Origin of the sequence: Segetibacter aerophilus, from assembly GCF_007991655.1 — a bacterium.
GTDB lineage: Bacteria > Bacteroidota > Bacteroidia > Chitinophagales > Chitinophagaceae > Segetibacter > Segetibacter aerophilus.
In genome coordinates this window covers 57,672-173,014 of sequence record NZ_BJYT01000010.1, presented here as the reverse complement: position 1 = coordinate 173,014, position 115,343 = coordinate 57,672, and the positions used below count along the sequence as shown (strand labels likewise).

The following is a 115,343-nucleotide window of genomic DNA, read 5'->3' as shown; positions in this document are numbered from 1 at the left end:
TTGATTTTAATGAAACCGTATTTTCAACTGTTTTTGATAGTAATAAACTGGTAAAAGAATACCCGGTCAGTCATGCCGCAAAGCGAGTTAGGGTAAATGGAATGGATGGACTTCGTGACAGCGTTAATGAAGAAACCTGGCGGCTAAGAGTGATACGGGCACCCGGCGATACTTTACAGATTACTTTAGACGATATTAAAAAACTGCCTAAAAAAGATTTAATCTTTGATTTTAAATGTATAGAAGGTTGGGACCAGGTAACACATTGGGCTGGCGTTCCCTTGAGAACTTTTATGCAACATTACGGGTTGAGCGGACAATCGAAAATGAAGTATGTGGGTCTTCAGACACCTGACAAAAAATACTACGTCGGAATAGACATGCCTAGTGCTTTGCATCCACAAACGTTACTGTGCTATGAAATGAACGGTCAACCACTTCCAATTAACCAGGGGTTTCCGGTGCGCCTGATAATACCAGTGAAGTATGGAATTAAACATTTGAAGCGAATAGGAACCATGTTTTTTAGCAACGATAAACCGGCTGACTTCTGGGCTGAAAGAGGTTATGATTATTATGCGGGTCACTAATCCACGAACACTTTGTGCTCTTTTGTTAAGAGATTATATCTCCTCCTAATCTACTAAATCGATAAATCCCGGTTCTTTTGTATCAAATCTAAACACAGTGTTCGTTATCGAACAGTCCCGTGTTTATCATTTTGTTCTAACTGCTTCCTTTACAGCTATTTGTGCTTTGGCATCCTGCTTGAAATAATACTGGTATAAAAAAACAGTGTATGTACCAGGCAATTCCAGAGAACTTTTCTCAAATACTTATTAAAAGACTTTTCTTATTTATAGCCGCGTTCGCAATAGTAATGATTATCATTTACTTTAATCAGTCGCTACTTTTTACGTCCGGCACTTCTGTTAATTCTCCAGACCATTTCTTAGAAATTAATAAAACGAATATTTTTTTTAACTCTTAGATAATTTATGTCTACAATCAGGACCTGGAAAATTATTTAAAATAATGTACCTGTAACAACAGGGATCTCAATAAACAGAGGTTATCTCGAACAAACGAGATAACCTCTTCTTTTTAAATAATTGTGATCTGTTAAGCGTATTCTTTCACCCGCCAGCGCTCTTTAATTTCTTCCTTCAACCTTTGAATGATATCATCCAAACCTTTGTACCAGTCAAGGTGAGGACTCATCTTGTCGCATCCACCTGCATGGCCAATACACTGCGTTTCTTCCCAAACTCTGCCGCAATCAGGGCATCTTGCTCCTGTGCTAAAAGTATCCCACATGCAACCGCAACTGCATTGCCAATAGGCTTGACCGTCAGGCTCCCATTTACATTTCGGGCAGCAAATATGTATGTCGTCCATAGTTTTTAACCCCCAACCCCTAAACGGGCTTTTCTTTCAAAGGTACAGTGAGCCTCTCATTTTTAAAAACATAGACGAGATACTTTAGCTGATTTCAATAACGAAGAATTCGGAAAATCTCTTCTCCCTTCAGTGCTGGCGCTTCCCACATCTCTTCTCCCTTTAGGGCCGGGGCTTTATCTCTCCCTTTATCTGAGGCTTTCACTTTCAAACACTTTGTCCGAAATCGGACGTTTTCTAAAAATTCAGATTAAACAAAGACTTCTTTTTCAACTACTTACGTTTGGCACCTTGCTTGGAACATAATAGCCAAATACCAAGAATGGATACAAATATCTCAAGAGAAGTTGGCCAGGAAAAGAAAAGAAAAGGCTTTTTCATTGCAGCTTTAATTATTGTTTTACTGGTTGCTTCTGTACTGGTTTTAAGAGCTTCCTTCTCATCTTCAATCAAAAGACAAAACATTACTACTGCAGTTGTTGAAATAGGCAACATAGAAAATACCATATCTGCTTCAGGAGAAATACTTCCCGAATTTGAACAGGTAATCACGAGCCCTATAAATGCATCCATAAAGAGCGTTTCGATGGATGCTGGTAGCGCTGTAAAAGCAGGTCAGTCTATTTTATCGCTGGACAAACAAGCGTCAGAGATGGAATACCAGAAGTTGAAGTTTCAACTGGAAGGCAAAAAGAATAATATTCAAAAGCTTCGTCTCGAACTAAATAAAAGCTTTTATGACATTAAATCTAATAACAGCATAAAGGAGCTTAAGATAAACAGCCTGCAAGCACAGGTTGAAAACGCAAAGCGCTTATACAAAGCAGGTGGTGGAACAAGAGAATCAATTGAACAAGCTGAATTGGATTTGAAGGTTGCCTTACTTGAAAAAAAACAACTGGAAAATGAGATTGGAAGTAAGCAACAAACAATGAAAGTGGATATAAGAGAATCTGAAATAGCAGTTCAAATTCAACAAGCAGATTTGTCTGAATTGCAAAGAAAATTGCAGCAAGCGAACATCGTGGCTAATCGTGCAGGCGTAGTAACATGGGTGAATAAAAATATTGGCTCTACTGTGAGAGAAGGTGAAACGCTCGCACGTATAGCAGACCTGGGTAGTTACAAGGTTTCCGGGACCATTTCTGATACTTACCTAAATGAACTTAGAACGGGTCTTCCAGCCATCATTCGCATAAATGACTCAACGGTCAGAGGTACTGTTGTAAACATTCATCCAACCATTCAAAACGGCATTGTTTCATTTGACGTGCAGCTCGACGAACGTAATAGCAAGTTGTACCGGCCCAATATGAAGGTAGATGTCTTCGTGGTGACGAACAGTAAAACGAATGCAATGCGCATTACAAACGGACCTGCATTTAAAGGTGGAAATGTACAGGACATCTATGTTGTAAGCAACGGTAAGGCAATACGAAGAACAGCCAACATAGGCTTGAGCAATTTTGATTATGTAGAGATCAAAGACAATGTAAAACCAGGAGAAGTCTTGATTACTTCTGATATGAGCGATTATAAAAACTCAAAGGAAATAACGATAAAGAATTAGAAGAAGTTTTGAGTTTGGGGTTTTGAGTTTAAGGTTTAGAGTCGCTAGTCGCTAGACGTAAAATCGCAAGTAAGCCAACTCAAAACCCAGCACTCAAAACTCAAAACGCAACACCCTACACTTTAAAACTCGCATCTCGAAACTTAGATTAACATGCAATCGAAACTACTACTTATACTAACTGCAATGTCGCTGCTGACCTTAGAAACTATTGGTCAGGGAACGAGCGATACGTTGAGACTGACGCTGCATGAGGTGGTAGAAATGGCCAAGGGAAAATCAATAGCAGCAAAGCAGGCTGTTACACTTAAAGAAAATAAATACTGGCAATGGAGAACGTTCAAAAGTAATTTTCAACCACAGCTTTCGCTTAACGGTGTCTTGCCTGCCTACACCAACTCGTTCCAGGAAGTGATACAGCCGGATGGGACAATCGTATTTCAGCCAGTGAAGTATAACAACTCATCTCTAAATCTTGCTTTAAGTCAAAGCATCGCTGCTACCGGTGGAACTGTATTTGGCACAACTCAGTTGCAGCGGTATGACGACTTCAACAGGAACTTCAAACTATACAATGGAGTGCCGTATGGAATTGGTTACAGTCAGCCATTAGCAAGGTTTAACCAGCTTAAGTGGGATCAAAAGATAGAGCCGCTGAAATACAATGAAAGCAGGCAGGCATACATTGAGTCAATGGAGCGAATTGCTATAAGAGCAACCGGCTTTTTCTTTGACTTATTACTGGCCCAGGTTAACCTGCAAATCGCTGAAACAAACTTTGCTAACACCAAGAACATACTTCGTATTGCTAAAGAAAAGTTTGATATAGGCAAAGTGTCAAGAAACGAAATTTTGCAACTGGAGCTCGAGCAGTTGAAGGCTCAAAAGTCAGTGGGCATAGCTAAGCGTGATATGGAGATTTCTACTTTAAATCTTCGGACTTATACGGGGCTAACAAACAACGATAAAATATCCCTGGTACTTCCGACAGAAACAAAATCAACAGACATAAACCCGGAAAAGGTTTTATCTGAAGCTTTGGAAAATCGTTCTGATGCAATCGCTTTTATGCGCCGCACTGCTGAGGCTAAAAGAGATGTGGCAAAAGCAAAAGGCGATAATGGTATCAACGCAACCCTAACTGCAAGACTAGGTTACTCAAAAAGTTCGATCAGTCTTTCTAAAGTGTACGAGGCGCCTAAGAGTCAGCAATTATTTCAGTTGGAGTTTGATATTCCAATACTTGATTGGGGTCGTTCAAAATCGAGAATGAAAACGGCTGAAGCAAACAGGCAGTTTACAGAATACGCAGTTGAGCAGGATAAGCAAACCTTTTCGCAAGAGATCTATACACAGGTCACACTATACCAAATGATGAAGGAGCAATTGGTTTTGAATGCAATGGCAGACAGCATTGCTTCAGAAAAATACCAGATTGCAAAGGAGCGGTATGTGCTTGGGAACCTTAGCATTACAGATCTAAGTATTGCTTTCCAGGAAAACGACCAGGCAAAGAGAGATTTTGTTTTAGGCTTGAAAGACTTTTGGAGCGCTTACTACCAACTGAGATATTTAAGCTTATACGACTTTGAAACAAATCAAAAAATCATTTATAAATAGGAAAGGCAAAAGGCAAAAGGCAAAAGGCAATGACGGTGCTAGGATGTACGACTTTTCAAAAAAACAGAAAATCAATTAAAAAATAACTAAAACAACACTTATGATACCTGTAGAAACTACTGAAAGAATCCATCATACTAATTTAAATGATAACAATGCAGAAGTGATGATACGATTGCAAAATATAAACAAGGTGTATAGAACAGATACTGTTGAAACACTTGCCATCAACAACATTTCTCTCAATATCGACAAAGGAGAGTTCTTGTCAATCATGGGCCCTTCGGGATGTGGCAAGAGTACTTTGTTAAATATCATGGGTTTGCTTGATAATCCTACGAAAGGGGAAGTATCAATAGACAAGCAGGATACAACAAAGCTGAATGATAAAAAGCTCGCTGCGTTCAGAAATCGTAAGCTTGGTTTTATTTTTCAAAGCTATCATTTGATCAATGATTTGAAGGTTTTGGATAACGTTGAATTGCCTTTATTGTACCGAAATTCTACAGCAAAGGAAAGAAGACAACTTGCAACAGAGGCTCTGGAGAAAGTGGGGCTAAGTAATAGAATGAAACATTTTCCAACACAATTGTCTGGTGGGCAAAAACAGCGTGTGGCCATAGCAAGAGCCATTGTCGGTCAACCTGAAATTATACTAGCCGATGAACCAACTGGAAACCTTGACAGTGCTATGGGAAATGAAATTATGGAGATACTGCTGCAGCTAAATGAAAGAGACGGAACCACGATAGTGATGGTTACCCATGATGAAAACATGGCGAGGAAGACACATCGGCTCGTACGGCTGTTTGACGGGTCACAAGTGCAATAGGTTTTGAACCACTAAGGCTCAAAGAACACGAAGAAGCACTAAGACAACTCTGTGATACTTTGTGCCCTTCGTGTCTTCGTGGTTCAAGAAAAAAAGATGCAAAAAGATTTGCCGTACAAGTAAGTGACACAACGATGACGCCACTAAGAACCAAAGCCGGCAACACAAAAAAAACTCAAAACACGAAACACAAAACTTCGGACTCATGCTTAAAAATTATTTTAAAATAGCGATAGCTGTATTGAAGAGACGGAAGTTCTTCACCTTCATCAGCTTGTTTGGAATAAGCTTTACGCTTACCATTTTAATCGTCATAACGGCGTTTATAGACAACGTAGCCAGCGCAAATTATCCTGAAGTAAACAGGGATAGATCTCTCTACATTAATGAGCTTCGGCAGAAGGCAACCAAGACCTCTGGGCAGATGAACAGCCCTGCAAGCTTTTGGTATCTCGACACTTATGTTCGCACTTTAAAGACCCCTGCAAAAGTTGCGATTTCGTCAATGTTTGCTGCCACAAATTCGTACGTAAATAACAAAAAGCTCGTTATAAACCTTAAATATACCAACGACCAATTTTGGGATGTGATAGAGTATAATTTTATTGAGGGCAAGCCATATACTTCTCAGCAGATTAAAAACGGAGAGCGGGTTGCAGTCATTTCTGAAGATACAAAGAAGAGTTATTTTGGAGATGTACCAAGTGTAGTGGGTAAATACATTGAGGCTGACAATGTACAATACAGGGTTTCTGGCGTAGTGAAAAGCGTACCGGTGACAATGTTGGTTTCCTATGCGGATTTATTTGTGCCATATACTGTATCAAAAGTCGATTACAAACACAAGAGTTTAATGGGCCAATATACTGCGGTGCTGCTTGCAAATTCAAAAGATGACTTTCCTAAAATACAAGCAGAATATGCGGCAGTAGTTTCGAAAATAAAACCGGACAACAAAGATTTTGATGTATTTGTCAGTCGTGCTGAGCCATATGTTGAAAGCTATTTAGGTGGGTCGCCGATTGGAGATCCCGAGAGTGGAAAACTATGGAAGCTGAAATTTTTCGGGTACATTTTTGCGTTGTTATTTATGTTGCTGCCAACGCTCAACCTTATCAATATCAACATCAGCCGGATAATGGAGCGCTCATCAGAGATAGGAGTGCGTAAAGCATTTGGAGCATCAGGAATGACGTTGGTTGGTCAGTTTGTGGTGGAAAATATAATACTCACGCTTCTTGGAACTATTATCGCCATCGTTCTTTCATTTATCATTTTGCAGATCATCAATAACGGCGATTTGATTGCAAACCTGCACCTGACTATTAACCTGACTGTTTTATATTATAGCCTTCTTGCCTGTCTTGTTTTTGGCTTGCTGTCGGGCGTATATCCTGCATGGCGAATGTCGAGGCTACAGGTAGTAACTGCTTTAAAAGCACAATAATTATTCAACTCTCTTAAACTCATTATATGTTCACCCATTTGTTTAGATTAATCTGGAATAAGAAGAAGCAAAACGCTTTACTTATAACCGAAATGTTTATCTCTTTCATTGTGATGTTTGCCATCTTTACAGTAGTTGTTTTCTGTTACAAGAATTACAGGCAACCCATGGGCTTTGTTTATGAAGATGTCTGGAGTGTGAATTTCACGCCGCCCGAAAATATTACTAACGCAGACTCTGTTGCCATCTTTCATGAGGCTTTAAAAAACACGTTACGCTCAATGCCGCAGATAACCGAGCTAAGTTTTTCTGGCAATAACATTCCGTTTTCAATGAATACTTCTAACACGGCAGTTAGTTACGGTAAGCATAAAAAAGTAATGGCCAATGTATATAATGCCGGCGAAGATTACCTGAAAGTGTTGAATATGAAAATGAAAAGTGGCAGATGGATTACAAAGGCCGATGCGGTCTCGAAAAATCGGATCATAGTTATCAATAGTCGGCTAGAGAGCGAGTTGTTTGATGGTCAAAGCGCAGTTGGAAAAACGCTTGGTGACGATTTTCCTGGTCTCGATCAGCAAAATGCCTCACAACTACACATAGTTGGCGTAGTGGAAAATATAAAAGATAAAGGGTCTTACCAGGAGATAGAAAGCGGAATGTATCACCCTATTGATACTGGCTGGGCGAGGTGGACCGGAACGATCCTTTTAAAAGTGAAGCCCGGCACGGACGCCACATTTGAAAGTAAATTGTTCAAAACACTTTCAAACACAATTGGAACAAACATAGAAATTGAACACCTTGATAAGAAGCTAATAAGCAAAAATAAAATAATGGTAGTCCCAATGATTATTGCGGGAGTAGTTGCTGGCTTCCTCATCATCAATGTTGCGCTAGGTCTGTTTGGCGTGCTTTGGTATAACATCAATAAGCGCAGGGGTGAGATCGGTTTAAGAAGGGCCGTCGGCGCCACCGGCAATTCTGTTTCTAACCAGTTGGTGGGCGAGGCACTTGTGTTAGCAACTATTTCGCTGCTCCTTGGTTGTTTCTTTGCGTTCCAGTTTCCGTTGTTAAATGTGTTCGACCTTGCATCCGGAACGTACATTGCCGCCATTGTGCTTTCAGTGATTTTCATTTATGTATTGGTCACGCTGTGCGCTCTATATCCTGGCAAGCAGGCGGCTGCTATTTATCCGGCTGTGGCGTTGCATGAGGAGTAGTGGGAGTGAGTTGTGAAGGGTGAGTTGTGAGTGAAGAATTTGATAGCCGGGCGGGAGAATATCTATTAAAGTTTTGTTGCGTCGCACTCTTTTGCTGATGTAACAATCGCTGCCAAAAAGGTTTAAACCACCAAGACCCGAAGCAGAATTTAAACGAAGAGAAAATTGTAATTTAACCCGAATTTGAAAGGTGCGCATGATATTGATAATTGATGATGATATTGCTGTAAAAACTTCCCTTCAACTGCTGCTCGAAGGTGAAGGTTACCGAACAGCGACAGCTGATGGTCCGGCATCTGCCCTTACCTTCTTAAAGTCAAATACACCTGAACTGATTATACTTGACCTTAACTTTTCTATCGATACATCGGGCAAGGAAGGAATGAACTTATTACAAGAAATCAAAAAGATAAATGATGCCATACCAATCATTTTAATCACAGGCTGGGCAAGCATAGAACTAGCGGTGCAGGGAATGAAATTCGGCGCAAACGATTTTTTGAATAAGCCCTGGAGCAATGATCATGTACTACAATCCATTAAAACTTTACTCGATCTACAGGATAAAAAGAAACAAAAGAACAGCCGCAAGCAATTAGACAGCATGTACAAGTTTCACCAGATCATTGGTGACGACGATAACATGGTTGATATACTTGAGACAATTGGCAGGGTAGCTTCGACGGACGCACCTGTTTTGATAATGGGTGAGAGCGGCACTGGTAAAGAATTGATTGCTGAAGCGATACACCAAAATAGCTTGAGAGCAAACAAGCCTTTCATTAAAGTAAATCTTGGAGGCATTTCAACATCGCTATTTGAAAGTGAGATGTTTGGTCATGTTCGAGGTGCTTTTACCGACGCACGGTTCGACCGGGTAGGTCGCTTTGAACTGGCAAATAAAGGGACCATCTTCCTAGACGAAATCGGTGATCTTGATGCAGGAAGCCAGGTGAAATTATTACGGGTTCTTCAAGACAGAACATATGAAGTGTTGGGAAGCAGCCGCACAAAGAACGTAGATGTAAGAGTAGTTTGTGCAACCAACCGAAACCTCGAAGAAATGGTTGCGATGGGTACGTTCAGGGAAGACTTGTTGTACCGGATAAATTTGATAACAGTCAGGTTGCCGGCATTAAGAGAAAGACCAAAAGACATTCCACTGCTGGTTGAATTTTTTATCAATAATTTAAAAGAGATCTATAATCGTCCAAACCTTAAACTAAGCAATGATGCTTCCAAGTGGTTGAAACAGCTGCCATTGCCGGGTAATATTCGGCAATTAAAAAACATAGTGGAGAGGTCAGTTCTTGTTAGTAGAAAAGATGTGTTGGAAGTCGATGATTTTAAATCGCAACTGGAACAATCACCAAATAAAAAAGGCGCCATGCAATTGCCACAGGTAGGGGCGATTACTTTGGATGAATTAGAGATGCAAATGATAAAAAAGGCAATGGACTTTCATAAAAACAAAGTAACCAAAGCCGCTTCCGCATTGGGCATTACACGCAGTTCGTTATATCGACGGCTTGAAAAATTCAACATCCCTTACGATGAAACTGCGGACTAAGTATCTTCTGTTTGTCATCACACTGCACCTGATAACGCTCGTGCTTTCGTATTTCATTTTTAAGGACAACCAGGTTCTCTTTATTGTTTCAGAAATCTTTATCCTGTTGTCTGCCATGCTTGCCTTCCAGTTATATCGCCAATTAATACAGCCCCTAAAAACATTAATGACAGGTGTGGAAGCCATTAAAGACCGTGATTTTACAACCAAGTTTGTAACGACAGGAAAACATGAAATGGATCAATTAATCTCAGTGTATAATCAAATGATCGATGTATTAAGAACAGAAAGAACGAAACAAGAGGAACAGCATTTCTTCCTCGAAAAGCTTATTCAAACATCGCCTACCGGTATTATCATTTTGGATTATGATAATAAGATACAGCAACTAAATCCTAAAGCACTCCAGTTGCTAGGCATTGATGAAAAAGCCATAGTCAACCAACTGGTTGATGAAATTGACCACCCGGTTATGAAACAAATTAGCGGGCTTCAATCGGGGGAAGCAAAGACGATTACACTAAGCGGGGTAACAACATTCAAACTACAAAAGTCTCATTTTATAGATCGAGGTTTTGCAAGGGTTTTTATTATGATGGAAGAATTGACGGCAGAAATTCTTGAAGCTGAAAAGAAAGCTTACGGAAAAATTATCCGGATGATGGCCCATGAAGTCAACAATACGATCGGGCCCGTTAACAGCATTCTTCAATCAACTTTAAAAACAGACCAGATCAACGGAGAACAAAATGGCACACTGAAAAACGCCCTGCAAGTAGCGGTTGACAGAAATCAAAACCTCAATGTCTTCATGCGCAACTTTGCGGACCTTGTTCGCTTACCGCAGCCAAACAAAAAGAGCATCGACCTGCACAAGCTGATAAGAAATATTACAACATTAATGGCTTTAAAGGCCGGTGAAAAGGAAATTGAATTTGAATACAATTTTTCAAGAGAGCCAATAACACTTCATGCGGATGAACAGCAAATAGAGCAAGCGCTGATAAACGTTGTAAAAAACGCCATAGAGTCAATTGATCAAAAAGGTACCATTACATTCACTACAACAACACGTCCTTCTCAACTCATTATTTCAGATACAGGTAAAGGAATCGACCCCTCAGTTTCCGAGCAACTTTTCACTCCGTTTTTTAGTACCAAAAAAGATGGGCAAGGAGTTGGATTGACTTTAATAAGAGAGATTTTACTCAATCATCAATACAAGTTTTCTCTACAAACAGTTGCAAAGGGGAGGACTGATTTTTCGATTTCATTTGATTCTTAATTACGTCTTTTTGTAGTTTTGGAGAAAGCGCTCTAAATGCTTATAAAAGAGATTTCTTTACTTACAAACGACCTCGTTGCTACTGAGCGTTTTTACAGCGACATTTTGCAGTTTGCCATATATAACAAGACAGCCTCACGTATTTCTTTCTCTGTCGGACACTCTATGCTTTCCTTTACTTACACTGAAAGACAAAATCCGTTTTATCATTTTGCATTTAGTATTCCTTCAAATAAAGTTGATGAAGCCCATCGATTCATTGCTGATAAAATAGAAGTTCTTCCCTTTACTCCAGGTACTACGATTGCCGATTTTAGTAACTGGAATGCGCATGCTTTTTACTTTCATGATAATCAAAAAAACATTGTTGAATTTATAGCTCATCATGACCTCCATAACGATACAAATGAGCCTTTCACACCTTCAGATATTATTGGAATTTGCGAGATTGGAGTTCCCGTAGAAGATGTAACCGAAGCATGCAAAATGTTTAATGAAAAATATGGATTGCAATATTTTGTAAAAGGACCACGGCTACAAGATTTTTCTGTTATGGGCGATACACAAGGATTGTTTATCGTTACAAAAATTGGAAGAGGGTGGCTACCAACACAACAGCCCGCGGAAAGGTTTGATACTAAAGTTGTGTTTGAAAATAATGGGCAGGTAGCAGAACTTATCCTCTGATCATTGTGGTATTTCTTGATAAGTACCGCCTAATTTGTAACCGTTCTGGCGTTGTCATCGCAGGCGTTCTTTCGCTAGTTTTTTTATCTGCATTTGTTCTTTAATTAACTCGGGTTTTATCAGTCCTTGTACTATATCTCTAGGCAGCGGCTTTTAATCTTTAGTAGCAATTTTTTCTTACCCTTTTCCATCACTGTTTTTATTTTTTTCGGGTCATCGCCGATGAGTACCATTCTTCAGTCGTTAAGACCGTAGAAAAAGAAGAATGAATTAGTTTCAAAGATAGTTTGGTTTATAAAATAAACTATACTACGTTTGTATTGCAAATCAAAACTGATGAAAAAATTATCATTCTTAATAGCTCTAATCCTCATAGGTAACTTGCTTATTGCGCAGGTGAAAATCTCAGGAGTCGTAAAAGACAATCGCAACCATCCTGTCTATGGTGTAAGTATATCCCTTAAAGATTCTTACGATGGTTCTACAACTGACTCTTTAGGAAACTTTGCTTTTCGTACAACCGAGAAGGGCGAACACATTATTGTTGCCAGCAGCATCGGCTACAATTCATTTGAGCAAAAAGTTTTAATAGGGTCTGAGCCAATAACCCTAACTATTAGCATAAAAGAAAAGCTTGACGAACTGAAAGCCGTAATGGTAACTGCAGGATCTTTTGCCGCAGGTGACTCAAAAAGAGCTGCGGTCTTAAGTTCTTTGGATGTTGCCACAACTGCCGGTTCAAATGCAGACATTACTGCCGCTCTAAAGACCTTGCCTGGTACTCAACAGGTTGGCGAACAGGAAGGCTTGTTTGTTCGTGGTGGAGCAGGCTACGAAACGAAGCAATTTATTGATGGTACGTTAGTCAATAACCCATACTTCACAAGCGTTCCGGATATTGGAAGTCGCGGGCGTTTCTCGCCGTTTCTGTTCAAAGGAACTGTTTTTACAACCGGAGGTTACTCTGCTTTGTATGGCCAGGCCTTATCATCCGCTTTATTGTTGGAGTCGATCGACCTGCCTGAGCAGTCAGAAGTCGATGCTTCTATATCACCCCTATTGGTTGGTGCGGGAACCCAACAATTGAGTAAGAATAAAAAGTCTTCATGGGGGATCAATTATAGTTATGTAAATGTTGGCTTGTATTTCGGGCTGGTGAAGCAGACCCCTGACTACTTTAAAATGCCTCAGTTCCATAGCAGCGATGCAAACTTTCGCTTTAAGACAAAGAGGGGTGGAATGGTTAAATATTACACCACCTTCAGCAATGGAGTACTTGGTTTAAGAAGACCTGATATTGATAGTTTGAACCTAAAAGATGCATTTTCTCTAACTAACAATAACTGGTATAACAACCTTAGCTGGAGGGAGAATTTAGGCAATGGATGGAAGATGAATTTGGGTACAGGTTATAGCACCAATAAAGACAATATTAGCCAGCAGGTACAAGATCAACGTAACCAGCCAAAACAGTTTGGAAGTGGATTGCCTTGGATGCAGAACAAAAACTTCGACTTACTGCACAAGCAGGATTTAGCGCAGGTGAAGGCAGTTTTTGAAAAGAAATTAATAGGTATCAGCGCGCTTCGTTTTGGTGGTGAGTATTGGCATTTGTATGATAAGAATGTTATTCATGATACCACCTATAAACTGATTGATAATTACACAGCACTGTTTGCCGAGTCCGATATCTTCTTGACTAATAGCCTTGCCGCTAAAGTCGGTGTTCGTTTTGAAAACTCTTCGGTTATTAAAAAATCTGACATTGCGCCTCGCGTTTCACTGGCTTATAAAACGGGCAAGGATGCGCAGATGTCTTTGGCTTACGGCATCTTCTACCAGAAGCCCGAGAATAATCAATTATACTACGGTACAAATGTCGGCATGACAAAAGCTACTCACTACATCATCAACTACCAGAAGATGACTCATGAGCGCATCTTAAGGATTGAAGGTTATTACAAGAAATATGAGGATTTGATTAAAACAGTGCCTGCTGTAAATTTCTCTTCCTTGTATAATAATTCAGGATATGGAGATGCGAAGGGTATCGATCTTTTTTGGAGGGATAAAAAATCCATCAAAAACTTTGATTACTGGGTTAGCTATTCTTACATAGATACCAAGCGCGATTATCTTAACTACCCTCAAAAACTTCAACCAAACTTTGTTGCCAATCATACAGCATCTGTTGTAATGAAGCGGTTTTATACATCCATTAAGTCGGGCTTTAATTTCACGTATACCTATGCAACAGGCCGTCCTTATTATAACCTGATGGTCAACAATAATTACAAATATTATTTAGCTGATGAGGGTAAAACAAAAAGCTACAACAGTCTGAATTTTAGTGCTGAGTATGTGCCTAGCATTGGAAAAACAAATGCTAAAACAAACATTGTTTTGTTTGCAAGTATGACGAATGTATTGGGTGCAAACCAGGTGTATGGTTATAACTATTCGCACAATGGAATGTATAAAGAACCAATCACTCCGCCATCAAGAAGGTTCTATTTTATAGGATGTTTCTTAAGCTGGGGCGTTGATAGAACCCAGGATGCTATCAATAACAACCTGTAGATGATGCATCAAGGCGGTGAGGCAAGAATAGAGAGTACAAGTGAGTGACACAACAATGTTGAGGATAGTTGTAAAGCGGGAAAAAAGTAAAATAAAATTTTAGTTCCAGAGGTTTAAAGGAATAATTATATCAAAATATAAAACTCAAAAAACATGCAAGACGAAGCGTTTCCACTTAGCAGAACAACCGGAGATGCCAATGTAAGGGACAATGAACTTTGGCAAATTGCCAGAAGAAGAGCCGCTTTTAAGATTGGTATCTTCTCCTATGCAACAGTCAACTGTATGCTGATTGCCATCTGGTATTTTAGCTCCGGTCCCGGAAGTTATTTCTGGCCAATTTGGCCACTTCTAGGTTGGGGTATCGGCATTGCCACGCAGTATTTTCATGCCTATCATGGTACTAGTTTATTTTCAACAGAAAGAGAGTACGAGAAATTAAAAAATCAAGAAAAAAATTAAAAACATCATGAAAACATTCATTCTATCAGTCGCATTGTTGGTAAGCGCGCATAGCCTTTTTGCTCAAAGCGCTCGCTATGAGCAGACAATGAAAACAAACCTTGCAAAGTTTGACTCTTTGAAAAACCCTGACGATTATGTAAGTCTTGCTGCATCTTTTGAGCGAATAGCGGATGCAGAGAAAACACAGTGGCTTCCTTATTATTACGCTGCACTTTCGCATATTTTAAGAGGCTTTTCAGATACCAAAGCAAACAAAGATGAAGTGGCAGAAAAAGCAGATGCTTTAATTGCTAAAGCTGAAACCATTGAGCCTAAAAATTCAGAAATATTTTTATTGAAGAGCATGAGCGCCACCTTAAAAATGTTGGTAGATCCGGCGACACGTTGGCAACAGTATGGAGCGAGTGTAAATTCTAACCGTGAGATGGCGAAGCAATTAGAACCTAATAACCCGCGCGTTTACTTTTTAGAAGGTCAAAACTTGTTTGGTACGCCAAAAGAATTTGGAGGTGGAAAAGATAAGGCAAAGCCTTTATTTGAAAAATCGCTTGAGCTGTTTAAAACATACAAACCAGCGGGTAGCCTCTATCCTAACTGGGGAGAAAAATCGACTGAGCAAATGCTTGAACAAAGCAAATCATAATAGTCACATACTGTAGTTGAACAAATGCTTGATAATTAATTAAGCATTTGTTCTTGTTTACAAAATCAAATTCATATTTGCGCAATGAGTACAAGCAACAAAGATTTTTCCCCGGCAGAAAGCCTTCAGCTGATACGGTCGATGATCGAAACAACAAAAAGTTCTATAAGCGACAATAGTCATTTTTTTCTCTTATGGGGCTGGGCCACCTTTGTTGGTTGTCTATTACAGTATTACTTATTGGTCATTGCAAACTACCCACATCATTACTATGCGTGGCTTGTAACGCCTGTTGCACTGCTGTTGCATTTCATATTTATCCGTAAGCAAAGGAAACAGCAGCGGGTAAAAACTTTTATAGGCGAAACGATCGGCTTCATTTGGTTCATACTCGGATTTTCATACCTCGCTTTGGCAATCGTATTTGTCAAAATGGCTGGCAATATTGTTTTCCTTTTTATATCATGTTATATAGTATCGGAACATATATTTCGGGGAGCATACTTTCATTTAGGCCTATGAGAATTGGGGGTGGTATTTGTTTAGTTTTAGTAGCAATTGCCCCGTTCTTAGATTATTCTTTGCAAATTTTGTTAGCTGCTTTTGCTATATCTATCAGCTATCTTATACCAGGATATTTATTAAGAAGTCAATACAGGAAACAAAAATTATAGACCATGCACGACAACGAAAAAGAGCTGAGCCAGGAAGAGAGTTTGATGATTATACAGCAGATGATTAATACTGCAAAGCATGAGCAAAAAGACGATGGCAAAGGCTGGATTGCCTGGGGCTGGATGTTGTTTGCAGCATCTATACTAACGGTCATAAATCTCCGCTACAAATGGTTCGACATTTTTTTCTTCTGGAATATGTTCGGGGCAGTTACACTTATCGTGATGGTGGTTGAGCTTGTGAAAGTGTTTTTGATGAAAAGAACAACAAGAGTTAAGACTTATACGAAGACGCTTTTTGAAAAGTTGAATGCCGGGTTCTTCATTTGTATCATGTTTAACATATTTGCTATTAACCTTGGCGTTGGTCCTGCTAAGGGTTTTGCTTTGTTAATAGGATTGTATGGTTTTTGGATACTTATCTATGGTACCGCGCTAGACTTTAAACCGTCTGTTATTGCTTCGTTTATTACCTGGGCTTTTGGCTTTATTGCGCTGTTCCAGACAAAGTTTGAAGTGGTGATGTTATTGCATGCTGGCGCAGTGTTAGTTGGATACATTATACCGGGACATATTGCAAACAGGGAGTTTAAAAAATTAACAGGCAGGAAATTAAATCAGAGCGCAGGTGTTTAAAGAACTTGATCCCATACTACATTCACAGTTACGCCTGGCAGTTATGAGTTTGCTTATAAGTGTTAAGGAGGCTGAGTTTACATTCATCAAAGAAAAAACGAACTCTACTGCCGGCAACCTAAGCGTGCAGGTACAAAAGCTCAAGGAATCAGGCTATATCGAAGTAAATAAGCAGTTTAAAGACAACTATCCCCTTACCACTTGCAAAGTCACACCAAAGGGAATTGAAGCTTTTGAAAACTATGTAAAAGCGCTGCAGGAATATTTGCAAGTAGGCAAATAATTACCTCACCCATTACCGGGGCTACTTCCATCCACTGGCTTTTCTGAATTAACAATTCAATTATTCTGCTCCTTTCAACTAAGTGTATACTTTCTTGTTATATACACATGCTTCCTGTAATTAAGGTCACTAATCTTTCCAAGCATTTTAAGGATATTGTTGCGGTAGACAATCTTTCATTTACAGTTAATCCCGGAGATGTTTATGGTTTTTTAGGTCAGAATGGGGCGGGTAAATCCACCACCATTCGAATGCTTTTGTCGCTGGTTAAACCAACGGAGGGAAGAATTGAAATATTTGAAATGGACCTGTTTACTCATCAAAAAGAGATCTTAAGGCAAGCAGGTGCTGTAATAGAAAAGCCAGACGTTTATAAGTATTTAACAGCACTTGAAAACATTCAACTCTTTTCAAAGATCAGCGGCGGAGCAAAGCTTACAAGATCACAACTCCTGGATCAGTTGGCCGTTGTTGGTCTGCAAGATCGGGCCAGTAGTAAAGTAAAAACGTTTAGCCAGGGAATGAAGCAGCGTTTGGGAATAGCTATTGCTTTGGTACATGATCCCAAACTGATTATTCTTGATGAGCCAACCAATGGTTTAGACCCGCAGGGAATTGCTGATGTAAGAAATTTAATCCTTCGGTTAAGCAAAGAATTGGGAAAGACAGTAGTCGTTTCCTCGCACTTGCTCAGCGAAATACAACTTATTGCAAATCGCCTATTAATCATCAATAAAGGTAAAAAGCTTGTCGAGGGAAATGCATCAGAATTATTTGATCCTGCGGAAACACTTGTAGAGCTGGAAACATTGGACAATGAAAAAGCAATTCAGCAATTACAGCAAAGCCCATGGTCGTCGCACTTGCAGCCTGCAAGACAAAATACGATTGTTTTAAAAATGGATAAGGCCGACATTCCAACCTTTCACCTGGAGCTCGTGCAAATGCAAATACCAGTATTATCGTTTCAGCCACGGCATTCTTTAGAAGATTATTTTTTACAGCTTACAACAAGTAACGAACATGTGGCAGCTATTGCAAATTGAGTTGTTTAAGATCTTTAAACGGCCGCGGACCTATATCAGTTTTGCAGCCATTGCTGCCCTCGTTGGCATTATTCAGTTCGGTCTTAAGCTCGATGGGAATATGTACATCGAATTTATGTTGCGAGACCTGTCGGCGTCGTTCAGCATAGAAGGAAACATTTTAAATGGTTATTTGGTTTGCTACATAATCCTTCAGCTCTTGCTGGTGCATGTGCCCTTGCTGATTACACTTATAGCGGCCGACCTTATTTCCGGAGAAGCCAACATGGGCACGCTGCGTTTGCTGCTTACAAAGCCTGTTAGTCGCACCGAAATCATCCTTGCTAAATTTCTTGCTGCATCCATTTATACCATTATGTTGCTCATGTTTATGGCCATCCTTGCTTTGTTTGTTTCCATGGCAATTTTTGGTACAGACGATATGCTCAATTTAAAGAGTGGTTACGTGGTTCAGCTAAAGAGTAGTGATATTTTCTGGCGGTATGTTTGCGCCTTTGGTTTTGCGGCCTTAGCAATGTTGACGGTGGCCTCGCTTGGTTTTTTTCTATCCATTTTTGCAGAAAATTCTATTGGTCCAATCGTAGCAACCATGAGTATTATTGTTGTCTTTACTATTTTAAGCACGCTCGATATCCCCATTTTCAATAAAATCAAACCTTACCTTTTTACGACCCAAATGATTGGTTGGAAAGGATTTTTCGATGTGAAAGTAAACGCTGAAAACGAAGCGATAGTAGGCTCCATTCAAAATGTAGGCAGGGTGTTGCAGGCCGCAGGAATACTGGTATTGCATATTGTAGGATTGTTAGTGGCTTCAATAGTAGTATTCAAGAAAAAAGATGTTTTAAGCTAATTTGAAAATTTGTGTCCAAACTGTTCAAACTACCGCAGCATTGTTGCGTCGCACTCTTTAGCAGGAGGTTCTTTATTGAGCCTTTATTCTAACACTAAGCTGCTTTTAATATTTATTCAAGCTCAAATTATAGAAATGAAAAAATTAATAATTGTACTACTTGTTTTTATTGTATCAGGAGTAGCCGCATCCGCACAAGACGCCAGTGCTCTGATTAAGCGGGTTAAAGCGAAGCTCGATAAAGTGAACGATTACGTAGCAGAGGGCAGCATGAAGACAGACGTGGCTTTTATAAAAGCCCCTGCCGGAAAAATAAAGGTCTACTATAAACGCCCGAACCAATTCAGGATTAGGCGCAGCAAGGGCATTTCAATTCTGCCTAAAGGCGGCATCTCTTTCAACATGAGTTCCCTGCTTTCTACCGAAAGTTTTACTGCAATTCCAACAGGTGAAAGTATCATTAACGGAACAAAAGTAAAGTTGATCAAACTTCTCCCTAACGACGAAAATAGTGACGTGGTACTAACCACTTTATACGTAGACGAAGCAAATCTTCTGATAAGAAAAACTAACACAACGACCCGGGAAAACGGAACCTTTGAAATGGAAATGAATTACGGCAAGTTTGCTGATTTCGGACTCCCTGATAAAGTGATTTTTGCTTTCAATACAAAAAACTATAAAATTCCAAAAGGCGTAACAATGGAGTTTGATACAGACGAGCCGGCAAAACAAAATATGAAAAACAGGAAAGGGAAAGTAGAGATCACCTATTCTTCTTACACGATCAATAAAGGCGTTCCTGATTCAGAATTTAAGTAGGCGGCTTTCATACCATTCACTTAGCCAAATTCTATTTCAGTATTGTCACCAATATTTAAGCTTCGGCTCAACCCTTTTACGGAAGCGTCGCTGCCAATGAGAGAGTTATCTAAAACAACTTCAAATAAATTCGTGTAAGATCCAATAATGCTCTCGCGAACAATTGACTGTTCTATTTTGGTATTTGCGCCGATAGCCACATGCGGTCCTATTATAGAATCTTTTATACTGCAGTTGGGTGCAATACTAACCGGGGGAATAATAATGGTTCCTTTAAAAGTATGACTGTCAGTAACATTCCCACCGGACTTTTTGAGCAGGGTTGCGTTGCTTTCAAGCAAAGTGTCTTTCTTACCACAGTCAAACCAATTTTTCACCTTAAAAGCTTTAAACTTGGCTCCACGTTTTATCATAAAATCGAGGGCATCTGTAAGGCTGTATTCACCCTGGGTCTTAATGTTTTCCTCAAACAGGTGCTTCAGGCAACCGTACATAAAAGCTGTCTCCTTTATTTTATACAAACCCACCAAGGCAAGATTGCTTTTAGGAATAGTAGGCTTCTCTACAACGTGCTCAATAAAACCATCTAATCCCATTTCCGCAACACCGAAATTTCTTGGATCATCTACCTTTTTTACGCCGAGCATGCTGTAAGGACTGTTGATCATCTCCTTTACATCGTACTCGCAAATTGTGTCTCCCAGTGCTACAAATACTTCGTCGTCGCCTACAATTTCACGCGTTAGTTCTATTGCATGACCTGTTCCCCAACGTTCGGTCTGCTGTACAAAATGATACGTAATATGAGGAAAGGCAAACTTTACGTAATCCTGAATTTTTTCGCCCAGGTATCCAATAATAAAAATGAATTCAGTAATGCCCCCCTCGTGCAACTGGTCAACTATAAAACTTAGGATTGTTTTTCCGGCTATCGGTATCAGCGCCTTGGGTTGGGTATAAGTGTGAGGTCTTAATTTAGCCCCCGCCCCGGCTACAGGAATAATTGCTTTCATGTATGGTCTTTATCTGACGTATTCGTTCACACTTTCCCGCCAATGTCGTATCAACAGTGCTTCCACTTTTTTACATCAGGGTTGTAAAATAACAATTTTTTTATCAGACAAAATTGGTGCTCGATTTATAGAGGAATGGGAAATATCCAGTGCAAGCGTCTGTTGACCTTAAGGCTGCTTCCACTTGTATGCGTTCTCTCACATGTTTTTGTTTCCAAACTGTTGGTATCTATAGCGCCATCGTTGCGTCGCAATTCGTTCTTCCGCATACCTTTGTGCACCTTTCACCCTCCTAAGCTTAAAAGATTAGCAATTCTTGCAGAGAGTGTCGGAATTGGTGTTGTCATTGGATATATTCAAATAAGATTATTTTTGCGCCTTTAAAACCGCTACATGCAAAGAGATACAGTAATTTTTGACTTAATAAATAAAGAACTTGAACGGCAGCGACATGGAATTGAGCTCATCGCTTCCGAAAATTTTGCCAGCCTGCAAGTGATACAGGCAATGGGGACAGTATTGACAAATAAATATGCGGAAGGCTATCCCGGTAAAAGATATTATGGTGGTTGCGAAATTGTTGACCAGGTAGAACAGTTGGCAATTGACAGGCTAAAGCAAATCTTTAATTGCGAGTATGCGAATGTGCAACCGCACAGCGGCGCTCAAGCCAACGCTGCTCTTATGCTTGCCGTGCTTCAACCCGGCGATGCAATACTTGGCCTCGATTTAAGTATGGGTGGCCACCTTACTCATGGAAGTGCAGTTAATTTCAGTGGCAAATTGTATGAACCGCATTTTTATGGGGTTACAAGAGAGGGTGGGGTAGTAGACTACGAAATGCTTGAAGCGAAAGCGCGTGAAGTGAAACCTAAAATGATTATTTGTGGTGCAAGCGCCTATAGCCGCGAGTGGGATTTTGCAAGAATTAGAAAAGTGGCGGATGAAGTAGGGGCTTTTGTTTTTTGTGATATGGCCCATCCAGCCGGATTAATTGCTAAAGGCCTCTTAGCCTCACCTTTTGATCATTGTCATTTTGTTACTTCCACGACACATAAAACGCTTCGTGGTCCTCGCGGTGGAGTTATTCTAATGAAAAAAGACTTCGAAAATCCATTTGGGGTAAAGGATGTAAAAGGTAATATTCGCATGATGAGTAACTTGCTTGATATGGCCGTTTTTCCTGGTACTCAAGGCGGCCCGCTTGAACATATCATTGCTGCAAAAGCTATATCATTTGGTGAAATACTTTCGGATGAGTTTACAGTGTATGCAAAGCAAATAGTGGCTAATTCGCAGGCAATGGCAAAAGCTTTTGTTGAAAAGGATTATCAACTAATTAGCGGGGGAACAGACAATCATCTTATGCTAATCGATTTGCGGAATAAGAATATTAGTGGTAAAAAGGCTGAAAACGTGTTGGTGAAAGCAGACATAACGGTCAATAAAAATATGGTTCCTTATGATGATAAAAGCGCTTTTGTAACGAGTGGTATTCGGGTGGGCGTCCCCGCGATAACAACCCGCGGTATGAAGGAGGAGCACATGCAGTTTGTCGTTAACGCTATTGATAATGCTTTAATGAATGCCGATGATGAAAATACTATAGGGAGCATTAAGAAACAGGTAAATGAATTCATGCAACAATTTCCTCTCTATCCTGAACTAGGATAACACGAGTGTCGGCATTTATTTAATGACGAATTTTAAGTTTTTTGATGAATACAAGACAATTAGCAATTCTAAATAAAACATATTAAATGATACAAAGAGTACAAACAATCTGGCTGGCGCTTGCGGCAGGGTCAGGTTTTTTAACAACGGAGGTGCCTATTTATGCAGAGAATTTTGCGGGCGTCGTTTCCAGGGAATACACGGTGACAGAAAGTTTGCTTTTGTTTGCTAATGATATTATTGCTGCTGTACTAGCCGTCATAGCAATCTTTCTTTTTAAAAACCGTTCTACGCAAATGAAATTTACTGGTTTGGGAATAGTTGCTTCAATAATATTGATTGCATTAGAAGTATGGAAAATAAGCGAATTTGAAGAGGCAAATGGTGCAGTGAAAGGAACGTATTATTGGGGTGCTTTGCTACCCATAGCGATGACTATATTTTTTGTGCTTGCTGCAATAAACATTAGGAAAGATAATAAGCTGGTGAAGAGCCTTGACAGGTTGAGATAACTTGTTCTCTTACATTTATTAAATGCATATTGTGAAAACAGTATGCATTTTTTTTGTCCATGATTAAAGGGATACTGCCACAAATTTAAGAGTATATGCATTCTATAATTTAGCTCAAATTGTCTCCGGCTGTTTTTGTTGACGAGCTTTCTTCAAGCCGTAAAAAATTGCTGCAGCAACCAAAAGACTTATACCGCTGCCACTATCAAGAGGAACAGGATTATCCTCCACATTGTCATTATCAATAGGAGGTTGTGCATAAATAGAGGTTGGAACGTTTATAAGGAGAATTGTCAAAAACAGGAAAAATCTTTTGCTTATTTTATTCATGGCTCAATTGTTTTTTTAGATGTAACCCAATCAATCGATAATTACCCTATTAATAAAGATGTCACTGCCATTTGTTATTGTTAGACTGTAATTCCCTTTAGAAAAAACCTTCCCAATATTTATCTTGTATTGTTCTGTTGTTCCGTTGTATTTGATGGTTTGCGTAAGCACAGTTTCTCCCAGGCTATTTATAAGAGCTATTGTATAATTACCTCTTTCCAAATTCCTCATGCTAAGGTTTATCGAATTTCCTTTGACAGGATTAGGAAAAACAGCCGTTAAACGACTGGTCTTTTCAATTGAAACTACTACCTGTTTGGTGTAGAACGGCTCTCCATTTTGTTGAATGCATCTTATTCGATAGAAGTTATTACCGGAGATAGGATTAGCATCAAGCCAGGCATAGTTATTCTGCAAGCGTGAATTATTCTTTGCCGTTACAGTTTGGACTTTTTCAAACAGTTGACCATTTACAGACTTCTCTATTTCGTATTTTTCAACACCTTTTTCAGTCTGTGTAGACCATTCTACCTGTATTCCATTTTCCTTTTTATATGCCTTTACATCTGTTAACACTAAGGGTAATATTTTGCTTGTTTTAAAAACAAGCATAAATCGATTTGACAAGAACGATGCTGGATCGCTATCAATGATGAAGGGAATAATAGTTTCGGTTGTGAGATCAATCAGAGAGTCTTTCTTCAAATAGTTGTCCTTAATTATGGCGGTTACTGTGGGGTGAAAATAAGAGGGACTAATTTTTAAGAAATAGCTTTTTTGTCTTAACTGGGTTATGTCCAATCTAACGGTATCGGGCGAAGTGATAGCCGGCCTTCCCTCAATACTCAACGATCTTCCATTACTGGTAACCGAAATGTTTTCGTCGAGGTTACTAATTTTTTCCGCGTCTTCTGCATTTATAGAAGAGCTAAAATCATCATTAAAAAGAATGGTAACTCCATCAGCAGTATGTTCACTTTCGCTCAAAGTATCCAGCAATAATTGTACAGAGAGCGTTTGTACATCAGCGGAAGTCCGAAATACATTTCTGTTTGTAATTGTTTTGTTAGTTTCATTAAAAGTGAGCGAAGGATTTGCTGTTTTTGTTTGGATGAAAAAAGCTTGTCCGGACTGAATGTTTTGATTAACCTGTGAACCTTGCACACTCGTTACTCCATTACCATAAGTAACATAAGCGCCACGCGTATTAAGATTTGGATCCCAGGCGTAGTAGTAAGATGAGAGGCCTGATTTTGCAAGCAAATCCCAATCTACCGCCGAGGCATAAGGGTTGCCAACTAAACTATATGAATTGGTGTTGCCATCAATTGACGGAGTAGTTGATCCGTTGTATGTCACCGGCCCTTTTATTAAAGAACCAGTCGTCCGCAACGTGGTATTAGAAGGAAGTGCACTGTTGTTGCTTAAATCTACACTCCTGCTACCTCTTACCAATAACCGGTAGCCTATACCAGCCACTAGTGTGCTATTTGTATTTGTAGCAGCGTTCCAAACCTGGCCGGTGTTATTAAAAGTAAATAGTGACGGATTGTTTGTTGCCGTTGCATCAAATCCAGTATTAGCGTTTGCTGATCCGGTTATGTGAGTCCCATATCCGGGAATGCTATTATAATTAACTGAGTACGCGGGAGCGGTATTACTTTGTCCTTCCATCCAATTTGCTTTTATGGATGAAGAGGCTGTAACCGGTGAAGACAAAAGGCGAAAGGCGCGCTTTGCAGGTATGAACCTTTCAACGGTAATATTTGCAGTATTCAATAAGGCGATAGAGCCGTCTGTAACTTCACCAATTGCTCCGGTACCGGTTGCATTACTATGAATGATAACAGGTCGATTATTGAAATTTGCCTTAGCACCTGCACTTACCTTAAACACCACAAGAGGATCAATCACAACAGAATCCGCACTTGTTGAAATGTTCATCGTTCCACTCGTCACCGTCTTGACGCCACTACCTTTTAAAAGTAACGTAGGGTAACCATTCTGCAGAGTTGTAATAGTTTGATTATCGGTTCGGGAATAAACAATTATCGATTTTGGGTCGATATTTATTGTTTCAATATCTGCAATTGCTTCTGATCCATTGCCAGATAAACCAGCAGGTACACCTGTCTTAAATGTTGCACCAGCTTCCATTACAAAACTTTGTGTTCCAACATTGCCATCAATCCTTGTTGCGTTATTATCGTAAATGCCAGCATTTTTAATAGTAAAAGAACCTCCCGTGACGAGTGTTATAATTCCTGCACCATTCTTTACATTAGAACCACTAATTATTATATTAAAATAGTTCTTAGGCGATCGTATTGCTTGAGCTGTCGTGCCACTATTAGTAAATTCAATATCTCCTCCGGTAAGATTATATGCTCCGTCCATATCTGGTTTCGTTCCATTGCCAGCGACAATCAGTTTTCCGCTTGCCATGATAAGATTCGTATTTGCATCTCCAAAGGTTTTGTTGGAAGCGTCAACAACCACGTTGTCTTTAATAGTTACGGTGCCAAAAGGCGAGCAGGTTGGAAGTGTCTTAGTTCCACTACCCGAAAAAGTAACGTTCTTATAATCGTCTCTTGCACTCACTTGTTGATCTCCCAACCTTCCAAATTCGATTATACTACCACTATAGATATTAACTGTTGTAGTCGCTCCTGGTATAGAAGTGCTTGTTCCTGTAAAACCGTTTGCATCACGGCAAATGAAAGTTCCATAGATGTTAATAGTGGGAGAGCCTCCGCCGGTAACCTGGCTTTCTCCTCCACTATCAAAAAATGAAACTGCGTTTATATTTAGAGAGCCGCCTCCATTAAGTTTCAAGTCGTTTGTACCATTCAAGGCAAATGTATTTGGCGACGAAATATTTAAAGCACCGCTTACCGAAACATCCGCGAGCGCGGTAACTTTTTTTAAACCAGTCCCTGAAATATTTAGGTTACCATAGCTTAAGGGAGTAATCGTTTGATCGCCGATTCGGTTATATTCTGTAGTTGAAGAAATGCTAAATGAACTGATGTTGAAACCAGTTGCGAAAGTAGAATTAAGACTTCCGGTAAGTCCATTCGCGTTCGTTGTTTTAAGTATGCCATTAATTAGAATTTTGCTATCCCCACTAACAATAAAATCACCGGCGATAAAAGTTCCAAGTAACGTCGTCGTACCTGTGCCGGTAGGAAAGTTATTGATTGTTTTATTGCTTACTAGAGTAGCTACGGTACCAGCGCCAATCGAAAGACCACTGTTATTAAGTGTTAAGTTTCCTCCTCCTAGTTTGGCCGTCGCCCCACTAATTACAATTTGACCCCCATTAATCGCTGTGGCAGAAACTGATGCAGTTCCGACTATCCCATTTCTAAAAGTCTTTGCTCCCGTGCTTTGCAGGCTAACATTGGCATTTGCTTCTAACAATCCATTTATTACCGTCGGGTTTGTATTTCCAAAAGAGATGGCTTTTGAGACCCGAAAAATTGGTATCGCTGTTCCGGGCGGAAAATAGGTTATTCCATTTGCAGGGGAAGTGGCATTGTTCCAGTTGAAAATTGAACTGTCAGCCCATAAGAGATTGGCAGAAATGGTGGAACCGTTATTGGCATAATTGGAAGGAGTGCCGTTATTGGTGACAACTTCTAATACTCCATTATTTTGGATTTCAAGTGTTGCAGCGCCTAGAAACTGCGGCAGTTGCGAACCAGCTATACTATGTTTGAGCACACCTCCACTTTGCACGATAACATCGTTACCTGCGCCATCGTTCACTGTTAGAAATGTTGATACCGCGGTTGCGAGATCCAATATTCCACCACTAAGAATCACTACCTGGTCAATGGTTGTATTACCAGTTATAGCAACAGTATGCGTGTTTCTGATAGTTATAGTATTTGCAACTTCTGTCGGAACTAAAGTAGAGGTTACCCAATTTGAAGAGCCGTCAGGAGAGCTTTCCCAGGTAGTAGCAGTATTCCAATTGCCTGATGTAAGTGAACGAAAATAGTGAGTTGGCAATGTCTGAGCGGAAAGATCAAGTGCTGTAAAGAACAGGATAAGAATGACAAGAGACCGGGTGATGCATAATTTCATAACCTACAGAATTATTGAAATATCCAGGTGAATTAAAACAAGAAGGAAAACAGTAAGGCGGGGCAGAATGGAATAGAAAAGCTATTAACTCGTAGATTAGTAATTCAAATATATATTGAACCAGAGGAGATTAAAATAGAGGACACTTAAAAAATGATTATAATATAATCTCGATCATGCGATTTATCGCAGCAGATTTTTTAAGGAATGGAAATGTGCCCGAAAAAAGTTGAAACTAATAATGCCTTATACCCATCCTTTTTTAATCGCAGTAGAAGTAAGCAACGCAGTATTTGAGCAGTTTGTTTTCTTCAATAAGTTCTTTCTATGAGTATCGACGGTTTGCTTGCTAATAAATAGTATTTGACTTATGTCTTCACTTTTTTTTCCCTCAATTAATAATGCAAGCACTTCTTGTTCGCGTTTTGTTAAGGCAATTTTCGATGGGGAAAAAACATCTTTCACCTTTACTCCGATAAACGAAGGTTCTCCATTTAGTCCTATAAAAGAGAGAACCGGTGATCCTTCTTCCTTGATGTGAGTTATATCCGTATGCACTCCAAATGTTCTCAAAATTTTGTTTTGATCAAATTGTATGGTAACAACCTGTTGTAATATTCTTATATACTCCCCGTTTTTGCAGCGCACCCGGTAGTCGTATCTTACTTTATAATTTGGTATTTGTTCTTGCTTAAGGGTTTGAAAGAATTCCGATACCTTATTCTCAAAGTTCAAAAACCAGGGCTGGTCTTCGGGATGAATGTTACTTAGTAGGAATGGGACATCAACCTCTTCCGGCTCGTAGCCCAATACCTTTGTAACATCTTTGCTCATCAATTCAAATTTTGATTCTTTGAGGTTGAAAATGTAATAATAGTATTCACCGACCTGGAAGAAGCTAAGAAGCTTTTTATGTATATCTAGCGAAAATTCTAAATCTTCCTCTTTTGAATTTTCTGTGATCTTCGTCCATATCTTATTTGCCTTATTAAATATTTCAGGTTTCATTAGTTAGCGTTGGAAGTATTGATCAAAAATCACTATTAATAGGGATTTTTCAAGAATTAAAATGCAGATACATTTGGCGCTTATTGGGGGATTTGTAAAAGGCCATCCTTTCATAGGAGGGCCTTTTTTATAATATGGTTCTTTAGCAGCTCAAACTACAGTTGGACAAAGTATCTACAAGTTGAAGAGAGTGACACAACGATGTCTGGATGAGTTATAATGTTTGCCCCTTATAAATAACATTCTACATAAACCTGCCTGTATAACTTTCTTTTGCGTTTTTCAATTCTGATGGTACGCCGCTAAAGACAAGGTTGCCGCCTTTGTCCCCGGCTTCAGGTCCTAAGTCTATTACCCAATCGGCGCTTCTGATTACATCTGTATTGTGTTCAATAACCAGGATGGAATGCCCTTGTTCTATCAGCGCGTTGAAAGATGTAAGCAACTTTTTTATATCATGAAAGTGCAGGCCCGTGGTAGGTTCGTCAAAGATGAAGAGAACATGACCGATGCCTTTGCCCTTACCAAGAAAGCTGGCAAGCTTTACCCTTTGTGCTTCACCACCGCTTAAGGTATCGCTGCTTTGCCCAAGTTTAATGTAGCCAAGACCAACATCCTGCAAAGGTTGGATTGCTTTTGCTATGCCTTTTTCATCTTTGAAAAATTCGATTGCCTCGTCTACGCTCATGTTTAAAACGTCGTAGATACTTTTCATTTTATAAGTTACCTCCAGCACCTCTTCTTTAAACCTTTTGCCGTTGCAAACATCGCAGACAAGGTGAACGTCAGCAAGGAATTGCATTTCTACGACCTGTTCGCCTTCGCCTTTGCATGCATCGCAACGGCCGCCATCGACATTAAAAGAATAATGCTTTGGCTGAAAACCGCGCATTTTAGCCATCGGTTGCTTTGCATAAACATCCCTGATTTCGTCGTATGCTTTTATGTAAGTAACAGGGTTACTCCTGGATGATTTGCCGATAGGGTTTTGGTCAATCATCTCAACTTGAGAAATGTAATCAGTATCCCCCGAGATTGCTTTATGAAAACCTACTTTCTCTGCAAATTCACCTTTCAACTTTTTTAAGGCCGGTGCTAAAATCTGTTTAATCAAAGTTGTTTTGCCGCTACCGCTTACACCACTGATTACACAAAAGACATCGAGCGGAAATTCGACAGTAATGTCTTTTAAATTGTTATGTCGGGCATTGTGGACAGTAATGCTATGATGTGACTTTCGGATATGCGCAGGAGGTTCAATCTGTAATTCCCCTTTAAGGTATTTACCCGTAAGACTTTCGCTGTTTGAAATAATCTGGTCGTAATCGCCCGCGGCAACTACCTCCCCTCCCAGGTGACTTGCAAAAGGGCCCATATCTATTATGTGATCCGCGTCACGCATCATCATCTCGTCGTGCTCCACAACTACTACAGTGTTGCCGAGGTCTCTAAGTTCTTTCAACACTTTTATCAGCCTTTCTGTATCACGGCTATGTAAGCCGATGGAAGGTTCGTCGAGTATATACAGCGAGTTAGTCAGGTTGCTACCAAGACTTCGGGTAAGTTGAATACGTTGACTTTCTCCGCCACTTAAACTGTTTGCAAGACGGTTTAAAGTAAGATAGCCAAGACCAACGTCAAGTAGTGTTTTAATGCGATTATTGATTTCAATCAAAATCCTTTTCGAAACCTGCTGATCATACTCAGTTAATTGCAATCCTTTAAACCAATCATACAAATCCTTCACAGGCAACTGGCACAACTCTCCAATGTGCTTTTCACCCACTTTTACATACAACGCCTCCTTTCTCAACCGGTATCCTTCACATGCCGTACAACTTGTTCTTCCACGGTAGCGACTAAGCATGACGCGGTATTGAACTTTATATAAATTCTGCTCCACTTCTTTAAAGAAAGCATTGATGCCTTCGGAATACCTGTTTCCCTTCCAAAGTATATCGTATTGTTCTTTGGTTAAATCAGCAACAGGGGTGTGAACCGGGAAGTCAAAACTTCTTGCAGCACGCACAAAGTTGTCGCGCCACAATCCCATTTTTTCTCCTTTCCACGGGGCAACCGCACCTTCATACACGCTTAGTCTTTTGTCTGGTATTACAAGATCGGGATCGATGCCGAGCACCATTCCAAAACCTTCGCAAACAGGGCATGCACCAAAAGGATTATTAAAAGAAAATAAATTGGGAACAGGCTCTTCGAACTGAATGCCATCCAACTCAAACTTATTACTGAAGTGCACCAATTGCTCACCTATTCTCAAATACATTTCACCTTCACCTTCGTAAAAAGCAGTGCCTATGCTATCGCTTAAACGATGTATATCATCCTCATCAAAATCTTTTTTTACAATACGATCAACGAGGATGAAAGTGGTAAGATGATTTGACGAGGAAGTTGAAGGCGTAAACTTCTGCTCGAGATCCTGGTCGCTCATTTCCAACAAGTCTTCGATCCGAATTACTTCGCCCTCCGCACCAGTAGAACCAACGGCGGAAGGATCAGCAGAGGCGTACATCCGGCTAAAACCTTTTTGCAGTAGAATGTTCAACTCTTCTTTAACCTGCCGGTTCGCATGTTGCTTAAAAACAGCCAGCATTAATATACGGCTACCTTCAGGTAGTTTTTGAATAGCCTCTATAACATCTTTTACATCATCCTTTTTTACTTCGCGTCCGCTTATCGGCGAGATGGTATGTCCTGCCCTTGCAAACAACAATCTCAGGTAATCGTAGATCTCTGTCATACTGCCAACGGTGCTACGCGGAGTACGAGTACTAACCTTTTGCTCAATGGCTATTGCCGGACAGAGACCTTTTATAAAATCGACATCCGGCTTGTTCATCCGAGCCATAAACTGCCGTGCGTATGCGCTTAAGCTTTCAGCATATCTTCTTTGTCCTTCAGCGAATAATGTATCGATCGTTAATGATGACTTTCCCGAACCCGAAACCCCGGTAACAACAATAAATTTATTTCTTGGAAACTCAACTGTAACATTTTTTAGGTTGTGTGTTCTTGCTCCCTTTACAAGTATGTTTTCATTTGCCTTAGTTGCAGGTCTTTCTTTTACAGCTTTCAATGAAGCTGAACTGTTTTTGGCCATAGAGCAAAATTATAAACAATAAGCCTCTTAAATTATTTATTGGATAGGGGCTGTTGGTAATTCACACGGTTTTACAATACAGGACGGTGACTTTCAGTCCTTATTGCTCCGTTTTTAGTCATTTTTATTATTGTTCCAACCCGGGGAATAACTTTCAGGATTTTACAAGAATGGGAATTGATTTTAAACTATTGTTTTTACTGCTGACTGTCAACTAGTTATCAATATAAAATAGTGCCATCGTGCTAAAAGCCCTTTTTTAGGTATTATAAGTGTGCCTCTTTGGGGTATTGTTTTAACTGCTATACTTACTTCCTGTCTCAGCTTTGCGTTTATTTTACAACATGTTATTAATGATAGCAATAAAAGAAAAAACTTCTTAGTTGCGATCAAGAATTAAAGAAAAGTCCAAATCCAAATATTTCAATATCCTAATTAAAAACCAATTTCTGTATCCAGAACTATCCAAATGAAAAACCTATCCAAATCCACCGACAATCAACTCGTTCAGTCGTTTCGCGAGGGCAACAACCAGGCTTTAGAAATTTTAGTAACACGTTACCGGGACAAAATGTTTTCAACCATTCTTTTCCTGGTAAAAGATAAATACCTGGCAGAAGATCTTTTCCAGGATGCATTTATTAAGATCATTGATACCATTAGAAATAACCGTTACACCGAAGAAGGCAAATTTTTACCTTGGGCGATTCGTATTGCTCACAACCTTTGCGTTGATCATTTCAGAAAAGTGAAAAGAACGCCGGCAGTTAAGACTAGCGATGATCATGACATTTTCGAACTGTTTAATTCTACCGAAGATTCGGCCGACAAACAAATGATACAGGTAGAAACACAGGAACGTATCAGGCTTATGCTAAACATGCTTCCGCAGGAGCAAAGAGAAGTGATTGTTCTGCGTCACTACGCTGACCTGAGTTTCAAAGAAATTGCTGAAATAACAGAGTGTAGTATCAATACTTCTTTGGGTCGCATGAGATACGGTCTCATAAATATGCGCAAGCTTCTTACTGAAAAACAAATCGCATTATAAAACTAGAAAAACCTGCATTACACAAGAAAGCCTCCTTTTATGGAGGCTTTCTTATTTCTGTAAATCTTTCCTTATTGCTGGATTATTTTTTTTCCAAGCCGAAGTGTTTCTATTTAACATTCTTGCGTCGCACACTTGTACTACATCTCAATATTGTTTAAAACCTATTTCCCTTCGAATTTCCTCTTAACCATTTCCAGGTGATCAACAAACTTTTTCACATTGGAATCATACCCGTATTTAATGTCGCTTAAAGGGTTTTGGTTTAGATCAAGAAACATATAGAGCGGCTGGGCGTTGAAGCCAAACTTCGTTATCTCAAAATCTTTATTCTTATCGCCTACGGTTACTATTTTTTCGCCTGCTTTGTTGGTGTATTGCTCATCATCCGGCAACTCAGTAGACTCGTCCACATATAAACTGATCAATACAAAATCTTCTTTTATTCTTCTCAATACTTCCGGGTCGGCCCATACCTCAGCTTCCATCTTACGGCAGTTCGCGCAGCTATGACCTGTGAAGTCAAGCATTACTGGCTTGTTCAAAATTTTCGCTGCTGCCATCCCTTCTTCCAAATCGAAATAACCCGGGAGTCTGAATGGAGTATGCAACTTATCGACATACTTTTTAGCTGGAGGAGCAGCAGTCTTTGAACTGCCGGAGCTAACTCCACTAGCTTTTAAATCTTCTAACTGGTATTTTATATCCTGTAAATTAAAATCCTGCGTGCTTGTGTGCGGGAGCCATCCACCAATGCCTTTAAGAGGAGCACCCCATAAACCAGGAAATAGATACAATGCGAAACAAAAAGATGCTATCGCAAAAAACAACCTCGGAACGGTGATAAAAGGAAGGTCGCTGTCGTGGCTAAATTTTAGTTTGCCCAGCAAATACATTCCTTGGAGCGTAAAGATTACTATCCAAATTACCAGGAAGATCTCACGGTCAAGTAAGCGCCAGTGGTAAGCGAGATCTACATTAGAAAGAAACTTCATAGCCAGTGCAAGCTCTATAAAACCGAAGGTAACTTTCACAGTATTCAGCCAACCGCCGCTTTTGGGCAAGCTCTTAAGCATTGACGGGAAATAGGCGAAAAGTGAAAATGGTAAAGCTAGCCCGATTCCGAATCCAAGCATACCCATCACAGGCGCTAAAGTAACGCCTTGCGTTGCGGTTTTGCCGAGCAACGTTCCTACGATTGGTCCTGTACAGCTAAAGCTTACAATCACCAGGGTTAGTGCCATAAAGAAGATGCCAACAAGACCTCCTTTTCCCGCTTTTTCATCAGCCTTATTTGCCCAACTATTCGGCAGGGAGATATCAAAAGCGCCAAAAAATGAAATGGCAAAGAGAATGAAAATGGCAAAGAATAATAGGTTGGTTACGGGGTGGGTTGATATATTATACAAAGCGTTACCACCAAAAAGTAAAGTAAGAACGAGGGTAGGAATAGTATAAATTAAAATGATTGATAAAGAGTAAAAAGTTGCATTTCGCAAACCTTCGCCTCTTGACTTACTTCTCTTGAGAAAAAAACTAACAGTAACCGGCACAAGTGGAAAAACACAGGGAGTTAACACAGCAACAAGGCCTGTTACCAGGCAAAGAAAAAATGTAGACCACAAAGAACCGTCATCAGTCGTCGCAGCAGCAGTTGACGGAGCGCCAACAGCTTTGATCTTAACAGAAAAACTTTCATCGCCTGTTGGAAACTCATCGTTAAAACTTGCTAGCCACGTAACTGTTCCTTTTATTTTAGCACTATCGGCTGCAGCAAGATTTAGTGGTTGCCTCCATTCCACGCTGTCTGAAAAATATCTTACTTCCTCACCAGCGGCAGCATTCATCGCGGTCTTGAGATTGCCAATTTCAATAAGGCTATCCTTTAGATATTTTTGGCTTAAACTATCAATTTCAACCGAACTGCAAAATGCGTCGTCTACGGATTTTTTCTTTGTTGAAAACAACTGAACCTTGTCCGAAATTTTCGCCTTTATTGACAGGTATGCACCTTTTTCATCACGATTTCCTGAAAATGAAAACTGCACATGTTTGGACACTTGTGCAGTTAACGTATGCGAAACAAAAAAAAGTAAAAGAAGAGAAAAGGGTTTAAAAAATTTTATCATCGTGGGTAAGGGTTATCAATTACAAAGAAACGCTAAACGTTTTCTTTGTTGGCGGAAGGCATTGACTATCGTCACAGGTCATATATTCTACAGTCACGTTTACATTCGTTTTCACATTCCCCTTTACCTTAACTGCCTGCACAAAGTCTACTTTGTCACCAAAGTATTTCACTTTAGTATCAAACAATTTGTCATAGTTTTCCTTCAGGGAACCAATTTCTTTCACTTCCCCGTTAAGGGTTATTAATGGATTTTTAGTGAATTTGAAATTAGTAGCAACAGGCCCGCCCTCTCCTGTTTTTTGAGAATAGATATGCCACGGCTTCGGCATTGTAGCAGTAAGTACAACCTCGTAAAAGCCCGCTTTTTTTCTGCTTGTTGCGGTCCACTTTACAGGATCTTTTACCTGTGCAGCAGAACTAAAAGCAAACAAAACAAAAATGATAAAAGATATAGATGTGCGCATGTTTAAAAAATTTGATTATTTGACTAAACTCACAGTCAATTGTAATCTCGTTTGTGTTAATTCAATCCCAACAACTTGAAAACCTGTATCCCATCTATGTTACCTAACGCAGGTGAAATAGCTCTTTCAGGATGTGGCATCATACCAAAAACATTGTTTTCTTTATTTCTGATTCCAGCAATATTTCTCATCGCTCCGTTTGGGTTGCTTAAAGGTTCAATGTTGCCTTTTTCATCGCAATACCTAAACATCACTTGTCCCGCGGCTTCCAATTCATCCAGCACATTTTCTTCTGCATAATACCTTCCTTCACCATGAGCGACAGGTACCATCAGCGGCGTTTTAGCATCGTCGGTTATATAAACATTTTTACAGACAAATTGTTGCTGCGCGTTTGGCAACAAGGCCCCCGGTAGCAAACCACTCTCGCACAAAATTTGGAAACCATTACATACTCCCAGTACTTTTCCACCCCTTTTTGCAAAATCAATAACGCTTTCCATCATAGGACTAAAACGGGCAATCGCACCGCAACGGAGGTAATCGCCATAAGAGAAGCCACCCGGTAGTACAATGCAATCGTCGGTTGAAAACATGCTGATGTCTTTGTCTTTATGCCAGAGCATTACCACCTCTTTGCCTAACTCGTTTTGAAGAGCGTCCTGCATATCTCTGTCACAGTTTGAACCAGGGAAAACAACAATTCCAAATTTCATAATAGAAGGATCTTGTGCGACGAAGGTAAATAGTCAATTGTAAATACTGTTCTAATATTTGGAGTGCAGTGCTTCGAGGAGGGTTTCTCGCGGAAGGCGCAGAAATCGCGGAAGCTTTTTTATTTCGTGCCTTCCGCGCTTTCTGCGAGAGCCTTCATGTCAAGCTATCAAAAGATGCCTAAAAACTTCTTTTTCTTGTAAATGCCCTTTAGATCATTTTCAAACAAGGTGTATGGGTCGTCATAGAATTTTTTGAAGTCAGGAGCGCTGACCTGGCCGGGAAAAGGCGCATAGAAATGAGTCGGACTGCGAATGTCGTTTCGCCAGACAAGCACGTACGCAAGTTGCATCTTGTGTGCTTTCATTACTTTCAAAAGTGTTTCAGTCCACCACGTTGGGTTGGGAATAGTTTCGAGACCTGTTTCTGTGAAAGCTGCTAATTTGCCCGCTTTTGCAGCATAGTCCGAAACGATCTTGAGCTTTTTTGCTGCAGTTTCGAGATCATATTTATCGCGGCCCATGTCGCCATAGTTGTCCACTCCGACCATGTCCACCCATTCATCTCCAGGGTAGCGGTCGAGATATTGCTCTTCGCTTAGGAAGCGGTTATCGGGCGAAAATGTGTAAATGAAGTTATGGACGTCAAGACTATCTCTTAGATAAGACACAGTAAAGCGCCATAGTGATAAAAATTCTTCTTTTGTACAATGAGGCTTACCCCACCAAAACCATCCTCCGTCAAACTCATGGTAGGGTCTAAAGAGCATCGGTACAAGCTTGCCGTCCGCTACTTTTGCGCTTTTTGCAAATTCAGCAATACCACCTAAAATTTCTTTGTAGAGTGCATTTGATTTGCCGCCGGGAATAAGATATTTTACGGCAGGTACAGAAACAGAATCAACCCAATTAAAACCACCTTTTGACAGCGGGTTAGGGAAATGCCAGGCAACCGTAGTAACGCCTCCACGGTTGTAAGTGTTTATGACAGTTTTTCTTACATCATTCTTTGCTCTTTGTCTTGACTCCGGTGTGCCGCCCGTAAAGCCACTGAAGTCAACACCGATCACGGCCGGGTGAGAACCAACAACTGATTTTACGTCTGACCGGTTTTCATCTCCTGACCAGCCATGCCCATATTCAGTAGCATGTTGGTGACCGAAGAGTGTATGTTGTTTAGACAGCTTTCTTAGGTTGTCATACAATGCTTTGGTTTCTTTGGTAGCCTTAGCATCTATGGGCGCGTTCTTTTGACTGTTGCCAGCCAGCGCAAGGAATAAAGCCAGAAGGATCAGGTACACTTTCACGGACGAGAATTGTTTTTGATTATAAAAGATTGGCAAGGTAAGAACGAGCTGTTCTAACAGCAAAAACAGGATGTGTATTAGCTACATTTCCTGCAGAGGTTTGAAGCTTTTTTGAAGAGATTGCTAGTTTTTGAATAATGATTTACTGTACAAGGGAGTGACACAACGATGTCGAAAAATGGTCGGGTGCTTACAACACAAAACCTTTATGGCACCACCTGCCAGTTCTTGACAAGCGCAAGCACGAGCAGTGACCAGAACATAAGATTTGGTAAAGTATTTTTCTTCGGTCCGAGGAAAGCTTTCGCCATGTAAGGGCTTGCAGGCACAATCCAAAGCAAAAGACTGTCTATTCCCACACCCTTATTAATGAAAGGTATTGGTAGCATTACCAGCAGCATTACAGTTAGCACTACCCAGTTTTTACGAACCTGTATGAGAAGACGGCGAGTTTCCTGCTGCGAGTAAACCATGCCGAGAATAAGGATAATGAGTATTAAACCAACGGTTACAAAAAAGGCCGGCGAAATAGTGGTGCGTGGGATATTAAGCCCCCAGTTTGGGATATATAGTAAGATAGTACTGAGACGGTCAGTAAGGTATAGGTAGGACGCAAGGAAATAATATGGAAAAACAACGCCCATCAATAAGACTACCCATTCAGTAATTACGAACGGTCTGACAACAGTTAAAGCAAAAAAAGCAACTAAAATAAGAAGGGCCGAGGGGTGATATAAAATGATACCAATACCTATGAGAAGACCAATATTAAAAAGTAAAGTTTTGGGATTTGGATTGTTATATAAGCGTATCGTTTTTGCAAAGAGCCAGATGACTAAGATATTTTCAATTAATGCAGGAGTTAGGTTACCCCATTCTTTAAAAATTCCTGTCAATAATATATATACCATGGCAGCAAGAAAATTATTCTTGCTATACATGCGATGATCATTAAAAAGATAATTGATTCTTAGTGCCTGGATAATGACAAAAGCATGGTAGATGAAAATAACAATGACAGGATTTAACGGGGCAATATAGTTGCTTAAGAAAACAGAAAGCAGACCGTCCGACCGCCCCGCCGGTACAACAGGAACATCAACTATAAAGTGGCTATGGACGATAAAGCTCAGAATAAAGAGCCAGACAACTGCTGCCGGGGACCGGTCTTTAAATAACGCAACCACTCTTTATGTTAACAGGTTTATTTCTATAAATCTAACCGTGCAAAACAAAGATAATTTCGGTACATGCATGGAAAAATTATTTGCCTGCTGCCAACCTGTTTGCCATAGCGAGCCATGAAATCGTAACCCTGATCAAGATTTCTAAGTGTTGGATTACGGGTAACCTGGCCTGTTGGAGAAATGCTTTGGTCGTTTAATAATTGAAGGCGTTTTTCCTGTTGATTAAATAAGAAGTGAAGTTGATCGCCGGTATTTAACAAAGAGTAACCGATGAATGCATCGGTTTCATCATCGTACTGATTTTTGTTCAATACATTGCTCCAACTCATTGTTCCGGTACTGTCAAAAGAGAACACTGCTATGTTTTGAGCATTGTAACGGGTGCTTTGTCCCAAGGTGTTATACCTGTACCAGGGATATCCGTATCCATAAGGACTGAAGCTGTAATAATCCATTGGTCTAAGGAAAGGCGAACCGTACATATAGTCGTAACGATTATAATTTCCGCCTCTACCCGTACTAAAGAAGGACTCGGCCGCCAGTAGGAAACCACCATCTTTTCTTACAATCAGGTTTCTTATGAAAAAATCATTGAAAGCTGACTTCACACTGTTATCGCCTTTGGCATCATTTCTCAAGTTTTCGTTGAACTCATAGGAAAGTACCGACTTTGCGGAGTCTGCAGCTTTATCCCAGATGCACGTGTAAAGACCTTCAATGTTTCCGCGGCGGGAGCGGCTATAAAAAGATGAGATGATATAGTGTTTGTTGTAGTTATCTACCTTAAGGCGTATATCGTCGAGTGATTGATTATTTAGCTGAACCGGCTTCGCGCTTACCTGGTCACTCCCCAACTTCTTCTTAAAGAAATAAAGCTTTTGAATCTTATCATTCTCCTGGCTTTGCACTGCTCGCACAAAGGCAAAATCTCCTTCGTTATCAATTACAAATTCAGTTAGGTAATCATGTCGCTCAGGCATGCGAATGCTGATATATTGTTTGTCTTTTCTTTCGAGCTCTTTATTAAAAATGGAAGTTGTTAATAAGAAATTGTCTTCATTCTTACTATTGATTTTAAATAAGCCAATATATTCTTTGTCCTCGCTATTTATAACAGAGTAAATTTTGTTGCTTGCAAGAAACCCAATTTCAGTAGTATCCATCACCATAGGGCTTCCGACTATTTTTCCATTGCCATCTATTTTTGCAGCCATTGCATATACAACGTTCCTCTTTTGATATTGATAGAACATGTAGCTGTAGTCGGGATAGGCCAGGAAGTCGGCATTGATAATGCGATCGGGTAGAAAGTCCATCTTCACCCTTTCTTTCTGTTTCATGTCAAAGTCGTATACGCTGATGGCATAAGAGTTCCTGGTGTTTTTATAGATTAGAATATTTCCGGCAACTTTTCCAATTATCTCAAATTCTGTTTGCCTGAAATCGTTTTTATCTGGTTCACTATATATAACCCGCTGCGCGTTTGCAAAACAAACACTCGTTAAAAGCACTATTATGACAGCAATTCTTTTCATACCGACTTTAAAAATTTTAATCCTAACAAATGTAAGCTATGTGAAGTATGTAATTATCCAACGATATCTTAACACTTACCCCTTTGAAGATAGATTGAAAGAAGGAGGTAAAGAATTAACCAATTATTTACTTTTGTAACATAAAGTTGCCTGGACGACATAATTAAGAGGAATTGCTTAGCGACTTGCTTCTTATTTTTTACTAATCAAACTCATTGTGAGCCGCAATATAAACAAGGTTACTGCAGGCGGATTATTGATAGCACTGGGAATTATATATGGTGATATTGGTACTTCACCTCTATACGTTTTTAATGCCATTATAGATGATCATATTATTAATCAGCAGCTCATCCTCGGCTCTTTATCGTGCATCATCTGGACCCTTACTTTACAGACCACCCTCAAGTATGTAATACTCACCTTAAAAGCAGACAACAATGGAGAGGGTGGCATCTTCAGTTTGTACGCCCTGGTGCGACGAAGGAAAAAGTGGCTGGTGATGCCTGCAACGCTTGGCGGTGCCTCTTTGTTGGCGGACGGTATTATAACACCACCGGTTTCCGTGACGTCAGCAGTAGAAGGTCTGAGACAGATTCCCGGTTGGGAAAGTATCTCCACTACCCTCATTGTAATCATTGTACTTGCCATACTTTCTCTTTTGTTTTTTATGCAGCAGTTTGGTACCTTGACTATTGGTAAGATGTTCGGGCCTATCATGCTTGTTTGGTTTACGATGCTTGCTATTCTTGGGGTATATCATATTTCTGATGACTTCGCAATACTGAAAGCGCTTAGCCCACATTATGCTATCAAGTTGCTTACAGTTTATCCTGGTGGATTTTGGATTTTAGGCGCTGTTTTTCTTTGCACTACCGGAGCGGAAGCCCTTTATAGTGACATGGGACATTGTGGAAAAAGCAATATTCGCGTTTCATGGATCTTTGTAAAATCAGCCTTAATACTTAATTACTTCGGACAAGGCGCATGGTTGCTTCACAATTATACAGGGGTAAGAATGTCAGATAATATGGAAGGTGACATCAATCCTTTCTTCGATCTGATGCCTCAATGGTTTTTGCTGCCCGGAATTGCAATTGCTACCGCCGCTGCTATTATCGCAAGCCAGGCTTTGATATCGGGTTCCTTCACCCTTATTAGTGAAGCTATGCGGTTGAACCTTTGGCCGAAAATGAAAATCAATTATCCTACCGAAGAAAAAGGGCAGCTATATATACCGGGCATCAGCTTACTGTTATTTATCGGTTGCGTAGCCATCACGTTGTACTTTAAAAAATCGAGCAACATGGAAGCCGCTTATGGCTTGGCAATTACCCTTTGCATGATCAGCACCTCTATCTTATTTGCCAACTACCTTATTAGTAAGAGAACGGCGCCTGCGTGGATTTACTTATACCTTGTTGTTTACCTTACTATAGAGACCTCTTATTTGGTTGCCAACCTCAAAAAATTTCCGCATGGCGGTTTTGTTACGCTCATCGTTGGGGGAGCTTTATTTGGGGTAATGTATGTATGGTACCGTAGCCGGAAAATTAAAAACAGGTACATCGAGTTTGTTCGCTTGCAGCATTACATTTCTCAAATACAGGAATTAAGTAGCGACAGAACAATCCCAAAACATGCTACTCATTTGGTCTATATGACCAGTGCGAGCAATCCCAAAGAGATAGAGCATAAAATCATATACTCGATTTTAAATCGCAAGCCAAAGAGAGCTGACATTTATTGGTTTGTGCATGTGGATGTGTTGGATGATCCTTATACTTCTGAGTACAATGTCGATCATATTATTCCAAACGATATCATAAGGGTTGAATTCAGGCTTGGCTTCAGAGTAGCTCAGCGTATCAACCTGATGTTTAGAAACGTAGTTGCCGATCTTATGCTCAACAAAGAAGTTCGCATTAAAAGCAAGTACGAAATCATAGAGGAAAGTAACGTGACGGGAGACTTTCAATTTATTGTGATGGAGAAGTTCTTAAGCCAGGACAACGAACTGCCTTTTATTGAGAAGTTAATTATGAGATTATATTTCTGGATAAAAGACATTAGCCTTACTGAAGAACGGGGCTTTGGTCTTGACCCCAGTACAGTTACCGTCGAAAAATTCCCGTTAATCGTAGCCCCGGTTTCAAACATAAAGCTGAAGAGAATTCTCACCGACTAGGGCCAGCTATGAAACAAATAACAGCAGAGCAGTTGAAAGATAAGCTGGGCCAGAATGGAGATTTCTACCTCCTGGATGTACGCGAAGAGTACGAACATGAAGATTTTGACATTGGCGGAACACTTATTCCATTAGGTGAAGTGATGAGTAAAGCAGCCGAAATACCAACTGATGTTCCGGTTATTGTGTATTGTCACCGTGGCATTCGCAGCCAAATCGCTATCCAAAGGCTGGAGGACAAATTCGGCTTTACAAACCTTGTGAACTTACAAGGCGGATTAGAAAAGTGGGAACGATAGCGGGAAATTGTTGTAGCCGGCATTTGAATAAAAATAGGGCATTGTTGTGTCACACTCTTCTACTTTAAATGTTTACTCAGCTATCCTTCGCATGCTCCATTTTATAAAAAAAACCTGAAGTGTGCGACGCAACAATGTTGCTATATGTACAACTGACGGTCAACAAAAAAACACACCTTGTGGCAGGCGTTTTACTTTGAAACAAAAAGCAACGAGAATTTAAATAAAGAAAACTTTGCAAGTAGACGTGCCGTTCACATAAAATAGATACATTCAATTTTCCTTACACCTACATTTGAATTTAACCCAACTGCTGCACATGCACCTTCTACAACTTAAGAATCTGAAAAAATATTATGCTACGCAAAAAGCCGTAGACGACATAAGTTTCTCGATAGAGCAAGGAAGTATTTTTGGTCTGCTTGGCCCCAACGGCGCCGGTAAGACAACTTTGCTTCGAATGATAACCGGCATATTTTATCCCGATGAAGGTGAGATTATTTTCAATGATAAAAGGTTCGATCCGTTAAATGATACACTCTTTATAGGCTACATGCCCGAAGAAAGAGGGCTGTATAAGAAAATGAAAATTGGTGAGCAAGCGCTTTATCTGGCGCGCCTGAAAGGCCTCACAAAAAGCGAGGCGATGGAGAAGATTAAATACTGGTTCACCCGGTTAGGAATGGAGAGCTGGTGGAATAAAAAAGTAGAAGACCTAAGCAAAGGGATGAGCCAGAAGCTGCAATTTGTAGCAACTGTTCTGCACGAACCAAAGCTTATTATTCTTGACGAGCCCTTTAGCGGTTTGGACCCCGTGAATGCAAATTTGATAAAAGACGAAATTTTTGAATTAGCAAGAAGAGGTAGTACAATCATCTTTAGTACGCATCGGATGGAGCAGGTAGAAGAAATTTGCGATCATATTGTATTGATAAACCAGGGCAAGAAAATACTGGACGGCACCGTACAGGGAATAAAGCAACAGTTTAAAGAAAATCTTTTTAGAGTACAGCTTTCAAATGAATTAACCGATGTTCGAAGCGAGGCGTTTGAAGTTGTCAACCAAAATGCAAACCAGTTAACAGTTAAAATAAATGAAGGCCGCACAAGCAATGATGTGCTGAAGTATTTCATTAACGAGAATGCTTCTATTGAAGCTTTTAATGAAGTTCTTCCATCGCTAAACGAAGTTTTTATCAGGCAGGTTGAGGGAACAAGAACTACCCGTCAATTTCAAAAAGTAACTGTTTAACCTACTTTCTTTCATTTTTCAATTTCAACCAAAACATGAATAAAATACTTTTAATTATACAACGCGAGTACCTCGTTAGGGTTAGGAACAAAACGTTCATTTTGTCGACCATTCTTACCCCTTTATTATTTGCAGGCTTGATTACTACCGTCACTATAATTTCTGTAAAAAATATTGATCACGAGAAAATAGCTGTGATTGATCATACGGGAACAATGGAAGGCAATATAGAAAACACGAAAGCGCTATCATTTGAATTTCCTAAGGGAGTTGATAGCACAAACTATATAGCCAAAGGTTACAGTGCACTTTTATATACTCCTGGTGGCGGTAATAATGGCTATAAACTAATTTCCAAAAAGCAGTTGGGTATGGTGGCTGAGTCGCAGCTTGAAGATAAAATAAACGAGACCCTTGAGAACCAGCTTCTAAAATCGAAGTACAACGTAGATGTAAAAGATCTGGAAGCCGAGCGCAAAAGAATAGGTTCTGCTAAAATAGACCAGACCTACCAGGAAGGCTCAGAAGTAAAACGAGGTAATAGTGGGCTGGCTTATGGTATAGGATACGGCAGCGGCTTTCTGATCTACATTACGCTACTTATTTATGGAATGATGGTGATGAGGGGCGTTACTGAAGAAAAGACAAATCGTATAGCAGAAGTAATTATTTCATCGGTGAAACCTTTTCAACTGATGATAGGAAAAATTATAGGAATAGGAGCAGTAGGATTAACACAGTTTCTTATTTGGATAATTCTTCTCGTTGGTCTTACATCCGCAGCAACTGCTTTGTTGCCTCATGAGACACTGCAACAAGCGCAGGAATCGACGCAACAAATGCCCGGAGGCGGAAGCATGAGTGCAGCTAGTGGTGCAGCCAACGGATTTGCTGATTTTACTAATACTCTCAGCCAGGCAAATTGGTTCCTGATTATTGGCTGCTTCCTGTTTTACTTTTTATTCGGGTATCTTTTTTATGCATCACTATTTGCTGCAGTTGGTAGCACTGTAAATGAGGATGCACAAGATGCCCAGAGTCTACAACTGCCGATTACGATGCCAATCATCGTATCAATTATCATCATGATGAACGCTATTACAAATCCTTCGGGAAGTCTTGCGACTTGGGCAAGCTTGATACCTTTTTGCTCACCTATTGTCATGATGGCAAGAATTCCTTTCGGCGTTCCCGGTACGGTTCCGTACTGGCAACTGTTATTGAGCATGACGCTGCTGGTTGGCGGTTTTCTGTTTACAACCTGGGTAAGTGCGAAGATTTACAGAACCGGAATTTTAATGTACGGGAAAAAAGCAACCTGGAAAGAAATGTTGAAATGGGCCTTTAGAAGCAATTAAAATTTATAACAGAATAATAAAGCAATAAAAAAGGACGAATTAATTTTCGTCCTTTTTTATTGTTATTACATTTTCATTTTCCTGTTTTATCTTTTTGTCTTTTGACTTTCGTGCCTTCACCATTTCGAAGCTTACCCCTAAAGACATCCCCGGTTGTAACGCAATATTTTCTTGTGTAAACTTTTCGTAACCTTCCATCTCGAAAGCAATTTTATAATTTCCTGCCGGAAGATTTCTTACGCTGTACATTCCTGTTGAATCAGTAAGGGCAAATTTTTGCCCTTGAAATGCAGAAGAGCTTAAGGTAACCACGGCTTCATTTAAGGGAGTTTTTGAACGAGCATCTTTTACTATTCCACTTATTATAGCCATTTTTTTCTCCTGGCTAAAAGATGTAAAAGACAGCAAGATTGCCACTACAAGAGTCAGGGACAGTTTAAATCTCATGTGCTTTATGATTAAAAGGATGATAAAGCTAAAAACTAAAAATGATTTCGCCGAAAGCAGCAACTGCTATCAATCGCGGTTTTCGACTTCCGACTCGCGTTTTTTAAATACCTGTTAAAAAAGCTCAATATGGTAAGAAACTTCAAACTTACCGGAAGGTGCCAATGTGTTAATGCCTTCTTTCTCTTTGAAATTTCCTGATGCATTTACACTGTCGGCTATTCCACACCAGGGTTCTATGCATACAAAGTCGGCCCCTTTTGTTGACCAAATGCCGAGAAACGGAAAGTTTTCAAACCGAACTTTCAGGCCATGTTCTGTTTTAGGACTGGTGATAGAAATTGAAGTTGATTCAAGCTCTTTTAATACGATTGCATCAGCAGAAAACATTTCCTTTTTCAGAGGTAGTATTGTTTCGTTATTAAGCAAGGGTTGAGATGTTATTTCTATCAATCCGTCTGGAGATATAGGCCATCTGCCAATTGTTTCAGTTTTGTCAAAAACCAGCCGATAATCTACAAAGCTCGTTCCATCTATCAACGGTACTTTAAATGCGGGATGGGCGCCCACAGAAAAAAGCATATTGTCTGAACCAAGGTTTTCAACTATGAAAGTAATTTGAAGCGAACTTTCGAGGAGCGTATAAACAACGTAAAACTTAAATTGAAACGGGTATTTTTCAAGCGTTTCTTCATTTGATTGTAACACGAACGCAATTGAATTTTCACTTTGTTCTGATACTTCAAATTCCATTTCACGTGCGAAACCGTGGCGGCTAAGATTGTAGTTTTCGCCGTTGTATTGGTATGTCTTATTTTTTAATTCGCCCACAATTGGAAATAATACGGGACTATGTTTACCCCAAAAAGCAGGGTCGCCGCTCCACATGTATTCAAGCTTATGTTGCTTATGATAAAGGCTTTGAAGTTCTGCGCCTTTGGTGGCTACTATGATAGAAATGTAATCGTTTGAGATGGAGGGCATAGCTGATGATTGATTTGTAGTACAAGTGAGTGACACAACGATGATGCCATGAAAGACAAAGGCTGGAAACTCAGAAGTGTCTCGCAGAAGGCGCTGAAGTCGCAGAAAAAAAGGAAACAACTTCTTGTCTTTCGCGATTTCTGCGTCTTCCGCGAGAAATCTTCTTCTTAACTATTCTTCGATAATTCTCTCATCCACCACATTTGCAAAAACGCGGGCACTAATGCGTCGAAGCGGATTTTTATGATTTTCTTCGTAAACAGCACGACGATTTATGATCTCAATACATTCGAAAGTGGCAGATACAAACGACGATGCGTCGGCAATACCTTTTCCGGCAATATCGAAGGCAGTACCATGGTCGGGGCTGGTGCGAACAATAGGTAAGCCGGCAGTATAGTTAACGCCTTCGCCAATGGCAAGTGATTTAAAAGGTATCAACCCCTGGTCGTGATACATGGCCAGCACAGCGTCGAACTGCTCATGCTGCCCGCGGGCGAAAAATGCATCAGCACTATACGGTCCGAACACCAACAGGTTATTATTTTTAGCTTCTTTGATGGCCGGTTTAATGATCGTTTGTTCTTCCTTGCCTATCAGGCCCTCGTCGCCAGCATGAGGGTTCAGCCCTAGCACGGCAATCTTAGGTTTGTCAATACCAAAATCTTTTATAAGACTATTGTTCATGATGCGCAACTTGCTAAGAATAGCAGCACTGGTTATATGACTTGCAAGTTCTGTAACAGGCACATGTTCCGTCAACAAACCGACCCTGATGTTACTGGCTGCAAGCAGCATGACCACATCATCTACATGGAAAGCATCTTTGAAATAAGGCGTATGTCCACTGTAGTTGAACTCTTCTGATTGAATATTTTTCTTGTGTATAGGAGCCGTTACAAGGCCATGTATTTGTTTGTTTTGGAGTGCTTCTACAGCAGCTTTCAAAGATTTGAAAGCATATTTTCCGCCGGTCTCATTTAGTTGACCTGGAGTTATAGCTACATCCTCTTCCCAGCAGCTTAACACGTTTACCTGCTTAATATTGGGTTTGGTTAAATCTTTAATAATGGTAAAAGTGAAGTTTATATCAAGCAAGGTTTTGCGATAAAAATTGATGCTTTTGTTATTTGCAAAAACTACAGGAGTACAAAAATCAAGTATGCGGGTATCGCTCAATGCTTTGATAATGATTTCCAGTCCAATGCCGTTCAGGTCGCCACAGCTAAATCCAATGATAGGCTTTTGCAATTCGGTGCTCATATTACTTGTGCGTTTGAGGCGCAAAAATAGTGAAACTATTAGTTACCGTTGAAAGGGATGATTTAGACCTAAGTAGGGCTTTTAGACGGAGCCGGTAATTTTCCTATGTGTCACCAGTCACAACCTCATTAAAAGTTTACGTTTAAGATTTACTTTTGGCGCTCATGGAATACAGGTTAAAAAAATCGTTGGGTCAGCATTTTTTGAAAGATGAAAATGTATGCAGGAATATTATTGACGAATTGCAGAAACAGCCTTTTGAACGATTATTGGAAGTTGGCCCCGGGGGAGGAGCGCTTACAAAGTATCTTTTGAAAATATCCGGTATAGACTTTAAAGCTGTGGAACTTGATAATGAAAAGGTCCTGTTTCTCGACAAAGCATTTCCGGCAATACGGGGAAGAATTATTAATGATAGCTTTCTTGATATTGATGCACCTTTTGATGACGAGTTTACAGTTGTAGGAAATTTCCCGTACAACATATCTACCCAGATCTTGTTTAAAGTATTAGACTGGCGGCAGCAAGTTCCAACGGTTGTTGGGATGTTTCAAAAAGAGGTAGCCGAGCGGGCCGCCTCAAAAAAAGGCAGCAAAGTGTACGGGGTTTTGAGTGTGCTGGTCCAGGCTTTTTATAAGGTGGAGTACTTGTTCGATGTTGATTCTTCTTGCTTCAATCCGCCACCAAAAGTAATGAGTGGGGTAATCAGGTTGACAAGGCGTGAAACGGTACCAGAGATGAGAAGCGAGAAAGCATTTATTAACCTGGTGAAAACAGCATTTAACCAAAGAAGAAAAACCCTCAGAAATGCTGTAAAGTCTTTGTTTACTGCAGAAGAATTAAAGGATGAATTGTTTGATAAAAGAGCCGAAGTATTAAGCGTTGAAGATTTTGCCGCCTTAACTTTTCGGATGAACTAACAGAAAGACTTAACCACAATATTTTGAATCCAACAGTCATTATAACTGCTCCGGCTCATACCTACCTGGAGGAGACGCTTAAGAAAAATCATTTTGAAGTCTTATATGTTCCGTCTATTTCTTACGAAGAATTAAGAGAGAGGATTGCTCATGCTGTCGGATTGATTGTAACAACCCGGCTGAAGATTGACAAAGCACTAATTGATGCGGCCCCACACTTACAATGGATAGGAAGGCTGGGAAGCGGAATGGAACTGATAGATGTGATATACGCCGAAGGCAAGGGAATAAAATGTGTAAGTAGCCCGGAAGGAAACAGGAATGCCGTGGCAGAACATGCGCTAGGTTTGTTACTCAATTTGATGAACAACATCACGAAAAGCTTTGACGAACTGAAGCGCAATCTTTATTTACGTAACGACAACCGGGGTACTGAACTAGCGGGAAAAACAGTTGGGATAATAGGCTTTGGAAATAATGGAAGTGCCTTTGCTAAAGTGCTTGCACCCTTTGGAGTTACAGTGCTAGCTTTTGATAAATACAAGCACGATTTTGCAAAAGGGTATATAAAGGAAGCAAGCCTCGAACAGGTTTGCCGGTATAGCGACGTGATTAGTTTGCACGTACCTCTTACAGATGAAACTTATCATCTTGCTAATGACGAATTCTTTCAATCATGTAAGAGTAAGCCATATTTTTTAAACTGTTGCAGGGGTAAGGTCACAGATACAAAAGCTATGATTAATGCGCTGGATGCCGGATTAATCAGAGGTGCAGGTTTAGACGTTTTAGAAAACGAAAAACTAGATACCTATACGCCCGAAGAACAGCAACAACTTAAAAATCTTTTTGAAAGACCTAATGTCATCATAACCCCTCACATTGCCGGTTACTCGCATGAAGCGTATTATCTAATGTCTAAAGTTGTGTTAGATAAACTGGGTATTAAGTAACGTTTCAATTTCACCTTCAAAAGCGAGATCAAAATCTTTATAAAAACTTCCTTCTTTTGACAGTGAAGAGCCTGTCCATTCTTCGCCCTCAGCATAAGGGTTTGGAGTACTCCAGGGGCATTCCGCCACAGCTAACATTCCGGCTCCTTGGCATTCGAGCTTGAAGACATAACGCCCATCTTTGTCAACTTTCAAGTTCACCAGGTCGAAATCCAGCCATTGATTTTCATGTGCTTTGGTAATAGTCCGAGAGGTTTCTGCTTTCTTCTCCTTAAAAGTATAGTTGGAATGATCGAAAGCATAGATACTTAAGGTAGCATTACATGAGCCGTAAACAACCGAAGAAAAAAGTTTTATTCGTTGTAATAAACCACTTGCTGGAGCGCGAAAGGTTTGACCGGTATAGTAATCGATCCCATTCTTGCAATTTCCAACCCAGTATTACGGGCCAATCTCTTTAAGGCCGAAAGTAACAACTGAAGTGTTTTTTTTAGGGATGTGAGCAAAGGTTATCATAGTATAACATTTGCCTGGCCTAGATCAATTTAAGAGCCAAAAATTAAAAATATCAGTTAAAGCAAAAAGCAGCAGGAAACTAACAATACAGGTATTCGAAACGACTAGAATTTTAATTATATTTAATGAATTTCTTATTTTTGCCAGATGCAACGCTGCAAGTCTTTGTGGCGTTGTATTTTTTTATGTCTTTTTAAAACGAAAGAAAATGAGTGAGACTACTAATTATGTAACAAAAGAGACTTTTGAGTTAATGAAGCAGGAATTGCACCAGTTGAAAGCGGTGGAAAGACCTGCCGCATCGCGTGCAATTGCAGAAGCTCGGGAAAAAGGCGACTTAAAAGAGAATGCCGAGTATGATGCTGCTAAAGAAGCCCAGGGAATGCTTGAGGCTAAAATAAAACAATTAGAAGGGGTTATTGCAACTGCTAAAATTGTAGATACAAACACCATTGATACAAGCAAGGTTACTATTTTAACACGTGTTACCATAACTAACATGGCAACAAAAAAAACAGTGACTTACCAGATAGTTGGTGAAAAGGAAGCGGACTTAAAAGCTAATAAAATATCCGCTTCATCACCTATTGGCAGGGGATTAATTGGTAAAGTAAAAGGTGAGATAGCTGAAGTGCAGGCACCCAACGGTGTCATGAAATTTAAAGTGGAAGACATTACAGTGTAAGCTGTTGCAAAGTTTTTTTAGCCGGCCTTTGGCCGGCTTTTTCATTAGAATTAATCATATTAAAACTGACCATAAAAAAATTTGTATGACAATATTTTCGAAAATTATTGCAGGCGAAATTCCTTCTTATAGAGTTGCAGAGAATGATCTGTTTTTTGCATTCCTCGACATTTACCCGGTACAGAAAGGACATACACTGGTGATCCCGAAAATAGAAGTCGACAAAATATTTGATGTACCGGACGAGTATCTTGGCGGCTTACTCTTGTTTGCAAAACCGATTGCCAAAGCTTTAGAAAAGATTTTTCCGTGTAACCGCGTAAATATAATTACGGTGGGTCTTGAAGTACCTCATGCTCATGTGCATTTAATTCCGATAACGCATGCGTCAGATGTTCATCTTAATAATCCAAAAATAAAATTGTCTAAAGAGGAGTTTGCAGATATACAGCAAAGGATAATTGCTGAAATGGGTGCAAGCAACTAACGGTCTTGTGTTCCGGAGATTGTGCCGTTAAACCCTTTTCCGTTTGCTTGTTGTAGTGATGATTTGATTGTTTATGTACTTAGCATTCGCTATCCTTTAAGCTTTTGTTGCGTCGCACCCTTCGACTTTTTATTGGTCTCGCTGAGGTAGTTTTCAGTGCCCAATTACGTAAACGTAATGGTAGATGAATAATGAATTACAGTACAAGAGAGTGACACAACGATGTCAAGCAGAGCACTGAAGCTGGATCAAAAAAAAAGCTTCCCCTAGTGACTTACTGGCTTGATGACCTTAGTGACTATTCATTTTATTACCCGTCCCGGATTTTTTGATATAAAATCTTCCCAACCTTTCAAGCCTTTTCCGAGTTTTCCGATCACTGAGTTGGATTGATAATGGTGACAGAGGGCGACTGCAAGCGCATCCGTTGCATCAAAATATTGCGGCTTTTCTTCGAGACTCATAATGCGTTGCAGCATCTTCCATACCTGGTCTTTGTCAGCATTTCCATTTCCTGTGATGGACTGTTTTACTTTTTTAGGAGAGTATTCTGTAACAGTCAATCCAGCCTGCATCGCTGCCGCGATAGCTACCCCTTGGGCTCTTCCAAGCTTCAACATACTCTGTACATTCTTTCCAAAAAAGGGGGCTTCAATAGCAAACGTATTTGGTTGGTAGGTAGCTATAAGATCAACAACTGTAAGGTGTATTCTCTGCAGTCTTTCATATGCATCAGTCTTGCTTGATAGCTTTAGCGCATCCATCATCACTAGCCTTGGCGTACTTGTGGTAGCATCCATCAACGCATAGCCCATAAACAACGTTCCCGGATCGATGCCTAATATTACATTTCTACTCTTTATCATTGCTATTTATAACTGAGCGTGAAAGTAACTTATCTATATCTATCATACTACCACCTTGCGGTATAAATGGTTGTGGAATTATAATTTAGTAGGTTTGGCAAAATTTTACACCTCCTGACCAAAAGTCTTAAAATATTTTTTAATTATTTCTTAGGTCCTGTTTTATTTATTTTTTTAGCCTTTTCTATTTATCGCAACATCGTTCATCAACCCGATTGGAAAGACGCGCTGCAGCAAATAAAAGTTTCTATCTACGGCGAGCAAGGATGGAAGGCTGTACTTGTAATTGTTTTAATGCTTGCCAATTGGAGTTGCGAAGCACTAAAATGGAAAGTGCTCATCGGGCACATTCAACAAATATCTTTTCTTACTGCCTTTAAAGCTATTCTATCAGGCCTCAGTGTCTCCGTTGCCATGAATACACCAAACGGAACGGGTGAGTACTTTGGACGAATTTTATATATAAAACAAGGAAACCGAATAAGGGCGATCACACTAACATTTGTGGGAAGCATAAGCCAGTTAATTGTTACCATGTTATTAGGTACGATAGGATTGTTCTTACTAAGACGAGAGTTTTATAATGCAACAAGTCAGAGCGTTCACATTTCACTTGCCATGATTAACGGCATCGCTTATGGTTCCGTAGTGGTAACGATAGCGCTAGTTTGTATGTATTTTGAACTGAGTTGGTTAGTCCGTTTGTTGGAAAAAATTCCCTTTATTGCAAAATTTGCTTTTTTCATTCAAAAGCTTGAAGACTTCAGGTGGCAGGAACTTCTAAAGGTGTTGTTAATTTCTATTCTTCGTTATAGCGTGTTCGTTATTCAATACCTTTTATTGTTACAAATATTCAACGTAGGGATTAATATTGCTACAGCCTTTTGGCTAATCACAATTATGTTTCTTATTTTGGCCGTCGTTCCAACAATAGCTTTGGCTGAATTAGGTGTTAGAGGCAAGATCAGCATTTTTCTATTTGGGGCCTTTAGTACCAATACTTTAGGGATTGTTTTGACCGCCTCCACCATCTGGCTTATTAACTTAATCTTGCCTGCTTTGGCAGGGAGTTTGTTCGTCCTAGGCATAAAATTGTTTAGAAATAAGTAGCGTGAAAAAAGTTTTACTCTCCGGTTTATTATTCCTTTTCTCTGCCCGGTTAAGCGCCGGCGACGAATTCTGTAGCATAAGAAACAATAGTTTTAGCGCAGGAGAAAACATATCGCTAGTAGTTTTTTATAACGCCCTTGGTTTATATATCAATGCAGGTACTGCCAACTTTACTGTAACTACTGAAAGGCTTAATAACAAGGCAGTGTACCACATAGTTGGTACTGGCGTAACAAACAGTAAATACGATTTCATTTTTAAAGTCCGCGACCGCTACGAAACCTTCATTGATACAAGTAACCTGCTTCCGTATAAGTTTATCAGAAATGTGGATGAAGGCGGTTATAAGAAATATGAAAACATCACTTTTAACCATACAGCTAATACAGCTTTGTCAACGCAGGGCGTTTACAAAGTTCCCTCTTGCATCCAGGATGTCGTAAGTTCAATGTACTATGCTCGTAACATAGATTTTAACAGGTACAAGCCGGGAGACAAGATTCCCTTTACCATTTTTCTCGACAACGAAGTATATAACATGTATATCCGCTACCAGGGAAAAGAGACTATAAAAACCAGGTACGGTAAATTCAGGGCAATTGTTTTTAAACCTTTGTTGGTAAAAGGAACGTTGTTCGAAGGTGGAGAAAAAATGACCGTATATGTAAGTGATGACGCTAATAAAGTTCCGCTGAGAATAGAAAGCCCTTTGTTAGTCGGCTCTGTAAAAGTCGACCTGATGAGTTATCAGAACCTTCGATACCCCTTAACGTCCCTCATTAGTTTTCGATAGGTAATAGCTTTCTTTCTTGTAGTCTTTATGTTGCCAGCGTTGGTTTCTTAATTGATCATCGTTGCGACGCAATACTTTCATCGGCAGATCTTCAAGCAACTGGTGTTGCAATCCTTTTCTTAGTGTTTCTTCGTTACTTAATTTCCGAACCGTTGTTATTAATCAACTTGAGCTAAGTTTGAATGGCAATGGTTTCAATGTTTTTTGAACAAATTTTCTAATCAGCATAATTCCATTTCAAAATATTGGGTAAATTACACAAACCCATTTTATTATGCTCTGGAGAAAGTTCAGCGGAGAACCAATTCATCTCCCAATTAAAGAAGCGGTAGAAACGGCTATTAAGAACGAAACGGCAGCCGGAAATAAACTAAAAGTTTGTATTGGAACCGACAGCCAGGTGAAAGGCCAGGAAACTGAGTTTGCAACTGTCATTGTTTTTTTAAGGGAAGGTCATGGTGGCTTTATGTACATCAACAATGATAAAACAAGACAGAAGTATTCTATCAAAGAGAGAATGCTTGTTGAGGTTGCAAAAAGTATAGAGATTGCTTACGAGCTATGTCACCTGTTTACAACCTATGACGTCGACATGGAAGTTCATGCAGACATCAACACAAATCCACAGTTTAAAAGTAACGATGCGTTACGCGAAGCAATGGGTTATATACTCGGAATGGGCTTCGCCTTCAAAGCAAAACCGGAAGCTTTTGCCAGCAGCAGTTGCGCCAACAAAGTTGTGAATTAGAGAACCGGGATTTGTACGATTGAAAAATTTTGGAGGAAATAAGTTCCTCCTTAGAGATCGTCTCCCTTTATTTTTTCAAAGGGCCTTCTATTCATTTAACGACCCGAATCCTGCATATAGTTCAGATTACTTGTTTACTCTCCTTTATAAAATTGTTCGTTACACTCTTCGATAAACGAGAGCACTTTATCTCTACCTTGTTTTTTAATTGCGCTGCTCACAAAATGCTGGGGTAAAAACTGCCATGTTTTTCTCATCTCTTCAAAAAAGGCCTTTATGTTAGCGGCAATAGTTCGTTGATTTTCTTTATCGCTTTTTGTAAAAACAATGGTAAATGGTACTTCCCATTTTCTTAGTTGGTCCACAAATTCCAGATCAATCTTTTGGGGCTCGTGCCTGCTGTCTACCAGAATAAAGACATTTACGAGGTTTTCTCTTTTTCGTAAATAATTTTCGATCATCTGCTCCCATTTCCGCCGACTACTTTGAGATACTTTGGCGAAGCCGTACCCCGGCAGATCGACGATATACCAGGTATCAGGTTTTTTATGTCCAATTGGTGCTTCCTGACCTTTCCAAGATTCAATGACAAAATGATTGATCATTTGAGTTTTACCGGGAGAGCCTGATGTCTTTGCTAATTTTTGGTTAGCAGTAAGCATGTTTATCAAGGATGATTTGCCAACATTACTGCGCCCGATGAATGCATATTCAGGACGGTCAGGAGCAGGGCAGTTGGTATAATCAGGACTGGAAATAACGTACTCAGAAGATTTAATAAACATGGCTGCAAGGTAACAATTAACCTTCAACAGCTAAGAGCAGTTTAAGACAAGAGGAAAGAGAACGAGCATTGTTTTAAAGAATATTCCATGGAAAGCTTTCAACTTCTTCCTAATAAAACTTTACAAAAGGCTTGTAAAAAAAAGGAAGCTGCTGGCAGCTTCCTTCATCAATCCGAAACAATTTGAGGTCAATAAAAATTAAAAACCCCGACTTATTATAAGGTTGTTTGTTAGGTTAGCAACGGCCAACTAATAGATCCTTCAAATTGTTTCGTTAATAAGACAAACACTATACCAACGAAGGTTGCTTGGGAATAGGATTATTAAAAAAAACAGTCTTTGGCGCAGTTAGTCCTATAAGAAGCAACGAAATTTTTAAAATAAAGTGCTAACCCTTACCTTTGCGCCAAAATTTAGACCAATAAAAAATTTGTCATATGTCAAAAATTGGTAAGGTAAAACAAGTTATAGGCGCGGTAGTGGATGTGCAGTTTGAGGGCAGTTTGCCTCAGATCTACAATTCACTTGAGTTGAAGAGAGAGAACGGCGATATACTTGTGATGGAAGTTCAGCAGCACCTTGGTGAAGATAGCGTTCGTTGTATAGCGATGGATGGAACAGAGGGCCTGGTTAGAGGTATGGAAGTAAATGATACCGGACGGGCGATCAGTATGCCTGTGGGAGAAGGTATCAATGGACGTTTGTTTAATGTAACAGGTGATGCTATAGATGGTTTGCCGCCAGTTAGCAAACTTAATGGCCGTCCTATACATGCTAAGCCTCCTACCTTCGAAAACCTTAGTACGTCTTCAGAAATCTTATATACCGGTATTAAAGTAATTGATCTTATCGAGCCCTACTCAAAGGGTGGTAAGATCGGACTATTTGGTGGTGCTGGTGTGGGTAAAACAGTATTGATCCAGGAGTTGATTAATAATATCGCGATTGGTTATGGTGGTTTGTCAGTGTTTGCCGGTGTGGGTGAAAGAACACGTGAAGGTAATGACCTGATGAGAGAGATGATTGAGGCTGGTATTATGAAATACGGCGAGAAGTTCAAGCACAGCATGGAAGAAGGTGGTTGGGACTTGGACTCCGTAAATCTTGAAGAATTAAAAGAATCAAAGGCAACTTTCGTTTTTGGACAAATGAATGAACCTCCCGGAGCACGTGCTCGTGTTGCTTTAAGTGGTTTGACTATTGCCGAATATTTCCGTGATGGAGATGGTCAGGGAAAGGGTAAAGACATTTTGTTTTTCGTAGATAATATTTTCCGTTTTACACAGGCTGGTTCTGAAGTATCTGCGTTATTGGGTCGTATGCCATCAGCGGTGGGTTATCAACCAACTTTGGCTACCGAGATGGGATTGATGCAGGAAAGAATTACCTCAACTAAGAACGGTTCTATTACATCTGTTCAGGCAGTATATGTACCTGCAGATGACTTGACTGACCCAGCTCCTGCGACAACTTTCGCTCACTTGGATGCTACAACGGTACTGTCTCGTAAAATTGCTGACTTAGGTATTTATCCTGCTGTGGACCCTTTGGATAGTACCAGTCGTATTCTTACTCCGGGTATTGTAGGCGATCAGCACTATGATTGCGCCAACCGCGTAAAATTGATTTTGCAGCGCTATAAAGAATTGCAGGATATCATCGCTATTCTAGGTTTGGATGAATTGAGCGATGAAGATAAACTGACCGTTTCAAGAGCGCGTAAAGTACAGCGTTTCCTTTCTCAGCCTTTCCACGTTGCTGAACAGTTTACAGGTTTAAAAGGAGTTTTTGTAAGTATCGAAGATACCATCAGAGCTTTCAATTCAATTATGGATGGTGAAGTGGATGATTACCCTGAAGCTGCATTTAACCTAGTGGGAACTTTAGAGGATGCCGTTGAAAAAGGTAAAAAAATGATGGAAGCAGCAAAAGCATAAACTATGACTTTAGAAATATTAACACCGGAAAAGAGGCTTTACAGCGGAGACGTTTATGGTGTACAATTACCTGGTATCGATGGAAAATTTGAAGTTCTCAACAGGCACGCACCCCTTGTAAGTGCTTTGGGAAAAGGAAACATAAAGGTTATAAAAGATAAAAATACAACCGCCGCTAATTTCACAATAGAAAGCGGATTTGTAGAAGTCTTGAATAACAAAGCAACAGTGCTCGTAGAGGGTGTTACCGAAGTATAAATTTCTTCAGTGAAATAATAAAAACTCTCAAGCAAATCGCTTGGGAGTTTTTTGCTTTTAACCCCCGTTTGAAGTAAAAAGGACAGTAATCTGACAATTTAAAATCTCATTCCTGCTGTTACGTCAGATCGGGATAAACGCAAATCATGCGTCCTTAAGTGAAGGCTTACATCATATTAGTCGAAAATTTAAAGCTTTCTTAAAAAGGTTCAAACCTGCGGTCTTTCATTTTTTTTCGCATTTGTAGGCATCTGGTTTGATTAATTATCTGTGTTAATTAAATCAACAAAAGGAAAAAATATGAAAAGCAAGAATGTGTTGTGGCTCACAATCCTGGCATTGGGTGCAATGTTTAGTGGTTGTACGAAAGATCCTGTGGCTAACCTAACTGCAGAAGAATCCCGGATTTATATCACTGATCATGATTCGACGGTTAATTTCTCGACTTTCAAAACATTTAGTATTTCTGACTCCGTTGCAGTAATCAATGACGGAAGGGCTTCTAAAGAAATTACTGCGACAGACCGGGCATTTATCGATGCTGTTAAGTCAGAGATGCAGGCAAAAGGATTTACGCTGGTAAATAAAAGTGCTAATCCTGACCTAGGTATCAACGTTAGCAGAATTTACAATACCTCAACCGGTATAGTTAGCTACAGAAATTATTATGACATGTACGGGGGTTACTACGATCCTTATTATTGGGGATACGGTGGGTACGGTTACTACAGCCCATACAGCTATGCAACTTATTCTATAAGGGAAGGAGCACTTTCAATAGACATGCTCAACCTTAAGAATGCCGCTGCCAGCAACAGGATCAATGTAATCTGGACAGGTTTGATTCGTGGTTCAGGAATTTTCAATTCGTCCACTGCTGCAGACCAGGTTAAAATGTTATTCAATCAATCAGCGTACTTAAAAAATCAGTAAAAAATCTATGAAAAAGAATATTGCAGTATTTATGACATTGCTTGTGTGCATGCTGACCCTTTCGGCATCTGCACAACAAAAGCTAAAAATGGAGCTCGGGTATAACGTGGGTACTCCCCTTGGAAGTTTCAAAAATGATTTTATTAGTAAAACTTCATACAGGGGTGGTTATGGTGAAATCAGTTACGCCTTCAATCCGAAGTTTTCATTGGGATTACATTCTGGCTTTCAGAGTTATTATCAGAAATATGACCGCCAGGTCTACAAATTACAAGGAAACGAAACCGTGTCTGCCGTAGTTAGCAATACTATGGAAATTGTTCCGGTTATGTTGCGTGGTACGTTTTCGCCTTTAGGTGCTTCTGCTACAGCTAAGGTTCAACCTTATGTTTCTGCTGCCGCAGGTGTTAGCTTAATTAATTATGGTCAGTACTTGGGTGAGTTTGGTGGAACAGAAGCGTCAGGTCCTTTCTCAGCGCAAGCTGGTGCCGGTATCAAAATTCCTTTTGGAAACCAGTATAACCAAACTGCTTTTAAAATCGGAGCGACTTACAATTTTACCAATTATAAGCGTAATGATATCTCTAATCTAAATACAGTAGGTTTTAACGCGGGGGTAGTTTTTGCCCTAAAATAGTTTAAACCTCTAAATATTTAAAAGCCGGTTTTTTTAATAAAGCCGGCTTTTTTTATGGGACTAATTTAATTGAGGATCTATGGGATAGTTAATCATCTGTACATACTCGCCTCCTAATTGTTTCAGGGCGTCTTTCCAGGTGTTGTCTATGTTGGTAGGAAATATAAGTTTACGCGTGCCTTCTCCTGTGATCCAACTTTTCAATTTCATCTCTTCTTCCAGTTGCCCTTCGCCCCAGCCGCTATAGCCAATAAAGAAACGGATGTCTTGCTGTGTCAGTTCATCGGCTTTTAAAAGTTCGACGATTGTTTCAAAGTCTCCGCCCCACACTACTCCATCTGTTACTTCCACTCCACCGGGGATAAGATCCGGACGTTGGTGCAAAAAATGAATCGTATCGACTTGCACGGGTCCGCCATAATAAACTGGAAAATCTGAAGTCTCAAGTCCGCTCAATAACTCTCCTAATAATTGCTCGTATCTTCTGTTTAAAACAAAGCCAAAGCATCCCTCTTCCTTATGCTCACAAATAAAAACTACTGAGCGCATAAAGTTCGGATCTCGTAAAAAGGGATCGGCTATTAAAAGTTTTCCAGAAAAAACTTCGGTCATATTGAAAAGTTAGTACATATTAAGATTTGTAAAGCTATTTTAATTAAAAAATTTCGATGTCAAGGACGCGTTAAAAACGATAAAAGCCCGTGAGCGCTCTTCTAAACGCTGATATTCACTTTATATTTGCTGTGATGAAGAGAATTTTCCCTGTAATTATTGTGCTAATAACGTTGTCATTGCTAGGCATAATTGTATTGCAGGTGAGTTGGTTTAGAGACATGACTCTTCTGCGGAAGGTGCAATTAAGAAAAGGTGCCGAAGAAGCAACTACCGAGGCCGCCATCGAATTAGGGAAACACGCATCTTCAGCTCCATTTTTTAAAATTCCCCGTAAACAAAACTTAAGTCTGCTACCTAACGACTACGCCATTGGTTATGGTAGACCGCTTTTATCGCAGCACTTTTCCGTTTTCGAAATAAAAGAAAAAATTCAAAAAGCATTTAATAGCAAAGGTCTTGAAGACGTGCACTTCGAGTTTGGTGTTACATCCAATTCGTCTGCTTACACGCTAGAACTTCAGACCGATAATTTTTTCAAAGAGGCGGATGATACGGTTCATAACAGAAGTATAATTGTTCCCATATTGCCGCCGGATAACGAAGACATATTACAACCCCGCGAGCCTTTCGAACATTTGATCGTGATTATTCCAAATTTCAAAATCCAGGTGTTGGAGTCTATGATGTGGGTGGTAATGTTTGCCGTCGTCTTTACACTCATCATAGTTACAGCTTTTGGTGTAACAGTTCAGGCATTACTTCGACAGAAGAAATTGAGCGAAATCAAGACGGATTTTATTAATAACATGACCCACGAGTTTAAAACTCCGCTCGCAACTATTTCACTCGCAGTGGACGCTTTAAGGAATGAGAAGGTATTGGCGCAACCCGAAAAGATGTCTTATTTCAGCGGCATTATCAAGGAAGAAAACAAGCGGATGAATAAGCATGTTGAGACAATTTTACAAGCTGCATTGCTTGACAGGCAAGAGTTGAAGCTCGACATGAATAAGGTACATGCGCACAAACTAATCGAAAGCGCTCTAAATAACTACCAGCTTCAGATACAGGATAAAGACGGCAAAGTTGAATTGAAGTTCGATGCTAAAAACGATGAGATAATTGCGGACGAGAACCACTTTACAAACCTTTTATCAAACCTTTTTGATAATGCGATAAAATATTCTAGAGAAAATCTTGTGCTAAAGATTACGACTTGTAACACCGGTAAAAACCTGCAGATAAAAATTCAGGATAATGGAATTGGTATGAATAAGGAAACAGTAAAGCGAGTGTTCGAGAAATTCTACAGAGCTCACACAGGAAATCTACACAACGTAAAGGGGTTTGGTTTAGGAATGAGTTACGTAAAGACCGTTATTGATGTGCACAAAGGACGTATTAAAGTTGATAGCACTCTCGGTAAAGGAAGCTGTTTTACAGTAGAAGTTCCTTTGGCTGATAAGAGCGAATAATTGCCGATTTTCTATAAAGACAAAAAGCTGCCAGTTACGGCAGCTTTTTGTCTTTATAATAGTTTGCTTCGACTATTGCAGAATTAGTGGTTTGCTATAAGTTGTTTTATCATTACTTAGCTGAATAGTGAACTTTCCTTTACCTATTGGACCGTCCAATAAAAGTGTTTGCGAGGTAGTGCCTTGGTTGATTTGAATTAAACTTTGATACACCTGCTGCCCCAAATCATTAAAGATGTTCGCCACATACTTCCCCTCGAGATTTGCTAACTGAAGGTGAACCAGTTTTCCTTTAACCGGGTTTGGAAAAATAGTAAAGCCGCTTTTATCATTGTTCACAATCACTTTCACCACGCTACTATACCCTGCTTTTCCTGCCTTCTCAATTATCTTGATACGGTAAAAGTTCTTTCCAATGGTTGCGTTCTTATCCAGCCAGGAATAGGTGTTGGTTAACTGGCTATCTGCTTTCGCCGACGTAGTAAATACTCTTTTGAAGTCTTGTCCGTTCAAAGATTTTTCAACTTCATACTCTTTAATATTAGTTTCTTTCGAAGTATTCCATTCTACCTGGATACATTTTTCCTTTTGGTAAGCTTTTACATTGGTAAAGATGACGGGCAATGTTTTCGCCGGAGCAAATACGATTGAGAAACGGTTTGAAGCAAAAGATGCCGAATCTTCCGTAATGCTAAAAGGGATTGTCGTCGAGCTCGAAAGATCGATGGAGTATTGTTGTTTTAAGTAATCGTCTTTCAACGTCGCGGTGACTGAAGAATTAAAATCATTAGCGTCGAACTTAAAGAAATAATCTTTCTGTCTGAACTGCCAGATTTTAATAGGGATCGTGTCATTGTCTATTATGTCCGGCCGCCCTTCAATGCTCAATACTACCCCGTTTCGATCGATCGCAATATTTTCATCGAGGTTGGTAAACTTGTAAGAGTCTTCTTCACTAACCCTGTTTGAAAACTTGCTTCCAAATACCGCCACAAAACCATCAGCTACAATATGATTTCCTACCTCACCATCAAGCAGTAGTTGCACAGAAAGCTTAGTCATCGTGTTGGCGCCTCTGAAAATGGCTGTATTGTTATAGCTTTTATTTGTCTCATTAAAAGTTATAGATGGTGTGGTAGATGTTGATTGCACAAAAAAGGCCTGGCCCGATTGTATATTTTCATTTAGTGCAGAGTTTGCATTGCTGCTGGTTAGAGAGTATCCGTTGTATGACACATAGGCACCACGCTTACTTTGCGCCTCATCCCAACCGTAATAGGTCGATGAAAGGCCGGAAGTAGTTAGCGTGTTCCAGTTTACAGGACATGCATAAGGATTACCCACAAAACTATATCCCCCAATCTTTTTACTTAAGACAGATGAACCTACCGTTTTTGTACCTATTAAAAGAGAACCGGTAGCCCTGATAATTGTGTTAGATGGTGTAGCCTCATTATTATTTAAGTCAACGGCTCTGCTCCCCCTGATCATAAAACGATAGGGAGTTCCTGCCGTCAAAGTTCCGGAGCTGTTTGGCACGGGGTTCCATGACTGAGCATCATTATCAAAAGTAAAAAGTGAAGGATTGTAAGTCTGCGTGGGATCCAGGCTATCACTTGCTGTTTTAGGTCCGGTAATATGCGTTCCGTAACCTGGGTTGGGATTGTAATTGTTCCATCTATCAGGGTTTACTACTCCCTCCATCCAGTTATTTTTTATGCTGGTAATTGTCGTTACGGTAGGTGACATAAAACGGAAAGATCTGTTTGCAGGAATAAATCTTTCTACTATAAAAGCTCCACCTGAGCCGTAAGTTACCGAAGCTGTAGGTCCGACAGCAGTCACCATAGATGTATTTAATGTGCTTGTTGAGCGAATTGTAATCTTATTAGTTCCAACTGCCAAGGTTCCACCCGTAATATTAATTTTTCCCGGAAGCGTTCCACCCGCTATAACCAGGTCTGAAAGCATGTTAACCGTTCCCCCTGCTACAGTGAAGTTTTTAAGAAATTGACTACCGATAGTAAAATACAAATCAGAGTTTCCCCGTGTAGTAAATCCTGAAGAAGTTGAACCCGAGATACTACCGGTACCCGTGCGAATACTTCGTCCAACGTCAAGAGTAGTATTATCAGCAATAATGGCTACGCCATTTTTTACATCAAGGGTGCCGGCGATTGTTAAGTTCGTAAGCGTGTTCCCCCAAGGCCGGTTTGATAAGACAAATGTGTGCTCAGCACGTGTAAAGTCAACAGGAGTGCTGCCGCTTCCATCTGTATTTGCGCCCCAGGTAGAAGGTATATTTATGTCGGGGGAACTTTTAGAATAAACAACTATAGCAGCGGTGAGAGCTGCTGCGTTACTGGTAACAGAAGCGCAGCCTGCATTGGCATTATTAATGGCTCGAACAGTATACAAGCCGCTGTCTGCTCTTTCCATTGGACTTATAGTATAAATTGAGTCAACAGCTCCGGCAATATCTACCCCATTTTTTTTCCACTGATAACCCGTAGTATTTGTTGCAGTAACCGAAAGCGTAACTGTATTACCCGTTACAATGGTTTGAGAAACAGGTTGCTTTGTAATTTCTGTATTCAGATATGCCTTAGTACTGGTAACAGTTCCACCCGGATTAGTGACCACTACGTCGTACGCCCCTGCGCTGCTGGCAGTAACAGGGGAAATAGTATATACAGTGCCTGTAGCACCGGGAATACTCACATCATTTTTTCTCCATTGATAGGTATCGCTTGTGCCTGTAGCAACAACAGAAAAAGTAGCAACAGAAGCTGCACCAGTACAAACCACCTGAGTTTGAGGTTGCTGGGTAATAGTTGGTGGAGCAATGACAAAACCATCAGTGTTGTAAGCAACGAAACCTATATCACTTTTTCCACTGGGTTGAAGTACCAAAGATGCTACGGACGCTTTGTTCGTTGAGTTAATACCAAAGTCTGATAGCTTGAAAGCAGTTAAGCGGATGGGGCGGGTATTATTAGGAGCTATTCCTCCTGTTATGACCGCCTGGTCACACGGTACATTTCTTTGTAAATCATAAAAATCAACCAAATAAGTTCCAAGTACTTGAACAGAACTCCAGCTAACTACTATTTTGTTTCCCACTACCACATTTGCAGAATTGACAAAATACATAGTGTCAGTCTTAATTGGATCAGGATCCGCTATTTGGGTAAATAAAATGTCCGGTTTTGCATCGGCAATGGAGTTGGCGTCAATGCTCTGAACCGGAAAAGTTAATTTAGCTGAGGTCGGTATATCTATTACGCCTGTTCCTAGGTTGAGTCCATTAGTGCCATCAGTAAGTACATCTTTCATTTTCACTGTAGGTAATGGAGTGCTATATCCGGCAGGTGCACCATCATAATTTATGGCAAGGCCAATAGCACATGCGACTGAAGTTATCGATCCAGTAACAGAAGTGATAGGCAAACATTTATAATTTCCAGTGGTAAACGAAACGCCCTTACTTGTTAACGTCGTATTATTAGCACCTGTCGAATAAAGTGTCCCTCCTACTGTAAAGGCTAGTAAATTATGGCCATCATTCGGTTTAGTAGCATTATTAGTCGTTGTGTTTGTACGCCAGTACCCACCAAAATCAGTTATAATTTCTGTAACCTGTTGGGCTTGTAAATAAGTTGAAGTAAGAAGAAAAACAAAAAAAGAAAAAACAGTTTTTTTAGTGAAAATATTAAGCGTTTGTAGTTGCCCTGGTTGTAAAAATTTTATCATATCCAGCTTTTTAGTTTGTTGTAAGAACGCGATAGTCGTAACATTAAAAACGGGGCTGGATGAAAAAAAATTACTTCAATTTACAATGACGCCCGAGAGGGCTACGAATATGGCGGATATGATTATGAGTTTTAGCCTGTTCAGGAACAGGCTAATAAAAATTAGGACGAAGAAATGTAATAATGCAAAGAAATTGAAAGAGAATGCAGGTTAGTTCTGCAGCAATACATTCTTACTTTTTTGTGCTTTTTTGTAAGCTCTTATTTTTAGCAGGCCGTACACTACGCCTACAGCTACCAATAAACCAACGCCATCATCGAATGGAACGTCAGTTACACCGTAGGGGCTTTCTCCATCAAAGTCGATTGGGCTACCCTGGGCATGCATTATTATAGGTAAGGCCATAACTACTAATACGATAACCATTCTTTTAAACATTCTCATACTTACTTTTTTTTCGGGTAAGACATGTAGCTCCCTTACTGTAACTTTTCTTTTGATTACTACTACATACTCAACGTTCGGTTCGGTTTAATATTTTATCCCTCGAAGTTTTTACAAAGTTTTTATAATTAGTTGACGCTAGATATTCAGTTCTATCACTATTAACAATTGCCTGATCACTCAGGAAGGCCTGACGCTTTCAAACTTTTTTAAACCTATTTTCAAAAATAGTTTTCAGACTTTTGCGGAAACGGAAAGGCTGGTAGCGGTTTTATCCGGGTGAGACAACAATGGATTATATCAAAACATACAAGAGTTTTATTAATAGTCACTACTTGAGCGAGGGTGTGCGGATAACAACCGGCGTTGTTCTTCCTGCGCTAGCTTTTAGCTATTTTGATATGTTTTCTGTTGGTATCGTAATTTCTTTAGGGGCACTTTTTGTAAGTGTCACTGATAGCCCCGGACCTATTCACCATCGAAAAAACGGAATGGCCGTTTGTATTGCCGGCATCCTGATCGTTACGCTCTTAGTTGGGTTTGCTGCAAAGTCATCCGTTCTTCTTGCTATTCTTTTACTTGCCGGTTGTTTTTTTTTCTCGATGATTGGCATTTACGGAACACGCCCCGGTTCTATTGGAACCGCTGTCATGCTGGTAATGACCCTCACGATTGATCCCCGGCTAAATCTTGATACTTCTCAAAAAGTACTTACGCATTCTTTTTATATGGTCTGCGGAGGATTTTGGTATATGGGCTTCAGTATGTTGCTGTACAACTTCCGGCCGTACCGGTTACTGCAACAAGCGCTGGGGGAAGCTATACAAGCAACGGGAGAATACCTGATGACCAGGTCTGAATTTTACAAAAAAGAGGTAAACTACGAGAACACGTTTAAGCAGTTGCTGCATCAGCAGGCTATTGTACAAAATAAGCAAGATGAATTAACCGAGCTCTTGTTTAAAACCAGGAGCATTGTAAAGGAATCGACAAACATTGGGCGGTCTCTTGTAATGATTCATTTGGATGTGGTCGACATTTTTGAAAGAATAATGATGTCTCATCAGCAGTACCCATTGCTGCATGAGTATTTTGACCAGACGGGGATTTTAAATGATTACTACGATTTGGCAAAAGAGCTGGCTTACGAACTTGAGGATCTTGGAATAGCGGTAAAGAGCGGTGAACGGTCGAGGCAAAGTCGGGACCTGATGCAACACATAGATCAAGTGACCGAAAAGCTGAACCAGTTACGTCTTACCTACTTGCACCCCGACAACATCGAAGGTTTCATTAGTTTAAGAAGGATTTTAGAAAATATTCAAGATCTCGCGGAGCGACTGGCCACGCTTCGTAAATACACTGACTTTGACGGGTCTTTCAAAAAAAGAAAAATTAAGGGCTCCGACTACGAGCACCTGATCTCATCGCAACAAATCACTCCAGGTTTGTTTTTCAGCAACCTTACTTTAAAGTCAGACACTTTCCGGCATTCCTTACGGGTAAGCATTGCAATAGTTGTAGGATTTATTATCGCTTCAGCCTTAAAGATTGGTCACAGCTATTGGGTACTGCTTACCATAGTGGTAATACTAAAGCCGGCATTTAGCTTAACCAAAAAAAGAAATATCGACAGGCTTGCGGGTACGTTTGCAGGAGTAGTTATTGCGCTGGGCATACTATACCTGGTGGATAACAACACTACGTTACTTGCGTTCCTCGTAGTTTTTATGGCAGGCGGTTACACGTTCATGCGGACCAACTACTTTATCAGCGTACTCTTGATGACGACTTACCTGCTTATTTTTTATCACCTGCTTAACCCGGGCGATTTTAAGATATTGCTAAAAGACAGAATTGTTGATACGCTTATTGGTTCTGTTATCGCATTTATAGCGAGCATTTTCCTTTTTCCGTCGTGGGAAAGAAAAAAGTTTAAACCAATCATGGTTACGATGTTGTCTGATGTGAAGGAATATTTTTCCGTAGTAGCAGAAGCTTTTAGCGGCCGGCAAATCGATCCTTTGGCAAAGCAGCTAGCCAGGAAAAACGCACTTGTTGCTTTGGCCAATTTGTCTGACGCTTTCAATCGAATGATTTCTGAGCCAAAAAGCCAACAGCAGGGGGTGGAGCTTTTGCATCATTTTGTGGTACTAAATCATATGCTCACGTCGTACATCGCGACGTTATCTCACTATCTCCAAATGAATGTCATCCCTTATAGCTCGGATGATTTTATAAAAGTTGCGGAGGATATCCGACAGTATTTCACCAATGCAATGAGCTACCTGAATGATGAGGAAGTGACAGAAGAAACAATTAGTAATAAAGAGTCTTTGCGTAAGCTCAATGACCGCGTCAATCAACTGATGCAAAAAAGAAAAGAGGAACTGCAACAGGGCCAGATGGAAACTTCTACCCGCAAACTGTTGTTCGACTTGAAGTCAATTGTTGACCAGTTTAATCTGATTTATAATGTGGCTGTCGATCTTAATAAAATAACGCAAACTCTAAAGATTGAATAGCTGGAGCGACGGGATGTTTTTTTGTTACCAGCTTCAGTAGCTCTGTGAATCTCACGTTGCACACTTTTACGGGCGGTAATTCTATTGAGCTGTACCACACTAGCCGTATTATACCATTTAAAAATTCAGCCATTAAAAGGTTGAAAGTACTGCTGCAAAGAAGGCGGGCAAGTTAGGTTTGCTGTAAAAGTGAGTGACACAACAATGTGCAATAGAAATACCGGAGCTGGTCACAAAAGAATTTCAGGAAATCTCTTTTTGTACAATTACACTTTTACCTTCAAAAAGGTAAAAACTAAGGCTGCGATAACAGCACCAATACACGGCCCGATGATAGGGATCCAGCCGTAGGACCAATTGCTGCTGCCTTTGCCTGTCATGGGAAGAAGTGAGTGAGCAATGCGAGGACCAAAATCACGCGCGGGATTGATGGCATAACCGGTGGTTCCGCCCAAAGAAAGACCGATCGCCCACACCAAAAAGGTAACCGGAATGGCGCCCAACGAACCAAGGCCAATAGGTGTTTTTTGATCAGTAATTTCTGCATTGGTAAAATAAAAAATAACAAATACGAGCACAAAGGTTCCAACAATTTCACTTAGCAGGTTGAAAACGCGGTTGCGAATAGCAGGCGCGGTACAGAAAACAGCGAGCTGTGAATTTGGATCTTTGGTTGTATTAAAATGATCCCGGTAAACGATCCAAACTAAGAAAGCACCGATGACAGACCCAATCAACTGGGCAACGATGAAGGTCAATACTTTGTTCCAGGCAAATTTGCCAGCCACAGCCAAACCAATCGTTACCGCCGGATTTAAATGAGCACCACTATAAGGTGAGGCGATTACCACACCTACAAAAACAGCAAGCGCCCAACCGGTCGTGATCACCATCCAGCCGGCGTTATTTCCTTTTGTTCCCTGTAGTACTACATTGGCTACAACGCCGTTTCCTAATAAAATAACCAGCATAGTGCCTATTAATTCGGCTGTAAATTCTGACATAAGGAGTTTTGAGTTTTGGGTTTAGAGTTCCGGGTTGCCAACTTTCACTCGTTGGGAAGTTTTGTAAAAGCTGCTCGAAGTTTTGCGAATCATCAAATCGTTCATAAAACAAGCTAATCCTCGGTCCAGGCCTTGCAGGTTTTAACAGCTTTATGCCATCCTTTTATTAAAACCTCGGGATTGTTTTCTTTAGAAGGTTCAAACGCCCTGTTGATTTTCCACTGTTGGCTGATCTCTTCGACGTTGCTCCAGAAACCAACGGCAAGGCCAGCAAGATAAGCAGCCCCCATAGCTGTAGTTTCGGTAATCTCAGGCCGAACTACACGGGCCTGCAACACATCAGCTTGTATTTGCATAAGCAAATCATTTACAGTCGCGCCCCCATCCACCCGAAGTTCTTCGATTGAGACTCCTGAGTCGGCCTCCATAGCCTTTAGAACTTCCATAGTTTGAAGCGTAATGCTTTCCAAAGCTGCCCGCGCTATGTGTGCAGAAGTGCTACCGCGGGTTAAACCGACTATGGTGCCACGCGCATCCTGGTTCCAATGAGGAGCGCCTAAACCAGTGAATGCAGGAACTACAAATACACCTCCGTTGTCGGTGACTTTTTGCGCAAGTTCTTCAACGTCAGCAGATGAAGAGATAATGCCCAGCCCATCCCGTAGCCACTGCACTACTGCGCCACCAACAAAGATGCTTCCTTCCAAGGCATATTGCACCTGGTTTCCAATTTTCCAGGCAATGGTTGTAATCAGGTTGTTTTGGGAAACAACTGGCTTGTCGCCGATATTCATTAACATAAAACAACCAGTGCCATAAGTGTTTTTAACCATCCCGGTCTTTGTACACATTTGTCCAAAGAGGGCCGCCTGCTGATCACCGGCAATTCCTGCGATTGGGATTTTTGCAGCTAGTATTTCACCGGCAGTCTCGCCAAACACTTCGCTCGAAGAACGAACCTCAGGGAGCATATTTGCGGGAACTCCGAAGATTTGCAACAACTCTTCATCCCACTGAAGCGTATGAATATTAAAAAGCATCGTTCTCGATGCATTCGTTACATCGGTGACATGGGTTTTACCTCCAGTAAGATTCCAGATAAGCCATGAGTCAACAGTTCCAAAAGCCAGCTTTCCTGACTGGGCGTTTTCCCTGGCTCCCGGCACATTTTCAAGAATCCATTTAATTTTTGTTGCAGAAAAATAAGCATCTACAATAAGGCCGGTTTTTTCCTGGATGAGTTTGTCTGTGCCTTTATGTTTCAACTCGTCACAAAAAGAAGCTGTTCGTCGGTCTTGCCAAACAATGGCATTGTAAACGGGCTTGCCTGTTTCCCTGTCCCACACAATAGTCGTTTCCCTTTGATTGGTTATACCAATGGCAGCTATATCAATTGGTCTTAATCCTGCTTTAATAACAGCTTCTGCAACCACGCCTGCCTGCGAAGACCAGATCTCGTTGGCGTCGTGCTCTACCCACCCTGGTTCGGGATAGTATTGCGTAAATTCTTTTTGAGCAACCGATTCAATATTGCCTTCGTGATTAAAGACGATAGCCCTTGAGCTTGTAGTGCCCTGGTCAATTGAAAGAATGAATTTTTCCATCAGCGGGTTGTTGGTTTCTGTTGTAAGGTTCAGTGGTATGATTTGAGAGATTAGGTAAGTACTGATAAGCGAGCTGGTGAAATTTAGCCAATTCCAATCTTTTCCATTCCTCAGAGAACCGAAGCTCTTCGGCTATTAACTCTATCACCCGTGGTGCTGCTTCAATTGCAGCTAAAGCATCCAAAAATAAAATCCGCAACCTGCGTGCGAGGACATCTTCTGCATTTCTTGCCATTTCATATCGCACTGCCCACACTACTTCAGCTTCGGTGTAGGGTAAATGACTTACTAATGATTTATTCAATAACGGATTTTCTTTGATCAATTCCTTTATACCTGCTGCATCGGTTCCATATACAGAAAGATGACCTTCGATAAGAGTGGTTGTGCAACCATGCACCTTTAGTTTTTTTGTCTGGCAATTACCTTTAGCTAAACCGGCTACTTCGATTGCTTTGTTTACAGTCTCTTCCGCCATCTTGCGATAAGTCGTCCACTTGCCCCCGGTAATTGTTATTAGTCCAGATGTATTTACAAGCAGCTTATGATCGCGTGAAATTTCTTTGGTGCTGTTTGTATTCTTATTGTTTGCAGCGAGAGGACGCAATCCTGCAAACACACTAAGTACATCTTTACGTGTCGGAGTAACAGAAAAATATGTTCGTACTGTCTCAAGTACAAACTCGATTTCTTCTTCGAGCGCCACAGGTTCTATACTGCTTGATGTAAGCGGTGTATCGGTCGTGCCTACCAAAACATGTTGATGCCATGGAACTGCAAATAGTACCCTGCCATCCCTGGTCTCAGGTATCAGTATAGCATTGTTGCTTTTTAGAAAGGTTTCTTTTAAAACAAGATGTATTCCCTGGCTTGGTCTTACCAGTGGCTTTCTATTGGGTTCGTCAAACTTAAGAACCTCATCAACGAAAATTCCGGTAGCATTAATCACAGCTTTAGCTGATAGCTTATATTCCTTATTAGTTTCTAAGTCAATCGCCAACACTCCTTTTACTTTTCCATTTTCTTTCTGTAAGCCTGCTACTTTACAATAATTTAAAAGCACTCCTCCTTTGGCAGCGCTCGTTTGGGCAAGGTTAATAGCGAGCCGTGCATCGTCAAATTGGCCATCGAAATACTCGATACCAGCAATGAGCCCTTTAGCATTGATATTGGGAAGCTGGTGTACTACTTTTTCCCTGCTAAAAAAGCTTGAACTGCCGAAACTGAACCGACCGGAAAGCCAGTCATAGAGTTTTAAACCAATCAAATATTTTACGGTAGAGAACCAACTATAGCATGGTATAATAAACGATTGAGACTTTACAAGGTGCGAAGCATTTTTGAGCATAATTGCCCGTTCGTCTAAAGCATTATACACTAGTCGGATGTCGCCTTTTGCTAAGTAACGAACTCCACCGTGAACCAGCTTGGTGCTTCTGCTAGAAGTGCCTTTAGCAAAATCAGCTTGTTCTAGAAGTAGGGTAGAAAATCCCCGGGAAGCGCTGTCGACTGCAACACCTAAACCTGTTGCTCCTCCACCGATTACGATAACGTCCCATACAGCCTGGTCGTTTATCCTTTTTATAAATTCATCTCTGGAGAACCTTGTTATTGGTTGCTGTTCAGGCATTAAAACGAGTTAAGTTATGGCGAAACAAGATAGATCTGTAATTTACAGGATTATACATCTAGTTTCATTAGTAGTGTGAATTTTTTCCGCCGCAGTTTTCTTCCTCCTTTTCTACTTTAAGCCTTTTTCAAGTACTTTTTTAAATCCTTCGAAATTTGCATCAGAAAATACGAAAGCATCACGACGCTTTAATACTAATTGAGCCGCAAATTCCTCGTACTGCTTTCTTTTCAATTCATAGCACTCACAAAACTTCAACTGCTATCTTTGCCGCAAATTTTTGAATGTATGTTACAGGTAAGTTTTATTCGTCAAAATCGGGAAGCTGTATTGGAAAGACTGGCAATAAAGAACTTTTCACAAACTGAGTTAGTAGATGAAGTGGTGTCTTTAGATGACGAAAGAAAAAGGCTACAAGTAGAGTTTGATAACACGCAGGCGAGAGTAAATAGCGCATCCAAAGAGATTGGCAATCTAATGAAGCAAGGTCAAAAGGAGCAGGCTGAGACGTTAAAATCGGAGGTAGCTTCTTTGAAAACAGGTATAGATCCTTTGAAGCTTAAAATGGCAGAAGTTGAAAAAAGTCTGCTTGATAAGTTATTGCAAATACCCAATTTACCCGCTAAAGAAGTACCAAAAGGTAAAACGCCCGAAGACAATGTAGTTGTAAGAGAAGGAGGAATAAAACCAACGCTTGAAGAAGGGGCAGTTCCGCACTGGGAATTGACGACAAAATTGAAGCTGATAGATTTTGAACTTGGAACAAAGATTACAGGAAGTGGATTTCCCGTATATACAGGCAAGGGTGCAAAGTTGCAAAGAGCATTGGTTCAATATTTTTTAGATTTCAATACTGCTGCAGGATATCTTGAATACCTCCCTCCATTTATGGTAAATGAAGAAAGCGCTTACGGTACAGGACAGTTGCCTGATAAAGAAGGGCAGATGTACCATGCAACGGCTGATAACTTCTACATGATCCCTACCGCTGAGGTGCCTGTTACTAATGTCTACAGGGACACCATTTTGAAGGAAGATGATTTACCAATTAAAATGACGGCTTATTCTCCTTGCTTTAGGCGGGAGGCCGGAAGTTATGGTAAAGATGTGCGCGGATTAAACCGCCTGCATCAATTTGAAAAAGTTGAGATTATACAGATCGTCCACCCCGAAAAAAGCTACGAGGTGTTGGATGGAATGGTTAGTCATGTAGAGAAGTTGCTGCAAAGCCTGGAATTACCTTACCGAATACTTAGACTTTGTGGTGGCGACATGAGTTTTACCAGCGCCATTACTTATGACTTTGAAGTATATAGTGCAGCACAAGATCGTTGGCTCGAAGTAAGTAGTGTAAGTAACTTCGAAAACTTTCAAACGAACCGATTAAAGTGTCGGTTTAAAGATGCCAGCGGAAAGACTCAGCTCACCCATAGCTTAAACGGTAGTTCACTTGCCCTTCCAAGAATTGTAGCTGCTTTGTTGGAGAATAACCAGGCAGGAGAGGGGATCATGTTGCCCCAGGTACTTCATACCTATTTTGGTGCAGAATGGATTTTATAGATAAATCCTTCAAAGCATTCAAAGGCATAAAAATTATCATCGAAATCTTTATTGATCAGCTTTTAATAACCTATCAAAAGCTGATCAATAAAGCATTTATCTTAACAACGTTATATCACCTCTTTTTTGAAACTTGGAGTTGTCCGAGTATTCCACATCTAATACATAATGATATACTTCGTTAGGTTGAACCTTTCCTTTATAGGTTCCATCCCAGCCTTCCGTTCTATCGATTGTTTCAAAAACCAAGGCTCCCCAACGATTATAAATTTTCCACGCTAATCTCGTAATACCAAATCCTCTTACAAAGACTTTGTCGTTTATACCATCTCCATTAGGAGTAAAAGCATTTGGAACATCAATCAAAGGACTGGTGCGGGCTTGAAGAGAGGTGCATACAGTATCAGGACAACCGGCATTATTTAGCGCAATCAGGCATGGATTATATTGCTTAGTCTCATTATAGATATGACTGACAGGCGAAACAGACCGTGTAGCTAATGTATCTCCATCTCCAAATCTCCAGATATAACGGGTAGCACCAATAGAGTTGTTGCTGAACTGAACAGCAGTATTTTCCAGTGGAGGATTTGGTGTAAAGGAGAAAGAAGCTGTGGGCTTGCCACTTACTACAATTGTAAAACTAGTTGTATCCAACATATTACAAGTGCTTGAATCGACTGCTCTCAATTTTACCAGGTATGTTCCCGGCGTTGAATAGACATGCTCGGGGCTAACCTCGCTTGAAGTTCCCTCGTCTCCGAATGTCCAGTAAAAATTTTGACCTCCGGAAGAAGTATTATTAAACCTTGCGGTATAAGGTGCACATCCTGTGGGCGGCGTCTCAAACTCAGCCTTTAGGTTAGTGGCTATTCTCAGATTTATTTCAAGAGAATCCGGGGCATTACAGAAGTTAGTATCACGCAGCACCAATTTAACTTTATAAACTCCGGGTGCAGGATAACTATGCTTCATTGTTTCTAACCCCGCAACTACCCGCGGCGTTTTATCTCCAAAATCCCAAATAAAAGAATTGCTCGGAAACGAACGGCCGGAAGGCGACACATAGGAGGTATTGACAAATTGATAATTGAAAGAGTCGCAGGGTTGAAGTTTCTGAGGAGTAAATCCTAAAATACCCTTATCAGTTTTCACCTTAATTATAGTATAAGCCGTGTCAGCAATATTACATTTTGAGCTATCGATAGAGGTGAGCCTTACTCTGTAATCACCTACTGCTGTATAAGTGTGACTGATTTTTTCTGTAGTAGTTTCCACGTCAGGAGAACCATCTCCGAAATTCCAAACATACCTTTTTCCTTCAGCAAGGGTGTCAGTAAAATCTACCGTCAAAGGAACGCATCCTGAGGCGGCATTTACCCGGCCGGCAATAGAACTTCGTACGCTACCAATAACACCTGCCAGGTTAAACGCAATTTTAACTGCAGCGAGGTTACATTCTTTCGAACCATTAGCAGGCGACCATACTCCGGGTGTTGTGGGGAAAGTTACATCGCGACCGCAGTTGGCGCAGAGGGCCTGGTAAATAACTCCGCTTCTGTCGAAACGACTTGTTCCACCATCAACGTGCTCTCCAAATCCACCGCTTTGACCAAAAAAGCTTCCGTACAATTGTTTTGTTGCATTTCTTTCCAATACAAAAAAGTAAAAGTCACTGTTGTCAGTAGCTTTTTGAATGGCATCGGGAGTTACCGTTAAACCGGTTGTTCCTGAATTATCCTTAAAACCTGCCTTAGTATCAGTAGAGCCTCCCCAACCTGATACGTATATGTTCTCACAACGATCAACTAAAAATGCAATAGGGGAAATGTTAGGTGCAAACGTATTGGTACCAAAAACGGTCGAATATTCAAATGCAGAAAGATCTGGCTTTAGCTTAGCAATAAATTGCTTTCCTCCCGCTTGAGAAAACGCTGCATTTGTTACGGGCCAACTACCGGTTGTTGTACCCATTATATAAGGGAAACTAAACTTGTCGAATTGAATCCCATACAACATGTCGTTACCGGGCGTACCCATGTAAGTTGTCTTCAATAAACTGCTTCCATCCGGGGATAAGATTGAAACGAAGCCATCTGTTTCACCACCCTGGAAGCCTGGATTAATCACCCCGCTTTTATTACCCGGAAAGTCTGAGCTTACTGTATTTCCGCCAACATAAATATTGGCATTAGAAGGATTGATTGCCAAAACGAAAGCAGCATCATTTTGCTTACCGCCAAAATATGTGCTGTAAAGGATCGTACTAAGGTCGCCGTTTACTCTTAAGATAACGCCATCCTGTAACCCGCCAAAGGTGGTTTGAAAGGCGTTAGATGAAACTGGAAAATCTGAAGACTGCGTATTGGAAGCGAGCAAAACGTTGCCACTATTATCAAGTATTACTTCGCTCCTTGCATCATCCCCATAATTCCTACGAAGGCTTTCAGTTCCATAAGGAGCAGTGTATTTGGGACGGATGTTTACTCCGTCGTTACTGCTGCCTCCTATTTTTCTTGAGCCAATTAAAGTAGAGCCGGTAGCGTCGAGCTTGGTAAGAATGATATCATATTGCCCCCCCGGCTTGTCAGTAATTTTTACAGGATAATTTGATGAATTAGATCGGCCAGCTATCACCAGGTTCCCTTGTGGATCAACCACTAAACTATGTGGTTGCTCATTGCCTGATCCTCCAATGTAAGTTGCATACATACGGTTAGCACCGTTAGGACTAAACTTCATTATGCCGATATCATACCCGCCCCCTTCGCCTTCGCCAACACCTCCACCATAAGTAGAAGAAAATGCTCCGGGACTGGTTGGGAAGCCTGTGTTAAATACAATTCCGCCGGCATAAAAACTACCATCAGGACCATACGTAGCCGTATACCCCCAGTTGTCCGCTGTACTACCAGTAAAAGTTGAGAAAATTAAAACAGGATCTATAATGAGAGGAGCGCTTCTTACATAATTTTCAACAGCAAATTGAACTGTCTTGCCGCTTACCCTGAACCTACAAACTACTTCTTTTTTTTGCCCGTTAACTACCTGGTAGGCATAAGGCGCCAGTTCCCTTACTTCACCTACTGAAGTCTTGATATTAAGTTGGCCATTGTTTACCTCTAAACCGTCCACTCCATCATACTTCATAACTATTTTAGAATAATCTGCTCCGGGTTGTACAATTATATCGTATTTGAGTTGACCTTCATTTGTATAGTAACGTGCGTCTACTCCAGCATAAATATTTTTGTAAGTAACTGCCTGGAAGGTTTTACAGTCTTTCTGCCATTTAGCCGGATCGTTGCCAATAAAGTAATTGTTGTAAGTGTCTAAAGGTTTATCACCCACAACTACAGGCGTTAAGGCATTTACAAATTCGACATCATACGCGTGAGAGTGAACAGTTACATTTCCACTTCCACCAGAACCATCGGTTGGAACTTGGTGATTCTTTACGGGAACAACTGTTTTTAAGTTACTTGAAGAGTTGCTGTTGACAGCAAAACCGTGCATCAGGTCATCTAGTTTCTGAATGTCCTCGGCTTTGTGCTGCACTACTCTGAAGCCCTTTTCCTCCAGGAAAAAAGCCCCGTTATTCATCATTCCTTTGAACCTGATTTTTTTATCCCACTGCCCCTTATTTTCGACGAACTCAAGGTTGGCATATTGACAAAAGACTGCTGTACGGCTACAAAGAATAGCTACTAAAAAAGCAATCGGGGTGAGTCTTTTCAAGCCTGTAATTTTTTTTTAAAAGTTACAATTAATATATCAGTATATACGGCCGGATTATTATTTCGTTTGCGCCGACCGTACTTTATTTAACAGCAGTTTGATTAGGAAATTTTGCTCCAGACAGTTTTTCCTTTTTTATGCAAAAGGTAATTTTTTAATATCAAATTTTCAGCCGAAGAAAGCTCTTCATCTTTTGAAAGCAACATTTCTGCTTCCTTTTTTGCTTTTTCGAGAATTTCTTTGTCACTTATGATATTTGCCAATTTAAAGTTTAAAGCTCCACTTTGCCGGGTACCTTCAATGTCGCCCGGTCCTCTTAATTCGAGGTCCTTTTCCGCTATTTTAAATCCATCATTTGTAGAACACATTGTTTTAATTCTTTCCCTCGCGTCATTGTTCAACTTGGTACCGGTAAGCAATATGCAATAGCTTTTGTCACTACCTCGTCCAACACGGCCCCGCAATTGGTGCAACTGAGATAAACCAAACTTCTCTGCATTTTCTATCACCATGATAGACGCATTAGGCACATTTACGCCCACTTCTATTACGGTTGTACTTACCATTATCTGCGTATCGCCCTTTACAAAGCGCTTCATGTTAGTTTCTTTTATATCTGCCGGTTGTCGCCCATGCACCATACTAATCCAATACTTTGGTTCAGGGAAAAACGCTTTCACGTGTTCATATCCATCCATTAGGTTCTCATAATCCAGCTTCTCGCTTTCTTCTATCAGGGGAAAAATGATGTAAGCTTGCCGGCCGTGATCAATTTCTGACCGGATAAAGTCCATTACCTTAACCCTATACATTTCATTTCTATGAACGGTTGTAATAGGTTTTCTTCCCGGTGGAAGTTCATCCATCACACTATAATCCAAATCACCATAAGCAGTCATTGCAAGCGTTCTTGGAATTGGCGTTGCGGTCATGACCAGCACGTGCGGATGGATTGCAGCTTTCGCCCACAACTTTGCCCGCTGTGCTACACCAAACCGGTGTTGCTCATCAATAATAGACAACCCAAGATTTTTAAAAACCACAGGGTCTTCAATGAGTGCATGAGTACCTGTTACCATGTGCAAAGAACCCTCTGCAAGTTGGCTTAGTATTTCTCGTCGTGCGGCTGTTTTGGTATTTCCTGTTAAAAGACGAATGTTCACCGGCATGTCTTTTAACAGCTCACTTAATCCTAGAAAGTGTTGGGTGGCTAAGATTTCTGTAGGAGCCATCAAGCAACTTTGATAACCGTTGTCTGCCGCAAGTAACATGGTCAGCAGTGCTACAATTGTCTTTCCGCTGCCGACGTCGCCCTGCAAAAGCCGATTCATCTGTATGCCTCTTCCTGTGTCTGTTCTAATTTCCTTTAATACTCTTTTTTGCGCCCCCGTTAATTCGAAGGGTAGATATTTAGTATAAAAAGTATTGAAGTACTCGCCTACTTTTTCAAAAATAGCTCCTTTACTGTGTTTGTGCCTGCGCAGCCTTGTTAAACCTAACTTAACCTGTGCTACGAAAAACTCTTCGAACTTTAGCCTGTAGAGAGCTTTGTCATATTCCAGCTGGTTTTTTGGAAAATGAATGAAGCAATAGGCTTCCCACCTGCTTAGTAAGATGAGGTTTTCAAGAATATGGTTGGGCAAATTTTCAGGAATATCTTTCGGACTAATCATTTCGATTAGCGCCATTGTAAGTTTCCCGATTTGTTTTCCGTTTAGTCCTTTTGCTTTTAGTTTTTCGGTTGTAGGATAAACAGGCTCTAAAAAGTTTTTTCCTTCCGCGGTTTCAGCAACCCAAGGTTCTATTTCGGGGTGGGTGATTTGAGCCTTTCCATTAAAAAATGCCACTTTTCCAAAAACAAGATAAAGTTTGCCTGCGTGTATATTTTTTTCTATCCAATGAATTCCCTGGAACCAGCATAGCTCGATAGTGCCGGTTCTATCTCTAAGTTGCGCTACAAGTCTTTTGCTTCGTTTTTCGCCAAGTATTACGATGTTATCTATGATGCCGGCGGTTTGTATAAAATCAGTTCCTGCATGAATATCAGTTATAGCGCTGATGGAAGTTTTGTCTACATGCCGGTTTGGGAAATGTTCAAGCAAATCACTAAAAGTAAAAATGCTCAATTCCTTTTTAAGCAAATCCGCTTTTAAAGGTCCCACACCTTTCAGATATTCAATAGGGCTGTCTAATATCGAGGGAGAAGCTATAATAGGTAAGGTTTACAGCAAAAATAAAGGGAAAAGAAGTTAGCGTTCGGGAATTAGACAAGCGTACAGATTACCCAATTAGAGGCGAGACTGCACAATATTGTTTTTTGTGTTCCGGCCGCTGTTTTTGCAAATCGACATTCTTGTGTCACTCACTGCAGCTATAAACCTGCCTGCAGCTATCGAACATAATGGCATTCTTTTTTATTATAAGCAATATTGATTTTGCTGCTCATTCTACCGCGTGTCCAATGGCAGTAGAACGTACATAAATGCAGATAGCATAACCGATAAAAGATGAAAATTGAACAATTGATGAACGGATTGCGACGCAACAATGATTAATCAAGGGAAGAATGCCGGTATTTGAAATATTTGCACTAAAACCTTTAAACTAAGAAGCGGAAAAGTCAGGAAATCCTAAATAATCTTTTTGATACGTTACTTTCGCACTACCAAGAAGTACTAATCACAACGGATATGAGTGTAAAGCAAGCACGGGAATTTATTGTTTCAAAGGGAGTTGATTCTTTTTTCGTAGACCTTAACAGCGCTGTAAAATTCAATATCCGTTTCTTCCGGGAAGTATTTCTGCCGCCGTACGAAGGCAAAGAAATTATAAAGCAATGCTACGAAATTGGTTGGAAGTCTTTGCCACTCATTTCCCTCACAGGTTTTATCACTGGTTTAGTATTTACGAAGCAGTCGCGTCCATCCCTCGCTGAGTTCGGCGCCACGTCCTGGCTTCCTTCTTTAGTAGCTATAGCAATTATAAAAGCACTCGCACCTTTGGTAACTGCATTAATTGCGGCCGGTAAAGTAGGCTCAAACATAGGTGCCGAAATTGGTTCAATGCGGGTAACGGAGCAGATAGATGCGATGGAGGTTTCGGCTGTTAATCCTTTTAAATTTTTAGTGGTAAGCCGGGTGATAGCCACAACAGTTATGATCCCTATCCTTATGTTTTATACAGGATGCGTTGCCATGTTGGGGTCGTACATTAATGTGCATACAAACGAAATGACCAGCTTTGTTGCCTTTTTTGAGCAGGCTTTCTCCAAGATATCTTTTCTAGACATTTTTTCCTCTTTAACAAAAGCCGTGGTATACGGGTATACGATTGGAATTGTGGGTTGTTACCAGGGCTACAATGCATCGCAGGGAACAGAAGGTGTGGGAAAAGCAGCCAATGCATCAGTCGTTGTGTCCATGTTCCTGATTTTTGTCGAGGAGATTTTAATAGTTCAAATTACAAATAGCATAAGAGGTTAGATATAAATGGAGAACGAAAGACAAAATAGGGGCAAGGATGAGCCGGTTATTAAAATCAGGGATCTATATAAATCGTTTGGCAGTAATCGCGTACTAAAAGATGTAAACCTTGATGTATATAAAGGAGAGAACGTGGTGGTTCTTGGTCGTTCGGGTACAGGTAAATCTGTCCTGATCAAAATTATCGCTGGTTTATTGACGCAAGATTCAGGTTCAGTTTGTGTGTTGGGAGAGGACGTAAGTAAACTAGACGATAAAGAATTGCTTGAGCTTAGGCTGAAGATCGGTTTTTCGTTTCAGAATAGTGCGCTGTACGATAGCATGACAGTGAGAGAAAATCTCGAGTTTCCACTTGTTAGAAATAAAAAGCATCTGAAGCGAAAAGAAATCGATGCGTCAGTCGAAAGGGTGCTAACTGCAGTAGGGCTTGCCCAAACGATAAACCAGATGCCTTCTGAACTATCAGGCGGACAGAGAAAAAGAATAGGTATTGCGCGGACCTTAATTCTCAACCCTGAGATTATGTTGTATGATGAACCTACAGCAGGATTAGATCCTATAACATGTATTGAAATAAACAACCTCATTAACCGGGTAAAAGAAGATTTCAATACCAGTTCTATTATCATCACACACGATCTTACCTGTGCTAAGGCAACAGGCGATCGGGTAGCGATGTTACTTGAAGGAACTTTTGCGAAGGAAGGAACTTTCGATGAAGTGTTTGACAGTAACGATGGGCGGATTAAAAGTTTTTATAATTACAATTTTATTAAATAAGAGATGAAATCGAATAAAAATACAAGGGCTTTCGTAGTAGGGATTTTTATCTTTCTGGGAATAGCGATATTTGTCGTCACGGTGTTAACGCTTGGAGGACAGCAAAAAACCTTTCAAAAATCAATCGTAGTAAGGGCGATTTTTGATGACATCAATGGGCTGCAAAAAGGGAATAACATTTGGTTTTCAGGCGTAAAAATTGGAACAGTAAAAAAGATTTCTTTTGTCGGCAACTCACAGGTCGAAGTGGATATGAATATTGATGAAGCTTCAAAGCAATATATCCGAAAAAATGCCAAAGCACGAATTAGCTCAGACGGATTAATTGGCAACAAAATAATCGTGTTATACGCAGGAGCTTCAAAATCACCATCAGTTGAAAACGGCGATATCCTAGGTGTAGAAAAAGCAAGCAATCCCGATGAAATGATGGCAACGTTTCAGGCAAATAACCAAAACCTTTTTGCAATTACTACGGATGTGAAAGGCATTAGTAAAAGAATTACCGAGGGCAAAGGCACGGTTGGAAAACTATTAACAGATGAAACGCTTGTGAATGACCTTCATAGTACTATGGCTCGTTTACAACAAGCTTCCGCGAATGCAGAAAGACTAAGTGCAAGCGTAGCAGCGTTTGCAGCAAAGCTTCAAAGCAAAGGAACGCTGGCCCATGATTTAGTAACCGATACTGTAATATTTAGTAGGTTAAAAGCTACGGCTGCCCAAATTGAAAGCGTATCGAAAAACGCAAGCATCGTCGTTGATAATTTAAATAATACCAGCAGTCAACTAGGAAATAGCCTAAACAATAAAAGTACGCCGGTAGGGATGCTACTGAATGATGAAGACGCAGCAGCAGACATACGGGTGATATTAAGCAATTTGCAAGCGGGCACACAGAAACTTAACGACGACCTTGAAGCCGTTCAGCACAACTTTCTATTAAAAGGTTTCTTTAAAAAGAAGGCAAAAAAGGAGGAAGAGGAAAAAAAGAAAGCCGAAGAGTTGAAGCTGCAACAGCAAAAAGCTGTTACTCCAGCGCCATAAAAAATAGTTATTTTTTTCGTCAGCTCCGTTTACGCTTCAACATTGTTGTGTCACTCACTTGTACCTAAAACCTTTATGCAGCTTTTATTAAAGTCTGTTCTGCGGAAGAGTGGACTAGGCAGAAGGGCGGTAGCGCAACGCGTAATGGCAAATAATCTTGACTTGAAAGGAGCTTCCCGTCAACTCACCATTAAATTCTCCTTATATTATAAAAATATTATGAAACTGAAATTAATGGGAAGCTGCTTTTACTTACCTTCGCGTTCCCAAAAAAGTTCTTTCTGTAGAATTGATTGATTTGGGAGTCTCCACGGCTCCGCTTTTACGAGCATATGTGGGGACGCTAACACCAAAAATTTAAAAACATGGCAAAAGAAATCTCAGGCTACGTAAAGTTGCAGGTGAAAGGCGGTCAAGCCAATCCTGCACCTCCCATCGGACCTGCACTAGGTTCAAAGGGTCTAAACATCATGGAGTTTTGTAAGCAATTTAATGCAAGAACCCAGGATAAAATGGGAAAAGTACTTCCCGTATTAATCACCGTTTTTAACGATAAGACTTTCGAATTCGTTATTAAAACGCCTCCCGCAGCAGTTCAGTTATTAGAAGCAGCGAAAATTACAAGTGGTTCCAAAGAGCCAAACCGTAACAAAGTTGGTAAAGTAAGCTGGGATCAGGTGGCAGCAATTGCGACTGATAAAATGAGCGACCTTAACTGCTTTACTTCCGAAAGCGCTATGAAAATGGTTGCTGGTACGGCACGCAGCATGGGCTTAACTGTTGACGGAACAGCTCCATGGGACAAATAATTGATCAATTCTAAACTGATTAACAATGGGTATCACTAAAAAAAGAAAAGCTATTGCAGCTAAGGTAGATAAAAACAAAGTGTATTCACTTGCTGATGCATCGTCATTGGTGAAAGAAGTGAACCTCACTAAATTCGATAGTTCTGTTGACGTTCACGTTCGTTTGGGAGTTGATCCTAAAAAAGCTGACCAACAGGTTCGCGGAACTGTAACACTTCCTCACGGAACAGGTAAAACAAAAAGAGTATTGGTTCTTTGCACTCCTGATAAAGAAGCTGCTGCAAGAGAAGCTGGTGCTGATTATGTTGGATTAGACGAGTTCATTACAAAAATCGAAGGTGGTTGGACAGATGTTGATGTAATTGTTGCAACTCCATCAGTTATGCCCCGGATAGGTAGATTAGGTAAGATTTTAGGTCCTCGTAACCTGATGCCAAACCCCAAAACAGGTACTGTTACCAACGATGTTGCTGCTGCTGTAAATGAAGTGAAAGGTGGTAAAATCGCTTTTAAAGTTGACAAAGCAGGTATCATACACGCATCTATTGGAAGGGTTTCATTTGATCCTGAGAAACTTGCTGCTAACAGCACTGAATTTATCAATGCAATCATGAGACTTAAGCCATCTGCAGCTAAAGGTACTTACCTTAAAGGTGTAAGCATGGCGAGCACAATGAGCCCAGGCATTACTGTTGACACAAAATCTTTCATCTAAAAAACAGTCAAGCGCAATCGTAACTATTAGAACCGTGAGGTAGGGGTTACGAAACGCACGAATAAAAATAAGCGTCATGACTAAAGATCAAAAAAACGAAGCGATTGAAGTTCTTAAAGAGAAATTCAATCAATATAATAACTTCTACATTACAAATACAGAAGCTCTTTCAGTTGCACAGGTAAACAAACTTCGCAAGATTTGTTTCGATAAGAATGTAGAAATGAAAGTGGCTAAGAACACTTTAATAAGAAAAGCGCTTGAAGGAATCGACTCCGCCAGGTATTCTGGAGTTTTCGATAGTTTAAGTGGCGTTACTGCTCTTTTATTTAGCGAAGATGCTAAGGAGCCTGCAATGATTATAAGTAGTTTTCGTACAGACACCAAAACTGAAAAGCCTGTTTTAAAAGCGGCTTTCATTGATATGGATGTATTTGTTGGAAACGACCAGCTTGAAGCACTTAAAACACTCAAGAGCAAAAACGAGCTTATTGGTGAAATCATTGGATTGTTACAGTCTCCGATTAATAATGTGCTTAGTGGCTTAAACGCTGGAGGCAAATTAGCAAGCTTAGTAAAAGCTTTGGAAGACAGACAACCTCAAGAAGTATAATAAAATTGTTTGATTGTTTTATTGGCAAATTCTTGTAAAACAGAAAGGCAATAAAACAACAATTAAAATAACTCAACCAAGCCTGAACGGTTGAAATAAACAAATTTTTTTAAAAAGCCCGCCGGAGCACAGGCAATGAAGGCGGCAAAAATTTGAAACAATGGCAGACTTAAGTGCATTTGCGGAACAACTGGTTAACTTAACAGTAAAAGAAGTTAACGAATTAGCTAAAATTTTGAAAGATACTTACGGTATCGAGCCTGCTGCTGCTGCAGTAGTTGCTGGTCCTGCTGCTGGTGGTGGCGCTGCTGCTCCTGCTGCGGAAGAAAAAACTGCTTTCGACGTGATCTTAAAAAGCGGTGGTGCGGCTAAATTACAAGTAGTTAAAATCGTAAAAGATTTAACTGGTCTTGGATTGAAAGAAGCTAAAGACTTAGTTGATGGTGCTCCAAAGCCTATCAAAGAAGGTATAGCTAAAGCTGAAGCTGAAGAGATTGCAGCTAAATTAAAAGAAGCTGGTGCTGATGTTGAAGTAAAATAATCACTCCAAACTTTTATAAAAAAGTCGGTAAGTTTTCTTGCCGGCTTTTTGCTTTTACTATCTGCTATAGCCAATATCGTCTTTTGGGAAAAGTAAAGTTGATTCTAGTAGATCAATGAAATGCGCGATATTAAGAGTAGAATAAACCCCTTGCTGCTGTTACAAAAATTATTTTTCGAGCTTTCTTCCACTTCTCAATTTACTTGTACATTTGTCGCCTGCGCAGAAATACGACCTTGTAGCTTTAGATCAATTCGAGGCATCTTATGAAAAAAGCAAATATTGTCTTTTTTCACATTAACATTTTTGGTATAAAAATTGTTTTTCCCGTATTATCTTCATTCCTTACCTTTGCGTTCCTTTTATTTTTAGGCAAATTAGCAGCTGCACTTTCGAAAATGGCCATTTACTTCGAAAGTGTCTGAATTCAGTATTCTAGACTTCAGTGCTTAGCCTGAATTTTCGTGAATAAAAACCGGTTAAACATAAATATGTCTTCAACTAAAGTTCAGAACAGGGTCAGTTTCGGTAAGATTAAAAATCTATCAGAAACACCCGACCTACTCGACATTCAGTTACAATCTTTCCAGGACTTTTTTCAGTTAGAGACCACGCCCGATAAGCGTAACGTAGAAGGTTTGTTCCGTGTGTTTAAGGAGAATTTTCCTATAACAGATACACGTAACATCTTCGTGCTGGAATTCCTGGACTATTTTATTGACCCCCCACGTTACTCTATTGATGAGTGTATGGAGAGGGGATTAACTTATGCTGTTCCTCTTAAAGCCAAGCTCCGTCTTAGCTGTAATGATGAGGAGCATATCGATTTCCAGACCATCGTACAAGATGTGTTTTTAGGAAATATTCCTTACATGACCCCACGCGGTACTTTTGTAGTTAACGGAGCCGAGCGTGTTGTCGTTAGCCAGCTACATCGTTCACCTGGTGTATTCTTTGGTCAGTCAGTTCATCCTAACGGTACTAAGATTTATTCTGCAAGGGTAATTCCTTTCAAAGGTGCGTGGATGGAGTTTGCAACAGACATTAATAACGTCATGTATGCTTATATCGACCGTAAGAAAAAATTTCCTGTAACAACTTTGTTACGTTCTATTGGCTTTGAAACTGACAAAGACATTCTAGAGCTTTTTGGAATGGCTGACGAGGTGAATGCTGATAAAAAATCTCTCGATAAATTTTTAGGTAAAAAATTAGCTGCACGTGTACTTCGCACATGGGTAGAAGACTTCGTGGATGAGGATACCGGAGAGGTTGTGTCTATCGAGAGAAACGAGGTGGTGATGGAAAGAGATACGGTGCTTGATGAAAGTGCTATCGAAACCATCAGCGATATGGAAGTAAAGAGCGTCTTTATTCAGAAAGAAGAAGTGAGCGGTGATTATTCCATTATCTACAACACATTAAATAAAGATACTTCTAACAGCGAGTTGGAAGCGGTTCAGCACATCTATCGCCAACTGCGTGGTGCTGATGCTCCTGATAATGAAACTGCACGCGGTATCATTGATAAATTGTTCTTCTCTGACAAACGTTATGACCTTGGGGAAGTTGGTCGTTATAAGATCAACCGTAAACTTGGTTTGACGTTTCCTATTGAGAAGAAAGTATTGACTAAAGAAGATATCATTGAAATCATCAAATATCTTGTTCGTTTAACAAACAGCAAGGCAGAAATTGATGACATTGATCACCTAAGCAATCGTCGTGTTCGTACAGTGGGTGAGCAATTATATGCTCAATTTGGTGTTGGTCTTGCCCGTATGGCTCGTACCATCCGTGAAAGAATGAACGTACGTGACAACGAGGTGTTTACTCCAGTAGATTTGATCAATGCAAGGACACTCTCTTCTGTTATTAACTCTTTTTTTGGTACATCTCAATTGTCCCAGTTCTTAGACCAAACAAACCCATTAAGTGAGATTACGCATAAGCGTCGTATCTCCGCTCTTGGACCCGGAGGTTTAAGTCGTGAGAGAGCAGGTTTCGAGGTTCGTGACGTACACTATAGCCACTACGGCCGTCTTTGTACAATCGAGACTCCTGAAGGGCCAAACATTGGTTTGATCTCAACTCTTTGCGTTCACGCTAAGATCAATGAGATGGGCTTTATCGAAACTCCTTACCATAAGGTGAATGACGGTAAAGTTGATATGAATACGTTAACTTTCCTCAGTGCGGAAGAAGAGGACCTTAAGAAAATTGCTCAGGCAAGTTCTCCGTTAAATAAAAACAGTGAATTCTCTGAAGAAAGAGTAGTTAGTCGCCAGACCGGTGATTTCCCAATTCTTGATAAAAGTGAAGTAGAATATATGGACGTTGCTCCGAACCAAATCGTTGGTTTGAGTGCTTCTTTAATTCCTTTCCTTGAGCATGATGATGCTAACCGTGCTCTGATGGGATCTAACATGCAACGGCAGGCCGTTCCTCTAATCCGTCCTGAAGTTCCTATTGTGGGTACTGGGTTGGAAGGAAAAGCTGCACGTGATGCAAGAATTCAAATTCATGCTGAAGGTGATGGTGTAGTAGAGTTTGTTGATGCTAAAGAAATACACGTTCGATATACAAGAAACGCTGAGCAGCAGTTGGTAAGCTTTGAAGAAGACTTAGTGGTGTACAAGCTGACTAAGTTCATTAAGACTAACCAGGCTACCTGTATTAACCTTCGCCCTTCTGTTAAAAAAGGACAAGTGGTTAAAGAAGGTGACTTCTTAACTGAGGGTTATGCGACACGTGATGGAGAGCTTGCTCTCGGTCGCAATCTTAAAGTGGCATTTATGCCATGGAAAGGTTACAACTTCGAGGATGCTATCGTAATCAACGAAAAAGTAGTTCGTGAAGATTGGTTCACTTCTGTTCACATTGAAGAATTTGAATTGGAAGTACGTGATACAAAATTGGGCGAAGAGGAGTTGACTCCAGATATTCCCAACGTTTCAGAAGATGCTACTAAAGATCTTGATGAACATGGTATCATTCGTATTGGTGCCCAGATTAAAGAAGGCGACATTATTATTGGCAAGATTACTCCGAAAGGTGAGAGCGATCCAACTCCTGAAGAGAAATTGCTACGGGCTATTTTTGGTGACAAAGCCGGTGATGCTAAAGACGCCTCTTTGAAAGCACCAAGCGGAACTGAAGGTGTCGTTATTGATAAGAAGTTGTTCCAAAGAGCTAAAAAAGATAAGAACACCAAAGTTCGTGAGAAGGCAATTCTTGAGAAGATCGAAAAAGTGCATGAGAAGAATGTAGCTGACATCATGGAGGTGCTGCTTGAAAAACTTCAAACACTTTTGAGGGATAAACCTTCGAACAGTGTAAGCAACAACTTTGGTGAAGTATTGATCGGAAAAGGTTCTAAGTTCAACCAAAAGAACCTGTCTCAGATTGACTACATGAACGTTAATCCTTTGGGATGGACGGGTGATGCAAAAACTGATGACCAGATTAATACATTGTTACACAACTTTAGTATTAAGTACAACGAGGAATTAGGTCGTTACAAGAGAGAGAAATTCAACATTTCAATTGGAGACGAATTACCTGCTGGTGTATTGAAACTTGCTAAGGTGTATATGGCTGTTAAGCGAAAGCTGAAGGTAGGTGATAAAATGGCCGGTCGTCACGGGAACAAGGGTATCGTTGCCAAAATTGTTCGCGCTGAAGATATGCCTTTCTTGGAAGATGGTACTCCTGTTGACATTGTCCTAAACCCGCTTGGTGTACCGAGCCGTATGAACCTCGGACAGATCTATGAGACTGTACTTGGTTGGGCAGGCGAGAAGTTGGGTGTACGCTTTGCAACTCCAATTTTCGATGGTGCTACTACTGAGGAAATAGCTGATAAGATAAACGAGGCTGGCCTACCAAGCTTTGGACATACTTACTTGTATGATGGTGAAACTGGAGATCGTTTTGACCAGAAAGCAACAGTTGGTATTATATACATTATCAAACTTCACCACATGGTTGATGATAAGATGCACGCCCGTTCAATCGGACCGTACAGCTTGATTACTCAACAACCTCTTGGTGGTAAGGCTCAGTTTGGCGGTCAGAGGTTTGGTGAGATGGAGGTTTGGGCACTTGAAGCTTATGGTGCATCTAACATATTGCAAGAGTTGTTGACGCTGAAATCTGATGACATCATTGGACGCGCGAAAACATATGAAGCAATCGTGAAAGGTGAGAACATTCCAAGACCAGGCATACCTGAATCATTTAATGTACTTGTACATGAATTAAGAGGTCTAGGTTTAGATCTAAAATTTGAATAATCGGTGCTAGTCCAACAGGATTAAGATTGGTTTATAGTAAATCAGAAGTATGAGATGTAGGTGAAAGCTTGCATCTCATTTCTGCTGATAAAAAGCACAAACAGTACAAGTGAGTGGCACAACGATGTTGCGGCGATCACCAAAGCTGGTAAACAAAAAAGTAAAAACCGGAATTTCGATATATGGCAATCAATAAGAGAGATAACCGTCCAAGGCCAACGTTTTCTAAGATTACGATTGGTTTGGCATCTCCCGACAGCATCCTTGAGAAGAGCTTCGGTGAGGTTTTAAAGCCTGAGACTATTAACTATCGTACTTACAAACCTGAAAGAGATGGCTTGTTTTGCGAAAGAATTTTTGGTCCGGTGAAGGATTATGAATGTGCCTGCGGAAAGTACAAGCGTATCCGTTATAAGGGTATTGTTTGCGACCGTTGTGGCGTTGAGGTGACTGAAAAGAAAGTACGTCGTGAGAGAATGGGACACATCAAATTAGTGGTTCCTGTCGTTCACATTTGGTACTTTAAATCTTTACCTAACAAGATTGGTTATTTGTTAGGAATGAGCTCCAAGAAATTGGAGACCATTGTTTATTACGAACGTTTTGTAGTAATCCAATCTGGTATTCGTGCTGATAAGGGTCAAAACTTTGGTGACTTGCTTACCGAAGAGGAATACCTTGATATTTTGGATGCTTTACCGAAAGACAACCAATATCTTCCTGATGAGGATCCCAATAAGTTTGTAGCAAAAATGGGTGCGGAAGCAGTTCATGATTTATTGCAAAGAATTGATTTGGACCAATTATCATTTGACCTGAGAAATGCTGCGGCAAACGAAACATCACAACAACGTAAAGCTGATGCTTTGAAGCGTTTGAGTGTGGTGGAAAGTTTCCGTGATGCAAATACCCGTATTACTAACCGCCCTGAGTGGATGGTAATGCAATATATCCCGGTTATTCCTCCTGAACTTCGTCCGTTGGTTCCTTTGGATGGTGGTCGTTTTGCGTCTTCTGACTTGAATGATCTTTATCGTCGTGTGATTATTCGTAACAACCGTTTGAAGCGTTTGTTAGAGATCAAAGCACCAGAGGTAATTTTACGTAACGAAAAGAGGATGTTGCAGGAAGCGATTGACAGCTTGTTTGATAACTCAAGAAAATCAAACGCTGTTAAAGCTGAAGGTGGACGTGCTTTGAAGTCTCTTTCTGATGTATTGAAAGGTAAGCAAGGTCGTTTCCGTCAGAACTTGCTTGGTAAGCGTGTTGACTATTCTGGTCGTTCGGTTATCGTCGTAGGTCCGGAAATGAAAATGCATGAGTGCGGTCTTCCAAAAGATATGGCTGCCGAGCTTTTCAAGCCATTTATTATTCGTAAGCTGATTGAAAGAGGTATCGTAAAAACTGTAAAGTCTGCTAAGAAATTAGTTGATAAAAAAGAAGCAGTTATTTGGGATATTCTTGAGAACATATTGAAAGGCCATCCGATTATGCTAAACCGTGCCCCAACACTGCACCGTTTATCAATCCAGGCTTTCCAACCTAAATTGATTGAAGGAAAGGCTATCCAACTTCACCCGTTGGTTACCACTTCATTTAACGCTGACTTTGACGGTGACCAGATGGCGGTACACGTACCACTTAGCCATGCTGCTATCCTTGAAGCGCAATTATTGATGCTTTCTTCTCACAACATTTTGAACCCGCAGAATGGTACGCCTATCACCCTTCCTTCACAGGATATGGTCTTGGGTCTGTATTACATTACCAAGGGTAGAAGAAGTTCTGACGACGATAAAGTACAAGGTGAGGGTATGGCTTTCTACTCAATGGAGGAAGTAATCATCGCTTACAACGAGAAAAAAGTTGACTTGCATGCTCATATTAAAGTGAAGACTTTAGTAAGAACTAACAAAGGTGAATTATATCAAAAATTAATTGAGACAACAACAGGGCGCGTTTTATTTAACCAGTTTGTACCTAAAGAGGTTGGTTATGTAAATGCGTTATTAACTAAGAAAAGTCTTCGTGAAATCATTGGAGATATCATCAAAATTACCGACGTTCCTAAAACGGCTAAGTTCCTTGATGACATTAAGACCCTTGGTTTCCGTATGGCATTTAAAGGCGGTCTTTCTTTCAACATTAATGACCTGATTATCCCAGAAATCAAAAATCAACTGCTTGACAATGCGAAGACAGAAGTAGAAGAAGTATGGGATAACTATAACATGGGTCTGATTACCAATAACGAACGTTACAACGGTATTATTGACATTTGGAGCCGTGTGGATACAAGGATTACAGAGACATTGATTCGTGAAATGGCTAGTGATAAGAAAGGTTTCAACTCTGTGTACATGATGCTTGACTCAGGTGCTCGTGGTAGTAAGCAGCAGGTAAAGCAGCTTGCTGGTATCAGGGGGCTAATGGCTAAACCTCGTAAGAGTGGTAGCTCAGGAAACGAGATCATTGAAAATCCAATTCTTTCCAACTTTAAAGGTGGATTGAACGTATTGGATTACTTCATCTCTACACACGGTGCTCGTAAAGGTCTTGCCGATACAGCATTGAAAACAGCGGATGCTGGTTACTTGACTCGTCGTTTGGTTGACGTTGCGCAAGACGTTGTTATTACCCTTGAAGATTGTGGTACTTTACGTGGAACCGCTACAAGTGCGTTAAAAGATAACGAGGATGTAGTTGAACCATTGTTTGATAGAATATTAGGTCGTACCTCATTGCACACCGTTCTTAATCCTGTTACTGACGAATTGCTTGTAGAAGCTGGTCAGCAAATAGATGAGGACATTGCAAAAGCGATCGAAGAAGCTGGAATTGAAACAGTTGAAATTCGTTCTGTTTTAACTTGTGAGGCTAAGCGTGGTGTATGTGTTCGTTGCTATGGTAAAAACCTTGCAACTGGTTACACTGCTCAACGTGGTGATGCTGTTGGTATCATTGCTGCACAATCAATTGGTGAACCGGGAACTCAGTTGACCCTTCGTACATTCCACGTGGGTGGTGTGGCTGGATCTGCTTCTGTTGAAAGTACTTTGAACGCTAAGTTTGATGGTACAGTGCAGTTTGACGGTTTGAGAACTGTGGATACTGTAAACAACGAAGGTGATAAAGTAAAAGTGGTTATCGGTCGTACAGGTGAAGTGAGAATTATGGATGTTAAGAATGACCGTTTGCTAATTACCAGTAACGTTCCTTACGGAGCTACCTTATTGGTGAAAGATGGTCAGACTGTAACCAAAGGGCAGCCGATTTGTTCATGGGATCCGTTTAACAACGTCGTTGTTTCTGAAATCGCTGGTTCTATCAAATTTGAAAACATTATTGATAGCGTTACTTACCGTGAAGAAGCGGATGAGCAAACAGGTCACCGTGAGAAAGTGGTAATAGAAACAAAAGATAAGACTAAGATACCTGGGTTAATTGTACAAGGTGCGAAAGACACCAAAATGTATAACCTACCTGTAGGAAGTCATATTGTACTTGATGAAGGTGAAGAGGTGAAGCAAGGACAAGTACTTGTGAAAATTCCAAGGGTGTTAGGTAAGTTGAGGGATATTACGGGAGGTCTTCCAAGAGTAACCGAGTTATTCGAGGCAAGAAATCCAAGCAATCCAGCTGTGGTATCGGAAATTGATGGAGTTGTTAGTTTTGGTAATATTAAGCGTGGTAACCGTGAGATCATTGTTGAAGCGAGAGATGGTGTTGTTAAGAAGTATCTAGTACCTCTTACTCGTCAGATCCTTGCTCAGGATGGTGACTTCGTAAAAGCCGGAACACCGTTATCAGACGGTTCAACTGCTCCTGCAGACATCCTGGCTATTCGTGGACCTTATGCAGTTCAGGAGTATGTTGTTAATGAAATTCAGGAAGTGTATCGTTTGCAAGGTGTGCGTATCAACGACAAACACATTGAGGTTATCGTGCGCCAGATGATGAAGAAAGTTGAAATCCAGGATCCGGGAGATACAAGGTTCCTTGAAGGAGATACTGTAGATCGTATCGAATTCAATGAAGAAAACGATTACATCTTTGATAAGAAGGTTGTAGTTGACTCCGGAGAAAGTACTAAACTGAAGGCTGGACAAATTGTTAGCTTAAGAGAAGTAAGGGAGGAAAATTCCATTCTTAGAAGAAGTGACAGGAAGCTGATCGAATTCAGGGATGCTTCATCTGCAACATCTTCGCCATTGTTGCTGGGTATTACAAAAGCATCATTAGGTGTTCAAAGTTGGATCTCTGCTGCATCGTTCCAGGAAACTACGAAAGTCTTAAGTTCTGCAGCTATTATGGGTAAAACTGATGATATGCTTGGACTAAAAGAAAACGTAATCACAGGTCATCCGATACCAGCAGGTACAGGTTTGAGAGAGTTTGATAACATGATTGTCGGTAGCAAAGAAGAATATGAATTATTGGCTACAGCGCGTGAAGCAATGAATTTTGATGATGATGAATAGAGCGTGCTAATTATTAGTGTCTCATAAAAAAAGCAGGAAGCGAGCGCTTCCTGCTTTTTTTATGCTTAAGCTTCTTATGGTAAATTTTTGGCATAATCTTTTAACCTCATTTCCTTTTAAAACCTGTAAAATTTTATCTTCTAATTTTTAAACTACACATTATGAGTAATAGTAAAGATCACTCAGGAAGCAAGGGAAATGATGGAACTACAACCAAGAATAAGGGAGAAAGCCAACAGAGTCACCAAAAGGGAGCTAAGAGCGTTAGTAAACATGATACCGGAAAGCATACTAAAGATGAATCTGGTGGAGCCGCTCACAACACTACTAAAAAACAGGAAAACAGTATTTAAAGTGAAAGGCTGAATAACCCGTTTTATTCGGCCTTGCTTTTATTTTTGGTTCTTAGTACCGTATTTTTCCCCTGATACTTTAAACCTATTTTGCTCAACTTTTCTTTTTCCAGAAAATCCTTCTGCCTAAAATAATTTTTGCCATAAATCCATCAGTAGCTGGGGTGAGGCCAAAACCCGCGCCTACGTTGAACTCCCAATCCCTATTATTTAAAAGATCTAGTACAGTAAATATTGCGTGATTTTGTCCTTCTAATGTTTCAAAAGCATTCACTGCACCTAGCGATCCGTAATACTCAAGTCCTAAACCTATCTTCTTAGATACCGCATACATAGATTTTATGTTTGGCTCAAACACCGGAACGCCACTGTCATCTACACTCTTAATCGCAATTCCAAAAGTGGGATTGAAAGAAACGTAGAGTTTGTTCCATTGCTTATCTACTATTGGTCTTAGCTCAATATTCCATGTTTCTCCGGAGTATTCAGGTCGTTGATAACCGATCTCTGCCGAAAGGCTAACTCCCACTGGCCAATTCCATTTTGAAGGAGCCATTAGCCTCGGACGCAGATGTGTACCCACCACCTGGTAGCCATACTTTTCAGTATAATTTGTAAAAAGATATACGCCTAACTCAAAATTGTTCCCAATCCCGTGGGTGATTTCCACAGTCTCATGCAGCGAGTGATAAGTCGGCCTCACACCTTTAATAACCTCTTTTTCACCCTTGAAAGTATAGTTAGAATGAAGCTCGAAGATCGTACTATTCTTTTGTTGAGTCTGTGAACCGTAAACCTGTATCTCGTAATTTTCCTGACCTATCGCAATTAATCCAAAGCATACGAGAGTAAAAAAGCAATAGATTTTTTTCATAGCTAAACAATTAAAAAACCGGGTAATAAAACTTCATTACAGATCCTCAACCTTGCCTTCGCTAAGCAGCAACCTGCAATTCTGGGGTTGCTTGTTTTCCCGCTTTGTATCCGGAAGTAGCGAAATAAAGAATAAACAAATAAAAAGGAATAAGAACCCAATAAGCTACTTGCGGGTTACTCGAGTCGCTTACAGCGCCATAGATGACCGGTCCTAACGCTCCACCTACAACTCCCATAATTAGTAGCGCTGATCCTTTGCTGGTTGATCGGCCTAGTCCATTTAAAGATAAAGGCCAAATAGCAGGCCATAGAAGGGCATTGCCTAAGCCAAGTAATGAGATAAACCACACCGATGCCGGTCCTTTAACTATCACCGCCAAAATGGTGAAAACAACGCCAATGCCGGCCGATGCAATCAAGGCCTTTCTTTGACTGATTATCTTAGGAATAGTGAAAATGCCAATAATATAGCTGATGATCATAATAAGCAAAGTGTACGTAGCAAAGTACTTGGCTTCACGAAACGAAAGACCTGTATACTGGGCATAATTAATAATGGTGTCCACTGCCAACACTTCGACACTAACCGCACAGAAAATAGCAATGGCACCAAAAATCATGTGATGATGTTGAAAAAAGCTTTTCTCTTGAAGGCTCGCTTTAGCAGGCTGACCGGGCTCAGTGTTTTCATCGTGAATATCAGGTAGGCTGGTAAACTTTATTAATAACCCGAGGGCAACTAACACAACGGCCATAATTATGTATGGAGTAATAAGACGAGCCGAGAGGCCGTTCAATACCACATCTTGTTGCGAAGCAGACATGTTAACTAATTGCGCCTTTATCTCGTCGATCTCGTTTGGATTTTTTACAATGGCACCTACCAACAAGAGAGGGGCAATGGCGCCTGCCAGTTTGTTGCAAACGCCCATAATACTAATTCGAGACGCTGCACTTTCGATAGGACCAAGAATAGTGACATAAGGATTAGACGCAGTTTGCAACAGTGTTAAGCCTGTTGCTTCTATAAATAACCCAACGAGAAAAATTATATACTGTCGTGAGTTAGCCGCCGGAATAAAAACAAGTGCACCGGCTGCCATTACAAAAAGGCCGAGCATCATTCCGTTTTTATACCCTGTTTTCTTCAGAATAAAAGATGAAGGAAAAGCCATTACAAAATAGCTGATATAAAAAGCAAAGGCAACAAGCATCGACTCCCGAACAGTTAGTTCGCATGTTAGTTTAAAATACGGGATTAATATTGAGTTGACCCAGGTTACAAAACCGAACACAAAAAACAATGACCCGATAATGATCATTGGTCCATAGTTATTCTTCGAAGTGTTGTTGCTCATTGTTTTGGTTTATTTAAGGATAAAAGCTACGTTTTTAAGGTGGTTTTTTGATGTGGCAAAAGATACTAAAAAACTAAGACTAAAACGGTTGGCTGTTGCCGAATAACATTCAAGGAAACAAGGTTTTTTAATGCTTTTTACCAAAACGCTAAAACCTTTTGTAATTAAAACGACAACAGGTAAAGACTAAGAACAACTTCCTTAATACTTTACCTGCTGTTTAATAAAAGCTACAACTTTTAAAAAAATTTTAAAAAGCTACTACAGTACAACGGTGCGATGCAATAGACTTTGGTAGTAGTACTCCTGATGGCGATTAACTACCCTAATTGATGTCTTTTATATTTTATTTTGAACGGATGCCGACGATTTTTTTAAGTTCTCTCCCGGTAGTTTTCTTACCGGAGTTTTTGGAGACGCCGACTTCGGTACTACTTTCTTGCGTATTGGCGGGGCGAACTTAACCTTTTCCTCTACCGCCATCGCTGGTTTTGCAATGGCTTCTCTCCCTCCCTCGAAATTTATCCAGTCTACTGCAGCGATATTTTTATTAGGGGTTCCGGTTTTTATAAACACAAAATAAAGGTCATGTTTGCCTGGTAGCTGGTTCGTCACTGGTGCACTTAACTCAACCATCTTATTCCACGCACCCGTAGGTTGATAATTCAATTTACTTACGAGTTCACCTTTAAGGTTGTTAGCATGTACTTCAATCGATCCATCTTTATCGTACGATGCAAGCCTGTAAGTAATATTACTGATATCTTTTAAATCGATGTTTTTTAGTACAAAGTAAGAACCGCTATTAATGCCACTTAAATTTCTGTCTGTCTTTCTCAAATTGTAGGTAACGTCTGCACTTTCTGCCTGCACTTTTGATGGTCTTAACACTAACACATCCTTACCGGTAAGTGGAACGATCGCTCCTCCTTTATCGGTGTATGAAGCAGTTAAAATGTAGCGGCCTTCGTCTGTGCTGCCAGGATGTTCATTCAAAATGACTTCGCCTGTTTGAGCAAGCGGTTTTTCTTCTCTTAAATTGCTGATTGAAACAACGTATTTGACAATTTCAGTTGCATCTTCTTTCGAAAACTGTGGGTGGGCGCTCATAGCATGTTCGCCCCATACTCCACCACCACCTGTGATTACTTTATTCGCCAGGTAACCAATTGCATTTTTATCATTGATATACTTTTTGGATACTTCCATAAAAGATGGTCCGACAGATTTAGCGTTTACCTGGTGGCAAGCTTTACAATCGCTGTTGTTGATTAAGTTCTTACCGTAATTGTAGTTTTCATTGATTTCCTGGTGGCCTACTAACGTTTGCGTACCTGCAACTTTCGGGATGTATTTCATTGACACCTTTACGTTTCCTTTATCAATTGCCGGATCTTCCTTATCCTTAATGTCGACAACATAATTTAATCCCGTACTCTTTGGAAAGTAGAAACTGCTGTTGTCAGTTGTCTGTATAGCCACCAACGGTAGAGTATTTCCAACTTTTATTTCAACTGTATCGTTGCTGGCTAATCCCGCAGCATCAGTAACTTTTAAAACTGCTTTATAAATGCCATTGGTGGCAAATGTATAGGTAGGGTTTGGCTCAGTTGAAATGGGTTGCCCGTTCACTGTCCATTGATAAGACAGCCTGTCTTCCTCATCATAATCCATCGTATTTCTACTGCTAAAAGCTACTTTGAAAGGAGCCAAACCAATTGTATCTCTTGTAGTAACCTTGGCAACAGGTGCACGATTTCCTCCATTGTAATCTATTCTAACTAGCCGGGCATCCACGTTATCTATTCCATAAACAGAGCCATACTCCAACATATAAATAGAACCATCGGGACCGATCTCCATATCTACAGGGCGGCGAAAATCTCCATTACCAGGCATAAAAGCTTCCATGCGTTTGTAGTTGTAATTTTCATCCATCCGTACTGCAAACACCCAATTGCGCATCCAGTCGTATATGAAGAAAGCTTTGTCATAATAGACAGGAAGCTTTGTGGGAGAATTTAAATTAGGATTGAAATTATAAATAGGTCCGCCCATGGCACATCGGCCACCTACACCTAAAGCAGGAAATTCGGTTGACAATGCATAAGGGTACCAGATCAGGGGATTGGTAGGAGGGGGGAGTAATTTAGCTCCTGTATTATTTGGTGAATTATTGGTCGGACCATTTTTATCAAATAAAGGACCGATAGCTTTCGTAGCAAAATCAGAGTCGTTGTAGGCGATAGTGTTGCCCACAAAATATGGCCAGCCAAAATTGCCCGGCTTGCGTGCCTGGTTAAATTCATCGTAACCGCGGGGACCATGACGACTATCTTGTCCTGCATCCGGACCAACTTCGCCCCAGTACAAATAAGAAGTAGCCTGGTCAACAGATATTCTGTACGGGTTCCTGCAACCCATTACATAAATTTCAGGACGTGTACCCGGCGTACCTTTTGGAAACAGGTTGCCTTCGGGAACAGTGTAAGAACCATCTGGCTGAGGATGTATACGCAAAATTTTTCCACGCAAATCATTTGGATTGCCGGCAGAACGTTGAGCATCGAATGTGTGCCTGTCTTTTCTTTCATCAAGCGGAGCATAGCCGTCTGATTGAAAAGGAACCGTATTGTCACCAGTAGAAATAAAGAGGTTTTTGTCTTTATCCCATGCCAATGATCCTCCTGTGTGGGCGCTCACTTCCAGATCAATCGGTATTTTGATAATTACCTTTTCTGTGGTAGTATCAAGCGTTCCATCCTGAGAAATGACAAAGCGTGAAATGTTTTGGTGGTACTGTTCCCCGGTATTAGAAGTATTGAAGAAATAGATAAAATTGTTCTGTTTAAAGTCTGGATCGAGCGTGACGCCAATTAGGCCATTAAGGTATTTCTCAACTGCCTTTACCGGAAAGTCGCGAACAAGTTTTGTCTTTTTAGCAACCGGATCGTACATATAAAACTTTCCACTTCTTTCTGTAAAAAACACCCGTCCATCAGGAGCCACGGCAAGTTCCATAGGTTCATTTAAATCATCAGACAAAACGGTTTTTGTAAAGCGATTTTCTTCCGGTGCTTTCACTGCGTAAGATTTCGAATAATCCAACGCCTTGCTTGTGCCTATCGCATATTTGATACCTCCCGCCAGATGACTGAGATACAACGAATCGCTATAGCTTTCCTTGGTATGACCTGCCCCCGTATAAAAAGCCCTACCTCCGTCGAAATCGTGGTACCAAACGAAAGGATGAGTGTCACCCATCACTCCGCCTTCATAACTTGTTTCTTCCAAATTAGCCAACACTTTTAGGTCTGGCTGCACGTTGCGGTAATTATACCATTCATCAAAGCGGTCCCATTTTTCAGGAAGCATGGATGTAGATGAGTGCGTTTTATCAAGTATACTAATAGTTGCTTTTTGCTGTCTTGGATGACTTAAAAAATAAGCACCTACAAGTTTGTTGTACCATGGCCAATCATACTCAGTATCGGCTGCGGCATGAACGCCAACAAATCCTCCGCCTGCTTGTATGTACCGTTCAAACCTAACCTGCTGATCTGCATTTAAGACGTTACCTGTAGTACTTAAAAAAACAACCGTACTGTAATGTTTAAGACTGTCCTCAATAAAATAGCCGGGGTCAGAGGTTGTGTCAGCTACGAAGTTGTTTTGTTTTCCGAGCTGCACAATGGCGGCTGCGCCGGTCGGAATGGACTCATGGAAATAACCTTTTGTTCTTGTAAATACCAGGACGCGGGGTTTAGCTTCGGTAGCTGCAGAATTTGTCTTTGAAGTTTTACAGGCATAAAATACACTGAACGAACAAAGGGCCGCGGCTAGCGCAAACAGTAGCTTTTTTTGGGATAACATGGGTTGTATACTTTCTATTATGATAATAAAATTGGCTTAAGCCGTTTGCAGCTTTACATCATTTTTAAATGAATAATGGAAAACAGCAAATTTTGAAATAAATACAGGCGAGGCACCTACTCAAGGAAGTTGATTTTTTTGTTTCAAACAGCTGTTCGCTATTAAACATGGTTGCGTCGCACTCTTGTACTATTTGAAAAAATATCAACTAAATGATGAAACCTCTGTCAAGTGCAGCCGGCTTAAATTTTCTTCTTCAGATTTTCAAGGTAACCTAGCAAGTTCACTAATTCTTGTTTCGACATGCTTTCATGCAAGCCTTCGGGCATCATTGAATCTTTTAATTCTCTCATTGATTTTACATCTCTTGTCTTGATATGTTGCTTAGCACCGCCCGGTAATTTTAAGTCTATGTCTGTTTCAGTTTTGCTCGAAATTATTCCCGTAAGTGTTGATCCGTCTTTTAGCTTTATTTCCCACCCTTCATAGCCAAAACTGATTCCTTTAGAAGGATGAACGATCGCTTCAAGCAAACCTTCTCTTGGGTACTTTGCACCTATTTCAGTCAGTTTTGGCCCAAAGTCAAATCCTTCGCTACCGACCTGGTGACAAACAGAACAAGTGTTTGTAAAGATGCCTTTACCTCCTGCAACGTTCGCCTTTAAAGAACCCAAATCTTCAATTGTCGGAACCTTCTTTTCTGTCTTAGTCTCTGCATTAGCGAGGTATGACGCCGCCTCGGTTCTTACAGCTTTTCTCCAAGCTCCCTGCACGCTCGATACTGCACCGGGGATTAGTTGCTCTGGTATTTTTTTGTTTCGAAGTAAGGTTAGTACAAGGTCTTCGCCGCCTCCACTTCTTCCAATTCTTCTTGCCGCTTGTTCACGAAGCTGCATTGGGTATTTTGGAGAGACTACAATGCTTTGCAGCATATCCAATGACTCTTTACTGCCTACCCGGCTTAGTGATGTTAAGAATGCGGTTGACCTCGTTGTATCCTTACCCGTGATAGCTTGCCATGCCAGTGGACTTCCTCCAGCCTTCAATAATAATCCGGCAGCATCTCTGCCCATTGGCTGACGGTAATTAGAAATTGCGAGTTCAAGCAATGTTTTATTTTGATCAGTCAACTCATACTTTCTTACGAGTTCAATATATTCCGGAGTTCCAGCTAAAGATTTTAAAAGTTGCGTCAGAGCATTTTTCGCAAGTGGAGAATTCTTAACAGAGGTTACATCAAGATGACGCAGCGCAAGTTTGTTTAGGGTAAGGTCGTTTGTGGTGTTATTTTTAATCATAGCAAGAAGCAACTTCGACTTCAACGGCCCTTTGTTGAAATCAAATGCCCTGAAATAACGCAGCCTGTTATTCACGGGTACATCCTGCTGAGAAGCCAACTTAGCGATGTATGGGATTGCTGCATCTGTTCGTGCCCGCCAAACGATATCCTGGGTTGCTGCATTTTGAATAGGATCTTTCACTTTTGCCACATAGGCAGGGAAGAACTGATCCCACTGCTTGTCCGCACCAACTCCCACAGCTTCGAGATACCACCTGTCTCCGTCGTGCTGACTTGCAAGGGTAGCCCATAGTTCAGCTGCTTCCGGCGATTTGTTATGGTGGAGTGCAATAAGACATTCCCGTCTTACGTGAACATCAGGATCATTAACCAACTGTCGTACAACGCCTGCAACATCAGCGTTCAATTCTCTTGCAGCCCTTAGGCCAACAATTCTTAATTCAGGGATATCTGATTTTAAGGCTTGCTGAATATATTGTTGTGCGTTTGCACCAGGTCTTTTTACCAGGGCCCAAAATGCCCGGGCCTTCATTTTAGGATTAGCACCTGCACTCCATAATTTTTCTAGTTCAGGCACCGCCTTTTCGCCCATTGATTGTAAAGCTGTCCATGCTTTATAACGGGTAGACAAATTTGGATTTTGAAGCGCATGAATTGCTCCCGCAGGAGTAGAATAATCTTCTTTGTTGATTGTATAATTAGAATTGGGAGGAGCAATACGATATATTCTTCCCTTGGTTTGATCGCCTGCCTGGTGACCTCCAACTCCCGGGTCGTACCAGTCAGCAATTATGAGAGAACCATCAGGCGCAACAGAAATGTCGGCCGGGCGGAACCAACGATCTTTATCTCCTTTTAGAATGTTCACCATTTCTGCTGAGTAACCTGCTCCCTTCTTCTTGACAGGGTAGGAGCGTACTACATTTGGTCCGGCATCAGTATGGATCATTTGGTTCTGAAATTGCTCGGGTAACAAAGAGCCTTCATAAAGCACCATACCCGTCGGCGAGCCAGCGTAAGTTTGTAAGAGGTTTGGTACAACACCGGGATCGTTAAGGTGCCAGTGTCGATAGGGAATTGAGTCTTCTATGTTGGTCCGATTTTCCTGCCATCCTGCACCGGTCATTTCATCTTTGTAGCCATAATTGCCATACTCCATTACATAGTTAATACGAACGCCTCGGTTGCCATCATCGTCGTTATCACTTTGCCATAAAGTGCCATAACTGTCTACTGCTACCTCATATGGATTTCTGAAATTTTGCCCGAGTACTTCTACATGTGATCCATCGGGATCACATCTGAGTACCATCCCTTCTTTATAGTTTTTCGCGCTGATCTCAACACCGTCCTGGTCAAGAACAATTTTACCATCTTTATCTTTTAAAGTTCTTCCCTCGTTACCAAGGTTGAAGTATAATTTTCCATCCGGTCCGAAAGTAAATGTGTGGGCGCCATGATCGTGTTGTTCTCCACCGATGCCTTGAAACAGCACTTCTTTTCTATCAGCTTTGTCGTCCCCATTATCGTCGTAAAAAGCCCAGATGTACGGACTTTGAGAAATCAAAACCCTGTTCCCTAATACACATACTCCCAAGGGCGCATTTATTTCAGGCCCCTGGTAAAATACTTTTGCTGTATCAGCCTTGCCATCTCCATTGTTATCCTCCAGTATCATTATCCTGTCGCCCTTTGGATTGGTCGGGTTGCCATTAATATCGGGGCGATAGTTATAGGCCTCTGTTACCCATACTCTTCCACGATCATCGACATCGATATTCGTCGGGTTTTTTAGCATTGGTTCCGTAGCCATCGTATGTACTTCAAGCCCATTGAAAGCAACAAGTCCTTGCAATGCATTTTCCGCATCATGCTTCTCCTGTTCTGTCAACTCGCGGGGTTTAGTTTCTACGGGGGCTGCGGGTTTTGTTTCGACAACCTTAACCTCTTCAGTCTTTGTTTCGGTCTGAGCCGTTGTCTTTGCGGAGTTCTTTGAGTTTGTACAACCGGCCCCATTTAGAATGCTGGCGAATAAGAAAGCTTTCAATAAATAAGAGGCATTAACTTGAAAACCGGGAAGATTTTTTTTCATCATTTCAAATGGCTTTATGAAGTCGTAGATATAACAATTATACTTGAAGATGGTGAGATAGACAAATACTTTTAACTGTCGTTAACTGTCATAAAGGTATTTACTATCGCGATAGTAATTATAGTTCTAATGAAAGGTTTTTATTATACCAGTTTTTGTTTAAGTCTTTAAAAGCACAAGTCAACACACCAGAAAAGCTTAAAAATATCTGCTTCCGTTTTTAATTGTAACACTTACATTTATATCGTTAATGAAGTCTACTTTAACGATTAAGCTTAAACAACAATATGAAAAAGCAACTCTCTCGTCGTACCGCTCTTAAAAACCTCACAGGTAGTGCTGCATTTTTCTCTGCGGCTATGGTACTTCCCTCTGCTGCTAAGGCAGAACTTATCAAAGAAGAATGGACAGATCTTAAGTTGAAAGGCAACGTGAATCATTCTGTTTGCAAATGGTGTTATCCAAAAGTTTCATTGGATGATTTGTGTAAAGCGGCGAAGGATATGGGATTGTCTTCAATCGAATTACAAGGTCCGGAAGAGTGGCCAACAATAAAGAAATATGGTCTAACCTGCGCAATGCCATGGGGAGCGGGAAAGGGAATTGAGAATGGATGGAATAACCCCGCTTTACATGATGAGCTGCTGGCAAGTTTTGAAGATGTTATTCCGAAAGCAGCAGCAGCGGGATTGGATAAGATTATCACTTTTTCAGGCAACAGAAAGGGGCTAAGTGATGAGCAAGGATTGGAGAATTGCGCCAAAGGTTTAAAGCGTTTGATGAAGACTGCAGAGAAGTACAAGGTGACTGTTACAATGGAATTATTGAACAGTAAAGTGAACCATAAAGACTACCAGGCCGATCATACAAAATGGGGAGTAGAGCTTGCGAAAATGATTGGGTCAGATAGGTTTAAATTATTGTACGACATCTACCATATGCAGATAATGGAAGGGGACGTTATTGCCACTATCAAACAATACCATCCATATATCTCGCATTATCATACGGGTGGAGTTCCAGGCCGCGCAGAGATTGATGAAACACAAGAGTTATATTATCCTGCAATTGTGAAGGCAATTCTTGATACCGGCTATAAAGGACACATTGCGCAAGAGTTCGTACCTAAGCGACCTGATGCGCTTGACTCTTTGAGACAAAGCGTGAAGATTTGTGATATCTAGTGAAGCAGGAATAGATCAACATTAGATTCTACGATAAATAATAAGGGCAGATGAAATTTCATTTGCCCTTATTATTTTATGCTATTTAAGTTAAAGCAACAAATTTCATTGATACTAAACCACTAGTATCCATCGCCATCCAGCATATTGCCAAGCCCGCCTAAAATGCTTCCTTCTTCTTTTCTGTTTGATCTGCCGTAGGATAGTATACGACTCGCCAACCTGCTTACCGGTAACGTTTGTATCCATACTTTACCGGGTCCCCTTAAAGTAGCAAAGAATAAACCTTCACCTCCAAAGATTGAGTTCTTGATACCGCCGATAAACTGGATATCATAGTTAACAGTTTGCGTTAATGCTACGAGACAGCCTGTATCAATTTTTATTAATTCATTGGCTTCTAATACGCGTTCGAAAACATGTCCTCCCGCGTGCATGAATGCCATTCCATCACCTTCGAGTTTTTCCATAATAAATCCTTCGCCCCCGAAGATGCCGGTGCCGAGCCGTTTCTGAAAATCTATACCAATACTTACTCCCTTGGCTGCACACAGAAAAGCATCTTTTTGAGCAATTACTTTACCCCCTAGCTTCAACAGATCAAGCGGAATAATTTTGCCGGGATAAGGTGAAGCAAAGCTTACTCTCTTCTTTCCGTAACCGGTGTTTGTAAAGGCAGTCATAAAAAGGCTTTCACCAATAAGCAGCCTTTTGCCTGCGCCTAAAAGTTTGCCTAATAACCCTCCGCTGTTTTGGTTTTGGCTACCATCTCCGAAGATGGTTTGCATTTGAATGCCATCATCCATCATCATAAAACTGCCGCTTTCTGCAATAGCAGTCTCGTTAGGATCGAGCTCTATTTGAACGTATTGCATTTCCTCTCCCAATATTTTATAGTCTATCTGATCATTGCGCATAGTTTAGAATTTGGAGCGTAAATATATTTTATTCAATAGGAAATACTAGCACGGGCGTATTTATTTTAAAGGAGATTTTTTTACCCCAAATATGGCTTATGACACTGTAGAGAAAACGCTATAAAGACGTTGAAAGTAGAAACTGCGGTACAAGGGAGTGACACAAGAATGTTGAACGAAGTAACAAATGCGGAACTAAAAATATTTAATCTCTATAGGAAGTACTGTACCATTTGTTGCCAGAACCTGGGACGATGTGCTTCGCCTTCCCAAATGTGCAATGTGTTGGCTATCCCCTTTTTTAAAAGCGCATTGTGTAAGTACTGGTTGTTAGGCAGAAAAGGATCTTCTTTGCCAACGGCCAGCACTATCTGTAATTTCTTTAAATCCCTGATGATGTTTTGGTCGGTAAGGTTTGGAATAAACTGTGAGGGCATATTGAAATAAACGTTCTCATCCTGGTAACCATCAAACAAATCGCTGAAGTTGTTTGCGTGCAGGGTTAAGTCGTACCTGCCACTCATGCCCACCACTTTACCAAAAAGTTGCGGCTGGCGAAAAGAAATATTTACTGCATGATAGGCCCCTAAACTACAGCCTGTCGAAATGATATAGTTGTTGCTGTTTTTATGCTTTATTAATGGTAATACTTCATTTACTATATATTTCTCGTACTGAATGTGGCGAACAATGCGTTGACTCGGATGACTACACGAGCAATAAAAACTTTCGAGATCGATGCTATCGACGCAGTATACCTGTAACCAGCCTTTGTTTATTTTATCGGCAATGGCGTCTATGACCTTCCAATTTTCGTAATCATAGAAGCGCGCCGTTCGGGTGGGGAAGAATAACACAGGAGTGCCGGCATGCCCAAATACAAGCAACTCCATATTTCGTTTTAGATGCGGACTGAGCCATTTGTGATATTCCCGGTTCATTTTAAAATAAAGGTTTACTACGGCTAATGGATTTTCTCAGTCAACAAGCACTCATTTAAGATAGTCTCCCTCCATAAAATGTACCCGTCTCTATTCATGTGAAGCCCATCATCCTCAAAATAAGTAGCAATCGGTTTGCCATCTTTACCAAGCATTTTTGAGAATATGTCTATATAGTAACCGTTGTCGCTCCTTCTATTTATATCTTCTTCTATCAACTTGTTTGTGTAAATAATTCGATCGATTATTTCAAGGCGACTTATACTTGGCTTGATTGAAATATAATAGAATGCGATAGCAGGATATTGTTGACGTAGTTTAACTATGAACTCACGGAAAAAGATTAGGACTTCTTCCGGATGTCGCCCATCGCCGAGGTCATTGTCGCCGGCATACAATATAAACTTAGTGGGAGTTTTAAGGGGTGATACAATACGATCAAAAAACCACACACAGGCTGCAAGTGTAGAACCTCCAAATCCGAGGTTTACAGGCTTAAAACCTTCAAAGTCTTCATAGAGTTTGTTCCACAATCGTATAGATGAACTGCCATAAAAAATTGTCTTAGGATCATACCGACAGCCTTGCCTTTCTGCTATTGCGGCCTTTACATCTTCCTCATACCATTGCATCTATAACAGTTTCGTTTTTAGTTTCAAAAGTGATACCACAAAGATGCTTTAGCACAATAGAAGCACCGGGAAACGTATACTTATAATTTAGTGGAAAGCGTAGTCTTACCGGGGCCAGCCGATCGTAAAATGCAATTTGCCGAAAAAAATTATTTAGACTAAATCGATTGAATTTTTGACTTTATTTGTAGAATAATGTTTCTGTTAATTAGACAAACGACGTTGCTATGCATATTTTGATGGCCGATGATGATAAAGATGATTTCTTAATCTTACAGGAGGCGGCTGAAAAAGCAGGTGAAAAACTGCAACTTTCATATGCAGGTAATTGGCTAGAACTTTGGCGCTTCATTTTAAAAACACTTCCGGATATTTTATTCCTCGATATTAACATGCCAGTCAAAAATGGCATAGAATGTTTGCAACTGTTGAGAAAGGAAAGGAAGTACGACCAGGTGCCCATATTAATTTACTCCACTTCTGTTAGCAAAGCAGACATTGATAACGCGTATAGAAACGGCGCAAACTATTTTATAGTTAAGCCCAACGCGATAGACGACATCACTAAGATTATCAAGAAGCTTATTTCGATGGGTAAGGAAACCTTGATTGCCATTCCTCCACGCGAAGAGTTTGTTATTCTATAGTTCCTTTTTATGCCAGCGGGTATAAAAAATCCCTCCGTTTTTGCGGAGGGACAACAACTAAAAACACAATCTAAAAAAAACTCATACCAGTTCACCAACCGGTACGAACTGCAAATGAACTACTAGTCAGGTTTTTTACCATCTAAAAAAGTATTGATAGAACTTATCTGGCCTTTATCGTTTTCGTCTGGTTTTACGGTGTACTTGCTATAAAAATTTTCTACTGAAGTAAGGGTATTTCCGAAGAGCTCCATATTGCGACGGATGTACGCAGGTACAGAATCAAACTCAGTGCTTGCATCAGCAGTATTCATATTAAAGGATAAGTTTCTCAACTTCTGAATCCTTTCCTGTGCTCTGCGTTTTTGGTCTTCTGCATCGTCTTGCATTGCAAGGTCCTCTACAGATTGAGATGGGTTGCTACTAGCTTGAATTGGTTTAGGTACATCCGTCGGTTCTGGCATTTCATCCTTCATTACTAACTTCATCTCGAACTCCGGTTGTTCAGGAAGCTGTTGTTTTGATGGTTTTGCTTCCATAGGATTTATGACTTGAGACTCTCCAGCTTTTGATTCTGCATAAATATTAGATGGTCTGGAAAGAAAATTGGCGCCTGGTTTTATATTCAGGCTATCGTCGTTTGGTTGCGGCTGTTGTTCAGAAAATTGCGGCTTTACTTGTTCTGTAATTTCCGGCTTTAATTCAAAACGATATACGGGCCCGTCACTGGTTTGAGTAACTTGAGGCTCTTGTGCTACCGCCTGAGGTTGTTGTTCCTGGTAGTACTGTTGTGAAGGCTGTATAACAGCGGGAGCAGTGTTTGACACTTCGACCATTGTTGGTGCATAAGGGTCTTTGTCTTCTAAGGCTAAAGCTGGTTGGGTATATTGTTTTTTCTCTTCAACACCATTAGAAGATAAGTGAAGAACTATTTTTTCTTCCGGCTTTTTTTCTTCTTTTGGTTTTGGCGTTGGTTTAAATGGGTCTTTATGTTCAAAGCCTGTGGCAATGATAGTAACGCCTATTTTGTCTCCTAGCGACTCGTCGAAGCCAATACCTTTAATAACGTCTGCATCGTCTCCGGCCTGCTGGCGCAGGTAACTCATAATAGTATCTTCTTCATCCATAGTGATTTCATAATCGCCTTCCGCAGAAGTGATATTTACAAGGATCCATTTAGCGCCCCGGATTTCACTATCGTTTAGTAGAGGAGAATTCACTGCATCTTCAATGGCACGTTGAGCCCTGTCTTCGCCATCGGCTTGTGCGCTTCCTAAAATAGCAACACCGCCATTGCGCATTACGGTGCAGACATCAGCAAAGTCGACGTTTATCTGGCCATTGCTAGTGATTACGTCCGTAATACATTTAGCTGCAGTCGCCAAAATATCGTCAGCTTTGCTAAATGCTTCTCTTACTTTAAGGTTGCCGTATTGATGGCGCAATTTGTCGTTGCTAACAACAAGCAAAGTATCCACGTTATCTCTCAACTGCTGTATACCTGCTTCAGCGTGACGCATACGTTTTGGACCTTCATTGGTAAACGGGGTACTTACAATACCCACAGTAAGCACACCCAGATCTTTGCAAATCTTAGCAATGATAGGCGCACCACCAGTACCTGTTCCACCACCCATACCGGCAGTAATGAAAGCCATCTTAGTATTGACTTCCAGGATACGTTTGATTTCTTCAAGGCTTTCTTCTGTCGCTTGTTTACCAATTTCAGGATTCGCCCCTGCGCCCAGACCTTGCGTCAGGTGTGGCCCAAGCTGGATCTTGTTTGGAACTTTACTGTTAGCCAATGCCTGCGCATCAGTATTACATATAATGAAATCGACGCTGTCAATATTTTGACCGTACATGTGGTTTACGGCATTTCCACCGCCACCACCTACACCTATCACCTTTAAGATAGATGACTTCTGCTTCGGCAAATCAAAGTGAATCATAGTTCGAAATTTGATTGGGTAAATAGATTATGTTTTGTTGTTGTTTTACTAGTTATAAGTTCTGAGTTATGAATTATGAGTGCTGTAACTCATAACTCTACATTCATAACTCTATAAGTCCTTGTCACCTTCTTCTTTAAAAAGTTCCAGCAAGTTGTTTTTAAACTTCTCCCAGAACTTTGTCATTCCTTTTCTTCCTCTTGTATTTACAGTTTCTTTTGTTTCTGCGATGGGTACTTCAAGTGGTCTTACTTCGGGCTCGTCTTCTTTTACAAGCGTTTCAGGAACAACTACTTTCTTAAAAGATTTTTCGAATTCCTTGTATTTATGTTCGTAGTCGCTATAGCCTTTTAAGATCAAACCAATACAAGTACTGTACATTGGTTTCTTCAACTCGTCAATATGGTTGGCAGCAAGGTGACCGTTAGGGAAACCGATGCGTGCATATAGACCTGTAGAATATTCAGTCAATTGAATAAGGTGCTTTAACTGAGAACCACCTCCTGTTAGAATAATTCCGCCATTCAACATCCTTGTATCGAGACCTACTTGCTTAAGATGGTAAGTAACAAAATCGAGTATTTCGCCCATCCTCGCCTGTATGATGTTAGCAAGGTTTTTAACACTGATTTCTTTTGCGGGCATACCATTCATTCCTGGTATAGTAATGAAAGCATTTGCTTTTGCTTCATCCGCCAGGGCACTTCCAAACTGCACTTTCATTGCTTCAGCTTGTTGCTTCAATACACCAAGACCGGTTTTAATATCGTTGGTAATATTCTCACCGCCGAAAGGAATGACTGCAGTATGCTTTAGAATTCCTTCGTAGAAAACAGCAAGGTCACTAGTACCTCCGCCAATGTCGAGGATCGCTACACCAGCTTCCATATCCAGTTCACTCATCACCGCTGATGCTGAAGCCAGTGGTTGCAGAACAAGGTCTTTGGTTTTTAGACCACTCTTGTCAACAGCCCTATTGATGTTTCTGATGGCATTTCTGTCGCCGGTAATAATGTGAAAATTCGCTCCAACCTTAACCCCATTATATCCAATAGGGTTAGGGATGTTTTGAATATTATCAACCGTAAACTCTTGCGGAATTACATCTATGATCTGATCGCCCGCAGGAATGAAAGTCTTCTTTTGGTTGTCTATTAATTGCTCGATTTCAAAGATGGTAATCTCGTTCTCTGAATCCTGCCGAACAATGTCGCCACGGGTTTGCAAACTCTTTATATGATGCCCCGCAATTCCCACGTACACCTCGCTGATCTCCAGGTCAGGGTTTGACTCATAGCAATTTTTTAAAGCTTGTTGAATCGCTTTGATCGTTTGCTCAATGTTTAAAACCTGGCCGTGTTGTACGCCTGTGCTATTAGCACGGCCAAAGCCAAGGATCTCCAGCTTACCGTACTCATTTTTACGTCCCGCGATGGCAGCAATTTTGGTTGTGCCGATGTCGAGACCTACAATGATGGGTGCTTCGTTGACGTTCATATCTATGTGTGTTTTTGTTAAGCCTCAAACCCCCGCGAGGCTTAAAGCTGTTGTTGTTTTTATGTTTTAATCTATTCTAACCTCTCATGTTATTTCCTTATGTTAGGCCCCAGCAGTGTTCCTTCCCTCATCATCGTTGTGTCACTCACTTGTACTGTTTCTCTTTACTTGCCTATTGTCTGTATCGCTTCTATTTCACTTTTACAACTTTGCCTTTTACATTCGTGTTCGGTTTCATAACAGCCTTTGGCTCTTTCTTCGGCTCTGCTTTTTTAGTTACTACAGCCGGTTTTATTGCGCCTTGTTTCACCACTTCATTAACCTGTTTTTCTTTTACCACAACCACCTTTGCTTGCGGTACTTTTGCAGCTAATTTCCGTGAGGCGGTGCTTGAAATATTTTGTTTAACAGGCAATATTTTTTTTCCTCCCACGTTTACTATTTGTGCATTTGTTGAGGTTGGATTTTTCACTTTAGCAGAATCTCTAAAAGAATCATTATTACTATTATCCGCGATAGAATCAGTCTCTAATTTTTTTACCTGGATAAGTAAATTCTCGTAAGCCATCCTCGCTTTTACACTATCTACCTTTGCTGGTTTTGCTCCTTTTACGGTGGCTACTACCTGCCCATCAAACTGAACATCCAACTTCTCGTACTTTTCAAACCCAACCTGCGTCCATACCTGCTTATAAAAACTAAACAGCCGGTCAAACTTTTGCTGCCAATTCCCATCTTTACCTAACGCGACCACATGACTTCCAACTGTTGGTATCATTTCAAAACCAGTTGGTGTTATGTCTACCTGTGCTACCTGCGCTTTCCAAAAATCATCTGCCTGTATGAACAATGCTAAGTCTTTGGCCGATGCCAATAACTCACTATCAGGTCTCGACAACGTTGATCGATTTGACGGAAAGTTGGTGAACATTGGTATCCTTGCACTTAACTTTTCACTTAGTGGCAATCTTCTACATGCACTATCTATATAAAAAGAACTTCCTTCAACAGTGAAAATCCGGGCTACAGGTTCTTTCTCCTCAACTATCACCTGTAGCACCTGTTTGTTATCGAAAAACAATTCTGCATTTGCAATCCACCTGTCGGCTTTTAGTCTTTCTTCCAGTGCTTTCAGGTTGATGTTTTCTATCGGTTCTCCTTTAATGGAGCCATATGCTTTTAATACTGCGACAACGCCTTTTTCATCCACGAAGAAGTTAGTTCCGTCCCTATTAAACGACACTTCAATGCCCGTACACTCCTTATTATTCTTGGCATGAATTGCCGACACAAGTAACACTAAAGTAATCGCTCCAAGTGCAATCCATCCGCCGTTCCTCCATCTTTTTCTCCACACTTGTTGCATAACTTTTTATTGTGATTCTAATAATACCTTAACCTCTTGAATCAGTAGATCGATATCTCCTGCACCAGCCATCACCAACAGTTTGGGTTTGCTTTTTTTTATCCAATTTTTTACCGCGTCTTTACTTAAAACCTTTTTGTTTGCAATAGTCATTTTCTCTAAAATCATCTCACTGCTGACACCTTCCATTGGTAATTCTCTCGCTGGATAAATAGGCAATAAAACGACTTCATCACACAGGTCCAGCACTTCTGCGAAACCTTCTGCCTGGTCTTTTGTGCGGCTAAAAAGATGCGGTTGAAATACCATAACAACGTCCTGTTCAAACAAACTTCTTACGCCACCTATCAGCGCCCTTAGTTCTTCCGGATGGTGCGCATAGTCATCAATTAAAACGTGCTCAGCATTTTTTACCACGTATTCAAACCTTCTCCTGACTCCCTTAAAATCAGCTACTGCACTTTTTATTTTCTGGTCATCTATTCCTAGCTGTTTTGCGACACATATGGCAGCTACAATATTTTCGATGTTGTGCAAACCACCCATGTGTAGTGTCACGTCTTTCAGTGACCAATCATTAACAGTCACATCAAAAACATAAGAGCCATTTTCAACTTTTATTTTTCCTGCATATGCATCAGCATTAGTGTCATTTAAACTGTAGGTTAACTGTTTGTCAGCCGTAAATTCTTCACTTCTGCTTAATCCAAATTTTGTTATTAGTATCCCGCTTTTTTTAACCTTTTTTGAAAAATCAATAAATGCGTTTTCAAATTCTTCGGCTGTTCCATAAATGTCCAGGTGGTCAGGATCCATCGCTGTGATTACAGCAACATCTGGCGATAGCTTCAAAAAGCTTCTATCGTACTCATCTGCTTCTATCACACAGACATTCTTTTTATCACTCCAAAAATTGGTCTGGTAGTTTGCAGAAATGCCTCCTAAAAAAGCATTACAACCAAAACTTGTGTGACGAAGAATATGAGCGATCATTGTACTGACAGTTGTCTTACCATGGGTACCTGCAACACAGATATTAAAAGAACTTTCTGTAATGATTTTTAAAACATCACTTCTCTTTACAACCTTGTAACCGTTGTTCTGATAAAACTGCAACTCGGCATGATTTGCCGGAACAGCAGGCGTATAAACCACGAGGTCCACTTCTTTCGGGATCAGTGAAAGGTTCTCCTCATAATGTATATTTATCCCTTCCGCTTCCAACTGCTTTGTTAGCACCGTGGCGGTCTTATCATAACCACTAACCTTCACTCCTTGTGTATTGAAATAGCGTGCTATTGCACTCATTCCAATTCCGCCGATGCCTATGAAATAGAGACTATGCCTCCCCGCCCCTAAAGGGGAGCTTTTAGCAGCACTATAATTTTTCTCTTCGTTCATTAATTCTCGCTCATTATTCTATTTTATAAATCCATCACCACTCTCTCCTCCCTTTAGGGTTGGGGCTTCAGCGTCTTCAATATCTCACTTGCTATCACTTCATCTGCGTTTGTTACAGCAAGCTTTGCTATGTTCTTACTTAGATCGTTTTGCAGGTCTTTATTCTCAGCAAGCGAAATTGTCATTCCTATAAGCTTATCATTTGCCTCATTGTCTTTAATCATCAGCGCCGCTTTCCTGTTAACCAGGGTTTGTGCATTAACTGTCTGGTGATCTTCTGAAGCATGTGGAAACGGAACAAATATGACGGGTTTTTTAGCTACACACAATTCAGTAACCGCCATTGCTCCTGATCGGCTGATAACTATATCAGCCGCGGCATAAGCCATTTCCATTTGCGTTATAAATTCATCTACCCACACGTTTTCACAGTTACTTGCTTTCTCTTTATATGCCGCCGCCGTTGTTTTTCCGGTTTGCCAGATAAGTTGTAATTCACGTGCTCGAAGCGCATCCAGCTTACTTGCTAAGGCTTCATTTATGCTTCTTGCACCTAGACTTCCGCCAACCGCTAACACAGTAGTTTTAGTTTCATCAAGATTGAAAAAACGAAATGCTTCTGAACGTGTTACCGATGATTGAGCAATTG

89 protein-coding genes (2 of these 89 cut by a window edge) are annotated in these 115,343 nt (G+C 40.5%); 51 read left to right on the top strand and 38 right to left on the bottom strand.

What is annotated here, in order from left to right:
- Positions 1-590 carry the 3' portion of a molybdopterin-dependent oxidoreductase gene (locus tag SAE01_RS14455; protein WP_147204493.1) on the top strand. Its footprint begins 175 nt before the window's first position, so the window shows 590 of its 765 coding nt (coding positions 176-765); the start codon falls outside the window, past its left edge; it ends in the stop codon at positions 588-590.
- 532 nt (positions 591-1,122) lie between these two features.
- On the opposite strand, the gene SAE01_RS14450 is transcribed toward SAE01_RS14455, so the two are convergent.
- Positions 1,123-1,398 (bottom strand): hypothetical protein, encoded by a 276-nt coding sequence (locus tag SAE01_RS14450; protein WP_147204492.1) that lies wholly within the window; start codon positions 1,396-1,398, stop codon positions 1,123-1,125.
- Between the two features lie 322 nt (positions 1,399-1,720).
- On the opposite strand from SAE01_RS14450, the gene SAE01_RS14445 reads away from it, so the two are divergent.
- The 17 genes from SAE01_RS14445 to SAE01_RS14365 all read left to right on the top strand — a co-directional run bounded on the left by SAE01_RS14445 (position 1,721) and on the right by SAE01_RS14365 (position 19,637).
- The gene (locus SAE01_RS14445; RefSeq protein WP_147204491.1) at positions 1,721-2,968 is read left to right on the top strand and encodes an efflux RND transporter periplasmic adaptor subunit; all 1,248 of its coding nucleotides are present in this window, start codon (positions 1,721-1,723) and stop codon (positions 2,966-2,968) included.
- Positions 2,969-3,121: 153 nt separating this feature from the next.
- On the top strand, positions 3,122-4,588 hold the full coding sequence (locus SAE01_RS14440; protein ID WP_147204490.1) for a TolC family protein: 1,467 nt from the start codon (positions 3,122-3,124) through the stop codon (positions 4,586-4,588).
- Positions 4,589-4,688: 100 nt separating this feature from the next.
- The gene (locus SAE01_RS14435) at positions 4,689-5,420 is read left to right on the top strand and encodes an ABC transporter ATP-binding protein (protein ID WP_307725115.1); all 732 of its coding nucleotides are present in this window, start codon (positions 4,689-4,691) and stop codon (positions 5,418-5,420) included.
- Positions 5,421-5,625: 205 nt separating this feature from the next.
- The gene (locus tag SAE01_RS14430) at positions 5,626-6,867 is read left to right on the top strand and encodes an ABC transporter permease (RefSeq protein ID WP_147204489.1); all 1,242 of its coding nucleotides are present in this window, start codon (positions 5,626-5,628) and stop codon (positions 6,865-6,867) included.
- 26 nt (positions 6,868-6,893) lie between these two features.
- Positions 6,894-8,093, top strand: a complete 1,200-nt coding sequence (locus tag SAE01_RS14425) for an ABC transporter permease (protein ID WP_147204488.1) — start codon at positions 6,894-6,896, stop codon at positions 8,091-8,093.
- A 196-nt stretch (positions 8,094-8,289) separates the two neighbouring features.
- Positions 8,290-9,663, top strand: a complete 1,374-nt coding sequence (locus tag SAE01_RS14420) for a sigma-54-dependent transcriptional regulator (protein WP_147204487.1) — start codon at positions 8,290-8,292, stop codon at positions 9,661-9,663.
- Positions 9,647-10,948, top strand: coding sequence for a sensor histidine kinase (locus SAE01_RS14415; protein WP_147204486.1), 1,302 nt, complete (start codon positions 9,647-9,649; stop codon positions 10,946-10,948). Before SAE01_RS14420 ends, SAE01_RS14415 begins: the two co-directional genes overlap by 17 nt.
- Positions 10,949-10,984: 36 nt before the next feature.
- The gene (locus SAE01_RS14410; protein WP_147204485.1) at positions 10,985-11,635 is read left to right on the top strand and encodes a VOC family protein; all 651 of its coding nucleotides are present in this window, start codon (positions 10,985-10,987) and stop codon (positions 11,633-11,635) included.
- A gap of 336 nt (positions 11,636-11,971) precedes the next feature.
- Positions 11,972-14,215, top strand: coding sequence for a TonB-dependent receptor (locus tag SAE01_RS14405; protein WP_147204484.1), 2,244 nt, complete (start codon positions 11,972-11,974; stop codon positions 14,213-14,215).
- Between the two features lie 153 nt (positions 14,216-14,368).
- A complete protein-coding gene (locus SAE01_RS14400) occupies positions 14,369-14,677 on the top strand; it encodes a 2TM domain-containing protein (protein WP_147204483.1) in 309 nt (102 codons plus the stop codon).
- Positions 14,678-14,684: 7 nt separating this feature from the next.
- A complete protein-coding gene (locus SAE01_RS14395; RefSeq protein WP_147204482.1) occupies positions 14,685-15,323 on the top strand; it encodes a hypothetical protein in 639 nt (212 codons plus the stop codon).
- Positions 15,324-15,407: 84 nt separating this feature from the next.
- On the top strand, positions 15,408-15,845 hold the full coding sequence (locus SAE01_RS14390) for a hypothetical protein (RefSeq protein WP_147204481.1): 438 nt from the start codon (positions 15,408-15,410) through the stop codon (positions 15,843-15,845).
- A gap of 155 nt (positions 15,846-16,000) precedes the next feature.
- The gene (locus SAE01_RS14385) at positions 16,001-16,633 is read left to right on the top strand and encodes a hypothetical protein (protein ID WP_147204480.1); all 633 of its coding nucleotides are present in this window, start codon (positions 16,001-16,003) and stop codon (positions 16,631-16,633) included.
- Positions 16,626-16,916, top strand: coding sequence for a winged helix-turn-helix domain-containing protein (locus tag SAE01_RS14380; RefSeq protein WP_147204479.1), 291 nt, complete (start codon positions 16,626-16,628; stop codon positions 16,914-16,916). Before SAE01_RS14385 ends, SAE01_RS14380 begins: the two co-directional genes overlap by 8 nt.
- A 107-nt stretch (positions 16,917-17,023) precedes the next feature.
- Positions 17,024-17,962, top strand: a complete 939-nt coding sequence (locus tag SAE01_RS14375) for an ABC transporter ATP-binding protein (RefSeq protein ID WP_147204478.1) — start codon at positions 17,024-17,026, stop codon at positions 17,960-17,962.
- Complete coding sequence (locus SAE01_RS14370) at positions 17,940-18,815, top strand: ABC transporter permease (RefSeq protein WP_147204477.1); 876 nt, start codon at positions 17,940-17,942, stop codon at positions 18,813-18,815. Before SAE01_RS14375 ends, SAE01_RS14370 begins: the two co-directional genes overlap by 23 nt.
- 135 nt (positions 18,816-18,950) lie before the next feature.
- A complete protein-coding gene (locus SAE01_RS14365; RefSeq protein ID WP_147204476.1) occupies positions 18,951-19,637 on the top strand; it encodes a LolA family protein in 687 nt (228 codons plus the stop codon).
- 20 nt (positions 19,638-19,657) lie between these two features.
- Here the strand turns inward: SAE01_RS14365 and SAE01_RS14360 are convergent, their stop codons facing one another.
- Positions 19,658-20,650 carry a sugar phosphate nucleotidyltransferase gene (locus SAE01_RS14360; protein WP_147204475.1) on the bottom strand — a complete coding sequence of 331 codons (993 nt, stop codon included), beginning with the start codon at positions 20,648-20,650 and terminating at the stop codon, positions 19,658-19,660.
- Positions 20,651-21,043: 393 nt separating this feature from the next.
- On the opposite strand from SAE01_RS14360, the gene glyA reads away from it, so the two are divergent.
- Together glyA and SAE01_RS14350 are read left to right on the top strand one after the other, a co-directional pair.
- On the top strand, positions 21,044-22,324 hold the full coding sequence (glyA, locus tag SAE01_RS14355) for a serine hydroxymethyltransferase (RefSeq protein ID WP_147204474.1): 1,281 nt from the start codon (positions 21,044-21,046) through the stop codon (positions 22,322-22,324).
- A gap of 86 nt (positions 22,325-22,410) precedes the next feature.
- On the top strand, positions 22,411-22,836 hold the full coding sequence (locus tag SAE01_RS14350; RefSeq protein ID WP_147204473.1) for a DUF4293 domain-containing protein: 426 nt from the start codon (positions 22,411-22,413) through the stop codon (positions 22,834-22,836).
- Between the two features lie 114 nt (positions 22,837-22,950).
- On the opposite strand, the gene SAE01_RS14345 is transcribed toward SAE01_RS14350, so the two are convergent.
- From SAE01_RS14345 to uvrA, 4 genes are all read right to left on the bottom strand, one after another.
- On the bottom strand, positions 22,951-23,166 hold the full coding sequence (locus tag SAE01_RS14345) for a PID-CTERM protein-sorting domain-containing protein (RefSeq protein WP_147204472.1): 216 nt from the start codon (positions 23,164-23,166) through the stop codon (positions 22,951-22,953).
- Between the two features lie 30 nt (positions 23,167-23,196).
- A complete protein-coding gene (locus SAE01_RS14340; protein ID WP_147204471.1) occupies positions 23,197-27,258 on the bottom strand; it encodes a T9SS type A sorting domain-containing protein in 4,062 nt (1,353 codons plus the stop codon).
- Between the two features lie 246 nt (positions 27,259-27,504).
- Entirely contained in the window at positions 27,505-28,266 is a 762-nt protein-coding gene (locus SAE01_RS24815; RefSeq protein WP_147204470.1) for a LuxR C-terminal-related transcriptional regulator, read from the bottom strand.
- 244 nt (positions 28,267-28,510) lie between these two features.
- Entirely contained in the window at positions 28,511-31,387 is a 2,877-nt protein-coding gene (uvrA, locus tag SAE01_RS14330; RefSeq protein ID WP_147204469.1) for an excinuclease ABC subunit UvrA, read from the bottom strand.
- Between the two features lie 469 nt (positions 31,388-31,856).
- Between uvrA and SAE01_RS14325 the strand changes: the two genes are divergently transcribed.
- Positions 31,857-32,438: an RNA polymerase sigma factor gene (locus SAE01_RS14325; protein WP_147204468.1), complete on the top strand. Its 582-nt coding sequence runs from the start codon at positions 31,857-31,859 to the stop codon at positions 32,436-32,438.
- A gap of 164 nt (positions 32,439-32,602) precedes the next feature.
- Here SAE01_RS14325 and SAE01_RS14320 read toward each other — a convergent pair whose 3' ends face one another.
- The 6 genes from SAE01_RS14320 to SAE01_RS14295 all read right to left on the bottom strand — a co-directional run bounded on the left by SAE01_RS14320 (position 32,603) and on the right by SAE01_RS14295 (position 39,775).
- Positions 32,603-34,567: a protein-disulfide reductase DsbD family protein gene (locus SAE01_RS14320; protein WP_147204467.1), complete on the bottom strand. Its 1,965-nt coding sequence runs from the start codon at positions 34,565-34,567 to the stop codon at positions 32,603-32,605.
- 19 nt (positions 34,568-34,586) lie between these two features.
- Positions 34,587-35,033, bottom strand: a complete 447-nt coding sequence (locus SAE01_RS14315) for a protein-disulfide reductase DsbD domain-containing protein (protein ID WP_147204466.1) — start codon at positions 35,031-35,033, stop codon at positions 34,587-34,589.
- A gap of 56 nt (positions 35,034-35,089) precedes the next feature.
- The gene (gene purQ / locus SAE01_RS14310) at positions 35,090-35,749 is read right to left on the bottom strand and encodes a phosphoribosylformylglycinamidine synthase subunit PurQ (RefSeq protein WP_147204465.1); all 660 of its coding nucleotides are present in this window, start codon (positions 35,747-35,749) and stop codon (positions 35,090-35,092) included.
- A 167-nt stretch (positions 35,750-35,916) separates the two neighbouring features.
- Positions 35,917-37,053 (bottom strand): glycoside hydrolase family 26 protein, encoded by a 1,137-nt coding sequence (locus tag SAE01_RS14305; protein WP_218029161.1) that lies wholly within the window; start codon positions 37,051-37,053, stop codon positions 35,917-35,919.
- Positions 37,054-37,259: 206 nt separating this feature from the next.
- Positions 37,260-38,240 (bottom strand): hypothetical protein, encoded by a 981-nt coding sequence (locus SAE01_RS14300; protein WP_147204464.1) that lies wholly within the window; start codon positions 38,238-38,240, stop codon positions 37,260-37,262.
- Positions 38,241-38,263: 23 nt separating this feature from the next.
- Positions 38,264-39,775 (bottom strand): hypothetical protein, encoded by a 1,512-nt coding sequence (locus SAE01_RS14295; RefSeq protein ID WP_147204463.1) that lies wholly within the window; start codon positions 39,773-39,775, stop codon positions 38,264-38,266.
- Between the two features lie 217 nt (positions 39,776-39,992).
- Here SAE01_RS14295 and SAE01_RS14290 point away from each other — a divergent pair, with 217 nt between their 5' ends.
- From SAE01_RS14290 to SAE01_RS14275, 4 genes are all read left to right on the top strand, one after another.
- A complete protein-coding gene (locus SAE01_RS14290; protein WP_147204462.1) occupies positions 39,993-41,963 on the top strand; it encodes a KUP/HAK/KT family potassium transporter in 1,971 nt (656 codons plus the stop codon).
- A gap of 8 nt (positions 41,964-41,971) precedes the next feature.
- Positions 41,972-42,262 carry a rhodanese-like domain-containing protein gene (locus SAE01_RS14285; RefSeq protein ID WP_147204461.1) on the top strand — a complete coding sequence of 97 codons (291 nt, stop codon included), beginning with the start codon at positions 41,972-41,974 and terminating at the stop codon, positions 42,260-42,262.
- 319 nt (positions 42,263-42,581) lie between these two features.
- A complete protein-coding gene (locus SAE01_RS14280; RefSeq protein WP_147204460.1) occupies positions 42,582-43,514 on the top strand; it encodes an ABC transporter ATP-binding protein in 933 nt (310 codons plus the stop codon).
- Positions 43,515-43,549: 35 nt separating this feature from the next.
- On the top strand, positions 43,550-44,872 hold the full coding sequence (locus SAE01_RS14275) for an ABC transporter permease (RefSeq protein WP_147204459.1): 1,323 nt from the start codon (positions 43,550-43,552) through the stop codon (positions 44,870-44,872).
- A gap of 39 nt (positions 44,873-44,911) precedes the next feature.
- Here SAE01_RS14275 and SAE01_RS14270 read toward each other — a convergent pair whose 3' ends face one another.
- The 3 genes from SAE01_RS14270 to pdxA form a co-directional block, all read right to left on the bottom strand.
- On the bottom strand, positions 44,912-45,319 hold the full coding sequence (locus tag SAE01_RS14270; RefSeq protein WP_147204458.1) for a carboxypeptidase-like regulatory domain-containing protein: 408 nt from the start codon (positions 45,317-45,319) through the stop codon (positions 44,912-44,914).
- 114 nt (positions 45,320-45,433) lie between these two features.
- Complete coding sequence (locus SAE01_RS14265; RefSeq protein WP_147204457.1) at positions 45,434-46,303, bottom strand: aldose 1-epimerase family protein; 870 nt, start codon at positions 46,301-46,303, stop codon at positions 45,434-45,436.
- A gap of 171 nt (positions 46,304-46,474) precedes the next feature.
- Positions 46,475-47,566, bottom strand: a complete 1,092-nt coding sequence (gene pdxA, locus SAE01_RS14260) for a 4-hydroxythreonine-4-phosphate dehydrogenase PdxA (protein WP_147204456.1) — start codon at positions 47,564-47,566, stop codon at positions 46,475-46,477.
- A gap of 164 nt (positions 47,567-47,730) precedes the next feature.
- Between pdxA and rsmA the strand changes: the two genes are divergently transcribed.
- Positions 47,731-48,486, top strand: a complete 756-nt coding sequence (gene rsmA, locus SAE01_RS14255) for a 16S rRNA (adenine(1518)-N(6)/adenine(1519)-N(6))-dimethyltransferase RsmA (protein ID WP_147204455.1) — start codon at positions 47,731-47,733, stop codon at positions 48,484-48,486.
- Positions 48,487-48,509: 23 nt separating this feature from the next.
- Positions 48,510-49,439, top strand: a complete 930-nt coding sequence (locus SAE01_RS14250; RefSeq protein WP_147204454.1) for an NAD(P)-dependent oxidoreductase — start codon at positions 48,510-48,512, stop codon at positions 49,437-49,439.
- Here SAE01_RS14250 and SAE01_RS14245 read toward each other — a convergent pair.
- Positions 49,416-49,634, bottom strand: a complete 219-nt coding sequence (locus SAE01_RS14245; RefSeq protein ID WP_147204453.1) for a hypothetical protein — start codon at positions 49,632-49,634, stop codon at positions 49,416-49,418. The genes SAE01_RS14250 and SAE01_RS14245 overlap by 24 nt on opposite strands.
- Positions 49,635-50,163: 529 nt before the next feature.
- On the opposite strand from SAE01_RS14245, the gene greA reads away from it, so the two are divergent.
- Entirely contained in the window at positions 50,164-50,640 is a 477-nt protein-coding gene (gene greA, locus SAE01_RS14240) for a transcription elongation factor GreA (protein WP_147204452.1), read from the top strand.
- A gap of 85 nt (positions 50,641-50,725) precedes the next feature.
- A complete protein-coding gene (locus tag SAE01_RS14235; protein WP_147204451.1) occupies positions 50,726-51,127 on the top strand; it encodes an HIT family protein in 402 nt (133 codons plus the stop codon).
- Positions 51,128-51,429: 302 nt separating this feature from the next.
- Here the strand turns inward: SAE01_RS14235 and ruvC are convergent, their stop codons facing one another.
- A complete protein-coding gene (gene ruvC, locus SAE01_RS14230) occupies positions 51,430-51,993 on the bottom strand; it encodes a crossover junction endodeoxyribonuclease RuvC (RefSeq protein WP_147204450.1) in 564 nt (187 codons plus the stop codon).
- Between the two features lie 294 nt (positions 51,994-52,287).
- Here ruvC and SAE01_RS14225 point away from each other — a divergent pair, with 294 nt between their 5' ends.
- The 3 genes from SAE01_RS14225 to SAE01_RS14215 all read left to right on the top strand — a co-directional run bounded on the left by SAE01_RS14225 (position 52,288) and on the right by SAE01_RS14215 (position 54,644).
- Positions 52,288-53,103 carry a hypothetical protein gene (locus SAE01_RS14225; RefSeq protein WP_371860470.1) on the top strand — a complete coding sequence of 272 codons (816 nt, stop codon included), beginning with the start codon at positions 52,288-52,290 and terminating at the stop codon, positions 53,101-53,103.
- A gap of 1 nt (position 53,104) precedes the next feature.
- Positions 53,105-53,896 (top strand): DUF3108 domain-containing protein, encoded by a 792-nt coding sequence (locus SAE01_RS14220; protein ID WP_147204448.1) that lies wholly within the window; start codon positions 53,105-53,107, stop codon positions 53,894-53,896.
- Positions 53,897-54,170: 274 nt separating this feature from the next.
- The gene (locus tag SAE01_RS14215) at positions 54,171-54,644 is read left to right on the top strand and encodes a ribonuclease H-like YkuK family protein (RefSeq protein ID WP_147204447.1); all 474 of its coding nucleotides are present in this window, start codon (positions 54,171-54,173) and stop codon (positions 54,642-54,644) included.
- 134 nt (positions 54,645-54,778) lie between these two features.
- On the opposite strand, the gene yihA is transcribed toward SAE01_RS14215, so the two are convergent.
- Entirely contained in the window at positions 54,779-55,429 is a 651-nt protein-coding gene (gene yihA / locus SAE01_RS14210) for a ribosome biogenesis GTP-binding protein YihA/YsxC (RefSeq protein WP_147204446.1), read from the bottom strand.
- 437 nt (positions 55,430-55,866) lie between these two features.
- Here yihA and atpD point away from each other — a divergent pair, with 437 nt between their 5' ends.
- The 4 genes from atpD to SAE01_RS14190 all read left to right on the top strand — a co-directional run bounded on the left by atpD (position 55,867) and on the right by SAE01_RS14190 (position 59,194).
- Entirely contained in the window at positions 55,867-57,366 is a 1,500-nt protein-coding gene (gene atpD, locus SAE01_RS14205; RefSeq protein WP_147204445.1) for a F0F1 ATP synthase subunit beta, read from the top strand.
- Between the two features lie 3 nt (positions 57,367-57,369).
- A complete protein-coding gene (gene atpC / locus SAE01_RS14200) occupies positions 57,370-57,624 on the top strand; it encodes an ATP synthase F1 subunit epsilon (RefSeq protein ID WP_147204444.1) in 255 nt (84 codons plus the stop codon).
- A 300-nt stretch (positions 57,625-57,924) separates the two neighbouring features.
- The gene (locus SAE01_RS14195; protein WP_147204443.1) at positions 57,925-58,557 is read left to right on the top strand and encodes a DUF4136 domain-containing protein; all 633 of its coding nucleotides are present in this window, start codon (positions 57,925-57,927) and stop codon (positions 58,555-58,557) included.
- A 7-nt stretch (positions 58,558-58,564) separates the two neighbouring features.
- Complete coding sequence (locus SAE01_RS14190) at positions 58,565-59,194, top strand: outer membrane beta-barrel protein (protein WP_147204442.1); 630 nt, start codon at positions 58,565-58,567, stop codon at positions 59,192-59,194.
- A 60-nt stretch (positions 59,195-59,254) separates the two neighbouring features.
- Here the strand turns inward: SAE01_RS14190 and SAE01_RS14185 are convergent, their stop codons facing one another.
- Positions 59,255-59,806 carry a YqgE/AlgH family protein gene (locus tag SAE01_RS14185; protein WP_147204441.1) on the bottom strand — a complete coding sequence of 184 codons (552 nt, stop codon included), beginning with the start codon at positions 59,804-59,806 and terminating at the stop codon, positions 59,255-59,257.
- A gap of 134 nt (positions 59,807-59,940) precedes the next feature.
- On the opposite strand from SAE01_RS14185, the gene SAE01_RS14180 reads away from it, so the two are divergent.
- The gene (locus tag SAE01_RS14180) at positions 59,941-61,284 is read left to right on the top strand and encodes a sensor histidine kinase (protein ID WP_147204440.1); all 1,344 of its coding nucleotides are present in this window, start codon (positions 59,941-59,943) and stop codon (positions 61,282-61,284) included.
- Between the two features lie 72 nt (positions 61,285-61,356).
- Here SAE01_RS14180 and SAE01_RS14175 read toward each other — a convergent pair whose 3' ends face one another.
- Positions 61,357-65,037, bottom strand: a complete 3,681-nt coding sequence (locus tag SAE01_RS14175; protein WP_147204439.1) for an immunoglobulin domain-containing protein — start codon at positions 65,035-65,037, stop codon at positions 61,357-61,359.
- Positions 65,038-65,247: 210 nt separating this feature from the next.
- Positions 65,248-65,481 carry a PID-CTERM protein-sorting domain-containing protein gene (locus SAE01_RS14170; protein WP_147204438.1) on the bottom strand — a complete coding sequence of 78 codons (234 nt, stop codon included), beginning with the start codon at positions 65,479-65,481 and terminating at the stop codon, positions 65,248-65,250.
- 290 nt (positions 65,482-65,771) lie between these two features.
- On the opposite strand from SAE01_RS14170, the gene SAE01_RS14165 reads away from it, so the two are divergent.
- Entirely contained in the window at positions 65,772-68,006 is a 2,235-nt protein-coding gene (locus SAE01_RS14165) for an FUSC family protein (RefSeq protein WP_147204437.1), read from the top strand.
- A gap of 266 nt (positions 68,007-68,272) precedes the next feature.
- Here the strand turns inward: SAE01_RS14165 and SAE01_RS14160 are convergent, their stop codons facing one another.
- The 3 genes from SAE01_RS14160 to SAE01_RS14150 all read right to left on the bottom strand — a co-directional run bounded on the left by SAE01_RS14160 (position 68,273) and on the right by SAE01_RS14150 (position 72,244).
- Positions 68,273-69,010, bottom strand: coding sequence for an MIP/aquaporin family protein (locus SAE01_RS14160; RefSeq protein WP_147204436.1), 738 nt, complete (start codon positions 69,008-69,010; stop codon positions 68,273-68,275).
- Between the two features lie 113 nt (positions 69,011-69,123).
- On the bottom strand, positions 69,124-70,614 hold the full coding sequence (gene glpK, locus SAE01_RS14155) for a glycerol kinase GlpK (protein ID WP_147204435.1): 1,491 nt from the start codon (positions 70,612-70,614) through the stop codon (positions 69,124-69,126).
- Positions 70,589-72,244 carry a glycerol-3-phosphate dehydrogenase/oxidase gene (locus SAE01_RS14150; RefSeq protein ID WP_147204434.1) on the bottom strand — a complete coding sequence of 552 codons (1,656 nt, stop codon included), beginning with the start codon at positions 72,242-72,244 and terminating at the stop codon, positions 70,589-70,591. Before SAE01_RS14150 ends, glpK begins: the two co-directional genes overlap by 26 nt.
- Positions 72,245-72,532: 288 nt before the next feature.
- On the opposite strand from SAE01_RS14150, the gene serS reads away from it, so the two are divergent.
- The gene (gene serS / locus SAE01_RS14145) at positions 72,533-73,804 is read left to right on the top strand and encodes a serine--tRNA ligase (RefSeq protein WP_147204433.1); all 1,272 of its coding nucleotides are present in this window, start codon (positions 72,533-72,535) and stop codon (positions 73,802-73,804) included.
- Positions 73,805-73,900: 96 nt separating this feature from the next.
- Here the strand turns inward: serS and SAE01_RS14140 are convergent, their stop codons facing one another.
- Complete coding sequence (locus SAE01_RS14140) at positions 73,901-77,542, bottom strand: DUF7948 domain-containing protein (protein ID WP_147204432.1); 3,642 nt, start codon at positions 77,540-77,542, stop codon at positions 73,901-73,903.
- 101 nt (positions 77,543-77,643) lie between these two features.
- Entirely contained in the window at positions 77,644-79,737 is a 2,094-nt protein-coding gene (gene recG, locus SAE01_RS14135; protein WP_262713368.1) for an ATP-dependent DNA helicase RecG, read from the bottom strand.
- A gap of 495 nt (positions 79,738-80,232) precedes the next feature.
- On the opposite strand from recG, the gene SAE01_RS14130 reads away from it, so the two are divergent.
- The 10 genes from SAE01_RS14130 to SAE01_RS14085 all read left to right on the top strand — a co-directional run bounded on the left by SAE01_RS14130 (position 80,233) and on the right by SAE01_RS14085 (position 94,658).
- Positions 80,233-81,024: an MlaE family ABC transporter permease gene (locus SAE01_RS14130; protein ID WP_147204430.1), complete on the top strand. Its 792-nt coding sequence runs from the start codon at positions 80,233-80,235 to the stop codon at positions 81,022-81,024.
- Between the two features lie 6 nt (positions 81,025-81,030).
- Positions 81,031-81,804 (top strand): ABC transporter ATP-binding protein, encoded by a 774-nt coding sequence (locus SAE01_RS14125; protein ID WP_147204429.1) that lies wholly within the window; start codon positions 81,031-81,033, stop codon positions 81,802-81,804.
- Between the two features lie 3 nt (positions 81,805-81,807).
- On the top strand, positions 81,808-82,851 hold the full coding sequence (locus SAE01_RS14120) for an MlaD family protein (protein WP_147204428.1): 1,044 nt from the start codon (positions 81,808-81,810) through the stop codon (positions 82,849-82,851).
- A 365-nt stretch (positions 82,852-83,216) separates the two neighbouring features.
- Positions 83,217-83,660: a 50S ribosomal protein L11 gene (rplK, locus tag SAE01_RS14115; RefSeq protein WP_147204427.1), complete on the top strand. Its 444-nt coding sequence runs from the start codon at positions 83,217-83,219 to the stop codon at positions 83,658-83,660.
- Positions 83,661-83,685: 25 nt separating this feature from the next.
- Complete coding sequence (gene rplA, locus SAE01_RS14110) at positions 83,686-84,375, top strand: 50S ribosomal protein L1 (protein ID WP_147204426.1); 690 nt, start codon at positions 83,686-83,688, stop codon at positions 84,373-84,375.
- A 76-nt stretch (positions 84,376-84,451) separates the two neighbouring features.
- Complete coding sequence (rplJ, locus tag SAE01_RS14105) at positions 84,452-84,988, top strand: 50S ribosomal protein L10 (protein ID WP_147204425.1); 537 nt, start codon at positions 84,452-84,454, stop codon at positions 84,986-84,988.
- A gap of 160 nt (positions 84,989-85,148) precedes the next feature.
- Positions 85,149-85,529 carry a 50S ribosomal protein L7/L12 gene (gene rplL / locus SAE01_RS14100; RefSeq protein ID WP_147204424.1) on the top strand — a complete coding sequence of 127 codons (381 nt, stop codon included), beginning with the start codon at positions 85,149-85,151 and terminating at the stop codon, positions 85,527-85,529.
- 491 nt (positions 85,530-86,020) lie between these two features.
- Positions 86,021-89,824, top strand: a complete 3,804-nt coding sequence (gene rpoB, locus SAE01_RS14095; RefSeq protein ID WP_147204423.1) for a DNA-directed RNA polymerase subunit beta — start codon at positions 86,021-86,023, stop codon at positions 89,822-89,824.
- Between the two features lie 182 nt (positions 89,825-90,006).
- Positions 90,007-94,305 carry a DNA-directed RNA polymerase subunit beta' gene (gene rpoC / locus SAE01_RS14090; RefSeq protein WP_147204422.1) on the top strand — a complete coding sequence of 1,433 codons (4,299 nt, stop codon included), beginning with the start codon at positions 90,007-90,009 and terminating at the stop codon, positions 94,303-94,305.
- Between the two features lie 161 nt (positions 94,306-94,466).
- Positions 94,467-94,658, top strand: coding sequence for a hypothetical protein (locus SAE01_RS14085; RefSeq protein WP_147204421.1), 192 nt, complete (start codon positions 94,467-94,469; stop codon positions 94,656-94,658).
- A gap of 94 nt (positions 94,659-94,752) precedes the next feature.
- Here SAE01_RS14085 and SAE01_RS14080 read toward each other — a convergent pair whose 3' ends face one another.
- The 4 genes from SAE01_RS14080 to SAE01_RS14065 form a co-directional block, all read right to left on the bottom strand.
- The gene (locus tag SAE01_RS14080) at positions 94,753-95,532 is read right to left on the bottom strand and encodes a hypothetical protein (protein WP_147204420.1); all 780 of its coding nucleotides are present in this window, start codon (positions 95,530-95,532) and stop codon (positions 94,753-94,755) included.
- Positions 95,533-95,593: 61 nt separating this feature from the next.
- A complete protein-coding gene (locus SAE01_RS14075; RefSeq protein WP_147204419.1) occupies positions 95,594-96,892 on the bottom strand; it encodes a sugar MFS transporter in 1,299 nt (432 codons plus the stop codon).
- Between the two features lie 339 nt (positions 96,893-97,231).
- Positions 97,232-100,765, bottom strand: coding sequence for a ThuA domain-containing protein (locus tag SAE01_RS14070; protein WP_147204418.1), 3,534 nt, complete (start codon positions 100,763-100,765; stop codon positions 97,232-97,234).
- 242 nt (positions 100,766-101,007) lie between these two features.
- Positions 101,008-104,160 carry a PVC-type heme-binding CxxCH protein gene (locus SAE01_RS14065; RefSeq protein WP_218029160.1) on the bottom strand — a complete coding sequence of 1,051 codons (3,153 nt, stop codon included), beginning with the start codon at positions 104,158-104,160 and terminating at the stop codon, positions 101,008-101,010.
- A 284-nt stretch (positions 104,161-104,444) separates the two neighbouring features.
- Between SAE01_RS14065 and SAE01_RS14060 the strand changes: the two genes are divergently transcribed.
- Positions 104,445-105,341 (top strand): hydroxypyruvate isomerase family protein, encoded by an 897-nt coding sequence (locus SAE01_RS14060; protein WP_147204417.1) that lies wholly within the window; start codon positions 104,445-104,447, stop codon positions 105,339-105,341.
- 122 nt (positions 105,342-105,463) lie between these two features.
- On the opposite strand, the gene SAE01_RS14055 is transcribed toward SAE01_RS14060, so the two are convergent.
- The 3 genes from SAE01_RS14055 to SAE01_RS14045 form a co-directional block, all read right to left on the bottom strand.
- A complete protein-coding gene (locus SAE01_RS14055) occupies positions 105,464-106,258 on the bottom strand; it encodes a TIGR00266 family protein (protein ID WP_147204416.1) in 795 nt (264 codons plus the stop codon).
- Between the two features lie 212 nt (positions 106,259-106,470).
- Positions 106,471-107,199, bottom strand: a complete 729-nt coding sequence (locus SAE01_RS14050; RefSeq protein ID WP_147204415.1) for an esterase family protein — start codon at positions 107,197-107,199, stop codon at positions 106,471-106,473.
- A gap of 23 nt (positions 107,200-107,222) precedes the next feature.
- On the bottom strand, positions 107,223-107,831 hold the full coding sequence (locus SAE01_RS14045; RefSeq protein WP_147204414.1) for a GDSL-type esterase/lipase family protein: 609 nt from the start codon (positions 107,829-107,831) through the stop codon (positions 107,223-107,225).
- Between the two features lie 227 nt (positions 107,832-108,058).
- Between SAE01_RS14045 and SAE01_RS14040 the strand changes: the two genes are divergently transcribed.
- Complete coding sequence (locus tag SAE01_RS14040; protein ID WP_147204413.1) at positions 108,059-108,478, top strand: response regulator; 420 nt, start codon at positions 108,059-108,061, stop codon at positions 108,476-108,478.
- A gap of 122 nt (positions 108,479-108,600) precedes the next feature.
- Here the strand turns inward: SAE01_RS14040 and ftsZ are convergent, their stop codons facing one another.
- From ftsZ to murG, 5 genes are all read right to left on the bottom strand, one after another.
- Positions 108,601-110,430 carry a cell division protein FtsZ gene (gene ftsZ / locus SAE01_RS14035; RefSeq protein WP_147204412.1) on the bottom strand — a complete coding sequence of 610 codons (1,830 nt, stop codon included), beginning with the start codon at positions 110,428-110,430 and terminating at the stop codon, positions 108,601-108,603.
- Positions 110,431-110,541: 111 nt separating this feature from the next.
- Complete coding sequence (gene ftsA, locus SAE01_RS14030) at positions 110,542-111,927, bottom strand: cell division protein FtsA (protein WP_147204411.1); 1,386 nt, start codon at positions 111,925-111,927, stop codon at positions 110,542-110,544.
- 190 nt (positions 111,928-112,117) lie between these two features.
- The gene (locus tag SAE01_RS14025; RefSeq protein WP_147204410.1) at positions 112,118-113,293 is read right to left on the bottom strand and encodes a cell division protein FtsQ/DivIB; all 1,176 of its coding nucleotides are present in this window, start codon (positions 113,291-113,293) and stop codon (positions 112,118-112,120) included.
- Between the two features lie 6 nt (positions 113,294-113,299).
- Entirely contained in the window at positions 113,300-114,694 is a 1,395-nt protein-coding gene (murC, locus tag SAE01_RS14020; protein ID WP_147204409.1) for a UDP-N-acetylmuramate--L-alanine ligase, read from the bottom strand.
- Positions 114,695-114,747: 53 nt separating this feature from the next.
- Positions 114,748-115,343: the 3' portion of an undecaprenyldiphospho-muramoylpentapeptide beta-N-acetylglucosaminyltransferase gene (gene murG, locus SAE01_RS14015; protein WP_147204408.1), read on the bottom strand. It continues 559 nt past the right edge of the window; the window shows 596 of its 1,155 coding nt (coding positions 560-1,155); its start codon lies off the right edge, out of view — the gene reads right to left on this strand; it ends in the stop codon at positions 114,748-114,750.

Bases quoted from the DNA above. Each gene is read 5' to 3' on its own strand.
- SAE01_RS14450 (WP_147204492.1), bottom strand. From the start codon at position 1,398: ATGGACGACATACATATTTGCTGCCCGAAATGTAAATGGGAGCCTGAC.
- SAE01_RS14445 (WP_147204491.1), top strand. From the start codon at position 1,721: ATGGATACAAATATCTCAAGAGAAGTTGGCCAGGAAAAGAAAAGAAAA.
- SAE01_RS14440 (WP_147204490.1), top strand. From the start codon at position 3,122: ATGCAATCGAAACTACTACTTATACTAACTGCAATGTCGCTGCTGACC.
- SAE01_RS14435 (WP_307725115.1), top strand. From the start codon at position 4,689: ATGATACCTGTAGAAACTACTGAAAGAATCCATCATACTAATTTAAAT.
- SAE01_RS14430 (WP_147204489.1), top strand. From the start codon at position 5,626: ATGCTTAAAAATTATTTTAAAATAGCGATAGCTGTATTGAAGAGACGG.
- SAE01_RS14425 (WP_147204488.1), top strand. From the start codon at position 6,894: ATGTTCACCCATTTGTTTAGATTAATCTGGAATAAGAAGAAGCAAAAC.
- SAE01_RS14420 (WP_147204487.1), top strand. From the start codon at position 8,290: ATGATATTGATAATTGATGATGATATTGCTGTAAAAACTTCCCTTCAA.
- SAE01_RS14415 (WP_147204486.1), top strand. From the start codon at position 9,647: ATGAAACTGCGGACTAAGTATCTTCTGTTTGTCATCACACTGCACCTG.
- SAE01_RS14410 (WP_147204485.1), top strand. From the start codon at position 10,985: ATGCTTATAAAAGAGATTTCTTTACTTACAAACGACCTCGTTGCTACT.
- SAE01_RS14405 (WP_147204484.1), top strand. From the start codon at position 11,972: ATGAAAAAATTATCATTCTTAATAGCTCTAATCCTCATAGGTAACTTG.
- SAE01_RS14400 (WP_147204483.1), top strand. From the start codon at position 14,369: ATGCAAGACGAAGCGTTTCCACTTAGCAGAACAACCGGAGATGCCAAT.
- SAE01_RS14395 (WP_147204482.1), top strand. From the start codon at position 14,685: ATGAAAACATTCATTCTATCAGTCGCATTGTTGGTAAGCGCGCATAGC.
- SAE01_RS14390 (WP_147204481.1), top strand. From the start codon at position 15,408: ATGAGTACAAGCAACAAAGATTTTTCCCCGGCAGAAAGCCTTCAGCTG.
- SAE01_RS14385 (WP_147204480.1), top strand. From the start codon at position 16,001: ATGCACGACAACGAAAAAGAGCTGAGCCAGGAAGAGAGTTTGATGATT.
- SAE01_RS14375 (WP_147204478.1), top strand. From the start codon at position 17,024: ATGCTTCCTGTAATTAAGGTCACTAATCTTTCCAAGCATTTTAAGGAT.
- SAE01_RS14370 (WP_147204477.1), top strand. From the start codon at position 17,940: ATGTGGCAGCTATTGCAAATTGAGTTGTTTAAGATCTTTAAACGGCCG.
- SAE01_RS14365 (WP_147204476.1), top strand. From the start codon at position 18,951: ATGAAAAAATTAATAATTGTACTACTTGTTTTTATTGTATCAGGAGTA.
- SAE01_RS14360 (WP_147204475.1), bottom strand. From the start codon at position 20,650: ATGAAAGCAATTATTCCTGTAGCCGGGGCGGGGGCTAAATTAAGACCT.
- glyA (WP_147204474.1), top strand. From the start codon at position 21,044: ATGCAAAGAGATACAGTAATTTTTGACTTAATAAATAAAGAACTTGAA.
- SAE01_RS14350 (WP_147204473.1), top strand. From the start codon at position 22,411: ATGATACAAAGAGTACAAACAATCTGGCTGGCGCTTGCGGCAGGGTCA.
- SAE01_RS14345 (WP_147204472.1), bottom strand. From the start codon at position 23,166: ATGAATAAAATAAGCAAAAGATTTTTCCTGTTTTTGACAATTCTCCTT.
- SAE01_RS14340 (WP_147204471.1), bottom strand. From the start codon at position 27,258: ATGAAATTATGCATCACCCGGTCTCTTGTCATTCTTATCCTGTTCTTT.
- SAE01_RS24815 (WP_147204470.1), bottom strand. From the start codon at position 28,266: ATGAAACCTGAAATATTTAATAAGGCAAATAAGATATGGACGAAGATC.
- uvrA (WP_147204469.1), bottom strand. From the start codon at position 31,387: ATGGCCAAAAACAGTTCAGCTTCATTGAAAGCTGTAAAAGAAAGACCT.
- SAE01_RS14325 (WP_147204468.1), top strand. From the start codon at position 31,857: ATGAAAAACCTATCCAAATCCACCGACAATCAACTCGTTCAGTCGTTT.
- SAE01_RS14320 (WP_147204467.1), bottom strand. From the start codon at position 34,567: ATGATAAAATTTTTTAAACCCTTTTCTCTTCTTTTACTTTTTTTTGTT.
- SAE01_RS14315 (WP_147204466.1), bottom strand. From the start codon at position 35,033: ATGCGCACATCTATATCTTTTATCATTTTTGTTTTGTTTGCTTTTAGT.
- purQ (WP_147204465.1), bottom strand. From the start codon at position 35,749: ATGAAATTTGGAATTGTTGTTTTCCCTGGTTCAAACTGTGACAGAGAT.
- SAE01_RS14295 (WP_147204463.1), bottom strand. From the start codon at position 39,775: ATGAAAAGAATTGCTGTCATAATAGTGCTTTTAACGAGTGTTTGTTTT.
- SAE01_RS14285 (WP_147204461.1), top strand. From the start codon at position 41,972: ATGAAACAAATAACAGCAGAGCAGTTGAAAGATAAGCTGGGCCAGAAT.
- SAE01_RS14280 (WP_147204460.1), top strand. From the start codon at position 42,582: ATGCACCTTCTACAACTTAAGAATCTGAAAAAATATTATGCTACGCAA.
- SAE01_RS14275 (WP_147204459.1), top strand. From the start codon at position 43,550: ATGAATAAAATACTTTTAATTATACAACGCGAGTACCTCGTTAGGGTT.
- SAE01_RS14270 (WP_147204458.1), bottom strand. From the start codon at position 45,319: ATGAGATTTAAACTGTCCCTGACTCTTGTAGTGGCAATCTTGCTGTCT.
- SAE01_RS14265 (WP_147204457.1), bottom strand. From the start codon at position 46,303: ATGCCCTCCATCTCAAACGATTACATTTCTATCATAGTAGCCACCAAA.
- pdxA (WP_147204456.1), bottom strand. From the start codon at position 47,566: ATGAGCACCGAATTGCAAAAGCCTATCATTGGATTTAGCTGTGGCGAC.
- rsmA (WP_147204455.1), top strand. From the start codon at position 47,731: ATGGAATACAGGTTAAAAAAATCGTTGGGTCAGCATTTTTTGAAAGAT.
- greA (WP_147204452.1), top strand. From the start codon at position 50,164: ATGAGTGAGACTACTAATTATGTAACAAAAGAGACTTTTGAGTTAATG.
- SAE01_RS14235 (WP_147204451.1), top strand. From the start codon at position 50,726: ATGACAATATTTTCGAAAATTATTGCAGGCGAAATTCCTTCTTATAGA.
- ruvC (WP_147204450.1), bottom strand. From the start codon at position 51,993: ATGATAAAGAGTAGAAATGTAATATTAGGCATCGATCCGGGAACGTTG.
- SAE01_RS14225 (WP_371860470.1), top strand. From the start codon at position 52,288: ATGCTTGCCAATTGGAGTTGCGAAGCACTAAAATGGAAAGTGCTCATC.
- SAE01_RS14215 (WP_147204447.1), top strand. From the start codon at position 54,171: ATGCTCTGGAGAAAGTTCAGCGGAGAACCAATTCATCTCCCAATTAAA.
- yihA (WP_147204446.1), bottom strand. From the start codon at position 55,429: ATGTTTATTAAATCTTCTGAGTACGTTATTTCCAGTCCTGATTATACC.
- atpD (WP_147204445.1), top strand. From the start codon at position 55,867: ATGTCAAAAATTGGTAAGGTAAAACAAGTTATAGGCGCGGTAGTGGAT.
- atpC (WP_147204444.1), top strand. From the start codon at position 57,370: ATGACTTTAGAAATATTAACACCGGAAAAGAGGCTTTACAGCGGAGAC.
- SAE01_RS14195 (WP_147204443.1), top strand. From the start codon at position 57,925: ATGAAAAGCAAGAATGTGTTGTGGCTCACAATCCTGGCATTGGGTGCA.
- SAE01_RS14190 (WP_147204442.1), top strand. From the start codon at position 58,565: ATGAAAAAGAATATTGCAGTATTTATGACATTGCTTGTGTGCATGCTG.
- SAE01_RS14185 (WP_147204441.1), bottom strand. From the start codon at position 59,806: ATGACCGAAGTTTTTTCTGGAAAACTTTTAATAGCCGATCCCTTTTTA.
- SAE01_RS14180 (WP_147204440.1), top strand. From the start codon at position 59,941: ATGAAGAGAATTTTCCCTGTAATTATTGTGCTAATAACGTTGTCATTG.
- SAE01_RS14175 (WP_147204439.1), bottom strand. From the start codon at position 65,037: ATGATAAAATTTTTACAACCAGGGCAACTACAAACGCTTAATATTTTC.
- SAE01_RS14170 (WP_147204438.1), bottom strand. From the start codon at position 65,481: ATGAGAATGTTTAAAAGAATGGTTATCGTATTAGTAGTTATGGCCTTA.
- SAE01_RS14165 (WP_147204437.1), top strand. From the start codon at position 65,772: ATGGATTATATCAAAACATACAAGAGTTTTATTAATAGTCACTACTTG.
- SAE01_RS14160 (WP_147204436.1), bottom strand. From the start codon at position 69,010: ATGTCAGAATTTACAGCCGAATTAATAGGCACTATGCTGGTTATTTTA.
- glpK (WP_147204435.1), bottom strand. From the start codon at position 70,614: ATGGAAAAATTCATTCTTTCAATTGACCAGGGCACTACAAGCTCAAGG.
- SAE01_RS14150 (WP_147204434.1), bottom strand. From the start codon at position 72,244: ATGCCTGAACAGCAACCAATAACAAGGTTCTCCAGAGATGAATTTATA.
- serS (WP_147204433.1), top strand. From the start codon at position 72,533: ATGTTACAGGTAAGTTTTATTCGTCAAAATCGGGAAGCTGTATTGGAA.
- SAE01_RS14130 (WP_147204430.1), top strand. From the start codon at position 80,233: ATGAGTGTAAAGCAAGCACGGGAATTTATTGTTTCAAAGGGAGTTGAT.
- SAE01_RS14125 (WP_147204429.1), top strand. From the start codon at position 81,031: ATGGAGAACGAAAGACAAAATAGGGGCAAGGATGAGCCGGTTATTAAA.
- SAE01_RS14120 (WP_147204428.1), top strand. From the start codon at position 81,808: ATGAAATCGAATAAAAATACAAGGGCTTTCGTAGTAGGGATTTTTATC.
- rplK (WP_147204427.1), top strand. From the start codon at position 83,217: ATGGCAAAAGAAATCTCAGGCTACGTAAAGTTGCAGGTGAAAGGCGGT.
- rplA (WP_147204426.1), top strand. From the start codon at position 83,686: ATGGGTATCACTAAAAAAAGAAAAGCTATTGCAGCTAAGGTAGATAAA.
- rplJ (WP_147204425.1), top strand. From the start codon at position 84,452: ATGACTAAAGATCAAAAAAACGAAGCGATTGAAGTTCTTAAAGAGAAA.
- rplL (WP_147204424.1), top strand. From the start codon at position 85,149: ATGGCAGACTTAAGTGCATTTGCGGAACAACTGGTTAACTTAACAGTA.
- rpoB (WP_147204423.1), top strand. From the start codon at position 86,021: ATGTCTTCAACTAAAGTTCAGAACAGGGTCAGTTTCGGTAAGATTAAA.
- rpoC (WP_147204422.1), top strand. From the start codon at position 90,007: ATGGCAATCAATAAGAGAGATAACCGTCCAAGGCCAACGTTTTCTAAG.
- SAE01_RS14085 (WP_147204421.1), top strand. From the start codon at position 94,467: ATGAGTAATAGTAAAGATCACTCAGGAAGCAAGGGAAATGATGGAACT.
- SAE01_RS14080 (WP_147204420.1), bottom strand. From the start codon at position 95,532: ATGAAAAAAATCTATTGCTTTTTTACTCTCGTATGCTTTGGATTAATT.
- SAE01_RS14075 (WP_147204419.1), bottom strand. From the start codon at position 96,892: ATGAGCAACAACACTTCGAAGAATAACTATGGACCAATGATCATTATC.
- SAE01_RS14070 (WP_147204418.1), bottom strand. From the start codon at position 100,765: ATGTTATCCCAAAAAAAGCTACTGTTTGCGCTAGCCGCGGCCCTTTGT.
- SAE01_RS14065 (WP_218029160.1), bottom strand. From the start codon at position 104,160: ATGATGAAAAAAAATCTTCCCGGTTTTCAAGTTAATGCCTCTTATTTA.
- SAE01_RS14060 (WP_147204417.1), top strand. From the start codon at position 104,445: ATGAAAAAGCAACTCTCTCGTCGTACCGCTCTTAAAAACCTCACAGGT.
- SAE01_RS14055 (WP_147204416.1), bottom strand. From the start codon at position 106,258: ATGCGCAATGATCAGATAGACTATAAAATATTGGGAGAGGAAATGCAA.
- SAE01_RS14050 (WP_147204415.1), bottom strand. From the start codon at position 107,199: ATGAACCGGGAATATCACAAATGGCTCAGTCCGCATCTAAAACGAAAT.
- SAE01_RS14045 (WP_147204414.1), bottom strand. From the start codon at position 107,831: ATGCAATGGTATGAGGAAGATGTAAAGGCCGCAATAGCAGAAAGGCAA.
- SAE01_RS14040 (WP_147204413.1), top strand. From the start codon at position 108,059: ATGCATATTTTGATGGCCGATGATGATAAAGATGATTTCTTAATCTTA.
- ftsZ (WP_147204412.1), bottom strand. From the start codon at position 110,430: ATGATTCACTTTGATTTGCCGAAGCAGAAGTCATCTATCTTAAAGGTG.
- ftsA (WP_147204411.1), bottom strand. From the start codon at position 111,927: ATGAACGTCAACGAAGCACCCATCATTGTAGGTCTCGACATCGGCACA.
- SAE01_RS14025 (WP_147204410.1), bottom strand. From the start codon at position 113,293: ATGCAACAAGTGTGGAGAAAAAGATGGAGGAACGGCGGATGGATTGCA.
- murC (WP_147204409.1), bottom strand. From the start codon at position 114,694: ATGAACGAAGAGAAAAATTATAGTGCTGCTAAAAGCTCCCCTTTAGGG.